The organism is Zestosphaera sp., assembly GCA_038727705.1.
Lineage (GTDB): Archaea > Thermoproteota > Thermoprotei_A > Sulfolobales > NBVN01 > Zestomicrobium.
Genome location: JAVYVJ010000002.1, coordinates 208,906 through 324,248 on the forward strand (window position 1 = coordinate 208,906; position 115,343 = coordinate 324,248).

The 115,343-nt window shown below is 52.7% G+C and carries 115 protein-coding genes and 3 tRNA genes (2 of these 118 only partly in view); 44 read left to right on the forward strand and 74 right to left on the reverse strand.

All coding sequences use genetic code 11. From position 1 onward, the window contains the following. Together QW772_05255 and QW772_05260 are read right to left on the reverse strand one after the other, a co-directional pair. Positions 1–158, reverse strand: partial view of an ECF transporter S component gene (locus QW772_05255; protein MEM0038315.1) — the start only. 580 nt of this gene lie to the left of the window's left edge; only the first 158 of its 738 coding nucleotides appear in the window; it begins with the start codon at positions 156–158; the stop codon falls past the left edge of the window. 107 nt (positions 159–265) lie between these two features. Further along, positions 266–1,591: a pyridoxal-phosphate dependent enzyme gene (locus QW772_05260; protein ID MEM0038316.1), complete on the reverse strand. Its 1,326-nt coding sequence runs from the start codon at positions 1,589–1,591 to the stop codon at positions 266–268. A gap of 72 nt (positions 1,592–1,663) precedes the next feature. Between QW772_05260 and QW772_05265 the strand changes: the two genes are divergently transcribed. After that, the gene (locus QW772_05265; protein MEM0038317.1) at positions 1,664–2,119 is read left to right on the forward strand and encodes an NUDIX hydrolase; all 456 of its coding nucleotides are present in this window, start codon (positions 1,664–1,666) and stop codon (positions 2,117–2,119) included. Positions 2,120–2,158: 39 nt separating this feature from the next. On the opposite strand, the gene QW772_05270 is transcribed toward QW772_05265, so the two are convergent. From QW772_05270 to QW772_05280, 3 genes are all read right to left on the reverse strand, one after another. Next, positions 2,159–2,302: a hypothetical protein gene (locus QW772_05270; protein MEM0038318.1), complete on the reverse strand. Its 144-nt coding sequence runs from the start codon at positions 2,300–2,302 to the stop codon at positions 2,159–2,161. Between the two features lie 56 nt (positions 2,303–2,358). Further along, complete coding sequence (gene asnS / locus QW772_05275; GenBank protein MEM0038319.1) at positions 2,359–3,660, reverse strand: asparagine--tRNA ligase; 1,302 nt, start codon at positions 3,658–3,660, stop codon at positions 2,359–2,361. A 116-nt stretch (positions 3,661–3,776) separates the two neighbouring features. Continuing rightward, entirely contained in the window at positions 3,777–5,354 is a 1,578-nt protein-coding gene (locus QW772_05280) for an acyl-CoA carboxylase subunit beta (protein MEM0038320.1), read from the reverse strand. Between the two features lie 60 nt (positions 5,355–5,414). Between QW772_05280 and QW772_05285 the strand changes: the two genes are divergently transcribed. After that, the gene (locus QW772_05285; GenBank protein MEM0038321.1) at positions 5,415–5,915 is read left to right on the forward strand and encodes a biotin/lipoyl-containing protein; all 501 of its coding nucleotides are present in this window, start codon (positions 5,415–5,417) and stop codon (positions 5,913–5,915) included. A 93-nt stretch (positions 5,916–6,008) separates the two neighbouring features. Here the strand turns inward: QW772_05285 and QW772_05290 are convergent, their stop codons facing one another. The 5 genes from QW772_05290 to QW772_05310 form a co-directional block, all read right to left on the reverse strand. Next, the gene (locus QW772_05290) at positions 6,009–7,157 is read right to left on the reverse strand and encodes a radical SAM protein (GenBank protein MEM0038322.1); all 1,149 of its coding nucleotides are present in this window, start codon (positions 7,155–7,157) and stop codon (positions 6,009–6,011) included. A 157-nt stretch (positions 7,158–7,314) separates the two neighbouring features. After that, positions 7,315–7,584 (reverse strand): hypothetical protein, encoded by a 270-nt coding sequence (locus QW772_05295; GenBank protein ID MEM0038323.1) that lies wholly within the window; start codon positions 7,582–7,584, stop codon positions 7,315–7,317. 67 nt (positions 7,585–7,651) lie between these two features. Further along, positions 7,652–8,386, reverse strand: coding sequence for a DUF2192 domain-containing protein (locus QW772_05300; GenBank protein ID MEM0038324.1), 735 nt, complete (start codon positions 8,384–8,386; stop codon positions 7,652–7,654). A gap of 93 nt (positions 8,387–8,479) precedes the next feature. After that, positions 8,480–9,412 (reverse strand): hypothetical protein, encoded by a 933-nt coding sequence (locus QW772_05305; protein ID MEM0038325.1) that lies wholly within the window; start codon positions 9,410–9,412, stop codon positions 8,480–8,482. Between the two features lie 12 nt (positions 9,413–9,424). Further along, positions 9,425–9,691, reverse strand: a complete 267-nt coding sequence (locus tag QW772_05310; protein MEM0038326.1) for a hypothetical protein — start codon at positions 9,689–9,691, stop codon at positions 9,425–9,427. Positions 9,692–9,881: 190 nt separating this feature from the next. Here QW772_05310 and QW772_05315 point away from each other — a divergent pair, with 190 nt between their 5' ends. The 3 genes from QW772_05315 to htpX all read left to right on the forward strand — a co-directional run bounded on the left by QW772_05315 (position 9,882) and on the right by htpX (position 13,475). Beyond that, the gene (locus QW772_05315; GenBank protein MEM0038327.1) at positions 9,882–11,330 is read left to right on the forward strand and encodes a glycosyltransferase family 2 protein; all 1,449 of its coding nucleotides are present in this window, start codon (positions 9,882–9,884) and stop codon (positions 11,328–11,330) included. A 296-nt stretch (positions 11,331–11,626) separates the two neighbouring features. Beyond that, on the forward strand, positions 11,627–12,418 hold the full coding sequence (locus QW772_05320; protein ID MEM0038328.1) for an HD domain-containing protein: 792 nt from the start codon (positions 11,627–11,629) through the stop codon (positions 12,416–12,418). A gap of 46 nt (positions 12,419–12,464) precedes the next feature. Then, complete coding sequence (htpX, locus tag QW772_05325) at positions 12,465–13,475, forward strand: zinc metalloprotease HtpX (GenBank protein MEM0038329.1); 1,011 nt, start codon at positions 12,465–12,467, stop codon at positions 13,473–13,475. On the opposite strand, the gene QW772_05330 is transcribed toward htpX, so the two are convergent. The 14 genes from QW772_05330 to QW772_05395 form a co-directional block, all read right to left on the reverse strand. Next, entirely contained in the window at positions 13,450–14,211 is a 762-nt protein-coding gene (locus tag QW772_05330; protein ID MEM0038330.1) for a DUF5603 domain-containing protein, read from the reverse strand. The genes htpX and QW772_05330 overlap by 26 nt on opposite strands. 32 nt (positions 14,212–14,243) lie before the next feature. Continuing rightward, on the reverse strand, positions 14,244–15,173 hold the full coding sequence (locus QW772_05335) for a D-2-hydroxyacid dehydrogenase (GenBank protein MEM0038331.1): 930 nt from the start codon (positions 15,171–15,173) through the stop codon (positions 14,244–14,246). Then, positions 15,170–16,336, reverse strand: a complete 1,167-nt coding sequence (locus QW772_05340) for an alanine--glyoxylate aminotransferase family protein (GenBank protein ID MEM0038332.1) — start codon at positions 16,334–16,336, stop codon at positions 15,170–15,172. The genes QW772_05335 and QW772_05340 overlap by 4 nt, the downstream gene beginning before the upstream one ends. 103 nt (positions 16,337–16,439) lie before the next feature. After that, positions 16,440–17,786, reverse strand: a complete 1,347-nt coding sequence (locus QW772_05345) for a 4Fe-4S binding protein (protein ID MEM0038333.1) — start codon at positions 17,784–17,786, stop codon at positions 16,440–16,442. Between the two features lie 7 nt (positions 17,787–17,793). Further along, positions 17,794–19,074 carry a nickel-dependent hydrogenase large subunit gene (locus tag QW772_05350; GenBank protein ID MEM0038334.1) on the reverse strand — a complete coding sequence of 427 codons (1,281 nt, stop codon included), beginning with the start codon at positions 19,072–19,074 and terminating at the stop codon, positions 17,794–17,796. Then, positions 19,071–19,718 (reverse strand): 2Fe-2S iron-sulfur cluster-binding protein, encoded by a 648-nt coding sequence (locus QW772_05355; GenBank protein ID MEM0038335.1) that lies wholly within the window; start codon positions 19,716–19,718, stop codon positions 19,071–19,073. Before QW772_05355 ends, QW772_05350 begins: the two co-directional genes overlap by 4 nt. A gap of 4 nt (positions 19,719–19,722) precedes the next feature. Next, positions 19,723–21,546 carry an NADH-ubiquinone oxidoreductase-F iron-sulfur binding region domain-containing protein gene (locus QW772_05360; protein MEM0038336.1) on the reverse strand — a complete coding sequence of 608 codons (1,824 nt, stop codon included), beginning with the start codon at positions 21,544–21,546 and terminating at the stop codon, positions 19,723–19,725. Beyond that, positions 21,539–22,051: an NAD(P)H-dependent oxidoreductase subunit E gene (locus tag QW772_05365; protein ID MEM0038337.1), complete on the reverse strand. Its 513-nt coding sequence runs from the start codon at positions 22,049–22,051 to the stop codon at positions 21,539–21,541. The genes QW772_05360 and QW772_05365 overlap by 8 nt, the downstream gene beginning before the upstream one ends. Before the next feature lie 223 nt (positions 22,052–22,274). Next, entirely contained in the window at positions 22,275–23,168 is an 894-nt protein-coding gene (locus QW772_05370; protein ID MEM0038338.1) for an AbrB/MazE/SpoVT family DNA-binding domain-containing protein, read from the reverse strand. Positions 23,169–23,528: 360 nt separating this feature from the next. After that, positions 23,529–24,074: a hypothetical protein gene (locus QW772_05375; protein MEM0038339.1), complete on the reverse strand. Its 546-nt coding sequence runs from the start codon at positions 24,072–24,074 to the stop codon at positions 23,529–23,531. Beyond that, positions 24,049–24,729 carry a UMP kinase gene (pyrH, locus tag QW772_05380; GenBank protein ID MEM0038340.1) on the reverse strand — a complete coding sequence of 227 codons (681 nt, stop codon included), beginning with the start codon at positions 24,727–24,729 and terminating at the stop codon, positions 24,049–24,051. The genes QW772_05375 and pyrH overlap by 26 nt, the downstream gene beginning before the upstream one ends. A gap of 134 nt (positions 24,730–24,863) precedes the next feature. Continuing rightward, positions 24,864–25,826 carry a D-aminoacyl-tRNA deacylase gene (locus QW772_05385; GenBank protein ID MEM0038341.1) on the reverse strand — a complete coding sequence of 321 codons (963 nt, stop codon included), beginning with the start codon at positions 25,824–25,826 and terminating at the stop codon, positions 24,864–24,866. 102 nt (positions 25,827–25,928) lie between these two features. Continuing rightward, positions 25,929–26,963, reverse strand: a complete 1,035-nt coding sequence (locus QW772_05390) for a DUF711 family protein (GenBank protein ID MEM0038342.1) — start codon at positions 26,961–26,963, stop codon at positions 25,929–25,931. Positions 26,964–26,986: 23 nt separating this feature from the next. Next, a tRNA-Leu gene (locus tag QW772_05395) sits at positions 26,987–27,096 on the reverse strand. 149 nt (positions 27,097–27,245) lie between these two features. Here QW772_05395 and QW772_05400 point away from each other — a divergent pair. The 3 genes from QW772_05400 to QW772_05410 all read left to right on the forward strand — a co-directional run bounded on the left by QW772_05400 (position 27,246) and on the right by QW772_05410 (position 29,368). Continuing rightward, complete coding sequence (locus QW772_05400) at positions 27,246–27,440, forward strand: ribbon-helix-helix domain-containing protein (protein MEM0038343.1); 195 nt, start codon at positions 27,246–27,248, stop codon at positions 27,438–27,440. 116 nt (positions 27,441–27,556) lie between these two features. Next, positions 27,557–27,970: a hypothetical protein gene (locus tag QW772_05405; GenBank protein MEM0038344.1), complete on the forward strand. Its 414-nt coding sequence runs from the start codon at positions 27,557–27,559 to the stop codon at positions 27,968–27,970. 45 nt (positions 27,971–28,015) lie between these two features. Next, a complete protein-coding gene (locus tag QW772_05410; protein ID MEM0038345.1) occupies positions 28,016–29,368 on the forward strand; it encodes a digeranylgeranylglycerophospholipid reductase in 1,353 nt (450 codons plus the stop codon). A gap of 53 nt (positions 29,369–29,421) precedes the next feature. On the opposite strand, the gene QW772_05415 is transcribed toward QW772_05410, so the two are convergent. Then, positions 29,422–31,236 carry a radical SAM protein gene (locus QW772_05415; protein MEM0038346.1) on the reverse strand — a complete coding sequence of 605 codons (1,815 nt, stop codon included), beginning with the start codon at positions 31,234–31,236 and terminating at the stop codon, positions 29,422–29,424. Positions 31,237–31,336: 100 nt separating this feature from the next. Here QW772_05415 and QW772_05420 point away from each other — a divergent pair, with 100 nt between their 5' ends. Next, positions 31,337–32,728 carry a transglutaminase-like domain-containing protein gene (locus QW772_05420; protein MEM0038347.1) on the forward strand — a complete coding sequence of 464 codons (1,392 nt, stop codon included), beginning with the start codon at positions 31,337–31,339 and terminating at the stop codon, positions 32,726–32,728. Between the two features lie 18 nt (positions 32,729–32,746). After that, a complete protein-coding gene (locus QW772_05425) occupies positions 32,747–33,073 on the forward strand; it encodes a hypothetical protein (GenBank protein MEM0038348.1) in 327 nt (108 codons plus the stop codon). Here QW772_05425 and QW772_05430 read toward each other — a convergent pair. Then, positions 33,059–33,577 (reverse strand): hypothetical protein, encoded by a 519-nt coding sequence (locus QW772_05430; protein ID MEM0038349.1) that lies wholly within the window; start codon positions 33,575–33,577, stop codon positions 33,059–33,061. The two genes, QW772_05425 and QW772_05430, sit on opposite strands and share 15 nt — an antisense overlap. Positions 33,578–33,932: 355 nt before the next feature. Here QW772_05430 and QW772_05435 point away from each other — a divergent pair, with 355 nt between their 5' ends. The 3 genes from QW772_05435 to QW772_05445 all read left to right on the forward strand — a co-directional run bounded on the left by QW772_05435 (position 33,933) and on the right by QW772_05445 (position 38,688). Continuing rightward, positions 33,933–34,199, forward strand: coding sequence for a ribbon-helix-helix domain-containing protein (locus tag QW772_05435; GenBank protein ID MEM0038350.1), 267 nt, complete (start codon positions 33,933–33,935; stop codon positions 34,197–34,199). A 190-nt stretch (positions 34,200–34,389) separates the two neighbouring features. After that, positions 34,390–37,998 carry a reverse gyrase gene (gene rgy, locus QW772_05440; protein MEM0038351.1) on the forward strand — a complete coding sequence of 1,203 codons (3,609 nt, stop codon included), beginning with the start codon at positions 34,390–34,392 and terminating at the stop codon, positions 37,996–37,998. A 255-nt stretch (positions 37,999–38,253) separates the two neighbouring features. Continuing rightward, a complete protein-coding gene (locus QW772_05445; GenBank protein ID MEM0038352.1) occupies positions 38,254–38,688 on the forward strand; it encodes an OsmC family protein in 435 nt (144 codons plus the stop codon). Positions 38,689–38,762: 74 nt separating this feature from the next. Here the strand turns inward: QW772_05445 and QW772_05450 are convergent. From QW772_05450 to lysS, 4 genes are all read right to left on the reverse strand, one after another. Next, positions 38,763–38,836 (reverse strand) — tRNA-Pro (locus QW772_05450). 302 nt (positions 38,837–39,138) lie between these two features. Then, positions 39,139–40,095 carry a methylmalonyl Co-A mutase-associated GTPase MeaB gene (gene meaB / locus QW772_05455; GenBank protein ID MEM0038353.1) on the reverse strand — a complete coding sequence of 319 codons (957 nt, stop codon included), beginning with the start codon at positions 40,093–40,095 and terminating at the stop codon, positions 39,139–39,141. Next, a complete protein-coding gene (locus QW772_05460) occupies positions 40,092–41,138 on the reverse strand; it encodes a pyridoxal-phosphate dependent enzyme (protein ID MEM0038354.1) in 1,047 nt (348 codons plus the stop codon). The genes meaB and QW772_05460 overlap by 4 nt, the downstream gene beginning before the upstream one ends. Before the next feature lie 90 nt (positions 41,139–41,228). Then, the gene (gene lysS / locus QW772_05465; protein ID MEM0038355.1) at positions 41,229–42,698 is read right to left on the reverse strand and encodes a lysine--tRNA ligase; all 1,470 of its coding nucleotides are present in this window, start codon (positions 42,696–42,698) and stop codon (positions 41,229–41,231) included. A 198-nt stretch (positions 42,699–42,896) separates the two neighbouring features. Here lysS and QW772_05470 point away from each other — a divergent pair, with 198 nt between their 5' ends. Beyond that, positions 42,897–43,940 (forward strand): winged helix-turn-helix domain-containing protein, encoded by a 1,044-nt coding sequence (locus QW772_05470; protein MEM0038356.1) that lies wholly within the window; start codon positions 42,897–42,899, stop codon positions 43,938–43,940. A gap of 12 nt (positions 43,941–43,952) precedes the next feature. Here the strand turns inward: QW772_05470 and QW772_05475 are convergent, their stop codons facing one another. The 4 genes from QW772_05475 to QW772_05490 all read right to left on the reverse strand — a co-directional run bounded on the left by QW772_05475 (position 43,953) and on the right by QW772_05490 (position 46,809). After that, positions 43,953–44,177 carry a FeoA family protein gene (locus QW772_05475; GenBank protein MEM0038357.1) on the reverse strand — a complete coding sequence of 75 codons (225 nt, stop codon included), beginning with the start codon at positions 44,175–44,177 and terminating at the stop codon, positions 43,953–43,955. Continuing rightward, positions 44,170–44,820 (reverse strand): metal-dependent transcriptional regulator, encoded by a 651-nt coding sequence (locus tag QW772_05480; protein ID MEM0038358.1) that lies wholly within the window; start codon positions 44,818–44,820, stop codon positions 44,170–44,172. The genes QW772_05475 and QW772_05480 overlap by 8 nt, the downstream gene beginning before the upstream one ends. A gap of 60 nt (positions 44,821–44,880) precedes the next feature. Beyond that, complete coding sequence (locus tag QW772_05485; protein ID MEM0038359.1) at positions 44,881–45,987, reverse strand: DegT/DnrJ/EryC1/StrS family aminotransferase; 1,107 nt, start codon at positions 45,985–45,987, stop codon at positions 44,881–44,883. 138 nt (positions 45,988–46,125) lie between these two features. Next, positions 46,126–46,809, reverse strand: a complete 684-nt coding sequence (locus QW772_05490) for a hypothetical protein (GenBank protein ID MEM0038360.1) — start codon at positions 46,807–46,809, stop codon at positions 46,126–46,128. 56 nt (positions 46,810–46,865) lie between these two features. On the opposite strand from QW772_05490, the gene QW772_05495 reads away from it, so the two are divergent. After that, the gene (locus QW772_05495) at positions 46,866–47,858 is read left to right on the forward strand and encodes an FAD-dependent oxidoreductase (GenBank protein ID MEM0038361.1); all 993 of its coding nucleotides are present in this window, start codon (positions 46,866–46,868) and stop codon (positions 47,856–47,858) included. Between the two features lie 125 nt (positions 47,859–47,983). Here QW772_05495 and rpiA read toward each other — a convergent pair whose 3' ends face one another. The 7 genes from rpiA to QW772_05530 form a co-directional block, all read right to left on the reverse strand. Then, the gene (gene rpiA, locus QW772_05500; GenBank protein ID MEM0038362.1) at positions 47,984–48,700 is read right to left on the reverse strand and encodes a ribose 5-phosphate isomerase A; all 717 of its coding nucleotides are present in this window, start codon (positions 48,698–48,700) and stop codon (positions 47,984–47,986) included. 195 nt (positions 48,701–48,895) lie between these two features. Next, on the reverse strand, positions 48,896–49,117 hold the full coding sequence (locus tag QW772_05505; protein MEM0038363.1) for a 5'-nucleotidase: 222 nt from the start codon (positions 49,115–49,117) through the stop codon (positions 48,896–48,898). A 44-nt stretch (positions 49,118–49,161) separates the two neighbouring features. After that, complete coding sequence (gene yjjX, locus QW772_05510; GenBank protein MEM0038364.1) at positions 49,162–49,710, reverse strand: inosine/xanthosine triphosphatase; 549 nt, start codon at positions 49,708–49,710, stop codon at positions 49,162–49,164. 29 nt (positions 49,711–49,739) lie between these two features. Further along, a complete protein-coding gene (locus tag QW772_05515) occupies positions 49,740–50,483 on the reverse strand; it encodes a PAC2 family protein (protein MEM0038365.1) in 744 nt (247 codons plus the stop codon). 68 nt (positions 50,484–50,551) lie between these two features. Then, a complete protein-coding gene (locus QW772_05520; protein ID MEM0038366.1) occupies positions 50,552–51,280 on the reverse strand; it encodes an orotidine 5'-phosphate decarboxylase / HUMPS family protein in 729 nt (242 codons plus the stop codon). A 107-nt stretch (positions 51,281–51,387) separates the two neighbouring features. Continuing rightward, positions 51,388–51,681, reverse strand: a complete 294-nt coding sequence (locus QW772_05525; protein ID MEM0038367.1) for a hypothetical protein — start codon at positions 51,679–51,681, stop codon at positions 51,388–51,390. Positions 51,682–51,796: 115 nt separating this feature from the next. Continuing rightward, entirely contained in the window at positions 51,797–52,522 is a 726-nt protein-coding gene (locus tag QW772_05530) for a DUF2208 family protein (protein ID MEM0038368.1), read from the reverse strand. 58 nt (positions 52,523–52,580) lie between these two features. Between QW772_05530 and QW772_05535 the strand changes: the two genes are divergently transcribed. Further along, positions 52,581–53,288: a hypothetical protein gene (locus tag QW772_05535; protein MEM0038369.1), complete on the forward strand. Its 708-nt coding sequence runs from the start codon at positions 52,581–52,583 to the stop codon at positions 53,286–53,288. A gap of 61 nt (positions 53,289–53,349) precedes the next feature. Here QW772_05535 and QW772_05540 read toward each other — a convergent pair whose 3' ends face one another. From QW772_05540 to QW772_05580, 9 genes are all read right to left on the reverse strand, one after another. Next, the gene (locus QW772_05540; GenBank protein MEM0038370.1) at positions 53,350–53,610 is read right to left on the reverse strand and encodes a hypothetical protein; all 261 of its coding nucleotides are present in this window, start codon (positions 53,608–53,610) and stop codon (positions 53,350–53,352) included. A 114-nt stretch (positions 53,611–53,724) separates the two neighbouring features. Further along, positions 53,725–54,258: a 2-oxoacid:acceptor oxidoreductase family protein gene (locus tag QW772_05545; GenBank protein MEM0038371.1), complete on the reverse strand. Its 534-nt coding sequence runs from the start codon at positions 54,256–54,258 to the stop codon at positions 53,725–53,727. Between the two features lie 2 nt (positions 54,259–54,260). Further along, complete coding sequence (locus QW772_05550) at positions 54,261–55,097, reverse strand: thiamine pyrophosphate-dependent enzyme (protein MEM0038372.1); 837 nt, start codon at positions 55,095–55,097, stop codon at positions 54,261–54,263. Next, positions 55,088–56,212: a 2-oxoacid:acceptor oxidoreductase subunit alpha gene (locus tag QW772_05555; GenBank protein MEM0038373.1), complete on the reverse strand. Its 1,125-nt coding sequence runs from the start codon at positions 56,210–56,212 to the stop codon at positions 55,088–55,090. The genes QW772_05550 and QW772_05555 overlap by 10 nt, the downstream gene beginning before the upstream one ends. Continuing rightward, positions 56,209–56,439, reverse strand: coding sequence for a 4Fe-4S binding protein (locus QW772_05560; GenBank protein ID MEM0038374.1), 231 nt, complete (start codon positions 56,437–56,439; stop codon positions 56,209–56,211). Before QW772_05560 ends, QW772_05555 begins: the two co-directional genes overlap by 4 nt. 283 nt (positions 56,440–56,722) lie before the next feature. Further along, positions 56,723–57,055, reverse strand: a complete 333-nt coding sequence (locus QW772_05565; GenBank protein ID MEM0038375.1) for a hypothetical protein — start codon at positions 57,053–57,055, stop codon at positions 56,723–56,725. A 142-nt stretch (positions 57,056–57,197) separates the two neighbouring features. Next, positions 57,198–58,109, reverse strand: coding sequence for a cation diffusion facilitator family transporter (locus tag QW772_05570; GenBank protein ID MEM0038376.1), 912 nt, complete (start codon positions 58,107–58,109; stop codon positions 57,198–57,200). A gap of 54 nt (positions 58,110–58,163) precedes the next feature. Next, positions 58,164–59,327, reverse strand: coding sequence for a radical SAM protein (locus tag QW772_05575; protein MEM0038377.1), 1,164 nt, complete (start codon positions 59,325–59,327; stop codon positions 58,164–58,166). Between the two features lie 60 nt (positions 59,328–59,387). Continuing rightward, positions 59,388–60,221 (reverse strand): NAD+ synthase, encoded by an 834-nt coding sequence (locus QW772_05580; protein MEM0038378.1) that lies wholly within the window; start codon positions 60,219–60,221, stop codon positions 59,388–59,390. A gap of 127 nt (positions 60,222–60,348) precedes the next feature. On the opposite strand from QW772_05580, the gene mvk reads away from it, so the two are divergent. Continuing rightward, entirely contained in the window at positions 60,349–61,356 is a 1,008-nt protein-coding gene (mvk, locus tag QW772_05585; protein MEM0038379.1) for a mevalonate kinase, read from the forward strand. 21 nt (positions 61,357–61,377) lie between these two features. Here the strand turns inward: mvk and QW772_05590 are convergent, their stop codons facing one another. Beyond that, entirely contained in the window at positions 61,378–62,745 is a 1,368-nt protein-coding gene (locus tag QW772_05590; GenBank protein MEM0038380.1) for an HD domain-containing protein, read from the reverse strand. 58 nt (positions 62,746–62,803) lie between these two features. Here QW772_05590 and QW772_05595 point away from each other — a divergent pair, with 58 nt between their 5' ends. The 4 genes from QW772_05595 to QW772_05610 are packed head-to-tail and all read left to right on the forward strand — an operon-like array spanning position 62,804 to position 66,164. Continuing rightward, positions 62,804–63,811: a hypothetical protein gene (locus tag QW772_05595; GenBank protein ID MEM0038381.1), complete on the forward strand. Its 1,008-nt coding sequence runs from the start codon at positions 62,804–62,806 to the stop codon at positions 63,809–63,811. Next, positions 63,771–64,499: an endonuclease NucS gene (locus tag QW772_05600; protein MEM0038382.1), complete on the forward strand. Its 729-nt coding sequence runs from the start codon at positions 63,771–63,773 to the stop codon at positions 64,497–64,499. The genes QW772_05595 and QW772_05600 overlap by 41 nt, the downstream gene beginning before the upstream one ends. Continuing rightward, positions 64,480–65,223, forward strand: a complete 744-nt coding sequence (locus tag QW772_05605; GenBank protein MEM0038383.1) for a TatD family hydrolase — start codon at positions 64,480–64,482, stop codon at positions 65,221–65,223. Before QW772_05600 ends, QW772_05605 begins: the two co-directional genes overlap by 20 nt. An 11-nt stretch (positions 65,224–65,234) precedes the next feature. After that, on the forward strand, positions 65,235–66,164 hold the full coding sequence (locus tag QW772_05610; GenBank protein MEM0038384.1) for a Gfo/Idh/MocA family oxidoreductase: 930 nt from the start codon (positions 65,235–65,237) through the stop codon (positions 66,162–66,164). On the opposite strand, the gene QW772_05615 is transcribed toward QW772_05610, so the two are convergent. Then, positions 66,161–67,489, reverse strand: a complete 1,329-nt coding sequence (locus tag QW772_05615) for a cyclic 2,3-diphosphoglycerate synthase (protein MEM0038385.1) — start codon at positions 67,487–67,489, stop codon at positions 66,161–66,163. The two genes, QW772_05610 and QW772_05615, sit on opposite strands and share 4 nt — an antisense overlap. A gap of 113 nt (positions 67,490–67,602) precedes the next feature. Between QW772_05615 and QW772_05620 the strand changes: the two genes are divergently transcribed. Beyond that, a complete protein-coding gene (locus tag QW772_05620; GenBank protein MEM0038386.1) occupies positions 67,603–68,742 on the forward strand; it encodes an aminopeptidase P family protein in 1,140 nt (379 codons plus the stop codon). On the opposite strand, the gene lpdA is transcribed toward QW772_05620, so the two are convergent. Beyond that, positions 68,729–70,129, reverse strand: coding sequence for a dihydrolipoyl dehydrogenase (gene lpdA, locus QW772_05625; protein ID MEM0038387.1), 1,401 nt, complete (start codon positions 70,127–70,129; stop codon positions 68,729–68,731). The two genes, QW772_05620 and lpdA, sit on opposite strands and share 14 nt — an antisense overlap. A 110-nt stretch (positions 70,130–70,239) precedes the next feature. On the opposite strand from lpdA, the gene QW772_05630 reads away from it, so the two are divergent. Together QW772_05630 and QW772_05635 are read left to right on the forward strand one after the other, a co-directional pair. Then, positions 70,240–71,004, forward strand: a complete 765-nt coding sequence (locus tag QW772_05630) for a flavodoxin family protein (protein ID MEM0038388.1) — start codon at positions 70,240–70,242, stop codon at positions 71,002–71,004. 125 nt (positions 71,005–71,129) lie between these two features. Then, positions 71,130–72,425, forward strand: a complete 1,296-nt coding sequence (locus QW772_05635; GenBank protein ID MEM0038389.1) for an alkaline phosphatase family protein — start codon at positions 71,130–71,132, stop codon at positions 72,423–72,425. On the opposite strand, the gene QW772_05640 is transcribed toward QW772_05635, so the two are convergent. From QW772_05640 to QW772_05650, 3 genes are all read right to left on the reverse strand, one after another. Then, positions 72,419–73,348, reverse strand: coding sequence for a tyrosine-type recombinase/integrase (locus tag QW772_05640; protein ID MEM0038390.1), 930 nt, complete (start codon positions 73,346–73,348; stop codon positions 72,419–72,421). The genes QW772_05635 and QW772_05640 overlap by 7 nt on opposite strands. Positions 73,349–73,484: 136 nt before the next feature. Then, a complete protein-coding gene (locus QW772_05645) occupies positions 73,485–74,582 on the reverse strand; it encodes a phosphate uptake regulator PhoU (protein MEM0038391.1) in 1,098 nt (365 codons plus the stop codon). Between the two features lie 174 nt (positions 74,583–74,756). Further along, the gene (locus tag QW772_05650; GenBank protein MEM0038392.1) at positions 74,757–75,482 is read right to left on the reverse strand and encodes an MBL fold metallo-hydrolase; all 726 of its coding nucleotides are present in this window, start codon (positions 75,480–75,482) and stop codon (positions 74,757–74,759) included. Between the two features lie 87 nt (positions 75,483–75,569). Here QW772_05650 and QW772_05655 point away from each other — a divergent pair, with 87 nt between their 5' ends. Then, positions 75,570–76,595 carry an AIR synthase family protein gene (locus QW772_05655; GenBank protein MEM0038393.1) on the forward strand — a complete coding sequence of 342 codons (1,026 nt, stop codon included), beginning with the start codon at positions 75,570–75,572 and terminating at the stop codon, positions 76,593–76,595. Continuing rightward, on the forward strand, positions 76,574–77,044 hold the full coding sequence (rimI, locus tag QW772_05660) for a ribosomal protein S18-alanine N-acetyltransferase (GenBank protein MEM0038394.1): 471 nt from the start codon (positions 76,574–76,576) through the stop codon (positions 77,042–77,044). The genes QW772_05655 and rimI overlap by 22 nt, the downstream gene beginning before the upstream one ends. Here the strand turns inward: rimI and QW772_05665 are convergent. From QW772_05665 to QW772_05705, 9 genes are all read right to left on the reverse strand, one after another. Continuing rightward, positions 77,039–78,301: an HD domain-containing protein gene (locus QW772_05665; protein MEM0038395.1), complete on the reverse strand. Its 1,263-nt coding sequence runs from the start codon at positions 78,299–78,301 to the stop codon at positions 77,039–77,041. The genes rimI and QW772_05665 overlap by 6 nt on opposite strands. Before the next feature lie 64 nt (positions 78,302–78,365). Continuing rightward, on the reverse strand, positions 78,366–78,791 hold the full coding sequence (locus QW772_05670; GenBank protein MEM0038396.1) for a universal stress protein: 426 nt from the start codon (positions 78,789–78,791) through the stop codon (positions 78,366–78,368). Next, the gene (locus tag QW772_05675; protein ID MEM0038397.1) at positions 78,791–79,810 is read right to left on the reverse strand and encodes a type II glyceraldehyde-3-phosphate dehydrogenase; all 1,020 of its coding nucleotides are present in this window, start codon (positions 79,808–79,810) and stop codon (positions 78,791–78,793) included. Before QW772_05675 ends, QW772_05670 begins: the two co-directional genes overlap by 1 nt. Continuing rightward, a complete protein-coding gene (gene pgk / locus QW772_05680; GenBank protein ID MEM0038398.1) occupies positions 79,807–81,075 on the reverse strand; it encodes a phosphoglycerate kinase in 1,269 nt (422 codons plus the stop codon). The genes QW772_05675 and pgk overlap by 4 nt, the downstream gene beginning before the upstream one ends. 75 nt (positions 81,076–81,150) lie before the next feature. After that, on the reverse strand, positions 81,151–82,284 hold the full coding sequence (locus QW772_05685; GenBank protein ID MEM0038399.1) for a hypothetical protein: 1,134 nt from the start codon (positions 82,282–82,284) through the stop codon (positions 81,151–81,153). 70 nt (positions 82,285–82,354) lie between these two features. Further along, entirely contained in the window at positions 82,355–83,287 is a 933-nt protein-coding gene (locus tag QW772_05690) for an ABC transporter permease (GenBank protein ID MEM0038400.1), read from the reverse strand. Further along, positions 83,284–84,552: a hypothetical protein gene (locus QW772_05695; protein ID MEM0038401.1), complete on the reverse strand. Its 1,269-nt coding sequence runs from the start codon at positions 84,550–84,552 to the stop codon at positions 83,284–83,286. The genes QW772_05690 and QW772_05695 overlap by 4 nt, the downstream gene beginning before the upstream one ends. A 1-nt stretch (position 84,553) precedes the next feature. Continuing rightward, positions 84,554–86,101: an ATP-binding cassette domain-containing protein gene (locus QW772_05700; protein ID MEM0038402.1), complete on the reverse strand. Its 1,548-nt coding sequence runs from the start codon at positions 86,099–86,101 to the stop codon at positions 84,554–84,556. A gap of 11 nt (positions 86,102–86,112) precedes the next feature. Further along, a complete protein-coding gene (locus QW772_05705; protein MEM0038403.1) occupies positions 86,113–87,561 on the reverse strand; it encodes a BMP family ABC transporter substrate-binding protein in 1,449 nt (482 codons plus the stop codon). Positions 87,562–87,845: 284 nt separating this feature from the next. Here QW772_05705 and QW772_05710 point away from each other — a divergent pair, with 284 nt between their 5' ends. Next, on the forward strand, positions 87,846–88,898 hold the full coding sequence (locus tag QW772_05710) for a glycosyltransferase family A protein (GenBank protein ID MEM0038404.1): 1,053 nt from the start codon (positions 87,846–87,848) through the stop codon (positions 88,896–88,898). A 171-nt stretch (positions 88,899–89,069) separates the two neighbouring features. Continuing rightward, positions 89,070–89,321 carry a hypothetical protein gene (locus tag QW772_05715; GenBank protein ID MEM0038405.1) on the forward strand — a complete coding sequence of 84 codons (252 nt, stop codon included), beginning with the start codon at positions 89,070–89,072 and terminating at the stop codon, positions 89,319–89,321. Here the strand turns inward: QW772_05715 and QW772_05720 are convergent. Beyond that, complete coding sequence (locus tag QW772_05720; protein ID MEM0038406.1) at positions 89,304–89,561, reverse strand: hypothetical protein; 258 nt, start codon at positions 89,559–89,561, stop codon at positions 89,304–89,306. The genes QW772_05715 and QW772_05720 overlap by 18 nt on opposite strands. Before the next feature lie 117 nt (positions 89,562–89,678). Between QW772_05720 and QW772_05725 the strand changes: the two genes are divergently transcribed. After that, positions 89,679–90,950, forward strand: coding sequence for a hydroxymethylglutaryl-CoA reductase, degradative (locus QW772_05725; protein MEM0038407.1), 1,272 nt, complete (start codon positions 89,679–89,681; stop codon positions 90,948–90,950). A gap of 131 nt (positions 90,951–91,081) precedes the next feature. Here the strand turns inward: QW772_05725 and QW772_05730 are convergent, their stop codons facing one another. Next, complete coding sequence (locus QW772_05730; GenBank protein MEM0038408.1) at positions 91,082–92,275, reverse strand: carboxypeptidase-like regulatory domain-containing protein; 1,194 nt, start codon at positions 92,273–92,275, stop codon at positions 91,082–91,084. A 14-nt stretch (positions 92,276–92,289) separates the two neighbouring features. Further along, entirely contained in the window at positions 92,290–95,598 is a 3,309-nt protein-coding gene (locus QW772_05735; GenBank protein ID MEM0038409.1) for a hypothetical protein, read from the reverse strand. Positions 95,599–95,819: 221 nt separating this feature from the next. On the opposite strand from QW772_05735, the gene QW772_05740 reads away from it, so the two are divergent. Beyond that, the gene (locus QW772_05740) at positions 95,820–96,392 is read left to right on the forward strand and encodes a hypothetical protein (protein ID MEM0038410.1); all 573 of its coding nucleotides are present in this window, start codon (positions 95,820–95,822) and stop codon (positions 96,390–96,392) included. Beyond that, entirely contained in the window at positions 96,382–96,870 is a 489-nt protein-coding gene (locus QW772_05745) for a hypothetical protein (protein MEM0038411.1), read from the forward strand. Before QW772_05740 ends, QW772_05745 begins: the two co-directional genes overlap by 11 nt. 50 nt (positions 96,871–96,920) lie before the next feature. On the opposite strand, the gene QW772_05750 is transcribed toward QW772_05745, so the two are convergent. Further along, positions 96,921–97,799 carry a DMT family transporter gene (locus tag QW772_05750; GenBank protein ID MEM0038412.1) on the reverse strand — a complete coding sequence of 293 codons (879 nt, stop codon included), beginning with the start codon at positions 97,797–97,799 and terminating at the stop codon, positions 96,921–96,923. A gap of 253 nt (positions 97,800–98,052) precedes the next feature. Further along, positions 98,053–98,130 (reverse strand) — tRNA-Val (locus QW772_05755). An 843-nt stretch (positions 98,131–98,973) separates the two neighbouring features. Here QW772_05755 and QW772_05760 point away from each other — a divergent pair. The 4 genes from QW772_05760 to QW772_05775 all read left to right on the forward strand — a co-directional run bounded on the left by QW772_05760 (position 98,974) and on the right by QW772_05775 (position 105,008). Beyond that, positions 98,974–99,873 (forward strand): DNA double-strand break repair nuclease NurA, encoded by a 900-nt coding sequence (locus QW772_05760; protein ID MEM0038413.1) that lies wholly within the window; start codon positions 98,974–98,976, stop codon positions 99,871–99,873. After that, complete coding sequence (locus QW772_05765) at positions 99,870–101,480, forward strand: ATP-binding protein (protein ID MEM0038414.1); 1,611 nt, start codon at positions 99,870–99,872, stop codon at positions 101,478–101,480. The genes QW772_05760 and QW772_05765 overlap by 4 nt, the downstream gene beginning before the upstream one ends. 62 nt (positions 101,481–101,542) lie before the next feature. Continuing rightward, positions 101,543–102,721: a DNA repair exonuclease gene (locus tag QW772_05770; GenBank protein MEM0038415.1), complete on the forward strand. Its 1,179-nt coding sequence runs from the start codon at positions 101,543–101,545 to the stop codon at positions 102,719–102,721. Continuing rightward, a complete protein-coding gene (locus QW772_05775) occupies positions 102,702–105,008 on the forward strand; it encodes an SMC family ATPase (protein ID MEM0038416.1) in 2,307 nt (768 codons plus the stop codon). The genes QW772_05770 and QW772_05775 overlap by 20 nt, the downstream gene beginning before the upstream one ends. A gap of 103 nt (positions 105,009–105,111) precedes the next feature. Here the strand turns inward: QW772_05775 and QW772_05780 are convergent, their stop codons facing one another. From QW772_05780 to QW772_05795, 4 genes are all read right to left on the reverse strand, one after another. Then, on the reverse strand, positions 105,112–105,315 hold the full coding sequence (locus tag QW772_05780) for a hypothetical protein (protein MEM0038417.1): 204 nt from the start codon (positions 105,313–105,315) through the stop codon (positions 105,112–105,114). Beyond that, positions 105,308–105,487 (reverse strand): hypothetical protein, encoded by a 180-nt coding sequence (locus QW772_05785; GenBank protein MEM0038418.1) that lies wholly within the window; start codon positions 105,485–105,487, stop codon positions 105,308–105,310. Before QW772_05785 ends, QW772_05780 begins: the two co-directional genes overlap by 8 nt. 28 nt (positions 105,488–105,515) lie before the next feature. Further along, positions 105,516–105,737, reverse strand: a complete 222-nt coding sequence (locus tag QW772_05790) for a hypothetical protein (protein MEM0038419.1) — start codon at positions 105,735–105,737, stop codon at positions 105,516–105,518. 127 nt (positions 105,738–105,864) lie between these two features. Further along, positions 105,865–106,581, reverse strand: a complete 717-nt coding sequence (locus tag QW772_05795) for a helix-turn-helix domain-containing protein (protein ID MEM0038420.1) — start codon at positions 106,579–106,581, stop codon at positions 105,865–105,867. A 169-nt stretch (positions 106,582–106,750) separates the two neighbouring features. Between QW772_05795 and QW772_05800 the strand changes: the two genes are divergently transcribed. The 9 genes from QW772_05800 to QW772_05840 form a co-directional block, all read left to right on the forward strand. After that, the gene (locus tag QW772_05800) at positions 106,751–107,545 is read left to right on the forward strand and encodes an SDR family NAD(P)-dependent oxidoreductase (GenBank protein ID MEM0038421.1); all 795 of its coding nucleotides are present in this window, start codon (positions 106,751–106,753) and stop codon (positions 107,543–107,545) included. A 213-nt stretch (positions 107,546–107,758) separates the two neighbouring features. After that, on the forward strand, positions 107,759–108,931 hold the full coding sequence (locus QW772_05805) for a TRAP transporter substrate-binding protein (protein ID MEM0038422.1): 1,173 nt from the start codon (positions 107,759–107,761) through the stop codon (positions 108,929–108,931). Positions 108,932–108,982: 51 nt separating this feature from the next. Further along, the gene (locus QW772_05810; GenBank protein MEM0038423.1) at positions 108,983–109,474 is read left to right on the forward strand and encodes a TRAP transporter small permease; all 492 of its coding nucleotides are present in this window, start codon (positions 108,983–108,985) and stop codon (positions 109,472–109,474) included. Positions 109,475–109,480: 6 nt separating this feature from the next. Next, a complete protein-coding gene (locus QW772_05815; protein ID MEM0038424.1) occupies positions 109,481–110,785 on the forward strand; it encodes a TRAP transporter large permease subunit in 1,305 nt (434 codons plus the stop codon). 64 nt (positions 110,786–110,849) lie between these two features. Then, positions 110,850–111,782 (forward strand): NAD(P)-dependent oxidoreductase, encoded by a 933-nt coding sequence (locus tag QW772_05820; GenBank protein ID MEM0038425.1) that lies wholly within the window; start codon positions 110,850–110,852, stop codon positions 111,780–111,782. 57 nt (positions 111,783–111,839) lie between these two features. Beyond that, positions 111,840–112,730 carry a dihydrodipicolinate synthase family protein gene (locus QW772_05825; protein MEM0038426.1) on the forward strand — a complete coding sequence of 297 codons (891 nt, stop codon included), beginning with the start codon at positions 111,840–111,842 and terminating at the stop codon, positions 112,728–112,730. A gap of 10 nt (positions 112,731–112,740) precedes the next feature. Then, on the forward strand, positions 112,741–113,772 hold the full coding sequence (locus QW772_05830; GenBank protein ID MEM0038427.1) for a D-isomer specific 2-hydroxyacid dehydrogenase family protein: 1,032 nt from the start codon (positions 112,741–112,743) through the stop codon (positions 113,770–113,772). Positions 113,773–113,902: 130 nt separating this feature from the next. After that, complete coding sequence (locus QW772_05835; GenBank protein MEM0038428.1) at positions 113,903–115,330, forward strand: FGGY family carbohydrate kinase; 1,428 nt, start codon at positions 113,903–113,905, stop codon at positions 115,328–115,330. A gap of 1 nt (position 115,331) precedes the next feature. After that, positions 115,332–115,343, forward strand: the beginning of a protein-coding gene (locus QW772_05840) for an FGGY family carbohydrate kinase (GenBank protein MEM0038429.1). The gene runs 1,464 nt beyond the window's last position; the window shows 12 of its 1,476 coding nt (coding positions 1–12); it begins with the start codon at positions 115,332–115,334; its stop codon lies beyond the right edge, outside the window.

A 115,343-nucleotide genomic window follows, 5' to 3' on the forward strand; every position in this document is an offset into this window, starting at 1 on the left:
GCAAGGCCGGCCAACGTGGGGGTGGTGAGCGCCGCCACCGTGTATATGGCGACCTCCCCCAGGTTGAAGTACCCCCTCGTCGCTGGAGTATAGATCTGAAGTATTATGGTAGCTATTAGGACCAACGCCGTGTAAAGGGAAGCCCTGACTAAGCTCATCCTCACCACCCACTCAGACTAGCGGGTTGGAGTTTTTAGGTAATGGATACACTATTGGGTTCACTATATAAGCTTACGAGCGGAATCGCTTAGGACAACAGGCAGGCCTATCTGAGGTACTTCAAGCCTTGCTCAGTCACAGTGACCAACTTCCTCAGCCTGCCGCCGACCCTTCTGAAGTCAATTATCTCAAGGAGGCCTGCCTCAACGAGCTCGTTGACGTGCTTATACACGCTCCTCCTACTGAGGGAGAGTCCGTACCTACTACGTAATTCCTTCCATATCATGTATGGGTGCATGGGCTTTCCGTAGGCAATCATCTCCAAAATCTTTGATTTGGTGAATCCTAGATTCAGGAACTCTTCTCTACTGCCGGTAGTCCTCTCCAGCAATGCCTTCATGACGTAAGGGTCATGTAGGGGGTCGCCAGTCAGTAAAGCCACAGTCGCCCCATTACCTCTGACTCTAGCCTCCGCCTTCTGAAGCGCCGCGACGCAGGACGCACTGATAGGCCCTATTAAAAAGCCTTCCCTCCTAATAACCAGTTCGCTTGCCTCAAGCGCCTCGTCATCACACACGTCAACCATCTCCAGGAACCCCGACGACGTGAGGTCCTCCAAGTATCTGTGAAGCATGGGTTTAGCCACGTATATCTCCCTCAGCAGTGGTGACTCCCTGCACGCCCTAACCCCTAAGAATCTGAACCTGAGGTTCAGGTCCTTGAGGGCTCGGTAGATGCTCATAGTCAAGACCCCGTCCCCGATGGGGATGACAATGCTTAGAGGTGTCTTCCTACCAAGCTCGTGAAGCACCTCGAATACTAGGGTCCTATATCCGTCCATAAGGTATGGATGCGAGGGAGGTACAGCGACGCCGTAGACTTCAGCACTCTTCAGCGCCCTGCTCAAAGCTTCCTCATAACTATCAACAAACCTCACCCTACTACCGATCAGTAGCGTCTTGTATGCCTTACTCGGCGTCACGCTTGAGGGCACGTAGACACTAGTGGTGATGCCCACCCTCCTCAGGTAGGTTGATAGGGAGATTCCTAAATCACCTGTGGAGGCGATGGAGACGGACTTTACTCTGAAATGCTTGAGGGCTGTGGTGAGGGTGGCGGCGCCCCTGTCTATGAAGGATCCCGTTGGGTTCTTCGACTCGTCCTTGAAGTATAGGTCAAGCCCTAGGCTTCTGCCGATCCTGACCGACTTGAGTAGGGGGGTATTACCCTCACCCAATGTGATCCTAGGTCTCATGAAGGATGTGTAAAGGGCTCTACTCCACACCCACACACCAGAACCCCTGACCCTAGTCAGGGGACCCCTGAACGCCGGGATTAGAAGGCCGCCGCAATAAGGACACTTATCAACGTACGCAGTCCCCCTTGACACAAAGCCGCAACTAGCGCATTCTAATCCGCTCCCAGCATGCATGGCCTCAGTCCTAAGATAACTTCTGCATTAAAGCATTAATTCGCGAGCATATCACTATCGTAGGTGGATCTGTTGGGCGAGTGGCCCAGAGTGGCTGTGGGTGCCGTAGTGCTCAGAGACGGTAATGAGATCCTCTTGATTAAGAGGAGGTATCCTCCATCACCTAACTTGTGGTCAATACCTGGAGGACACATAGAAGCTGGTGAGCCCATCATGACCGCATTATTCAGGGAGCTAGAGGAGGAGACATCCCTTAAAGCCAGCAAGGCAGAGCTCTTCGCCATCACTGAGTACATGCGTCTCAGAAGGGACTACAGCATCAAATATCATTACGTGATACTCGACTACTTGATCAAGGACGCTGAAGGGGTGCCTAAATACAATGAGGAATCACTGGGGATAGGATTCTTCAAGTTCGACACGGCTTTGAAGCTGGAGCTGACAGACACGACTAAGGAGTTGATACGTTTAATCATCACTGAAGGACTCAGCGGCGTGAAACACATAATTAATGTAGTCTACGAATAGAAGAGATCCCCGATTACGATTGTCAGGATTTTCCGTGGGTTAGCCACCAACTCCCCCCATCCTGAAGAGGTGAAAGACTTCCTCCAAGTGATTCGGCAGTTCGTGACCTACTGCCGGTTGATGCATGTAGACGATGAACTTACGGACTTTCCATTGGAAGCAGAAGACATATAGCAAGGGCATTAAAGGCCATGTGGCATACGTCGGCTAAAAAGAGAATGTATTCACATCACACTCTCTTACGGATATATCCTTTCCCTCCATCTTGGGAAGGGTATCGCATCCCTTATGTGCTCTATGCCTGCCAGCCACATGACCAGCCTCTCAACGCCCAGTCCAAAGCCTGAGTGCGGTACACTTCCATATTTCCTCAGGTCTAGGTACCATTCGTAGTCCTGATAGTTCAGACCCTCCGCGATTATCCTATTGTACAGCTTCTCATAATCGTCCTCCCTCTGAGACCCCCCTATGATCTCGCCGTAGCCCTCAGGGGCCAGCAGGTCGAAGCCAAGAACTACTTCAGGTCTCCTGGGGTCCTCCTTCATGTAGAATGCCTTTATGTGGCGCGGGAAGTGGGTTACGAAGAACGGTCTGTCGAACTCCTCGGTCAAGGCCTTCTCCTCATCAGCGCCGTAGTCATCACCCCATTCAACGCTGAAGCCTCTACTTCTCAACCTCTCTATCGCCTCGTCATACGTTATCTTAGGATAGGGAGGGTGTAGGGCTGCCTCAAGTTTTGACGTGTCCCTGTTAAGTAGCTTCAACTCCTCCCTACGCTCCTCTAAAATCCTTGACGTTGCGTAGCTCACTATCTCCTCGGCCACCCTCATCATGTCCTCCATATCATACCAGGCAGCCTCCACCTCCAAGTGCCAGTACTCACTCAGGTGTCTCCTGGTTCTGGACTTCTCCGCTCTGAAGGAGGGCGTTAACGCCCACACTTTATTCAGCGGGAATATCAATACCTCCAAGTAGAGTTGTGCCGACTGCGATAGGTAGGCCGCCTTATCGAAGTACTTGACCTCGAACAGTGTGGCCCCACCCTCCACGGCAGAGCCCGTGAGTATCGGGGGTGTGGTCTCCCACCACCCGTCCTTAACCAGCCAGTCCCTCAACGCTTGAATTACCGTGTGCTTAATCTTAAGCAGGGCGATCATCTGCCTGGACCTAAGCCATAGGTGTCTGATGTTGAGCAGGTACTCGACATCCTCACCCCCCTTTATGGGGAAGGGCGGGGAGTACCCATACACGACCAGCCCTATGGCCACTATCTCCTTGCCTCCCGGAGCCCGCTCATCAACCCTCACACACCCCCTAACCTCCACGCTGGACTCCCTCGTCAGCTTCTCCACAGACTCCCAGTCGTCGCTTAAGTTACTCTTGTCGAAGACTACCTGAATGAAGCCCGAATGATCTCTAACCCACGCGAAGACCTTGCCGCCGACCTTGAAGATCCTGTGAACCCAGCCGCGAATAACTACCTCGGACCCGTCGCCAGCCCTCTCAAGCACCTCGGACACGTCTGGAGTCCTCTCGAACATAGTGCCCAACCTAACAACAAAATAGAGCTCGTAAATTAAATAGTTAACGAGAGTCCCGGTAAAAACGTTACGCAGGCTGAGTGACGTTATTGGGGTTAAGTGTAAAAGAGGTTATGTCAAACTGGTATTAACCCGTGCTTCCTAGGCGGTGTCCTAACTCTAACTTCCCTCTTACCCAGCAGGTACTCGAGAGCCCTCACTAGTGTGGGGCGCGTCTCGGCGGGCTCTATAACGGAGTCTATATACCCTCTAGCGGCCGCTATGTATGGATGGAGGAATTTATTCTTGTACTCCAGACTCAGCTTATTTAGGAGTTGCTGCCTCTCCTCAGGCGTTTTAGCCTTAGCTAGTTCAGACCTCCATATAATCTCTGCAGCCCCCTCAGCACCCATGACCGCTATCTCGGCCGTCGGCCACGCGGTTACGAAGTCCGCCCCCAAATGTCTGGAACTCATGGCTATGTAGGCGCCACCGTACGCTTTCCTAACTATGACTGTTAGCTTGGGCACGGTCGCCTCACTGTATGCGTAGAGCACCTTAGCCCCATGCCTTATTATGCCGTTGTGTTCCTGATACGTGCCGGGTATGTAGCCGGGGACGTCGACGAACGTGATTATGGGTATGTTGAAGGCATTGAGTATCCTGACGAACCTGGCTATCTTGTCGGAGGCGTTTATGTCCAGCGCACCGGTCAGGAACATCGGTTGATTGGCTATCACACCCACCACCCAGCCGTTGAGTCGAGCGAAGCCCGTTATCGCGTTTCTCGCATAGTCCCTGGACACTTCGAAGAATGTCCCCCTATCAAAAACGGCGTCGATGACATCATACATGTTGTAAGCTTTAAGTGGGTCTTCAGGAACTATCGTGTTCAACCTACCCTCAGCCCTACTGGGCGGGTCGTTGGTGACGATTCTTGGAGGCATCTCCATGTTGTTCGAGGGCAGGTAGCTGAGTAATCTCTTAATCAATTCTATGGCCTCCTTATCGTCCCTTGCTATGAAGTGTGCAACCCCGCTCTTAGTTACGTGGATGCGAGGTCCTCCTAACTCCTCCTCAGTAACCTCCTCACCTATGGCGGCCTTCACAACCCTGGGTCCCGTTATGAACATGTATGAGGTCTTGTCAACCATTATGACGAAATCCATTAGGGCCGGCGAATATACTGCCCCCCCAGCGCAGGGCCCCATTATCACAGCTATCTGAGGGACCACGCCGGATGCCATGACGTTCATGTAAAATATATCGCCGTAGCCCCTCAGGGAGTCCACACCCTCCTGGATTCTAGCACCCCCGGAGTCGTTGAGGAACACTATCGGCATGCCTGCCGACATGGCGTACTGCATGGCCTTAACTATCTTGGACGCGTGCATCTCCCCTAAGGATCCGCCCATGAAGGTGAAGTCCTGAGCTATACCTACGGCAGGTCTTCCGCCGACTCTGCCTAAGGCCGTGACCACGCCATCACCGTACGCCTTCCTATCAGCCATGCCGAACTCGGTTGCTCTGTGTGTCACGAACATGTCGAACTCCAGCATAGTGTCCGGGTCGAATAGTAGCTCAAGCCTCTCCCTGGCAGTGAGTTTTCCCTTAGCGTGCTGGGCCTCAATAGCCTTCAGGCCTCCGCCTAAGCTCGCCTCCTCCCTCAGCTTCCTCAACTCAGCTATGTTAGGTGGTACAGACCCTCCTTCCAACTCAGACTCCCAAAGATAATATAGAAGGCATTAAAAAACTAGTTATCGCCTTTTTAAAGTTTGCCGATTCTTAACTATGGTGGTGTGGCGCGATTGAGTAAGGCAATGTATGTGGTTGAGATCGGCGGCAGGAGGTACAGTGTTGAAGTCAAGGAGGGAGGGAATGGCGTCTACCATGTGAGGGTTAATGACAAGGACATAGTGGTTCGGGTCAGTGGAGAAGTTGAGGTCGCTCAGGAGGCTCATGAGGTAGTGCAGCCAGCAGCGGTCACCCCCGCGCCAGCAGTGCAGGAAAGCACCATGCCCATCCAGGTAGCTGAGGCCAGAGCGCCTGAAGTCCCTTCAGGAGCGGCTGTAGTTACCTCGGAGATCCCCGGCAAGATACTTAAGGTTCTCGCAAACGAAGGCTCGAGAGTGAGTCTAGGCGAGACTATAGTGACTATAGAGTCGATGAAGATGGAGCTCGAGATTAAAGCCTCCAAGAGCGGCGTCGTCGAGAAGATTTTCGTGAAGCCCGGGGACACCGTTAATGTGGGAGATAAAATAGCGTTGATTAAGTAGGGGTCGCCACGCAAGTTCCACGCCTTAAGGAGTGAGCACCTCCAGCATGGAGGATCTGTGTCCTCAGCTTGTGTTTTAAGCTTTAGTTGAATGCTAAACCTCGTAGGAGTTGGAGAGCAACCACTCATTGCCGACGTAGACCTCCTTCAGGCCGGCTTCACGAGCAGCTTTAACGGCTTTGACGGCGTGGCTGTAGCTGGTTGTGGGCAGATCCCTCATCAGGTGGGTTGGGTGGAATGCCAACAGGACGTACGGTATCTCAGGATCCACCCCTGCCAGGTACTCTGCTATGCCACTTACTTCGGTAATGTCTACGTAACCGGGCACTAGCAACGTACTCACCGTCAGGAGCGGAGGATCCCTCCGCGAACTCAACCCGCTGACCAGCCTGACGTTGTTCTTGAGTCTCTCCACAGCCTTAACACCGTTGACCCCTGTCAACGCCTCATATACTTGAGGTGTCCACGCCTTCCAGTCTATCTTAACTATCCCGCCCGACTCCAGACTTAGGTTAGCGATCGTCTCCATTACCTTCGGATGCTGAAGCCCATTAGTCTCCCAGCAGATCCTCTTGACCTGACCCTCAGCCCTCCTCAGGATCTCCCTAGACGCCGCTATCGCGTAAGGTATGTGCGGCCCTGGGTCACCTCCAAAATAGCATATGCAGGATACGCGGTTGCTCAACGCCTCCTTCACTAGACCCTCCCTCGTGAACACCCTCCTAGACCTACCCCTTGAAGCTTCAGCCGCAAGTTCCTTATGCTCGTAGTTCTGGCAGAAGAGGCAGTCAAGCGAACAACCGCCGAAGAACACAGCCAGATTATAAAGACCTACCTCCACACCCCTAACTCTAGTATATCTCGGATAGCCCCTGCCAGTGTTCGCTGGGCATACCGGAGCTGCTACGCAGTTGGTTGGATGCGGGTCGAGATACCAGAAGCCTAACGCGTTGCTGAGCCCAACTCTGAACTTTATGGAGTTGCCCTCATTAACCCACAGACCGCAGAAACCCGCCTCACCATCCCTCAACACACATTCGTTCACGCAGAGCTGACACCTCACATAGGGGCCGTCACGGGTGCCGGGCACCGTGGGAGGCAAACCCAAACCAATCCTATACTTTTCATGCTTCGACCTAGCTACTTGAGGAACCTCCTCCTGAGTCCTGAGGCAATCAGCACAGACGGATATGGAGGAACTTATGAGCGAGGAGTGCCTACCGCATACACTGCACCTACCCATAGCAAAGAGCCACCGGATTGCCCGTTCTTAACTGATCTTCAGAGATAATAATTTTACGCCCGAAGGCTTCATCACCTACGGGAAAGGCGGGCCTCCATGTCCTCATGGACGTTCTAACAGCAGATGCAGGTCGGTTAAAACCTGGGTAATTTAACCTTCATCTATAGACTTCCGAGACAGCCTTCCTGATCTCAGGCGGGAGTGTGGCGTAGTCAACCTCGGCCTCCTTAACCCCCTCGAAGCCGCCTAACCCAAGCAAGTCCCACTCCTTCTCCTCCTCACCGACTCTATAGGAACCCTTTAAAGTCTTGTGAACTACTACGAAGCTCTTACCGTCAGGAGCTCTGAAGTGCTCCACAACTACTTTCTCCCCGCCCTTCCTAACCAGGTATATCGACTGCCTCTGAGCCCTCAGCACCCTCCACACCAAACATTAACAGTGGAGCAAGGTATTTAAGTTTAGTCGTTGCGGTCGACAGTATTTAGGTAGCGACTCACTGCTGTTTAGTCTCATCCAGCCTGCCGACTTGGACTTGCTCGAATATCTTCGACAAGACGGCGTCGTTTATTTCGTAAACCACTTTAGCGACTTTCACGACGTAGTCGTCCGGCGGTGTTGATTTAGGTATCCCTATCTCGAGGGAGAGGAGTTGCTTCCTGATTTCCTTTTCGACCTTATTCTTTATGATGCCGTGGGAGATCTCATCAGCCATCTTAACAGAGATGACGAATTTGGTGAACCTCCTTATGGCGTCACCGTGTTCTGGAAATGCTTGATATGTCTTATTCAGGACCTTCACAACGTTTTCGAACGGTTCGAAGTCTAGGTAATATAGGGTTAGCGCATACCTCAGAACTCTTGTCAGGTATGACTCGTCAACGTTGCCGGCGACGAGCTGAACCTCCTCACGCGTAGATTCGACCGGAGCATTACTGGAGAGTAGCAGGTACGTATCCTCATACGACAGCTCTTTATGGAAGACCTTACCCACCAACTCTCTGAACTCGCTGTTCATCCCTAAACCCCTAGTAGCTACGACATAGAGGCTTATCATCTCCTTCTCGTATATGTCCTCAGGTTTTGAAGCCCCTCTGAAGGGTTCCACCCCAACACTCTCTAAGTACTTCTTAACCAGCTGAATAGCTAGCTCCCTACTTGGGTTCTCACTGCCTATCAGGTCGCTCAAGGTGTTGACATACGCCTTAACCCTCCTCCTCTTCGCGATCAATTAAATCACCCACTCAACCAGCACCTGATAACTATATCAAGACGGTCAATTAAAGCTAAGAGTCACGGCTTGGAACCCGTTCATCTAGGCAGACTAAGCCCTATTCAAGGGCCTGCACGTCGTCAGAGATTCTATCACCGACTCAGGATCGTCTAGACTGACCAGCACGAACCGCCTCTCGAGATCCAGATGCAGCAGTCCATCAGCCTTAATCACCGTTCCTGAGGGGAGTTCCGTCAGCCTAGCACGGTACGTGAGCAGATACGCTTTCAAGCCCTCATGTAGGTGGGGTCTTAACAACTCCACATCATATACTGCGGGAGTTTTGTACGTGGTGTTGAGGAGTTTCACCAACACATGCTCCCTGCGGGTGTGGTGGTACGGGCCGAGCACTCCCTCCTCACTACTGCAGTCAACAACTCTTAACGTATACTTGACTTCTTTAAAGGTTCCTTGCGTTAATTTATTCATCAACAATTCCTCATGCATTACGCCGGGAAGTAACTCGCCGACCGCGGCGCTCTCCTCCACCGCTTCAGCCGCTGTAATGTTCTTAATCAGTCCCAACTCCCTCAGGGATTTGAGGCAGTCGTAGCTACTGAGACCGGTCTCAACACACACTAGATCTATGTCTGAAGTCGCTGTGTGGTAACCTCCTAACAGACTGCCGCTCAATCCGCATTTAAGACCGCACTCACTGAGGAGTTCGGCCAGCTCAAGAGCTACATCGTAGAGTCGACTGGACCCCTTAACGATTTTTTCAAAGGCGGTGAGGGCCGTCAGGTACTCGAGAATTGCATTATGCGGAACCACGGGCACTGCTCTCCCAAACTCCGGCAGGAACCTCTCATAATGCCTGTAGTATCTCGATATGATTTCACGGGCCTCGTGCAACCTCTTCAGCTTCCTGCCCTCGAAGATCCTTGGGACGGCCACCACACCATCAAGCGGATGGTGACAGCCCTTAACCACCCACAAACTGCCGTCAACAAGCCGGAGCTGATCCCCTTCCAGAGCAACACTCATTATTACGACCAACTACTCTGACTTGACGGCCCCAACGGTGATGCCGGGACTCAACGTTTCGTTGTTGAGTCTGTTCCTGTTGATCTTGTAGATGTTGAATCTGCCTCTCCTCCTCCTGTAGAGGTTTATGTAACCTCTGTCGTTAAGTTGTTTCAGTAAGTGGGCAGCGACCTTACTGTTCACGTTGAACTTCCTTGAGAGCTTTCTGGCGTTCACGAAGGAGCCGCTGTATCTCCTTAACCACTCAACAACCTCATCTACATGGATCAAGACCACCACACCCTATTTTTGTCTAAGTCCTATTAAAGCATTAGACTAATTTAAATTTAACGTAGAACCCGCTACATACCTATGGACCTCATTCCCCAGCCCTAAAGGTAAAGCTTGCCTCAATCATCAGGCCGGCCGCACTTTGCATTACTTTACATTAATAAGCGAGAGCCCTTAATTTAGTTTAGTGTGGAGTGCGATGGACAACGTCATACTGGTCGAGGCGCTTAGAGCCTTGATCTACGTGTTGCTCATAGCTCCCGGAGTTGTGATTATGTTCATCCATAGCATCATTTTCTTCACGGGCCGGAGCCCCCGCGCTGCGGACCCGGCGCCTGCAACACATGTCGGGGGCTCTGGACATGGCGTCAGCATAGTGATTCCCGTCAAGAACGAGCCTGAACACATAATCGTGGAACTAGTGGAGAACCTTGGCGAGGGCCTTAAGGAATCGAGTCTGGACTACGAGATCATTATAATAAGCGACGACCCGCCCGACAGCGTAGCAGGCGTTAAGAGGAGGTGTGAGGACCTCGCCTTGAGGCTGGGGCTCAAGGACTTCCGCTTCATAGTTAGGACTGAAGGACCTAAGGGCAGGGCTGGGGCATTAAATTATGGAGTCCTCAACTCCGCCTACGACTTACTGCTCTTCCTAGACGCTGACTCGAGGCTTGAGAGGACGACGATACCGGAGCTCATTTCATGTGTTGAGTCGGGTTACGATGCGTGTGTTGGCAGGTGGGCCGGCTACACTTACAGAAACACTAAGTTGGGTCTGGCTCTACTGCTCAGCATGAAGTACGTCGTGGACACACTGTATAGGGGGAGGTTCAACGCAGGGCTGATGATATTCCCTCTCGGGACAGGCACCATCTACAGGAAGGACGCGTTGTTGAAGGCTGGTTTGTGGGAGCCCGACGTCATTCAGGATGACATGTACATGGGGGCTAAACTCCACAGCATGGGCTACACTATAGGCTTCACGGAGAAAGCCGTAGTGAGGGTCTCGGTCCCCTCAAGTCTCAAGGCATTCATAGTGCAGCAGTGTAGGTGGTCCTACGGCGCCATAGAAACGCTGAGGAAGGGTTATGTCAGGCATACACTACGGAGGGTTGCAGTGAAGGACTTGCTGAAGGCCGTTGAGGGCCTGGTCTTCTTCCTTCAGTACCTGCCCTTGGCCGGGTTAGCCCTCTCCCTCTTGCTGATACCGGCGCTCTCACTGATTCTTCGAGACGACATAATGAACTTGAATCCATACCCGCTGGTAATCTTCGGACTGACGCTATTCGCCTACGGCTTAAGCATCTATAAATCGATCAGGGAGCTGAGCCTGCCTAGAATAAGGATACTGAGGAGCATGGGCTCCATAGCCGCCTTCTCAACGTCCATCTCACCGTACATACTGCATCACTCCCTTAAAGCCCTGCTCAACAACAAGATCGTGTATGTAGTCACCCCTAAAGGAAGCAGGGAGTACAACATAGGGGGGCCGTCTGGGATGGTGTTGTTTTCCGCATACCTAACTTTTATGGTCGTAGCTAACCTGCTCCTAAGCAACTACTACACATCCCTGTGGTTGCTCACATTCATAGTAGCAACGGCATACACGTTGCTGAACGCTGAGAAAGCCCCCACACTAACCCCCTAGGGCCTCTCACTTCCGAGGACTCCCCCCACGAGCGCAACACCTTTCATTCAGCCACGTCGGTTAACTGCTCAAGGACTCAAACCACCTGTTAGGATGGTTTAAACCGACCCGTAAAATGCTGTGGGATTAAAGACTTGCAAGCGTTGTTACCGTCACGCGCGCATTTTAATGCTGGCACTCTGCAACTATCGTTAATCCCATAGACCTTCAGGAGTTTCTGATTTTACATCGATGACGCTAGTGGGCGTGAAGCAGAAATATATCACCATGATGGCTAATTGTATTGGGTGTTGGAAGTGGTGACGGTAGGGCCTACGTTGGTGCTTGAGCATGTCGGGTCTTCCGAGTTGTTGCGGAGGGCGTACGAGTTCCTTGAGCAGGATGAGGAAGTTCAAACCATGATAAAGATGTCCAACATTATGGCTGTCAGCCGCCTGAAGTACAACGACCACGGGGTAGTGCATTCGAGGATAGTGTCGGGCTCTGCACTGGAACTCCTTAAGATATTGCTTGATGTTGGTTTGAAGCCTTCGACGCTTACATACGGCACCGTAAAGACTGTGGAGGAGGCTAAGCTAGTGGTTCTTACGGCTGCGTATCTTCACGATATAGGGAACTCAGTACACAGGTCGGGGCATGAGTACGTTGGGGCGTTGTTGGCTAAGGATATAATTGATAGGATGCTACGTGAGGTAGCGGGCGGATTAAGCCTGAGCTCTAGATGTATGTTGAGGCATGAGATTATGCACGCGATCTACACCACTGAAACTAGTACTAGAGCGCTTACGGTCGAGGCCGGCATAGTTAAAGTGGCCGACGGGACTGACATGGCTGAGGGGAGGGCTAGGATACCCTACAGGATGGGTAAGCTGGACATGCACTCAGTCTCGGCGACAAGCGTGAAGAAGGTCGAGTTGAGTAGGGGATCTCAAGCGACTGCCAGAATAGATGTGTACATGACTGACTCGGCAGGACTTTTCCAGATAGAGGCTGTGTTGAAACCCAAGATACTTACAAGCGGTTTCGAGAAGTATTTGGAGGTCTTCATCAACGTCAACGGCAAGGAGATCAGAGTGTACCCGGACTGAAGATTGCTTAAAAACTTGTTAGGGACTAATGTAGTGGGTGGGTGAAATGATATCCTTAACTAAGTTAAGGGTCTCTATGATCGGCTCCATAGCGCTGGTCATAGGTATCTCGACGCTGATCCTGACCGTCGTCTTATCGTTGCTCACGTACGACTACGACGTGAGCGCGTCGTCCGTGCTGATGCTATCCCTCGGGTTCGTAGTCGGTATTCACTTCATCCAGTGGTTGGTGAGTCCCTGGATCATCGAGTCACTCTATAAAGTCAAGCCAGTCAGCTCCGCGGGCGAGGCATGGGTCTCCGAAGTCGTTGAGAGGGTTGCTAAGGCGTCAGGCCTTAGGAGCGTGCCGAAGGCGATGATCTCCGAGATAGGGGTACCTAACGCCTTCGCGTACGGCAACGTCTTAAGCGGCCATAAAGTTGCCGTGACGCGCGGCTTGATAGAGAACCTACCTCGCGATGAAGTTGAGGCGGTCATAGCGCATGAAGTGGGTCACATTAAGCATAGGGACGTTGAGATAATGATGATCATAAGCATATTGCCGGCCCTGATCTACTGGCTTGGAAGACTGCTTCTTTACTCAGGCTTCTTCACGTCAGGGCGCAGTAGGGACAGAGGCTCAGCACCTATCCTGGCAGTGCTTGCAGGAATGGCCCTCGTGGCCGTATCGTTTCTGACGAATCTCGCTGTCTTATACATAAGTAGGCTTAGAGAGCACTATGCGGACACCAACGCAGTGCTCACGGTCCCTGAGGGCGGGAGGAGGTTGCAGAGGGCTCTGGCTAGGATCTTAGTGGCTTCAGGGAGTATAAAGAGATTCAGTCCGGCTGCAGTCAAGGACGCCACTAAGCTTAAGGCTCTGCTAATCTCGGATCCAGAGGTTGGGCTAGGCTCCTTAAGGACGTACAACATAGATGAGATTGTTGAGTGGATTAAATCGCAGCGGAGCTTATCTCCAGCAGAGGTGTTTTCAACGCACCCGGACCCCGCTAAGAGGCTGAGGTTCATAGAGAGTTTGGAGAGGGAAGTCGCTAGACGCACATTAATTCGAGTTTGACATAGTCTTTAGCGGGTATGAAAGGCAACACGTGTCTCGTCGTTTTAGGCGGATAGACGTTACCCTCTCTCACGTAGCTTATAACTTCCGCCTTAGTGTAGGGTTTTCTGAGTAAGATGTAATCTATCTCGCCTTTAGCGAGGTCTTCTGCGGCATCGGATACTAGACCATACCACACTAGCTTTATTAAGTTCTTCACAGCCAGGACGTCAAGCACCCTTAGAACCCTCCTTTGAGCCTCCACATCGCCCTCAACGTACATGCACTCCTCAAGTTTGCTGAGGATGACGAAGGCTTTCCCGATAAGGTCCTCATCACTTAATGAGTATATCTTCAAGTCGCAGTCACTTATGGTTAGGCCGGACCTTCGTAGCTCACTAATGAGCGGCTCGCTGCTTCCTGAGAATGCTGGGTACCACGTGTAAACCCTGACTCTCGGGTCGAAGTAGTCTATGACGACGGATGGGATCTTCCTGCAGCCTAGCTTCTTGAGTGCCGCCCACCTATGATGCCCGTCAACTATCAAGTACTTGGTGCTACCCGGTATCGGAGCCACCACTATGGGCATGTCCAGCGCTCTAAGCTCCTCTATCTTCCTCGCTATATCGTTTAACCTCTCAGTGACTATCTCCTCATGAGGTAGGAGTAGGTCGACATCCAGTAACAAGTACTTAACTCGAAGAACCGGGATATCGTACTTAGGTATCCTCACCCTCACTTTCTCTTCTGATGACAATAAGCAACCACCTTTACCGGTCAGCCGCTACATCACTGCTTCATCGTCTTAAGTAACTCTAGAACCTTCCTAACAGCCTCGATGCCCGCCCTCTCCTGAGCCTCATCGGTAGAGGCCCCTATGTGGGGGGTTAGAACTACGTTCTCAAGCTTTGTTAGTGGGTGGTTTGGTGGTAGTGGTTCTTCTTCGTATACGTCTAGTCCTGCTCCTGCTATCCATCCTTCGTTTAGTGCTTTGATTAGTGCTTGGGTGTCTATGACTCCTCCCCTGGATGTGTTGATGAGCACGGCACTCCTCTTCATAAGCCTAAGCCTCCCCTCACCAATCAAATACCTAGTCTGAGGAGTGAGGGGGACGTGAAGCGTAACAACATCCGACTCCCTCAACAACGTGTCCAGATCAGTGTATGTAACACCCAACTCCTGCTCTGCCTGAGGGTCCAGTCTATAGGGGTCATAGTAGATAACCCTCATTCCAAAACCCTTAGTTGCTATCAATGCCACCTCCCTACCTATCCTTCCCAGCCCCACTACACCGAGTGTCTTCCCCTTGAGCTCGAAGCCCTCTGCCTCCTTCTTAACCCATTTGCCTTCCCTCATCTTTCTGTCGGAGTATGATATCCTCCTGGCCAGCGCGAGCGTTAAACCGAAAACAAGCTCTGCCACGCTTCTCGTTGGGGCTTCAGGAGTGTTAATTACTTTAATCCCTCTTGCCTCGGCCGTCCTTACGTCTATGTTGTCTAACCCTACCCCTGCCCTAGCGATTATCTTGAGTTTCTTCGCACTGTTGATTACTTCTGCAGTAACTAGAGGCTTACTCCTCACGAACAGGACGTCGACGTCCTCCACCAGCTTAACCAACTCACTCTCGGAGGGGTACTCCCTGTATAGTATCTGGAACCCCGAGTCCTCGAGCATTCTGACTGCTTCCTTATGGATTGGAGCGGTGAGGAGTGCTTTCATAACTTACTCACCCAGCCAAGCTCGGCCAGTACCTCCTTAATGACCCTCAGCAACTCCTCAATATACTCCATCGGCATGTATCCCATATGCCCTATCCTGAATGAGGTCTTCTTGAACTTCCCGTAGCCCGCAGCTATCTCGTAGCCTTTCTCACGAACTCTGCTGTAGACCTCGTACCCATCCACCCCTTCAGGGGCTTTGACTGACGTTATTGTGGGCGACTCGAAGCCCCTCCGAGCGAAGAGCTCAAGCCCTAGCTTGCGGACGCCCTCCCTGATGGCGTTGGCTCTCTCGGAATACAGTGAGAGCCAAGCGTGTTTCCCTCCGATCTCGTCGACTATTCGAAGCATGACGTTGAGTCCTATTATTTGAGGTATCGGAGGTGTTGAGGGGGTTGACCACTCCTTCTCCTGGTACTGCAGGTACTTAAGGACGTCGAAGTACCAGCCCCTGTTGGAGATGGACTCCGCTCTCTTCAGGGCTTCCTTACTGAAAATACCGACCGCCAGGCCGGGCGGCACGCCGAAGGCCTTCTGGCTACTCGTAAAAGCAACGTCCAGGCCCCATTCATCGAATTTGATGTCCGCGGCACCCATGGCGGACACCGCGTCGACGAAGACCAGCTTCCCGTGATCCTTAACAACCTTAGCCAACTCCCTTAACGGGTTTAGGACGCCGGTGCTGGTCTCGTTGTAGGTTATCGTCACAGCCTCGACCTCGGGGTGTCTCCTTAAAGCCTCGTCCAACTCTTCGGGTAGGACGGGTTCGCCGGCATTCTTCTCCAGAACGACAGCCCTCCTGCCGTTACTTTCGACAGCCTCTCTATATCTAGAGCCGAACTCCCCTATGATGGTGGTTAACACGCTGCCCTCAGCGGTTACGAAGTTCCTCACGCTGGCTTCCATGATTCCCGTTCCACTGCTGGGGAAGAGCAACACAACACTTTCCCCAGCCTCCACAAACTTTGCGAGCCTCTCGACCGTGTCTTTGTGAAGCGCCCTATACTCCTTAGACCTGTGGCTAAACATCTGAAGCTTCATGACCTCAAGAACTTCTGGGAAACACGCTACAGGCCCTGCAGTAAATAGCTTAAGAGGTTTGGGCCAGACAAGCTTGAACACCTCCTCAATCACTCTCGTGTTGAGCGAACTCAAGGATTCCACCGAAAGTAATATGATTGTAACTTAATAACTTTAGCACCTTGAGGTGAAGAAGCTTAGACCGTTTCAGATGGTTTGCCGATGAGGGGCTTTCGCTGTGAGACAGCTAACCTCTATACTTCCGTATGATTTTATTGAATATTTCAAGCCTTCTCCTAAGGATCTCATCCATCTTAGTGCTCAAACTTATTGGTTGCCCACCACCAAGAAGACATCCCCCAGGGCAGACCTCAAAGACTACCTTGTCACTCACCTCCTGATCACTTAGGGTTAGCTTCTTCAGTTCCTCCAACCCTACGACCTTACGCATCACGCTATGGTGAAGTGAAACTCCGTCAGGTTCCTCCCGATCTAGAACTCCATGATCTAAGCCTCCCATGAGTGCCTGTAGCTCTCTGGCAGTAATGACGTTTAGAGAAGTCCTCTTCCAGGATAGGCACTGAGTCACGTACACGACATCCGGAGGGAGTTTAGGAGGTGTTAAATCCATGTCCGCATTTGGAAGTAGCTTACTAAGCAGGACCTTCTCAGCCGGAGATCTGGGCAGTATTTTGGCTTTGCCGGACATACCTGATTCATGCAGGCTCGAGTATATGACGACTCTCGAGAGTCCGAGGATCTTCATGGCCGAGATAACTTGCTCAGGCTCCAGGCACTCGGATTCCGCGAGCGCTGCAAGCGCTTCAGGCTCTATGTACGCGGTCGTTACAACGCCTTCCGTAATTCCGGTTAAGAAATTCTCTAAATCTAGTTTGAAGTTTATAGCACCTACGGGGCAGTAGGCAACGCACAGCCCGCAGTAGATGCAACCAACCTTCTCGAACGGCTCCTGATAAGGTGTGGATATGATTGAGTGTATACCTCTGTTCACGTAATTGAGGACCTTAGCGCCGGCTCTAGAGCATGCCTCCACACACCTACCGCAAACCACGCATTTAGAGCTGTCTACCTTAAGCAGAGGATCCTCAATCCTGAACGCAGTCCTCTCGACGTAGTTGAATCTCCCCCCTCCAACCCTAGTTAACCTCCCACCAAGCAACCCCTCTAGGAGGCTGACGACCTCGTTAGCGGAGACCGGACAGCCGCGTACATAGTAATCGATTTTAACGTAATGTCCTACAGGCTTGGACGTGCTGAGTCGGAGTCTTGGATGCCTGTCAACCTCACTCACGCCGGCTTGAACCCCGCCAAGTAGCGCGCACGCGCCCACAGCCACGAGTATCTTCGATTTCCTTCTGGCCTCCGCCAACAGCTCTAAATCCCTGTCCGATATTACTGAACCCTCGATTAGGGCCACATCGAATGATTGAACATCTCCTCTCACTCCGACTAGTGGCCAGTGGGCGATCTCGACCCTGTTCCTCTCCAGGAAGCTTAGGAAGGACTCGTCCACGAGGTTGTACTGACAACCGTCGCAACTTGAGAGGGGCACCACCGCTAACTTAACGCTCAACCAAGCTTCACCTCCTGATAACATGTACCGCGCAGGGTATGCATGGGTCGTAAGCCCTAACTAACGCCTCGACCACACCCCTGATTGACTTGTCAGCCATGCCACCCCTGCTGATGAGTTCCCCGACCAGAGCCTCGGCAGCTACCTCTATGTGTCTCGAGAACATGACGGTGGGAGTTATTATGTCGGCGCTGACTACCCTTAGGTTTTGATCTATCTCGTAATGATGTATTAAGAGTCCTCTCGGCGCCTCTACGATGCCGACACCGTGCCCTCCTTTAGGAGTCCCCCTAATGGACACTGGTTTGGGCTCCCTACCTAAGTGCTCATCGAGAACGTCCACCACGTTCTTCAGAATAATTATGGACTCCAACGCTTTAGCATATATGTTGGAGAATGGGTTAACGGTCAGGACATCCTCGTACCTACGTAGTTGACGCCTCAGGTCTTCCTCCACGGCGCTGCTATCGTGTCTGACAAGGTTAAGTAGCCTAGCCCTAGCTCCGACGTAGAAGGCCTTGTCACCCAGCAAGCACTTCTTACTGGTCGAGCCGCCGTGACTCTGTTCCCTGAATATGTCGCGGTAGTTCTCATACACTGTGAGTGAGTCCCTGCTGGTATCCAGGGAGTACGGTCCCCCCTCAGGCACTGTTTTAAAGGGTGAGCCACATAGGGCTACGTACTCTGGGGACGGATCCTTAAGATCCGGGATTTCGACACTCAAGATCGCTTCGACAAACCCCTCCAGCTCGACTGTCAAGTCCTTAAGTAACGCTAATGCCCTCCCTACGTGACCGCTCCTCACGCCAGTCGTGAAGCCCCCGGGTAGGTAGACGTTGGGGTTGGTCAGCCTCCCGCCGAGTAGTTGAAGAACATTGTTAAGTGCGTTGTTGAACCTCATCAGCCTGGCTAGGTAGCTCTTCGCCAGGTCCCCGGTATCGTAGTCGGGCAATGCGAGGAAGGCTAGATGTATCAGGTGGTTCTGAACCACTTGAACCTTGTTACAGGCATCCCTTAGCGCGGCGGTAACGTCGTCCACACTTATATTCAGGGCTGATTCAACCGCTAGGTTTGAAGCCCAGAAGTGTGCGTGACTGCATATGCCGCATATCCTGGAGACAACGTAGGGTACTTCCTCATACTTGCGTCCCTTAACCAGGGTTTCAAAGGATCTGGGGCTAGCCACGCTGCTGTATTCCACCCTCACGCTCCCGTCCCCTATAGACACCACTAACTCCGACTCACCGGCAACCCTATCCACTTCTGATGTAACTTTCGAGACGCTCATCTCGGCTCGACCTCAAGAAACCTGCGTAGGTTGCGGGGTAGGTAGTTCCAGAAGAATCTAGTCATCGACGACAGCTCTCCCGTGTTAAAGCCATGCTTCTTATAATGACCCTCAATGGCGTCCCTCCAGACACCCTCGCTCTCAACGTAACCCCTGCATCCGATGCATGGGGAGCCTTTCCTAACGCACTCAGCGTTGCATCCAGCCACAGTTAAAGCTCCAAGACATAGGATCCCCTTACTCAGGAGGCAGTTTGGCCCATGTAGTGGGCATTCAGCGCACACCGGTATGCCCTCTACACCCATATCCTTAGCTAGACCTAGCAACTCACACCTGCCCTTCCTGACACAACTCCAGCATTCGATCCTGTGCGTCGACAAGAGTAGCTCGAAGTTAACTCTCCTGATCCTCCTGAGTTCATCGTCCTCAACAATAACCTTAGAGCCTTCAGCGACCGGGAACCTGCACGCCGGCACCACCCTGCCGTTGACCTTCACCACGCAGATCCTGCACGTGGCTTCGTTGAATAACCCCTGAAGATAGCACAGCGTCGGGACTCTAAACCCCGCTTTCTCCACAGCGTCGATGATCGGGGAGTTCGGCAGCACTTCCACCTCAACACCGCTTACATAAACCTTAACCATCTCACTACACCTTCCTCACAGCCCCGAAGGGACACGCAACCAAGCATTGCCCGCACTTAATACAAAGCCCAGGATCTATCCTGTAGGCCTTCCCAGGCATTCCTGAGATGGCTTTCGTGGGGCAGTTTCTCGCGCATTGGCCACACCCTCTGCACGACGCAACGTCTATAGAGTAGGACACTAATTTACTGCAGACCTTGGCAGGGCATTTCTTGTTGGTAATGTGCTCCAAGTATTCGTCCTTAAAGTACCTGAGGGTTGATATGACTGGGTTCGGTGCCGTCCCGCCTAACGCGCATAAGCTACTTCTGGACGTTGCTTCCCCAAGTTCCTGTATGGTCTCTAAATCCTCTAGGACCCCCTCACCAGATGTGATTCTCTCGAGCATGTTGCTGAGTACCTTCATCCCGACTCTGCAAGGCAAGCACTTACCACACGACTCAGCCAGGGTGAAGTTCGTGAAGAACTTAGCGACATCAACCATGCAGTTGGAGTCGTCAATAACTACAAGCCCTCCGGAGCCCATTATAGCTCCGTAAGCCTGGAGGCTCTCATAATCTAACTCAAGATCAACCAAGTCTGCAGGTATGCATCCGCCGCTGGGACCCCCTATCTGCACGGCCTTGACCTTCCTTCCTTCAGGAGGCCCCCCCGCTAGGTCGTAGATAAGCGTCCTTATCTTCGTGCCTATAGGTATCTCGTACACACCCGTCCTCTTGACGGAACCCGTCACGCAGAACATCTTGGTTCCCTTGGACCTCTCAGTCCCGTAGGCAGTGAACTCCTCCACCCCAACCTGGAATATGGTGGCGACGTGAGCAAGTGTCTCAACGTTGTTTATCACGGTTGGTTTCCCCCACAGCCCGCTGGTCGCTGGGTAGGGTGGTCTCTGCCTAGGCCTAGACCTACCCTCTATCGCGGATATGAGCGCCGTCTCCTCGCCGCACACGAAGGCTCCAGCGCTTCTATATACCTCGACGTCGAATCTGAAGCCGCTTCCAAGGATGTTCTCGCCTAGGAAACTCCGTTCTCTGGCCTGCTGCACCGCGCTTTCGAGCCTGTCTGCCATCAGCGGCTTCTCAGCCCTAACGAATATATATCCTTTGGAGGCACCTACGGCGTAGCCGGCTATTATGAGGCCCTCTAGAACCCTATGCGGATCCGACTCAGCTAAGAGTCTATTCATGAATGCGCCAGGATCCCCCTCATCCCCGTTACATATGACGTACTTCACGTCGCTCTTCTGGTCGTAAGCGATCTTCCACTTCTGCCAGGTCGGGAATCCAGCGCCGCCGCGGCCCCTTAGTCCTGAGACCCTTATAGCGTCGATGACCCCTTCCCTGCTTAAGCTAAGCGCCTTCTTCAGTCCCGAATAGCCTCCTGTGGCGATGTAGTCGTCTATGGATTCCGGATCCACCAGACCGCAATTCCTGGAAACAAACCTGACCTGATGTCTCCATGCGGGCAGGGAGTCTAACGTAGGGACATTGACGAATCCATCAACCCTGAATCTAATGGCTAGAGCACCGCCGAGGTCGCCGTCAACGTATCTGCTTATTAAATCCTCAACGGCCTCTGCCTTGACGTTCGCATAGATAGCTGGTGGCAACCCCTCCTTTGCCAATTCTATCCATGGGTCAAGGTAACAGGCGCCCATACACCCGACTCTATGGATCTCAGCGTCGACTCCCAGGGTCTTCAGAGCCTCAACCACGGCGTTGTAGACATTCTCAGCACCTGCGGCTAGCGTGCAGCTGGATATAGGAACTCTGATTCTGAATCCTCTGGAGCCGTAGATGATCTCCCTCAACCGCTTGAAATCATGCATTCTCGTGCCCCTTCATCCTCTCCAGCGCCTTAGACCTATAACTAAGAACCACCTTCCTACCTTCCGAAGGGGTCAGCCTGCCGTGGACGTATCTCTCACTACCGTCGGAAGACATGACCATGACCACAGGCGCTAAGCTACAGCAACCGAAACACCTGGCCTTCTCTACAGACACGGCCACCGTTACGGCCCCGTCGCTGGTGGTAGTCCTGCCGCCGTCGAGCCCGACAGCCTTCCTCATGGCCTCGTAGACTTCTGAGGACCCCCTCAGATAGCAGGCGGTGCCGAAGCACACGTAAACAACGTACTTACCAACGGGTTCCAGCCTGAATTGATGATAGAATGTTGCGACGTTAAGAACCTCCGAGAGGGGGATGCCTAATCTAGCCGAGAGCCTCTCAAGAGCTTCTCTGGGCAGATAGAGAAACCTCTTCTGAATCTCTTGAAGCATGCCCACCAACCTACCCCTATCATATCCGTACCTACTGACGATCTCATCAACCATACTGTACTGATCCGCACGCGGCGCACCTAAGGTAGCAGCGCCCAAAGTGCGAGTTAACTCCCGTTTCTGCGGGCTCGTCAGGCACACCCTCATTCCTAGCGTCGTCTACCATATTAAGAAAAGTATAAGTTACCTTACTTAAGTATAAGTAAGTATAATTATCTTATGTGGAATACGCTGACATCGCATACTCGCAGCCGAAAGCCCTCTTCAGGGCTGGGGATCAGACCCTCGGATAGAAGTGTTTGCACCTGCAGGCCTTGTTCCTGATGCATCGCCCTAAAACAATCTCTGAGATCTTCGTCAGCAGATGCCTACACCTATCGCATAACCCTTGAGCCGCGTTTATCGTGGCGAGGGCTTTGAGCACGTTGCCGGCTGTATTCACAGCGGAGTCTATGTCCTGACTGAACAGAGCGCGTGTGGACGCTTCAGTCAGTTCTAAGAGATTACCTACGCATTTATCGCTACGAGCCTCTTGAGGGTTCATGCTCATCAGGACGTCAAGCAACTCCTTAACGTACTCCACAGCTAGAACCAAATCTATCGCTTCATAAGGTTCTATAGACTCCTCCGCCAGATGCAATTTCAGGTTTCTGAGGAAATAGAGGTACATCCGCATGACCTCTTTATATGCTAGTGATGCCCTCTCGAGGGCGCCCTCCTCTAGAGCCTCTAAGACCTCGTATATTGTTGACTCCATGAGTTTGGCGATGGAGTCCAACTCCGCCTTAACGTCGTTGAAGACGAATTCATGGACGTCCGAGCTCGGGTCGGCTTTTAATATGAACATAGTCACGTTGCTCTTGAGCTTCTCGGCTAACTCTATAACATCTACATAGCTTGACTTGACCTTGACCTTAGTGACGCCCTCCAAGTATGCTGACACAAGCTTTCTCAAGGCCAGGTCTTGACTCTCAACTTCGACAAGTATGTTCATGCCCTCATCGCTTTCTCTCTGGGTACGCGGTAACATCGTAATTCTACTCCCATCGAACACTAGGTTGACATCGTCGCCGGGCTTTATCCCAATTGACTCCGCCCACTTTTTAGGTATGATTACAGATAGCGAGCCCTTGCCAACCACGCTCACCTTCTTAACTACCTTCTCGGACATGTCCAGTCCAAGTCTTATATTTAAAGACACTTAAATACTGTTTTCAGGCCTCAAGACAGCTCAGGCCTGGAATGGGATTGCTTGCTCAATGCCGATTTATTTATGCGTGCTCAAACAGTACGCCAAAGTGTGTGAATGCCCGGGATGGACAGGCTTCTTCGATAATAAGCGGTTATAGTTAGGGACGCAATCTGAACGTGGTACTAACGCACTTCATAAGTTACGGGAGGGAAGGTAGTCAGCCATCCCTCCTACGTTGAAAACGAGGGAGTTTATCAGCCGGGGGTTCTCTCCGCATCGGATTTCAGTAGCACCTAGCTTTCCTCATCCAAGAACTCAGGGACTTCGGCCCATTTAAGTTTACAGGTCAGTCTCCTCAGCGACTTTAGAAGTGACCACCGTCCCATCGCAATCAACTACGTAAAGCCATAGACCGTTCGAGTCTACAGCCTTGGTCAACTTCCTCAGCAGTTCGTTAAGGTCTTCAGGCATGAGTTGCTCAAGCAACTCACGTTCCTCGCAGAGGCTGGTCAGATATTCCTTCTGCAGGAGATACCTACATCCCAGTGTGACGCCATCCTCGTCAATGACGCACTGAGCCGGAGTGAAGGACGGCAACGGGGGTAGGAAACCCCTATATGCCTCAACGTAAGTCCCTCGCTCCCCGGCAGGCGTCCTGCCGCGAAGCACGACCCCGCTAATAGGCTCGCATCCCAAGCTGATGTATATTTCCTTAAGAATCTTCAGCCCTCCAAGCAGGCTAGACACTTCTTCAGGCAATCTCTCAAGCACTTCGTCAACGCAGTTTGAGGGTAACACACATCCTATATGGTACTTCTCGAAGACGCTCATAACGACCTTATACCGATTTCCCGACCCCCTACTCAGGCCTGACCCAAGATCCATAGACTCTCTCTCCAGAAAGCACTGATTTGAGCATGTATGGTTTAAACGCGTTTATGAAGACTACCTGAAGCCGGGCTCTCTCGATTATGGAGAGGGCTACAGGATCTAGCAATTCATATCTTCCAGGCACGTAGGACTGCGTCAACACCTTCCTTAAATCACGTATCGTCAGCTCCCTCAGGACGCTGGCGTTAGGCTCTATCTTGGGGTCTTTGTCGTAGACGCCATCTACTGTGGTGGCGTTTATCAGCAGCTCTACGTTCAAGAGTTCAGCGAGGGATGCAGCTACAGCGTTCGTGGACTGACCTGGTTGCAATCCTCCCCCCACGGCGATTTTATCCAAGTTCCACGCGTGTATGAAGTCCTCTATCCTAGTCGGCACTGGGTAGTAGGCGTGGTCACCCAACATGGCTGAGAGCAGCATAGCGTTAAGTCTCGACGCACCTATCCCTAGGATGTCCTGCCATCCAAGCGAGACCCCCGCCTCAGAGGCCATGCTTATGTACTTCCTGGCAGTTTCGCCGCCACCCACAACCACCGCGATCTTAACCCCGCTCCCTCTATACTTCAGAATCACGTCCGCCAGCTCTGCGAGCGTCTTAACGTTCTCGACGCTGAAGACCTTACCCGTCAGCTTAATCACTACACGCTCCATCTAAGGCCCTCTAAGAATTAGTTTTACTTGTTAAAAGGATTGCATCTGAAGGCCTTACCCTGAAGTGTTGGGGGGATGGACGTGGTTAAAGTGGAGCGTCCGGAGAATGAGTGTCTAGGTGGTGGGCTGGCATGCTAGCCTGTGATCTCGTGCTGTATGCCAAGAGATTTCAACACATCAAGGATTGAGCTCCGTGGGATAGCTCCCATCTTAGCTATCACCGCCTTAACCGCTGGCGGGTTACTCCTCAACACAGCCAGCCTAGAGACCTCCCTCAACTCACCCTCGCTGGTTGAGAGCTCTTTAATCGCGTACCTAGATATTATGTGACCGTAGCACTCGCCGAGGCTAAGCGCCCTCTTGGTGAATCCCTCTGCGTAGTGCGGTCCTCCGAAGCCTACGGTCGGCGTGCAGTTAGGCGGCAGTTTAACGTTTATTAAAGCGTCAGCAACTGCATCACCCACCACCGCATGAGCTCTCTTCAGGCGCCACTCACTCTCTGAAGAACCTATCTCAACAAAAGTCAGCGGTTTTTCGAGGTTCGTGGGGCCGTGGTGAGTTACCTCATAGACAACCTCAAACCCTGGGAGACCCTCTGAAGCCAGTCTGCTGAGGTTACTTAGAATTGAGTATGTCAGGGATGGATTAGCTATCGAGAGCTCCCTAGGTCTACCGCCCGCTTCAGCGGCTGCCGTGGGGTTACCTGTGTGGTGAACTGTCAAGGACTTGATGCCCGAGCTTGCCCTATGGAGTGAGAGAACTACGTAGGAATTCGCCTCAGGCAAGACATCGTCCAGAAAGTCGAAATATATGACATCCTCCCTGAAACCCACTAAGACAGCGTCAACCTCCTCAATAACCCATGATGCGATGCTACCTGACCTGCGGGTCTCCCTACACCTGAACACCCTTCTCAAATGGTCTGCAACCCCCTTCCCCGCAGGGTCGTCGACGTTATACACGACTCCAATGACGCCCGCACTTGCTTGTAAGCCTAGTGTGTGGCGTCCTTCAATGTCGCGGCCGTAGCCACTAACGGGTAAGCCTACGCGGTCTGCAGTTTGAGGAAAGCCTGGCCGAAACACTCCCAGCCTCACCCGTAGAAATAAAGGGATGTCTTTATTAAGCAAGCGCCCCCGAGCGTAGTCGTTTAGCGAGTGCCAGGAAGTCTCCAGGGAGGAGACCGATTACTTCCCACACTACGTTGAAATCACCGGTATTGTACCGAATCTGGATATCGTCACCTCCCTCCCATTAAACACTGGGATGACTCTAACTCCTACCGTTTTCCTCTTGACTTCGTAAGCCGCCAAGACATCCTCGAACACGTGCTTAATCAAGTTCTTGTCTCCCGGCAACGCGACCATATCAACGCCTACCAGGCAGTAGGCAGTCAGGAATGTCAGATGCGAGAGCCTTAATGTACCATCCCTAACCAACCTCATTAGGTTGTTGTCTTCGCCGACCGGGAGCATGACTTCATTGAATCCAAGCGTCCTTATACCGTGCATCTCAGCGATGTTGCCAAGCAGACTGTTTAAAGCCTTAACGCCCCACGCGCTCCCGGCATTGGGAAATGCGGCCCCACTCACGTGTTCTATGAGAGGCACTACCGACTCCTCCATCCATGGGGAGAGTGAAAGGTCTATCCCTAGATAGGGAATCTCCAGATTCTTGAACGTCGAGTTTAAGATAGTTTCTAACTCTCTGAGGATCCCCCCTAACTTTCCGGACGCTTCCTCGAGATTGCTCGAACTCTTCAACACCTGAAGCGCTGTGTCGACGTATCTTAAAGCTATTGAAGCACCATACCTCCTTGAAGTTGAGAGTGGGTAGTAGGGTGTCTCGACGTAGTCACCTACTGAGAACCCCAGCCTGGTGGACGCATCGTATCCCAGATCCTTCACCAGATTGATGAGTAGTTCAGAGGCTTCAGATGCTTCCTCCCACTCAGACATTAGGATCGTTGCGAAGGCGTTCCTGCACGTCATAAGGTTCCGCAACTCCTCGTACCGCACTTCATTAATGCTTCTGTGATACGCCGAGAACAGGTACTTACTATTGCACAGTAATTGAGTCAGTTCCTTGGGGACCCCTTCAGGGAGGGTGACTCTGACGGTCCATGGCGGGTATCCAACACCCGTCAGAGCCTTTGAGGCCTTCTCCAAATCATTCAAGACTTCTCCCACGTTATCAACTTGAGCGTAGGTCAACGTTAACGCACGAACCATCATATCATATCACCCCACCACACCGATGGTGCGGGGGGTGGGATTCGAACCCACGCAGGCCTGCGCCAGCGGGTCTCCCTGACTGATGCCGGAGGACTTGAGCCCGCCCCCTTTGACCTGGCTCGGGCACCCCCGCACCAAGAGATATTAACAAGAGCATAAATAAACTTATAATGGGGTAAGCCACGCGGTGACCTCACACATATTGTGGCGATACTTTCGGCCACCTCTCAGTATGTACTGAAAGTACCTAAGAGCTTATCTATTAGCTGAGGGGCTATCTACGTGGATGGATCTTGCATGAAAACGATCTCGGTGAGACTGCCTGAAGAGCTAATTGAATGCCTAAACACCTGCTCGTTCAGAAGTGGTAGGAACCGTTCCGATGTAATAAGAGACGCCCTCAAAACCTACCTGACCAACACTCCGGGCAAACTCAAGTCCGGTGAAACACGCATTAGGAGAGTGCTCGTCTACTAGACTCTTCACTGACTGCGGGAACTCATACCGACTGCCTATTTCCGAGAAGGACTGTGTGAAGAGGTAAGATAAACAGGTTATTGACTTAAGGTCCTTTAATATAGGTGGTGAAGTCGATGTGCAGACGGGTGAGCAATACCCTGAGGAAATTGCCTTTGCTCTTAGCACTTTCCATATTTTACATTTACGGTTTTCTATGGTCTTTAAAGCCTAGGAGAGTGAGCTCTGCTGAGGACGTGCTGGAGTTGTTCTACTATGGATTTCTCCGTCTGAGGAGGGGGGACGTTGAGGTAGTTAAGCTTGATAAGAGGGAGCTCGTCACGGTGTCCAGGAATCCCTGTCCAGTATTGAAGCTCACCCTACTCTTAGGGATGGACACTAGGTACACATGCAGGCTAGTGTCGGAGACTGTGTGTAGGTACGTGCTCAAGCGGATGGATCCCAGGTTACTCTTTGAGAGGGATTATAGCCACATTAGGCCCTACGCGGACGGCTGTATAGAGAGGGTGTATTTCAGGGAGGACCGGTAGTAAACAATATATTGGCGTGGTCTCTACTATTCTAGGTATGTGACTATGGATTCGTATGATATCGTTGTGGTGGGTGCTGGTGTTGCCGGCGCCTCGCTTGCCTACTTCCTAGGAGGTAAGGGCTTCAAGACTTTAGTCATTGATGTTAGACCTTACGAGAGGATAGGTGATAAGCCCTGTGCCGACGCTATAGGGAAGCATCATTTCGATGAAGTTGGGATGGAACCCCCGGGTGGGGATCTGCTTGAGGGGCATGTTAGAGGTATCGATGTGTACTCACCCTCTGAGCTAGTCAAGTACAGGGTTCTGGGGGAAGGCTACGAGGTGGACAGAGTGAAGTTCACTAAAACGCTGTTAAGCGAGGCGATAGACCGTGGTGTGGAATTTCGGAGTGAGACTCAAGGGGTTGAGCCGATAGTCAAGGACAGTTATGTAGTGGGGCTCATCACGTGGAGCAGGGCTGAGGGCAGGCGTGAGATACGCTCTAAAGTAGTTGTTGATGCTTCGGGTATGGCTAGGGCTGTAGTCAGAAGGCTTGACCCTAACCACTGGCCTGTGCACGACGATATCGTGCCCGTGGACTATAACATAGCCTACAGGGAGGTCAGAGCGTTGAAGGACTATGTCGAGGAGCCGGATATTCTGAGGATATATGTGAGTAAGAAGGTAGCTCCTGGAGGATACTGGTGGGTTTTCCCATACTCCAGGGATGGCAACGTGGTTAACGTGGGTCTAGGCGTTCAGGGCGGCATGAACTACCCCAACCCTAAGGACCTCCTCTACAAGTATGTGTTGAGCAGACCCGAATACAGGGAGAGTAAGGTGATAGAAGCGGGGGGCGCTGCTGTGCCGACTAGGAGGCCTGCACAGACGTTGGTATGGAACGGTTTAGCGATGACAGGGGATGCGGCATATACTGTGAATCCCGTACACGGTGGGGGGAAGGGTTCAGCCATCCTTGCCTCCTGGTGTGTGTCGAATGCAGTAGCCCACGCCCTAGAGTTGGGGGATCCCTCCGCCGGGAATCTGTGGAATGCTAACATGTGCTTTAACAGGAGATACGGTGCTAAGCAAGCAGCTCTGGACGTGTTTAGACTGTTCCTTCAGAAGTTAAGTGACGAGGACCTCGAGTATGGCATGAGCAGGAAGATAATAAAGGAGGAAGACCTAAACACGGTCTCCCTTAAGGGGGACCTTGAGTTAAGCGTGGTTGAGAAGGCGATGAGGTTGTTGGCAGGTCTATCTAGACCATCATTACTCCTCAAACTTAGGAGGGTAGCTCACTACATGAGTGAGGTGAAGCGACTCTACATGAATTACCCGGAGACTCCTGACGGACTGAGCAAGTGGCGTGCAGAGGTTGAGGGGCTCTACAGCAGATTCGTGGGGGAGTTGTAAACACACAGCCTTAAACGTGTCAGGGTGTTATGCAAAACTTGGTGAGTTTGGGGTTACTTACTGTGGGCTGACTCCTTAAGCCACGGATACATGTCGATCCATCTATGAATGAACTCATTATAGGTCTGCATGTAGAGTGGGTGTGAGGTCATCCTCTTTATTAGGTCAAGATTCCTCCTATACTTGACGGCCTCCCCTATGCTGTTAGACCCTCTTAGCTTGACCCACTCGTCCAGAGTAAACATGTACCTCTTCTGAACGTAATCCCTGTAGACATCATTTAGGACGTTAAACGTACAGAAAGGAACCACGCGCCCGTCCGGCATCAGGTAGTGGACGTTGCACCGCATAACCCTTTCCACGTCGTAGTTGTAGAGATCCATGAAGTGCATCATGCCGATGAACGTGAACTTATAGTGCCACTCGCCCAGCGATTCGTAGGTGTGCTTTATGAGCACCTCGCCGAGCAGCTTGCGTAGGACGCCCTTTATCTCTGAAGGGACTTCATCCCATTTAATGTACTTAAAGAGGACGGAGAGAAGGAGTTTGGAGCCTATCAAATACTTGCTTCCGCCACCCGTCATCTCCCGCGACTTCTCCCGTAGGTAGTCGAGGAAGCCGTGGACGTCGATCATCCTAGTTATCGGTGTGTAGTTCACTTCACCATCCTCCCTTGACGCGTATATGTAGGTGCCGACGCCGCACTCCGGATGGTTGGCCATCTCGAACTTGAACTCGCCGCTGAATCCCTCCACGAATGTTGATATGGGTACGGAGGCTGGGACAGGGAACCAATCACCGACCCTTATTTGACCCCTCGTCTGCTCCTCAACCAACTTAGCTACATCGTATATAGTGATCCTCAGCTCGTCCCTCTCGGCTTTCTTAATCATTCCGGTGAGGGATACCGGTTGGAAGTTCACCGACCTTACGATGTCCTTGTTCAGAATGGCAAACTTTATTATGTCCCCTAACTCGTGAGTGTTCACCCCCCTAATCACCGTAGGCACCAGTACAACGCTGGTCATCCCTGACTTCCTGAAGGTGTCTAACGCGAACGGCACTTCCCAATGATTCTTCGGATTCGCTTGAGGCGATACGCCGTCGAAGCTCATGTATATGGTGTTCACCCCCGCATCCCTGAGAGCTCTCGAAAACTTAACCGCCGCCTCCTCACCGTCGAGGAGGTACAGCTTAGCGATCTTAGTTATGCTCGTGTTCAGCTGGACGTGCCTGACGCCCATCTCCCTAAGTAGCTTAACTATCTCAACTATGTCCTCCCTCAGGAGGGGCTCACCGCCAGTCAGCTGTATGGCTGGCGTGACCCCCTGCTTAAGTAGTTGCTGAACCATGAACTTAATTTGATCCATCGTTGGCTCGTAAACAAAGCCGGATTTCTCGGCAAAAAAGAAGCAGTACCAACAGTCTAGATCACACCTGTTTGTCAAGACTAGGTTTGCTAGTGCTGTGTGATTCTTGTGTATCGGGCATAGACCGCAACTGTAGGGACACGGTGCGGTGAGGTTCGTGTACACGTGCCTGGGACCCCTCCCCTCAACAAAGAACCTCTCTATCCGTTTAGCGAATTCGGATGAGCCTTGATACAACTCCTCTATCTCTCCGTGCTCAGGACATTCCTTCCTTATGTAGAGCTTGCCCTCCCTCTCAATTATCACTGCCGGGAGTAACGCATAGCAGTAGGGACATATTGACTGAGTGATTCTAAGAAGTTTCTCGCCCTCCCTAGGGCTGGGTATCGAAGCCCCTACGGTCACCTCTCTGTCAGCTATCCTTATCACGCGTCTGTCAGGGTCGTAATGCGAGGGGTTTATTAAGGACTCCTCACCTCCAGGAGGAATGCCCGCCAAACCTCATTACCTCACCATATTCAATACCGCGCATCCTCATTTTAAGTGTGACTCTCTAAGGAACCGCCTCAATTAGCCGGCTTCGTAGTCAGGTGCTTACATGATCTACGTCAGGCTCTCAAGGGATTTAAAAGTTTTAAGGGAAGTGTATGTGGTGGTCGTGGTATCAGTCCTTAGTAGAGTGGCGTCAGCGCTGGTGTTGATGCTAGCGGTCTCGACGCCGTATGTGTTGTTCGCTGACAACTCCTATGGGGAGGGTGTTCACGAAGAGTTCGTTTTCGTTGACGTGGCTAGGGTGCTTCAATCCTCGATTGTTTCCGAGGGCTATTTCGAGACTCCCATCAACTATAGTGAGCCGCACTACATTCAAGCTGTTAAGCTCGCTAAGGTGGGTGGCGACGTGGTTGTCGAACACTCGGGCAACAGGACTCCCCTCAAGATACTCACTGCCGAAGGCGCTACCGGTTACGTAGTTCTCAACGTATCCCTAACACGTAATACTTGCAGGGAACTCGGTATAGTGGCTCAGGCCCTCTACGCGCTGAACATCACCAAGGTGCCTGTGGAGGCGCTCATCTGTATGCTTCTTGAGGGGTATGAGGTAAGCGACCTGCCGCCGGACACATATCGTGGAAACGCAACCTCTAAGTACGTCATGCAACCCAATAGCAGGGTGGTGGAAGTCGTGGTACCTCGGTTTGAGGGGTGGTTACGTGAGAGGTTGCCGCCTAACTACAGCATTGCGGACGCACCTAGGACGTATGTAGCGGTCTGGGCCGCCTACTACGTGTATGGAGGTTACCTCATAAGGTACGAAGCCAGCTCCACCCCTAGAAGTCTAGATGAGGTTCTTGAGAAGTGGAAGGGGGACTGCGACGACATGTCTAGGGTCCTCCTTAACCTGCTCTGGTATTACGGCGTGCCGGCCAAGATTCAGTACGGGTATGTCTACATCGAGTCATTCGACTATCTATCTGACTTCTACGGATCGCTGACTAGGTTCGTTAACGCAGGGCCTCACGCGTACGTAGTTTCCTACGTACCCAACGTCGGATGGGTTTCCGTAGATCTGCTTGCATGGGCACGCCTCATATACCCGACCCTAATAACGGGGGAGACGACTTATGCGAACATGAGTGTTGAGGAGCTGAAGGCCATCGAGGACGAATACTCGGCGTTCAGATACGTGGAGCTTGTGGAAGTGCATGAGGCTAGTAGAGTACCGGACGCGCTCGCCAAGGCTATAGATAGTGGGAACCTACTCCCCAGACTTGAGGAGCTGGTTGTGGGGACGCCCCAGGCAGTGGAGAGCATAACGACGTCCACACTCACAGAGACTCCTGCCCTGGAAACATCTTCAGACGCTACTGCAGCAACGCCTCGCACGGGATCGGGCGATGGGCCTGCCATGGCCGCATTGCTGCTGGCTGTGCCTCTAATCCTGGCTATTGCGGTCCTCTTCAAGGTGACTGTCAGTCGTAAGACTGCATAACTGTACGGGGTGCCCCCTATGGAGACTTCCTGTGAGGTGTGTGAGAGGAGGCCGGCTACGAGGAGGTGCGTTATATGCGGTAGGAATGTATGTGAGGTGCACATCAACGAGGAGGGCGTGTGTGTTGTATGCGTTGATCTCATGTGTAGGGTATGTGGGAATAGGTTGGCAGTCACTTCTTGCGCGGTGTGTGGCAGGCCAGTCTGCAGGGAGTGCTCGCTTGAGCTGGAACCTGGGATCAGAGTTTGTCGCTCGTGCAGTGGGTCCTACGACGTGAAGAGCTTAGCAGACCTCAAGCGACTGTTCCGACGTCACGACCTCGGCTTTAACTTACCTCAGACCTAACTTCCTCCTGCAGGACTCAACGAGTGCGGAGGTGTATCTAACTAGGTTGAGCTCCTCTGACGCTAGAGCCCTCAACATGCTTGAGCTACCTATTATGTCGTCCTTTACGGCGAGCCTCAATACTGTCACGCGGTCCCTATATCTAACCTCAAGCTCATCCACGCCTAAAGACAGAGACGTGTATTTGCTGCTTAAAACCACCTTACGGCTCCTCTTCCTGTATGAGACCGCGGCTAATGGAGATCTGTGTATTAACGCCACCGCATGCTCGTCATTAACGTACGTTAAACCCTCACAGACCTTGCCCGTCTTAAGGCTGGGGGAAGTCACGACCTCCTCTACCGATGCTGCCGCAGACACCACTTCTCTGAATTTAGCCAGCAACTCGCTCGTCAGGGCCAACGTAGTGCTGGCTCCCCCCTTAAACGCCGACCCCTCCCTAGACTTCATCTCCTCATAGGTCTTCAAAGCGCTCTCAACCACTTCCAGAGCCTCTTTAAACATACCGATCTAGCACCACTAAAACATGCAAGCAAGTCTTTAAAGCTTTTTACCTTGATGGAAGGTTTGTTGGTGAGGCAAGGAAGATAACGACAAGCATTCAAAGAGTTCACGGGAGCTCAATCTCCTGAGGAGTCCCCCTCGCCGAGGAAAGTCTGAGAGGCCATGATTCCGTCGTTGGTCGCGGGGGGAAGCATAGAGTAATACTCAGTTACTCATAATAATACGGGCGGCATAGTTAATGAGGTAATCTTCGGTATTATTCACTCATCGATGACTAATATTCCACAGCCGGAGTCCCGAGCTAAACGGAGTGCTTTATATGAAGCCTCAATGTAATATATTGTGGTGATACTTAATGTTTGTGATGGAGCTTGACGCGAGGAGGACGCGGACGCTGACCCTTAGGGTGCCGGTAGGCGTTAATGAAATACTTGAGAAAGCCTACCGGGATCTTGGATACTCAACAAAGAGCGACTTCATCAGGGAGGCCATTATAGAGTATATAAACGAGGCCCTGAAGAGGGGCTTGACAGGTTCAAGCATCGGAAACGGGAAGAATAAAATTCATGGTAAGTCGAGACCTGCGGTTAGCAGGAACGCCCGACTGGTGGTTGTACGTTAAGGGGTTTGCCTGGACACCATGTGCTCTCAGGATTAAGGCCCTGAACCCAAGTGGTTCAGACATTCATTACGAACCAAATATAAAACCTGAAACAGTTTCACAAGGTCTAGAGATCCCTGTTTAAGCTCTTACTTTTAAGTCCTCCCTACCGTTAGTAGTATCTTAGGGTGGAGTGCCCTAGGTATTAAGCATGGCTGTGAGGGCTGTATTCAGGGGGCTGTGTCCTAACTGTGGCGGTGATGTGACGTCCGAAAGGTTAGTTAAGGGCCTCCCTTGCGTGAGATGCTTGCCCCCACACACAAAGCCAGTCTCACTTAGAGACGGATACTTACACAGGGTTCTAGGGGTCGAGGATAGGGTAAGGGAGGTGAACGAGATGTTTCGCCGGGCTGTGGGGTCTGGGCTGTGGGGCCTTCAGAGGCTGTGGGCCCGCAGGTTCTTCAGCAACGAGAGTTTCGCAATGGTCGCCCCAACTGGCAGCGGTAAGACGACGATGCAGATAATACTCGCTATCCACGCAGCACTTAACGGAAGGAAGTCATTGATACTTGTCCCCACGAGCCTTCTCGCCAGGCAGATACACGAGAAGGTATCGGACATTTGCGGAAAGCTCGGACTGAATGGGGTGAAGCTCGTGTCCTACCACAGTCTCATGAGCGAGAAAGCCAAGAGGGAGTCCGTGCGTGAGGTGTGCGACGCCTCCATAATAATTACAACCTCAGCGTCGTTGATGAAGAGGCCTGAGCTACAGCAACATGTGGACGTGGCGTTCGTGGACGATGTCGACAGCTTCCTTCGAAGGAGTAAGAGTGTCGATATAGTGTTGAGGATGCTGGGGGTTACTGAGAATGAGGAGAAGGTCGTAAGCAGAATACAGGAGCTGGAGGACATGGCTAGGAGGCTAGCTACTGAGAGACCTGATGAGGCCAGGAGGCTGATTAGCGAGGCCCTAAAGATGAGGACAGCGTTGCAGAGCAATACCAAAGGTTCAATAGTGGTTAGTGGGGCCACGCAGACCGCCAGGAGAACTAAGAGCGTGAGACTCCTGAACACCCTGTACGGCTTCACCGTCGGCGGTAAGATAGAGGTTGGGAGGAACATAGTTGACACATACGTAAGGCCTGAGGGATGCACAGTCGAGGAGGTGGTCGCAAGGGTTGTCAGGAAGCTCGGCGGTGGCGGGTTGATCTACGTTCCAATGGATAAGGGAGTCGATTACGCAAGGAGGCTGGCGGAATTCCTCAAGGGAGAGGGGCTCAGGGCTGAGGCTTACCTAGGGTCTAGGAAGAGGGTTTTCGACCAGTTCGTGTCAGGGGAGCTGGACGTCCTAGTGGGGGTTGCCTCATACAGGAGCCCGCTAACAAGGGGGATTGACCTGCCGGAGAGAGTTAGATATGCTGTCTTCGCCGGAGTTCCCAAGTTCAGGCTGAGGATTAGCGTCGAGGACTTCCAGCCTGGCAGGTGGTTGATACTGCTCAACGAGATTAAGGACGCTATATACAGCAAGTACCCTGAGGAGTTTGACAGGGTTTTAGGGGGGTTGGTTAAGATAAGGACTTCCAGCAGGGACGTTTTGGAGGTTGTGCGGGAGGCGTTGAAGAGCGGGAGGGAACTTGCAGGGTATCAGGACTTCGTTAGGAGGGTTGCTGAGGAGGCCCTCTCCTTCATGAATAGGGTTCTCAAAGACCCTGACGTCATCGACAGGTTATCAAAGAGCAGGACAATCGCTTTTGGCGGCAGGGAAGGTGAGTACTTCTTCATAATACCTGACGCGACGGCCTACATTCAGGCGAGCGGCAGGACCTCAAGACTTTACGTCGGCGGTCTGACCAAAGGCTTGAGCGTGTTGGTTATTGATGAGGAGAAGGCGTTCAACGCGTTGCTGAGGGATCTCAAGTGGTTGTTAGAGGCCATTGAGTTCAGGGAGTATAGGGATGACGAGGTCGAGGGGGTGATGAAGGAGGTGGACCGCGATAGGAGGAGAGTCAGGCTCGCACTGGAGGGTAGGCTGAGGGTGCGGAAGAAAGAACTCATGAAGACAGCTCTGTTCATCGTTGAATCCCCCAACAAAGCCAGGACTATAGCCAGGCTCTTCGGCAGGCCTGCCAGGAAGACTGTAGGCAGTCTTCAGACGTTCGAGGTCCTATCTGAGGACAGGTTGATAATCGTCGCCGCTACAGGAGGGCACATACTGGATTTAGTCACCGACGCTGGACGTTTCGGGGTGTTAGTTAGAGGGTCTTCCTTCATGCCCGTGTACAAACCTATAAGAAGGTGTGTTAAGTGCGGTAGGGATGTTCCTGAGGATGAGGATGCGTGCCCTTCATGCGGTGGCAAGACATTCGTAGAAAGTAGACCTATCATTGACTCTCTAAGGCACATAGCGACCCAGGTTGACGAAGTGCTCGTAGGTACTGACCCCGACGCTGAGGGGGAGAAGATAGCGTGGGACGTGACTCTGCTCCTTAAACCGTTTAATAATAGCATACACCGTGTGAGATTCCATGAAGTCACCCGCAGGGGCATCTACGGCGCTCTGGCAAGCCCCTCAGCGATAGACAATAACATGGTTGACGCGCAGATCGTTAGGAGGATTGAAGATAGGTGGATAGGCTTCAGTCTAAGTCCGATGCTATGGCGGAAGTTTAAGCTGAAATTCCTATCTGCAGGGAGAGTTCAGACACCTGTTCTTGGATGGGTTGTTGAGCGTACGGACAGATATAGGGTGAAGGCCGACCTGATAACGGTGGTGCTTAAGGGCGTTGATGTCCCGCTCATATTCAAGGCCCCTAGGAACTTAGCTAAGAGGATTAAGGATGTGGGTAGAGTGGTCCTGAAGGACTTCAGAAGGGAAGTAGTTGAGATCCACCCGCCTCCACCGTACACAACCGACACGATGCTTTCAGAAGCCTCCAGGGTCCTCAGGACGCCGGCTCTTAGGGTGATGGAGTCTGCGCAGAGGCTATTCGAAGCAGGTTTAATCACCTACCATCGGACAGATAGCACCACAGTCAGCCCGCTGGGAATCTCGATAGCGAGAGACTACGTATCCAGGGTTTTTGGGGATGAAGTGTTTCAGGGCAGGAGGTGGGAGAGGCCGGGCGCGCACGAGTGCATAAGGCCTACGAGACCGCTCGACTCTAAGCAGGTGAAGGCTTTGAGGGCTGCCGGCTTACTCTCTTTGGCAGTCCCCCTGAGGGCTGATGACTACAGATTATATGACCTAGTGTTCAGGAGATTCATTATGAGCCAGATGCGTCCCTCTAAGGTTGAGAGGACCTCATTCAAGCTAGTTTTCGAGGATTTTATGAAGGAATTCACGCTAATCACGAAGGTGATTGAAGACGGGTTCAGTAGAATGAACAGATTCTTTAACGTGGTGGACTTAAGCGGGGTTAGCGACGGTGAGTACGAGGTGAGTGATGTAGAGTCCAGAACGATCTCAGAATATCCGTTGTACACATACAGCGATTTAGTGGATTTGATGAAGAGTAAGGGGATTGGCAGACCGTCGACCTACGCTAAGATACTGGACACACTCAAAAGGAGGGGCTACGTCATCGAGGTCGGTAAAGGCAGGCTAGTGGCTACCACGAGAGGTAGGGAGGTGTTCAGATATCTCAACGAGAAGTTCAATCACTTAGTCAACGAGGAGAGGACTAAAAAGTTACAGGAGAAGATAGACCTAATAGAAGCCGGAAGCGAGAAAGCCTGCAGAGTGTTGAGGGAGTTCTACGACGAGATAAAAAGCGTTGAAAAACTGGAGCCATTAGAATCATCTACCTCCCCCCTACCTTAGCACGTCCTACTTATTGATCTAACCTTATGAAGCTACCTGACGGCAGAGATTCTTGGTGAGGGTGTTCCTGAATCCCTTGAGCCTCATGCGATGAAGGCGTCTTTGCGTGGGGAGCTGTAGATACAGAGTCGCGAGGGACCGGCCTGGAGTAGGGGGCTGTAGGGGGTCCTACTACCTATCGTAATCGAGGAGGTTTTGGGATGCAATGAAGGAGTTATAAAAACCCTCCCCCCAGTAAATATAAAGGGGTTAATAATGAAGGTAGAGTCTAAGGACATGATTATTAAAGCCAGTGGTACGAGAGTCTCCCCGACCAAGATGATCGTTAAGTGCGGGGACTATGAAGTAATAACAGACAAGCTCGGGGGTGAGGCGCCAAGTCCTATCGAGTACGTCTTAGCAGCTCTTGCAGGCTGTATAAACATAGTTGGAACCCTGGTGGCTAGGGAGCTGGGGATCAGCATCGAGGATATGAGGATAAATGTTGAAGGGGTTTTTGATCCAGCTAAATTCGCCAAAGGCACAGGCGAGAGAGCTGGCTATAAGGATATAAGAGTGGAGGTTCTAGTGAAGAGCGACGCAGACGCGGAGACCCTTAAGAAATGGTTGAAGCTAGTTGAGGATAGGTGTCCAGTGGGCGATAATCTAGTGAATATGACTCCAGTTAAATCAGAAGTGAGGAAAATATAAACTCTAAATCACTTCAGCACTTCAAGCAACCTCTCCGAGAGAGAACACCTTTGAGTTAAGAGCTGAATAGGTAGTGGGGCCGCGGGGATTTGAACCCCGGACCACGGGGACCCAAGCCCCGCATTCTACCAAGCTAAACTACGGCCCCCACAAAACAATAAGAGGACAAAGGAAATATAAATGATGAGCGATGCTTAAAAAATACGTAAGGTAATACGAGAAAATAAGGACTAAACTCGCTGCAAGCCATGTTTAACTTCTCTTTATGTTTAATGCTGCCTCATCTCTCAAGATAGGATTTCACACCCCCAAGGTCTTAGATTAAGACCCGCAACTTTCTATAGGGCTTCATTCCTTCCGAAGCTCTTTCTTAGCTTCTAAAAAGTGGCAACGCTTAGCGAGCTCGTTGTAGGCTTGCTCTCGGTATCTATCACTCCATGCTTCGGACTTTCAGTTGTCGGTGAGTGCGTTTATGAGTTCTTTTCTGATCTTCCCTCTCAAGTCCCGAATTGACCCTCCTCTTTTTAGGAAGTCTTCATATTCCCTGTAGAGTGTGTTTCCCGGCGCGCTAACAATTTTTAGAGCGTTGTTGATTTCCTCGCTGGCTATTAGCTGCAGTTCTAACGACCTCCTCATGACCCGTTTCGCCGTCTCAAGTCCATTAGCCTTAAGGAATTCCCAGTGTTCTTTAATGGAGCTGACTAACGGCTCTACGCTTATCAGGCTTAGGGCGTTGGTCATGTGGACTTTCGGCGCCCACCCAACCCTCTCGGTTGAGTTGATGGCGAAGAGCACCTGACTGTATGTCAGGTTCGCGCCAGGCAGGTCGGACTTGTTGACCACGTATATGTCGCCTATCTCCATCATACCTGCCTTAATCGCCTGTATTTCGTCGCCGGCTTCAGGCATCAGGACTACTACCACGGTATCAACGGCCTTCATGACTCTGATGTTGAACTGCCCAGCCCCGGGCGTCTCTATGATTATATTGTCGTAACCCAGGCGTTCGAAGAGCTCCATCGTCAACACGGTCTTGAGGGGAAGCGACTCCTCCTCGCCCGTAGTCATAGATCTGATGTAGACCTCTTTCGGAACATCCTTCATCCTGACTCTATCGCCCATCACCGCGCCCCCCGTTAACGGTGATTTAGGATCTACGGCCATCACCGCAACTGATCGACCTTCGCGGGCCAGCAGCGTTGCCACAGCATTTATTAGCGTGGACTTGCCGACGCCGGCGGAGCCTGTGAACCCTATGACGTGTGATTTCTTAGGATGATACGGTATCCTGCCCAACACTTCGAGCGATGTTATGGGATCTGTTTCTATCAAGGTTATGAGCTTGCCTACCGATGCTTTCTCCTTATGTAAGGCCCTGTTAATCAGTTCCTCCACTCCTATACTCATATACTCATCCCGCCTGACACGTGCTTCATCCCATTGCCCGTCACCATTACTACCACATTCCCCGATATGTGTTGCTCTCTAATCAGCTCCATCGCGGCCGCGTAGCCGTATGCGCTCGTAGGCTCAGCCACAATGCCCTCCCTCCACAGCTCTCTCAGGTAAGGTGCGACCAGCTCGTCATCTAATACTACGTACATGCCGTCGGTCTCTTTGAGGATCTCGGCCATGTGCCGTAGGCGGGGGGCGTCCGTCAGCCTTATGCCGTCGGGCAACGTTGCCTTAGATCTGCATGTCCTGATGAGTGGTTTGCAGTACGTGATGAGTGAGTCATACCCGCATGCCTGGACAGCCACTAGCTTGGGCATGTATTTGATCATGCCGGCCTCCAGCAACTCTCTATAGCCCTTCCAGACACCTATTAACATGGTTCCACTAGCCAGCGGAGCCACTAAGTAGTCCACATCCCTGACCTCCCTGCTTAGCTCAAGAGCCAGATCCTTCATACCTTCTAGAAAGAAGGGACTCACACGATGCCCTACATAACACCCTTCCCGATCGCTGACCGCTAGCCTGGCGGCCTCGTCCCTAGTCGGTGCCTCAACCACCTCAGCGCCTAAAGCCCTCAACATATTCCGCTTCCCTACCGGGGCGTCGTAGGGTACGTAAATCCTTGCCTTAAGCCCTGCACGGCCGGCGTAAGCGGAGTAGGATATGCCTGCATTGCCTGATGAATCCTCAACGATGAGGGAGCAACCCCTACCCAGAGCCTCCGAGACTGCTGTGGCAGCACCCCTGTCTTTAAAGGACCCTGTCGGATTCAGATACTCAAGCTTTAGGTAAACTCCTCCGCGGGACTTAATCAGCGGCGTCCGCCCCTCACCAAGAGACACCAACCTTAACTCCCTAGGGATTAAGGACCCGTCCCTCTGTAAAGACTCTCTGAAATCACTTTCCACGAGTAACGGTTCCCCGCACGAACTACATCTGATTACTCCCGCCACGTAATCTGTCTGGGAGCCGCATCTCCAGCACCTTAACTTCATCAAACCTCCCCTACAAATATAGGGTGTGGGTTCTTAAAGCATGAAGTGCCTAACGTGGGGTCGGCGCGGAGTCGGTGATCGATTTAGGGGTCAGGCAGTGTACCGCGTCAACATCGGGAACGGGATGACTTCCTTTATGGAGGTCTGGCCTGTGAGTATCATCGTCAACCTGTCTATCCCCAGCCCGAAGCCGCCGGCCGGCGGCATGCCGTATTCGAGGGCCTCAACGAAGTCCCAGTCATACGGGTGTGCCTCAGCATCACCTAACTTCCTCCTCTCCTCCTCCTGCCTGAAGTACCTCTCCTGAATAATCGGGTCGTTCAGCTCGGTGAACGCGTTAGCCAGCTCCATCCCGGCTATGTAGAGCTCAAACCTCTCGGCATACTCAGGATCCATTCTGTGGGGTTTCGCAAGAAGCGAGGACGACGCGGGGAAGTCTATGACAAAGGTGGGTTGCAGCAAGTGTTGCGTGCCGACCAACCTATCGAACAGCTTAACTATGGCCCTGCCCCTGTCGTAACCTCCCGGTAAAGCCAGCCTGTACTCCGTTAGGAGCTCTTTAATCTGATCATCACTTAGTCTTTCAACATCAACCCCTGCAAACTCTCTCAGACCATCAATCATCCTCACCCTCCTGAACGGCGGTCTCAGATCTATGTCCACGTGGGAATCGCCCACAGGATAAGACACTCTAGTCGATCCAGTGACTTTCTCTGCTACGCTACTTATCAATTCCTCGACCAGCTTCATCACGTCCTCGTAGTCGGCGTAGGCCTCATACGCCTCCATCATGGTGAATTCAGGATTGTGGTGGACGTCTATGTCCTCATTCCTGAAGTTCTTACCTATCTCGAACACCTTATTGAACCCACCGACTAGAAACCTCTTCAAGTACAGCTCGAGTGCTATCCTCAAATACCAGTCCTCATCAAGCGCCCGCACCCTGGTTATGAAGGGCTTAGCGGCCGCACCGCCGTACACCGGCTGAAGTATGGGGGTCTCAACCTCGATGAACCCCTTCCCCCACATAAACCTCCTTATCTCAGCTATGGCGTTAAAACGCGTCTCGAAGATCCTCCTGATTTGAGGGGACATCATTAAGTCTAGGTGACGTTTCCTGTACCTGACCTCAGGGTCGAGGATCTTGTGGCCCCACTTAACCGGGGGTGATCTCAACGCCTTAACAATGAGTTGATATTCCCTAACATTGATCGTCAGCTCCCCCTTCTGAGTGTAGAATAGCTCACCCCTAACATTTACGAAATCGCCAAGATTCACATACTTCATAAACCAGTCGAGCCTCTCGTCACCCACAATGCTTGAGTTCAGCGAGAGCTGTATCCTGGAACCGTCGTCAATAAGATCCAGGAAAGCTAACCGACCATGTCTCCTGATGCTGGCCACCCTGCCGGCCGTGGACACAGTCTCACCAACCTTAGGATTGGCGATTATGTCCCTCACTGGCATATAACCCAAACTCAGACCGTGTGGATAGGGGTTGATGCCGTTCCTGAGCAACTCCTCCCTCAAGCTAGCTCTAAAGTCCCTCTCCACACTCATTAACCATTACCTAACCTAACAACATACAAGCAACATTTAAAAGTGTTTAGATGGCCTGAACCGCACTCCGCTTCCTGCCAGCCCTCTATCAGATTTACTCGGCTCAGTCAAGACCTTACATATTCTAAACACTAATATTATTTATATTGCACACCTGACTTATTTAACTTGGAAACGCGTTCGAGTCAGGTGACTTGCATGGGTGTTTGCAAAAGCAGATCCGCTGGTATGCTAGCGTCGCTCGTCATCCTAGCGTTACTGGTTGCGACAGCCCTCACGCCGAGCAGCTCTTTTAACGTGCGGTATAGGTATGTGCTTAACCCAGACGGCACGTCCTCCATCCTCGTAGTAGTTAGTAACATAGTTGACGAAAAGAGTGTGAGGATTAAGTTAGAGAGGAACTACTTAGAGAACTCCTTAATGGCTTTCTCCTCTGAGGGAATGCCCCTGCCGACCACTATAACCCCGGAGGGGGAAGTAGTGCTTGACGTAATCGGGCTCAGCAACGTTACAATTGAATACGTCGCGCGCGTGGGGGAACTGGTTAATGACGTTCAGATCAACACGCTCATATCCCCCCTAGGGCCTGCGGAGGTAGTTCTACCTCCGAATTCAGCCCTACTCTACTTCAACGGGTCTCCCCGAGTAGGAACCAGAAGCGACGCCTCCGGCAAGTACACATACGTCATCCTCGAGTTTGATAGTGGGGGGCGCTACGAGGTGAACTACTTGGCACTCTTAACCACGGAAACAAGAACCACCACGCCTCCGGTCACTCCCACTACGAAACCCGCAACACCTGCGACAACGCCCACAGTAACCCCTACAACAATCCCACCCTCAACAACACCTGCGACAACGCCCACAGTAACCCCTACAACAATCCCACCCTCAGAGGGCGAGGGTATAGCTAGATACGTAGTGGTGGCGCTACTCGTCATAGCCCTTCTGTCGCTAATCGTGTATTTCCTCCTCAGGAGGAGGATCACTAGCTCGTCTGTAGAGCCCCTCATCGAAACAGGTTTCGATGAGCGGGATAAAGCCATTCTTAAAGTGTTAAGTGAGAACGAGGCGTCCTTAACCGACTTGAGCAAGGCTACGAAACTCAATAAGTCAGTTGTTTGGAGAAGGCTTGAAAGACTTAGGAGCTTGGGGTATGTTGAGAAGGGTTACTCACGAGGCATGTCAATCTACAGACTAACCCCTAAGGGGTTGAAGCTACTTAAGGAATTCTCCGAGTAGACTATCCAGTAATTATATTCTTTCAACCTCGATCTTCATCGCGATGCCTCTGCTTATGCCCATCTCAGTACCCCTCGCCTCCAATATAATCACTCCCCCATTGTTATGCTTGACTAGAACCTCCTCCCCCGGCAGTAGACCCATCTGCAGCAACCGCCTCACCAACCCTCTGCCCGTATTGACCCTAACTATGCGTACCTTACACCCGCCTGGCACGTTGGACAGGGCCTCACTCACTGCAGTCCACCTCCTGAACGTATATAGCCTCCCCCTCCTGATGTGTGAAGACTGAGCTGGTTTTACGCGTACTCACTGAAATCCCCTTCGAACCGAGGCCCTCAACCCTTACCACGCACGGATATCCACACCCGGATCTCACCAGCTTATCCAGAACAGTGCTCAACTCCACATAGAGGTGAGTTATCTCATAACACCTACCTGGCGTGGTCTTGTTGAGCGTTAGCACTTTATCTAAGTCCTTAACCTCACCCACTAAGGACATTAGATAACGTAGACTAGGCCTGCCTAACTTCACATATATCGCCTCAATCACCTCATCGGGAAGGTGCTCCATCCTGTGGGCCAGGTAGTGAGCCTTAATCAGATCGAAACCCAGATAGTTGGAGAGGAAGGTCTCGAGCACGGCGTGTTTTCTGAGAATCTTCTCAGCTATCCTCCTCCCGTTATCAGTTAGCCTGACGCCTCTGTAGCTACTTAAAACCACTAGACCGCCTGACTGAAGTTTCTTCATGACCTTGCTGACCGTACCCTCCCTTATCTTGAGCTCCCTAGCTATCTGAGCGGTTCTAGCAACACCACACAACTTCTCCAGCCGGTACACAGTAAGTACGTAATCTTCAATGGACTCGCTCAAATCCACAGTATTCGTTCAGCACCACCGAAATAGAACTTCGTCGGAATAAATAAATTTTAGATCAGTCTAAAATTTAAGTCCCTTAAGGAAGTCCCTAACGAGGCGAGCTACTGAGAGAACCTCCTCATCCTTAAGACCTGGATGCATAGGGAGTGATAGGACGTGCTTAGACGCTTCAACGGAGTTCGCTAGATCACCGCGTAAAGTCATGTGCCCTCTTAACGCAGGTTGCTCGTGTATGGGTAGAGGGTAGTGAACGCCTGTCTGCACCCCTCTACTACGTAGGTAATCGGCTAACCTGTCCCTGACCCCTGAACCGCCGTCAACCCAGACCGTGTATTGATGGTACACGTGCTTGGCGTACGGCCTCTCAACAGGAGTTCTAAGCAGACCGATTCCAGAGAGCTCATCGTCGTATATCCTAGCTATCGCTCGCCTCCTCTCATTCATCCTGTCAAGCCTGATTAGCTGCGAGTACCCTAGGGCCGCCTGTATGTCCGTTATCCTGAAATTCCAGCCTATCACGTGATGCAGGTATTTCTCCCTCTGGCCGTGATTCCTCTGAAGTTTAACGTACTCGGCTATGGACTCATCACCAGTAGCTACCGCACCACCCTCCCCCATAGTTAAGTTCTTAGTGGCGTAGAAACTGAACGCGGAGACCAAACCTATGCTACCTGTCTTAACCCCTTTATACTCCGCCCCATGTGACTGCGCGCAGTCCTCAATCACATGAATGCCCCTCTCCTTAGCAAGCCTAACCAGGGGATCCATATCCGCAGGGTGGCCATAGAGGTGCACGACGACGATAGCTTTGGTCTTGTCGCCTAGCCTCCTCTCCAGCCCCTCAACGTCGATGGTGTAGGTCTCCAGTTCTATGTCGGACGGCACGACCCTGCCCCCCGCCAGAGCAACCGCTGTGGCTGTGGCGGCAAACGTGAAGTCTGGAACCACGACTTCATCACCAGGTCCAACCCCTAATGCCTTTAGAGCTAGGTAGAGTGCTACAGTCCCGTTACTAACGGTCACCGCATGCTTGACCCCCAAATACCTTGCGAACCCCTCCTCAAACATGCGTACATAGTCGCCAGCCGCCAGATTACCGCTCCTCAAGACCTTGACTACCTCCTCCACATCGCTCTCGGTTATGTAGGGGGAGTTGACCTTAATCATCCTCAAACACCAACTTAAACTGATAAAGATTGCAAAATAAACCTGCTCTAGCATAAGTTACAGGGAGATCGTGAAGCGATGATGTTAAGACGTCCTCCGCAATGCCTTAATCCAATCCCATGCCAGTCGAGTCCCTATTTAGGGGATTGTTCTAAGGTCCTCTGGCTTCACGTCCACGCACACACTGTCAGGATAGTACATCTCCACAAGATCCCTGAACTCTCTGACTGCCTTACCTAGTGAGTACTTCGGCAGGTCAGGAATCCCGAATGAAATTACTGTAATGTTCCGCGTGTCTCTACTTACTGCATGCATTCTGCTGACCTTAGAGAATAGCACGTACATGACTCTGTTTGCCGCATCGGCTAGAACTACCTCACAACCGGAGAGCACTAAATCAGACTTAAACCTGGGGACGACCTCATGCCTGAGGGCTTTACGCAACATGAGGGGGTAACTAACTCTGTCCCTGTCGAGCACCACGGTCGGTATGTAGGTCCTCAGCTCCGCGATATACCGCAGTCCCTCCACGTCGTTCTTAAGTCTTGCAAAGGGGGACATCGTAAGCACCTTAGCTAAGACCTCAGGAGAGTAGCCGGTTTTGCTGTAAGGTGCTTTGAGCGTTTCTTTAATGAATCTCTTGTAGAGGTTTGTGTAATAGCTTAAGTCCCTCCTTAACCATTCCGAAGTCTGCAGGGACCTAACGGTATTGACTAAGTGCTGTCTAATGTCAGGTCTGCCAACGCTTGGTTCAATACCACGGCACTCCACAGCCCTCACATACCCTGAGGTCAGGGAAGTCAGGAGCCTCCTGTACTTCATCAGCTCATCGCATCCTTAATATTTTCACAAATAATAATTTATCGTAGGCGATAGCAGTGAGCCTAAGACTGGAAATGCCTAGAAGAGCGCGGCAGACTGAATCATATGATGTGGTCGTGGTAGGTGCCGGTCCTGCAGGACTCTCAGCAGCTCTGTACTCTGCTAGATTAGGTCTTAAGACTGCGTGTGTGAGCGAGGATGTTGGCGGCACCCTGAATGAGGCCGGCGAAATCGACGATTACCTGGGTTTTCAGAGCACTCTAGGACCCGACCTCGCTAAGAGGTTTGAGGAGCATGTAAGGAAGTATGGGGTGCCTATCTTCAGGGAGTTAGTGGTTGATGTGGTGAGGGAGAGAGGCTCCTTTAAAGTGGTAACGAGATCCGGTAGCGTCTTCACGGCCAAGGCCGTGATACTTGCCGTAGGGAGTAAGAGGAGGAGGTTAGGTGTTCCAGGCGAGGCTGAGTTCGCCAATAAGGGGGTTTCATACTGCGCGCCCTGCGACGCCCCCCTATTCAAGGGTAAAGTGGTTGCTGTGGTCGGAGGGGGTAACGCAGCCCTCCAGTCAGCGCTTCTCCTAACCTCGTATGCCGCTAAGATCTACCTGATACACAGAAGAGGAAGTTTCAGGGCGTATGACACATATATCAGGTCAGTTACCACTAACCCGAAGATAGAACTCGTGATGAACTCGGTCGTGGAGGAGATAGGGGGAGATAGGTCGGTCAAGTGGGTCAGGGTGAAGGATGTGATCACAGGCGAGAGCAGGAAGTTGGACGTCGAGGGAGTTTTAGTGGAGGTAGGTTCTGAGCCCCCTAAAGCTTTCCTGAGTAAAGCGGGCGTGGAGTTAGATGAACACGGGTATGTGATAGTGGAGCCTGGACAGAGGACCAGCGTGGAGGGGCTCTTCGCAGCCGGCGACTGCACTGGAGGCCCTCACAAGAAGAAGTTCGACCAGATAATAACGGCCGCTGCTGAGGGTGCGCTAGCCGCCCTCTCAGCATATGAGTACCTCATTAAGGCAAAGCTTGATGAAGAACGTGGCTACTGACTACCCTGAGGAACCCACACTGAAGGACGGGGGGAGATCAACTAAGTAAATCACCGTGAAATCTCTCTGGGCGGGCTAACGTGCAGGGCACCCGTAGTGGGGTCGAGTCCTTCAGTGGGGGTCATCTAATTCGGTGGGAGGCCCTTCAAATATCTGACACTGCCGTTGTTAAACCCGACTATTACCACGTCGGCCTCGCTGAGGAATAACCCTGTCTCTATGACTCCTGTTAAACCCTTCACAAGCCTCTCAAATCCCTCAAGACTCATATCGGGCGGTGGGAAAGAGTCGAGGATAATTCCCCCAACGTCACTCACCACTGGACCTCTTTTACCAGTGCCTTTCCTGACGCTCACCATCAAACCCAGTCTTGCAAGGTCTTTGAGAACCATTCTTAGTGAGCCGGGAACAACCTCTATGGGTATGGAGCGCCTTACACCTAACCTATCAACCACCTTGAATTCGTCGACTACGAAGACCCTCAACTCAGCATGCCTTGCGAGGAGCTTCTCCATGGTTAACGCGGCCCCACCCCCCTTCACCATCCTCCCCTGCCCGTCAACCTCGTCGGCTGAGTCGAGGTAAAGCTCCAGACTGTCAACAGAGAGGATGTCAAAGACCTTATATCCTAACCTAGTCAGAATCTCCACAGTCTCCATAGATGACGCCACCAACTCCTTACCGTCTAGCAAACCTGTGGCGTGCGCCTCCTTGATGAGGAGTTCGGCAGTGCTACCGGTTCCCAAACCTATAACCCTTCTACCGTTAAGGAATTTGAGAGCCTCCTTAACTGCCGCCAACCGAGCTCTGTGGAAGTCCTCCACGAAGTGAGCCACCCTCACAATATATATATATGAACACAGTTAAGAATAAATCAGAGTGCAGTACCAGTGGGCTATGATGATGTCCTCGATCACTGAGAGATGATGTGAGTAATCCGCACTGAGAATCTGGATAAGCAGCCTCAGAATAGGCACAGCCAAATCAGGCAATGATAGACCGTGTGAAAATATGCCACGCATGAGCTTTATATTACCTTAACTCCTGGAGGACTTGCCCACCTCCACTATCTCCTTACACTTCAGTTGCTTTAGAAATCCGTCCAGTTCGTTAATCGGTATTTTTATTGTGTAGAGATATCTCTTGGTCCTAGCTTTAACTTTAGCTATGTTTTCCTTCTCTTTCTTAACTATCCTACATACCTCAGCCCTTGACGATATCTCTATGAACTTGTTCTTATCGTATACTTCAACAGGCACGTTACCACCCATATAGGTTTAGGGGTTCTGGCTTAAATAGGCGATCACGTGACTGATCGCCTTCCGTACGCGCGCTCGTTAATCCACGGGAGTAGGGCCATTAAAACAGCTATCTCCGTTAGGTAGGTCCTGTCAAACAGTCCCCCCGACAGGAGGTGTATAACGCCTTCACGCTCCCCTATGCTGGGTATGCCGTAGACGAGCTCAACGGCCTCCTCCAACTCGCGTGCTTCACCTTCAAAGACTAGCCGAATTAAACTCTGAGGCACTTGAAAAGCTGGTGAGAGGCCTACGGAGAGGAATCCGTTACGATCCTCTACCGCTGCCGCCTGAACATCGAGGTACATCTTAGGTGTTAACTCAATGATCCCGGCTTCAACCCCCACTCGGAAATCACATTCGCTGGAGTTTGGGGGGTTTCTAGCCCTCCGTAGGGCCCCGTTAAGCACCTCGCTGAGGCCCACCGGTTGCGGACTCCCGCCCACATAATCTACGCTGACCACTTCTAAACATGTATCCCCGAAGGCCTTGCTGAACGCTCTACGTATCCCCTCCAGTTTTGAGGGGTTCCTAGTTCCAGCGCAGACCCTCACACAATCACCGTTCTAAGCTGGACTACAGGTTACATTATTTCCCTAGACTCCCTCCTCTCGGCCCCCCGGCCCATGAGCTTACTCACCTGCGTTATAGCTGCCTGTATTCTGGACTCCACAAGCTCGGCCTGAGCTATTAAGTCCTCTGTATTTAGTCTTAACCCGAGGTAGTTTCTAAGCAGGTCCACAACAGACTTGACAGCCCTATAATCAACCTCGTTGAACTCCACTATAGCAGACCAGGTCTCGCCGAGCGCGACCACGCTTTTAACATCGTAGTACGAAGCCCAGCCCACCACAACTCCATTGACCCCTGTAATGACGCCGTCCTCGAGGACGCTGCCGCCCAACCTGCTTAGCCTCTGGATGAGCTCCTCATCATTGCCCGCTATGAAGACCTTCCGTGAGTCACTGAATTCAGGAACTACGTAGGCAGCCGCAGCTACTATCGACTCCGGTCGCCCCTTACTGACTAAGTGATCCAGCAACTCCATGCAGAGTTCATGCTGACCCTCCGAGCTCTGGGGCTGTGTGTCACTGGTGAACATCAGGAAATCGCCTGCGTCGTAGAGCCGCCCGACGAAAAGCGTTGAGAGCCCTCGCTTACTGACCATCAGTTGCGACGGGAATGTCGTCGAGTAGAGCTCAGCCACTAAGTCCCCGTCAACCTTCTCCAGTATGTAATTGACGGACGCGTAACCCACCCTGCCCATCCCAGGCAATCCTATGAGGACGTGCTTTCCCTTACTTTCGAACTCTTTAAGAATCCTCATCTTAGTTACCATTTTATAGCCTCTACTTAAGTTATCCCTCAGGGAAGTTATAAAGCTCGGGCCGTACCTCACGTAGACACGCATGCATTACGTCTGCTCTCAAGGTATCTCTTCTGCGAGCTCGCAATTTCCTTGACTGCTTCCTCAGGGTTTACCGCCAGCGTTATGGCTCTGCCAACGACCTCAGCGTCAGCGCCTGAGCAGAGTCCCTCGCCGGGCTGCGCACCCATTCTCAGGATGCCTGATGCGAGGATCACGTACTTCTTGGTGAAGAAGTTTTTGAGGTCTTTAATGACTATGCTCTTGCTGGCTGGGACTATCAGCCCTGAGGCGTCCGCTAAGTTCAGGACACCCCTAACCAGAGGGTATGAGGGATCGAGCACCTCCCCAGCCCCTTCATGTGGTAGGGAGACCTGTAGGAAGAGGTCCATGTCCAAGCCCTTCACCTGAGCCGACAGGGACTCTAAAGCCCCCTTGTAGCCGACGAATGCGTGGGCCACCACCCCGTGGAAACCGACGCTGGAGACCTCGCTGACTGCAGGCCCCATGACCTCGGCTAGGTCGGCGAGCTTCAGATCCGCGATGAAGTAGTAGTCGTTCCTGTGTTTGCCGATTAAATTGCCTAAACCCTTGAGGCCGTATCTAAGCATGTAGGGCAACCCTATCTTAACGCCGGAGATGAAATCACGGACTTTGTTTAGAAACACATCAAGCACCACGATGTCTGGAGGCGGATAATTCACCGCCAGCACTATAGGTCTTCCACTGCCTCTCAGCATCCTGTGTGCGAGCCCCATCAGAACACCTAAAATAATACCGAGTGTGTTTAAAAATAGAGTTCATCACCTTAAGCCTCGCCACGTGCGCTAAAGCCACCCTGCTAGATTTACCCCGCCATTCAAGTTCAGTGATTCTCAAGCGAGTGAAGAAGTGTCGCACCCTTACTGCTTAGCTTGACTCTAACGTCCTTCCCATTGCCTTCCATGGCGATCAACCCCGTCTGCGCAAGCAGGTTCAGATCGTTCTCGAGGTCTTTCGAATACGGGCCGAAGGAGTAATTCACGAAGCTGTAGCCCAGCTTGACCCCCTTCTCGCTCTGCATCACGTAGATCGCCTTATGCAGCTCCAACACGCTGTTAAACTCTTTATACCTACCCACAATCTTCAGGAGCTTCATAAGCGGTAGTTCGTTCCGCATACGTATCTCCGGTATTACTCCTTAAAGCTTGAGAACCGTATAAAAGACCTAACCTCTAATCTCTATCTGAAGCAATTTAAGGACGCAAGCTGATCTAAGAAGTTCCAAGCGCTTACTAAGGCTGAAGCCCGTACCTCCTGAATATTTCGTGAAGTCTTTCAGGGTTTTTGGAGTAGAATCTGAGCTTAACCACCGACTTGCCGCTGCTCGTCTGGACTAGATCTACGAACATCCTCTTAGTGTTGACCTCTACCTTGTACTTACTCTCGCCGAAGGGGAACTTGAGAGCGATCCCAGTGCCCAGCACGCCCTTATCATATACCTCGTACTCGGACACTACCTGAACCATCACTCTGACGGATCTTCTGCTCATCAAGTTCACGGCCTGGACTAAGGCGAAGGGGACTTCATAACCAATCAGGTAAGCTAGGAATCTGTACTCGCTTACCTCAACTATGGTTAGAGCGTTGATGAACTGGAAGTACGCCCAATACCATATGAAGAAGACCGGGAGGATTGCCAGATTCAGCATTGAGAGCTTCAGCATGGGCTTCAGCTCAGCCACCAGTTCAGAGTCCTTACTCTGCAGCTCCATGACATCCGATCTAGAGGACTTCAAAAGTAGCCTGCCGCCCCTCACTTCCTCGGGCGATACCTTGCCCCCAACCCTCGATTTCCTAACGCTCCACGTGGTGAAGACCATGGCCGCTAGGAAGAACAGTATGAACGTGTACTGATAGTATTCAGGGTAGAACACGTTGACCGTGGCTAACGTAAGTATGAGGACTTGCGAGTACACCGTCGAAACCAGTAGCTGCTTCCTGCTCTGGACGTAAGCCATCACACACACCCCAAGGAAACTTAATTGCGCAGTAATAAATTACTTTGGTGGCAGCTGCTTGAGCGGACTTAACTTAATAGCCATGCTGGACAGACTGATCTCACAGTCTAAGGTGGTTGAGTCGGGTGAGAGCAAGTACGTTGTGAAGAGCTTTACCGGAGAGAAGTCCTCCCTCAAATGGCTTCCCGTAAGTGCCCTGCTAAGCCCCATCTACCCCTTCGCATATAGCCCGAAGGAGAGGCTCGAGAGGGAGTTGAGGTTCTTCAGCACGAGATGGGAGAGCTTCAGAACCCCGAGGATTATAGAGGTTGACGAGGAGAACTACACGGTTAAGAGGGAATACATATACGGAAGACCACTGAACATGAATCTAGACGCTCGGAAGCTGGGTCTAGCGGTAGGTGAGGTGCATAAGAAGGGATGGGCTTTAGGAGACACTAAACCAACTAACTTTCTAGTTGGTGATGATGACGTGCCCTGCATAATCGACGCCGAGCAAGCCATACCGGACGCAGAGAAACACCATATCGCATGGGATCTCTACCTGATCTTCCTAACCTCGAGTTATGTGTTCGTGAGTTCTACCAGAATGTTCGACGAGTTTATTAGGGAATTCATATCGAGTCACGGCAGGGAGTGCCGGTGTGCCGAGGTTTACAGTGAATTAATCAGTGCTAGATTCGGCGGGCTTCTCATACTCCTACCGCCCTCCCACCTATATAGACTTGTTAGCGCCGTCGAGAATATCACGCAAGACCTGCTATGATATGGACTAGAATTAGGTCCTGCCTGAGGAGTTCCAGGGAAAATAAAGTTGCTGTATTTCTTCAGGTGCCCTGCCGTCGACCCGCTGGCTGCACGACTCTACCGCTATCCCTTACTTTAGGAGGTTTATACACGGTGATGGTCACACCCTCGCTCGCCTTAGTTATCTTCACCTCTTGAATCACGTCCCTGTAACCGCAGGACTTACACTTAATTATGTACCTAGCCAGTTTATGTCCGTTAGCGAGCTCCGCCTCACCGTAGTACGTTATCCGGCTACCACATCTAGGGCACTTCACTCCGTCGGCACTGCTTAATAGCATCGCTGTTCACCCTTCTGTCACTACGCTGCTGTCCTCACTAACTATTCTAGTTTGAGTAAATAAGTTCATTTCATAAAAAGATTTAATATCTATGCTGGGGGTTGGTGTGAATTGTTATTGAATCTCCAGGCCGGCTCTTAAAGCTTTCATATTTGTCTCAAGCCATTTCTCAGAAACTATTTCTTTTAAAGTGCTCTCAACGTGCCTTACGTCCATAATGCCTGTCCTCGCGATCATGTGCCCTAATGCCACAATATTACTCACTCTGGAGGTGCCCACGGCCCTCTCAGCGATCTCATCATACGGTGCTGAGAATACTTTCTGCACTGCAGAGGGGAACTCCTTAACATATGTGGAGTTGAGGAAGACGTAAGCATCACTACTCAGCATCCTGGCGTACCTGTCTAGGCTGTAGGGGAACATGAATAGTGCTATACTCGCCCTAACAACTTTAACGAAGTCCACGCCTTCAGGGTTGTCCGTTATTATGAGATCAACACGCGACTCCCCACCCCTGGTCTCTGAGGCATAGGTCTCGGAGCCTGTGGCAAACAGGCCCGCGTACTTGGCCGCGGCCACCCCTAATATGCGTCCGAGAAGGAGGACCCCCTGACCGCCCCTCCCAACTATGAGTATCTCATGCTTCAAGTCTACCGCCTCCCAAGTATCTCTAAGTAGCTAGGGTTGTCACGCATTATATACTCGCCGAGAACGAACCCCTTCTCCCAGTCAAGCTCTGACTCCTCAACGTTGGGGTTCTGCTTGACTACGACCTTGCTCCTCAGCGTGTTGTAGAGAGTGACCGGATCTCTGAGTCCTATATGCCTCCCAAAGATTTCAGGACATGTTGACAGAACCTCGATGAATCTGAAGCCCTTCATTCCTAGGGCCCTGTACATGAACTGCTCTATAAGCGGCGGATGCGTCACTGACGCCCGAGCCACGTAGTTGGGGTTAAGCGATGAGATCAGCTTCACCGCGTTAAGCGGTGGCTCCGGGTTGCCGTAGGGGGTCGTGGTCGTGTAGAGTCCGCGCGGCGTTGTCGGCGCCATCTGACCTCCGGTCATGGCATAGACGAAGTTGGTGATCATCACTACTATCAGGTCCATGTTCCTCTTCGCCGCGTGGATTAAGTGGTTGCCGCCGATGCCGGCGATGTCTCCATCACCGCCTATGATTATCATCTCCAGCCCTGGCTTCGCGAGCTTAGCGCCAGTGGCGAAGGCTACAGCCCTCCCGTGCAGGGTGTGTGCAGCGTCGAAGTTGACGTAGAAGGAGGTTCTCGCAGAGCAGCCGATGCCTGTGACGAAGACTATATTCTCCCTCTTCAGTGAGCCCTCCCTAACCCTCCTGTCTATAGCTCTCATGATGCTTCCTAAGTTTATGCCGAGCCCGCAGCCAGGGCACCATATGTGGGGTAGTCTGTCAGTCCTCAAGTACTTGTCGAGTGGGTGATATCCCTTCACGGAGGAGCCCTCTACATCCATTCTCTAATCCCCTCCACTATATCATCAGGCGTCGGTACATCCAGGTTCAGGAGCGGGAGAGACAAGACCTCACCATTCTTCACTATTCTCTCGATATCGTAGACTACCTTCCCTACATTGTTCTCAGCTACGAACACCTTATCAGCATGCCTGCAGTACTCCCTAATCACCCCAACCTTCAGAGGCCACAGCGTCTTGAGTCTAAGCAGGCCTGCCTTGACGCCGGAGTTTCTGAGGGCCCTGACAGCAGCCAGGGCCGCCCTGGCGGTCGAGCCGTATGACACTACGATGTATTTTGAGTCGTTTATGTAGTAGCCCTCAACGTCGAAGACCTGGTCAATGCGGTTTAAGATCTTGTTGCAGAGCCTGTTGACGAGTCTGCGGTACGTGTTAACGTCTTGCTTGTAGTACCCGCGCTCATCATGCGTTAGGGACTCAACAATCACGTTATATCCCTCCCCGAAGCAGGCCATAGGCGGTATCAAGTCATCATCCGGTCTGTAAGGCAGATACTCGTCCGGCGGGACCGTAGGTTTCTTCCTGTTAACTACCTCAATCTCCCCCGGCTCCCTCAAAATCGCCGCCTCCCATAAATGAGCAATCACAGAATCGGAGAGCAGGACTACCGGCGTTCTTAAAGATTCGGAGATATTGAAAGCCTTCACGGTCATGTCGAAAGCCTCCTGAACAGACCACGGCGCAAGAACCGGGATCACGTAATCCCCGTGAGGTCCGTTCCTAACCTGAAGGACGTCGCTTTGAGATGATTTAGTGGGCACTCCCGTGGAGGGACCTGCCCTCATGACATTAACCACTACTAGCGGCGTCTCGGTGATGATGGCTAGGCCTAGCGCTTCAACCATGAGGGAGAAGCCCGGCCCCGAGGTGGCCGTCATGGATTTGACGCCTGCCCATGAGGCCCCGACCACAGCGTTAATCGAGGCTATCTCGTCCTCGAACTGCATCATGACGCCCCCTACCTCAGGGAGTTTCTCAGCTAGGTACTCCATGATGTCCGAGGCAGGGGTTATCGGGTATCCTGCGTAGAACCTCATCCCAGCGGCTATGGCTCCCTCGGCGATCGCCGTATTACCCGAGATAAAAACCCTCCTCATCTACCACTAACCTCCACAAAAATGGCGAAGTCGGGGCAGTTAAACTCGCAGAGCCTACATCCGATGCACTTGCCTATGTTGGCTGGCACTGGATACCTGAACCCATATTTGTTATACCTATCGCCTCTGACCAAGACCTTAGTCGGGCACACGCTGATGCATATGCCGCATTCCTTACACCTATTCGCAACAACGTTAATGCCGAACCTGCCGCCAGAAGACTTGATTAACTCCTCGGCCTGGCCAGGTAAACCGCATCACCCAAAATATACTGGGGACGCGTTTAAAAAGATCGCAAGGTTTAGGTGTTTTAAGATGTTTATTAGTTAGAATTTTAGAATATTATTCTCAGAACGAATTTAGGACTTCATTTCAGCGTACTGAATAATGCATGCTTATACGTAAAACTTAAGCAGCTCTCAAGTCCGCTGCGCGGGCACTGCACTAGTATGCACGCTGTATCAGGTCTTGAGACGTGCAATCGTTCTTCGAGTCCTTCGCTTAGTTAAACTAAGGTGCTGTAGTGAGAGCTACTCTAACGTTGCTTCCCTCAGGCACTATAAGCAACATACCATTCTCAAAGCTTATGTCGATCTCCTCAACACTGCCTACATTCAAGTATTTGAGGAGATTCCTTGCAAGGACTGTCATCATCAGCGAGATTTTAGCCACGCATTCAGGGTCTGAGACTCTAGTCGGCGCATTTACGACTGCGTCGATGAAGTTTCCCTTGTTGTCGACATCGATGACTAGACTGAGTCTCTCGATAACTCCCTCACTAAGGACTTCACCCCCCTCCGCCGACTCATCAACCTCGAACTCATGGATAGCGTTATACGTCAAATACCCCCTTAATGAACTAGGGATGTGGGGTCCTTATAAAGAGTTAGGCTCTTAGCAGGCTTGATGTCGGTGGTCCGGGGTTAGGCTTCATGACAGGGTTGGGTTTTGCGGGCCATTTCGACATGGTTTCGAACCCCGCGCTTCAAACCTCGCCTAACGTGAGGATTTCCTTGAGCACTCTCTTGAAGCTCATGGGCGGTGATGAGGGCTTCTGAAACTCTATAACTACGTATTTGACCCCGTTTACGCTCTCCTGCATTCTCTTACTTAATTCGTTTCTCACATTCTCTATCTCATCGACGCTGGTGCCTTCAGGCACCTCAACCTGAAGCATCACGAGGAACTCGCCGGGCCCCACGACCAGCGACTTCACATCGTTGACGTCAACGATCCTGGGATCTGAGAGGGCGATCTTAACGACCCTGCCCACGATGTTCTTCGGCGCCGCCCTACCCACCAACACCTCGAAATACCTGTAGCTCAGCAACGCTGAGGAAGACAGGAGAATCACCGACACCACTAAAGTGCCTAAGCCGTCGACGAACGGGCTTCCAAGTAAGAGGGACGTCAGAGCTGCTGAGCCGCCGACGCTATCAGCCAGGTTCTCAACCAGAGTTCCTTTCGCTGAGGGGTCGGCCGGGTTTCTCCTAAGCTCGATCAAGCTCCACAGTAGGATAGCTAGATCCAGCGTGAGGGCGGTAGCTAAAGACGCTATGGACGTAGTGGTTGAGATCACCTCCCCCCCAGCCACCAGCTGTTGAACGCCTGAGAAGGAGGTTACGGCGAAGAGGAAGCCCCCGATAAGTGCTGACACTATCAGTCCGAAGACGTACACAGCCCTGCCTAAGCCGAAGGGGTACCTGGTTGAAGGCCTCCTCCTCGACATCAGTAGCCCGAGAACTAGGAGTCCTGACCCTATCGTGTCGCCTAATGCATGAAGGAACTCAGCGTTGACGGCTGTGGACGCAGCGTTTAACATGCTAACAGTCTTCAGTAGGAGTGATATCAAGTTCAACGTGAATGACGCGTGTGCAGCCCTCATCTCAGTCAGCACGTCACTAAGATTAATAAGTGGGTGAGCCCCTATAAGCGTTGCGCTCTTTTGAAATCACGCAATAAACCATAGATCCTCGACAGGTCCAGTGAAGCCGTACTCACGGGCTAGTCTAAACGCCCTCTCCATCTCCTCGCCACTGACGTGTCTACCTAACTCACCCCACTTTTTAACGTCTCTGAGAACCACATACTCTGGTCGGTATTGATCCATTATGTTCACTAAAGCCCTCCTCACGTTCTCGGCCGCCCACTTAAGTACGTTACCAGTACAGCACTTAACGTGGTTGGGCAACACGAGGTGCCTTATTATGAGATCCCCGGAGTCGTGAGCCACTTTAATATTTCTAGTCACCACCTCAAAGTAGTTCTTGGCTAAGGAGAGCTTCAACGCACACTCGCTGTTCCCGTATTTGAGATCCGGTAGCCAGATGTCTATAACGTCCGCTATGAGCCCCATGGATTCCTCGCTTAAGTACATGTTGCTGTTCCACAGTTGAGGGACTTTAGCCGTCAGGAATTTAAGGGAGGACAATATTACTGGGATGTTTGGCGTCGGCTCGCCGCCAACGTGATTTATGTTCTTCGCCCCGCTGGTGGCTAGCCAGGTCTGTATGTCAGCGAGCTCCTCGGGGCCGCGTTCCTCGGCCGGGAGGCCTTCACGCTGGCTTATGCCCCAGTTCTGGCAGTACACACATCTGAAGTTACAGCCTACGTAGAACACAGTGCCTGACGGGACTAGCGGTGCTTCCTCCCCCATGTGATGGAAGAATGTATCCACGAAGCCGTTGAGTCCCGTGACTCTACAATAACCCATCCGACCCTCCGCTCTAAGAGCGCCGCAACGCCATTCGCAGAGCTTGCAGGGGCTTGCAAGCCTCCGCGCCAACTCAACCTTCAGGTCCAGGAATGTAACCCCACTAACGCCCTTGAGACTCACGTAGCTCCAAGGCCTGCCCGACTCCCTGACCTCACTCCAGAGTTTAACGAACTCCTGACGCAGTTTAGCATGCACACTTAACAATTCCTCAGTAACTACGTTAGCGAGCTCCTCCCCCCTGAATGGTGCGGGCATATTCTTAACTATGATGTACTTGGGGGGTGCTTCACCACGCATTACGGAGTAGTACCATGATAGCCTCTCCCTAACCCTACTGTCCCCCCACACCCTGACGGAGTCTGGCCTAACCAGCCCTGCGTATCTAGTGTAATCTAACATACGGGCCTCAATATGTTAAGCTCTTCCGTAACTAATAAGAATCTCGCTGCGCAGGGACTACTAAGGTTGCAAACCCGGGCCCCTCCCCTCCAACTCTTTGAAGGAGTGGAAGGGAGCTGCTATAGGTGCCCTCTTATGCGCTGTCCTCCGGTGGAGTTGTAACACCCTCTCAACCACGCTTTGGGGTATCCCGGACGCCTTAGGTATGTCCTCAGGCCTGAGTCCCTCGTCAAACAGCCTGTAGAGCACCTCATCAATTTCGTCGTAAGTCAGGCCCAGCTCGCCCTCAGCCGTATGTCCGGGCCACAGGTCAGGCGATGGGGGTCTGGCAACCACCTCCGACGGCAGGTTAAGGTGCTTAGCGAACTCCCTCACTTGAGTCTTGTAGAGTCCTATGAGAGGATGTACGTCGCCTGCCCCATCACCCCACTTAGTGAAGAAACCTATCAACCACTCCGACCTATCGCTAGTCCCGACGACCAGCATGTTCTCCCTGTTAGCTATGGCGTACAGAATCACCATCCTGGCCCTAGCCTTCACGTTACCTCTAACCAACCTCTCGGGGGATCCGTAGCTTATCCCTAATGGCTTGAGGAAGGACGTGACGACCTCAGTGAGGTCTATTATTCTCATATCTAGACTCAAGCCGTTAGCCACCTTATTAGCTATCAGCGTTGATGCGGGGTCGCTCTCACTGTCAGGCATGTGCACCACGGTGACGGACGAAGGGCCTAAAGCCCTTGCAGAGATGGCTGCACACACCGACGAGTCACCACCCCCCGAGAGTCCTATAACCACCCCCGAAGCGCCGGCCTCCCTGACTCTACCTCTGATGAAGTCCTTAATGACTTCCTCAGCTTTCCGGAAGTCTAGCCTCAGGTGTGGCGGTAACATCTAACCACCAAGATTATAGGGGGCTCTCAAATTTAAGGAGGGGTATATCAACGTCAAGGTCTATCTATGAAAACCTGATCCCCAAACAATTAATTCCCTTCAGCGAACTACTTTAGTGGGTGTTCAGTTGGGTAGGGTCGTGGCCTCGTCTCCAGGTAAGATAACGCTCTTCGGGGAGCACGCGGTGGTGTATGGATACCCGGCGATAGTGGTGGCTATTGACCGGAAGGTCTACGTCACTGCGGAGGCCAGGGGTGACGACAGCGTAAGGATAAACGCTCAAGACCTCAGAACCCCGGGCGTCATCGTCTCCATGAGTAACGGGGAGATTCAAGTCACCACGGACTACGGCAAGACCCTGTCGGCTATAGGGTATTTGAGCAAGGCGATAGAGCTGACTGCTGAGTTCCTCGGGGTTAGGAGGGGGGTTAACCTGGAAGTCAGGTCCGAGATGCCTGTAGGCGCGGGCCTCGGAACGTCGGCCGCCGTCTCTGTGGCTACGATAGCAGCTTACAGTAGTTGCTTAGGTTATGAGTTGAGTAAGGAGGACATAGCACGACTAGGTTGGGAGGTCGAGAAGAACGTTCAGGGTCTTGCCTCCCCGATGGACACATCCATAGCCACCTTCGGAGGGGTTCTGAAGATATGGTTTGAAGGAAATGCGATACACAGGGTACCCATCAACGTGGGCGGTGATCCTACTTTCGTGATAGCGTACGTCGAGAGGGAGAGAAGCACTAGGGACATGGTGCTGTGGGTTAAGAACCTCAGGGACAGGCATCCAGACCTGGTGAACGGGATACTTGAGCACATAGGTAAGGTCACGCTCGAGGCTGAGAAAGCCTTGCCGGCTGGAGATCTCGCCGAGGTGGGCATACTCATGAACATAAACCACGGCCTTCTAGATGCTTTAGGGGTTTCTACGAGGAGGTTAAACGAGGTCATCTACATTGCTAGGGTGGCCGGCGCTTTAGGATCCAAACTGACTGGAGGAGGTGGTGGTGGGGCTTCAGTAGCGTTGACGCGGCCGGACAGCGCTGAGACGCTGACCAACGTGCTTAAGCTCATCACGCCGCAGGTGTTTAAAGCGGAGATAAATGCTGAGGGCGTTACTGTAGAGCGTCTTCAGAGCTGACCGCCCGCTTAGGGGTGGCTCTCAGTAGAAGCTGCGGACCTCCCTGCCTGACAGCATGCTCGTAGCTACCTCTCTGACCTCATTCGCGTACTTCACGTGCTTGTCCCTAATGTAGATCCTGAGGAACGCTAGCTCGGCAGGCATGGAGCCTGCGAGCGTTTCCCTGACGGGCTTCGCCTCTATACTGCCCTCCTCATTCTCTATCAGAACCTCGGCCTCCTCAAACATGGGGTTGGTGGGGAGCTTGGGCGTGTCCACGAATATGATGTTTTCCCCGTCAACTATCTCCGGATGCATGCTCCTTAACCTACTCTCTATGCTCCTCTTGATGACGTCCTTACTCATTGTGAGGAATCCTTTGAATGTCTGGTCTATCGGGAGGACTGCCTGGTAAACGTTCTTGTAGGGGACCACCCTATTCAGCAGGTACCTACTCTCATCGAGAGCCCTGACGCTCGGGTTTGAGAGGACGTACTCATCGTCAAGCTCAACGTACTTGTTTACGTCGTCCATTATCCCGCTATAGTTGAGTATGTTATCAGCCTTAATCAGCATCTCCCCGGCGATTTTGTCGAAGGCTCGGACGGTCTTATGGTAGTACACGGTCTTAAACATGAAGATCCTTGCTATGAGCAGATGGTCTAGAACGTCCTTAGCCTTGTACTCCAGAACTATCCTGTCCTTGACAGGCTTCGAGTGGTATGCCAGCCTTTCCCAATCAAGTCCGAAGCCGTAGTTAGCGCCGGTGAAGTACGAGTCCCGAAGGAGGTAATCAACTATGTCGGCGCTGTAGGCCCCCTTAATTATGTAGTAGAGCGTCCTCTCTGAAACCCCTTCCCCTATGCTGGATGTGAGGGGCCATGAATCCAGGGAAGGCGCTTCAATAAGCCTCGCCATGACCTCGGCGGAGAGCCCCAGCTCCTTCTCTATATAGTCGTCGAAGCACTTGGACACCTCTGGATGCTCCCTCACTATCTTGCCGCCTAGAACCTCGTGGTTCACGCCATAGTTGACTAGCACGTGGTCTTCGAAGGTATGCGAGAATGGACCGTGCCCTACATCATGCAGTAAGCCGAGGAGACGTGCGATGTACTTCAGTCTGCTCAGCTCCGAGAAATTCAGCCCAAGCTTGGAGTAGGTGTACTCAGCAAGCACTCCAGCCACATACATGGAGCCTAGGGAGTGGGAGAACCTCGTGTGGACGGCCCCCGGATACACGAGATGCGATGTGCTCAACTGCTTGAGCCTCCGCAACCTCTGCATGGGCGAGGACGAGACCAGGCATATTTCGTGTCTAGCCAGCCTTAAATATCCGTGCACCGGATCCTTAATCTGAATCAATTCCTTATCCAGGTCCTCACACCCGCTATCTCTATCTCGTTCCGCCATTAATATGTTAGCATGCAGTCAGCCTTCTATTTTAAGGTCCATACGTAAATTTCTTTTAGTGATGGGATTGAGCTCAAGTGTGGTGGTGACTCACGGGGATTGTGACGGGGTTATCTCTGCATACCTCTACATAAAGCACTTCATGAAGGACATGTGGCCTTCGCGGATTACTGTAGTCTTCACCCAACCTTGGAGGGCCAACCTAGACCTGATGAGGGGCTTGCACGAGGGGGTTGGCGAGCTGATTCTCCTTGACCTAGCGCTCAACAACGAGCTCGTCAATGAGATAGTTAAGGCAAGCAGTAGTTTGAGGAGGGTGACGGTAGTGGATCATCACGTGAGTTCCCTCGAGTTCGTCAAGCGGGTTTCAGAACTTGCATCAAGCAATGTTAAGGTGGTGTGTGAACGGACTCAGTCATGTCCGAAACTCATAATGAACTCCCTGAGGATCTCGCCTAACCCGTACGAAAGGATGCTCGTTGATGTGGCGGACGTGTGTGAGGGCGGTGAAGCGTCGTCGCTGGACGTAGCTAGGCTGGCCGACATAATAAAGCTCTCCATAGCCAGGGATCCGGGCGACTACGACTTCATGAACTACCTCCTCAATTTATTCATGAGGAATAAAGACGTTGAGTCCGACGACGTTGTGGGCAGGAGGTATAGGACTGCTAAGTTCCTCCTGGGCAGGTTGCTTAAGCTGATGAGCGAGAATGCACTCTCGTACAGGAATGTGGTGAAGATATCGACACTTACGCTCCCTGAGTCAAGGATCTTCGCCGGTCTGCTCGGGATAGGCACCACAGAGCTGGCGAGGATGTATAAGTCTGACATCGTCCTCGTTAGGAGGGAGGAGGACAAGGTTGTTGTGACTGTGAGGACGCTGAACGAAAAAGCGCTCAAACTGTGCGAGGGGATAGCCCGCCTCGGTAAGGGCAGGTTCGGCGGTCACGCTGAAGCGGCCTCAACAACCCTACCTGGACTGAACCTCCAGGAGGTAACAGACCTTATAGTTGGTGCTGTAGGCAATGTCAGGGAGGATACTCAGCAGGGGAAGCGTAACTCCTGAAGAGCTCGGCAACTTAATTAAGAAGTGGTTCAAACGCTCAACGATAGTGGTGGTAGCAGAGTGTGAGATAACCTACGTGGGCAGGGCCTCATCCAGAGCTAGTAATTCATGGAGGCTCATCCTGATTAAGGAGGACAGCACGGTCCTCATTCACGAACCTACCGGCAGGGAACCCATTAACTGGCAACCCAACTCATACGTAACCGCTGAGCTCAGGGGCGACACCCTAGTAGTTAGGGCGATCAGAACGAGACCGCGTGAGGAACTCACCATATCTTTAAAGGGACCCTGCGAAGTCATCGTAGCTAAGTTAGGTGTTGGGAGGTACGTCATTTCCGGGACCGAACGTGACGTGATAGAGTATCTGGCGCGTAGCCCAGGGCTGATCGAGGAAGGTGCTGAGTTAGTGTCGAGGGAGGTTATGACGCCACACGGGCGGGTGGATCTAGTCCTCCGCGATAGGGGCGGCGGGTTGTTGGTGGTGGAGGTCAAGAGGGGTGCGGCGGACATCGAAGCAGTCTACCAGTTAAAGAGGTACGTGGAGTATTATGCGTCTCTGGGAGTGGTTAACGTGAGGGGGGTTTTAGTGGCTCAATCCCTAACGCCGAACGCTCAGAAGCTGGCGCGTGATTTAGGCTTCACATATAGATGTGTTAGGGTGAATGGTAGTGAAGCCGTCGCTGAGTAGGTACGTTGACTCACACATACATCTCAACGAATACGGTGAGGTGGAGCGGCTGAACTACTGCGGTAGGGAGGACCTGGAGTTGATCGCCGTCTCCGAAGACCTGAAATCCTCGCTGACCAACCTTACATTGATGAGGGAGTGTCGTAACGTAAGGGCGGCTGTGGGGGTGCATCCGTGGCTAGTTGATAAGGTCAGCGGGGAGGACTTCTCTGAAGTCCTTCGACTGATTAACGAGGCTGAGTTCATAGGTGAGGTGGGTCTGGACAAGAGGTTCGTGCCAGACACGTTGGAATCTCAGATGAGGGTGTTTACAGAGTTCGTGAGGAAGGCTGAAGAGAGTGGGAAGGGATTACTACTTCACGCCGCAGGAGCCTGGAGGGAGGTGCTCGACGTAGTCACCAAGGCCTCCGTTAGCGTGGCTGTAATGCACTGGTACACAGGACCCACTGAACTCATAACTAAAATCAGGGAACATGGGTACTACATAGGCGTTAACGCCGCCTTGATAAGGCAGCCTAAAGCGAGGGAGGTGGTCAGGCAGACACCCCTCGACACGATACTGACAGAGTCCGACGGACCTTACGAGTACAGGGGTCTCAGACTAGGCCCTGACCTCATTCAAATCCTGGTGAAGGAGATAGCGGTGATTAAGGGTTTAAGGCCTGAGGAGGTCGTTGATGAAGTATATAATAACTACCTGGAGTTGATACGTAGAGTCAAGTAGGGTGTATTCGGTTGGGCTGCGTTAAGGTAGGCGTAGTCGGCGTAGGGTCCTGGGGTAAGAATATTGTTAGGGCATTGAAGGAGCTGGAGAGCGAGGGTTTGGTCAAGCTGGTCGGCGTTGCTGACGCTAACCCTGATCTAGCGGCTGACGTGGCTAGAGCGCACGGCGTGACGGAGTACGTTAGGACTGTTGGGGATCTGGTTCGGCTGGGTGTGGAGGCAGTAGCCATCTCAGTGCCTATAGACAGGCTTTTCCACGTGGCTAAAGATGCGCTGAGCCTGGGTCTACACACCTTCATAGAAAAACCCGTGTCAACAAGCAGCGATGAGGTGAGGGAGCTGATGAGGATTGCTGAGAACGCGTCATTAATCGCCCAGCCAGGGTTCATAGTTAGGTATGATCCCGTCAGCAATGTTTTGAAGGACTTCCTTACACAGCGCAGGGTCAAGTACGCGATTCTCAAGAGGCTGTCGGCGAGACCCACCCACCGGAGGGGGCATTCAATAACGCTGGACTTAATGATACACGACATCGACCTAGCGCTTAACCTGGTGGGGGTTCAGGAGGTTAGGGTGTTGAGTGCGGTGGGGTTCAAGATGGAGTTTGGGATCCCTCAGGAGGTCCATGCCTTACTCACCCTAGGCAAAACTCTTGTGTATCTAGTGACGGACGGAACACTGCCGGTTAAGGTCAGGGTCGCCGAGATAGTTACTGAGGATTCTTACTGCGAGGTCTCATACACCGACTCAACCGTGCTTGTCAGAAGCGGTGAGGGGAGTTATGTGAGGAGGGCGTCCGGTGAGGAACCGCTTAAGGCCGAGCTAAGGGATTTCGTGAGGTCGGTGGAGGGGGTTAGATCCCCGCGCGCTCCGACACTGCAGGATGCCCTGAGAGCACTCACGGTGGTTGAGCTTATTAACGAAAAACTCAACAGGGTTTAGCCCTTCCTCTCAAGGAACTCCGCCACCAACTCACTTATGGTCGGTCCCTCAAGTACTTTGAGTTCCCACGTAACCTTAACAACGGGCTTGTCTATCCTTACCAGCCTAGTTATGTCTGCTGGGGTTCCCAGAACCACTACATCAGCTGGCGTCCTCCTTATGGTCTCCTCCAGATCCCTCAGCTGCTCAGCAGTGTATCCGGTGGAGGGAAGCACCTCCTTCATGTGCGGGTACTCCTCATACAGGCTCTTAAGAACACCTACAGCGTATGGCCTGGGATCTACGACCTCAGAGGCGCCGTACTTCCTAGCGGCCACGTACCCAGCGCCGTAGGGGACCCCTCCATGCGTTACTGTGGGCGAGTCCTCAACGACTAAAACCTTCTTTCCCTCGACTAGGCTCGGGTCGGTTACTGAGACCTCCATGTCGGCCAGGCATATCCTAGCCCCCGGGTTGACTCTCCTGACGTTGCTGACCACCTTCTTGACGGACTCCTCGCTTGCCTGGCCAACCTTATTAACGACTACAGCGTCAGCCATCCTGACGTTCACTTCACCGGGATATGAACCGATCTCGTGGCCCGGTCTCATGGCGTCCGCAACTGTTATCATGTAGTCAAATCTGTAGAACGGGAAGTCGTTGTTACCCCCGTCCCACAGGATGACATCTCCCATGCCCTCAGCTACTGTGAGCACCTTGCCGTAGTCAACTCCAGCCAGTATTGGAAGCCCTAGTCTAAGGTATTGCTCATACTCCTCCCTCTCCTCCACCGTGACCTTCCATCTCTCAAGGTCCTCGAACGTTTTGAAGACCTGCACCGCCATCTCCCTCAAATCCCCGTACGCCATCGGATGACGTATTGGGACAGGCTTAACCCCCTTCTTGAGGAGCTCCTTCACGACCGCTCTCGAGACGGTTGACTTACCGGCTCCAGTCCTCACCGCCGTCACCGCCATCACCGGCCTGTGTGAGGTCAGCATGGTCTCCCTGGGGGAGAGGAGTCTGAAGCTGGCCCCACTGGACAGAGCTGTGGAGGCGATCCTCCCCACATCCTCGTATCTGAGGTCGCTGTATGACAGCACCACCTCATCCACGTGGAGCTCCCTAATAACGTCCCCCAGCTCAGCCTCAGGCACTATAGGTATTCCGTCTGGATAGAGGGAACCCGCCAACTCTGCCGGGTACCTCCTCCTTTCAACACCGGGTATCTGAGCCGCCGTAAATGCGACGACCTCGTAGTCGGGGTTGTCCCTATAGAACACGTTGAAGTTGTGGAAGTCCCTGCCCCCCGCACCGACTATGACTACTCTAGTCCTCCTGACCAAAGGGAACACCTCATGTATATAGTTTGTATCAATGCTTAAAAAATTTTAGACGAGTTTCATGAAATTATTCAGCCACCACATAAAGGGGGATCACGACGTTAACGCTTATTAGAATGTCCGCAGTCCTTAACATGTTGCTAGTGTGGTGGGCCGTCGTGAGGTTAGGTAAGCTCATGAGGGTGGTTGAGGAGTTCAGTCTGGACGCTGTTCTGGTGACTTACGAATGGAACGTATTCTACTATCTAGGCGTGCCGAGGTCTGGAGGTGTTTTCCTCCTTTACGAGAGGGATGGGTCTGCGAGGGTGCTAACGCCGGCGCTGGATTACTATAGAGTCTCCGACGCCGTTAAAGGTTCCCTGGAGGTGATGCCTTACGCGACTTACGAGTTGCCTGGATTTCCTAAACTGCTTAAGGGCAGGCTCTCTGACTGGCTCGTCAGGTACTTCTCGGATTCAGGGTTTGCAAGAATAGGTCTTGACTTAAGCTACCCAACACAACTCGCGTTTGAGTTGAGTGAGAGGCTGAGGGATCGTATTAAGGTGGAGAACGTGGGGTCAGCTATAGCCCTTCAGAGATCGATTAAGGAAGGAGATGAGGTCGAGTTCATGAGGCAGGCACTGAACATAGCTGAGAGGAGCTTCGTCAAACTCCTGGCAGAGGGGATTGAAGGGCTGAGTGAGAGTCAGGTTGCCGCGAAGCTGGACAGCTTCATGAGGTTGGAGGGGGCTGAATCCATACCGTTCGAGACTATAGTTGCGTCAGGACCTAACTCCGCGTACCCACATGCGTTCCCGACCGGCAGAACCATCGGTAAGGAAGTCGTAACCATTGACTTCGGCGCTAGGTATGGCGGCTACTGCTCCGACACCACCAGAACGCTGGCCGTGGGTGGTTCAAGTCCCGAGGTGATGAAGGTTGTAGAGGGGGTGAGTGAGGCTTTAACGGCTGCATCTGACCTAATCAGCGATGGCGTGAAAGCCAGCGAGCCTGACTCCGTCGCTAGGGAGGTGCTAAGGAAGCATGGCTTGGAGCAGTACTTCATACACTCGCTAGGTCATGGGGTGGGCTTGGAGGTTCATGAGAGGCCCAGGCTAGCTCAAGGAGTCGATGACGTGTTGATGGAGGGGATGATCATCACTGTGGAGCCCGGCACCTACATGCCGGACAGTTTCGGCGTTAGGCTAGAGAACATGGTCTTAGTGAAGAAGAGAGGATGTGAATTCCTAAACAGGCTACCGATCATAATTGCTTAGGGACGTGGAGCGGCCTCCCTAGAGCATTTGATACGGCCTCGCTGAAAAGCTCTGAATATGTTGGGTGTGTTATGATTGCCTTCCTCAACGATTGGAGTGTAAGGTGCTGACTGATAGCCAGTGAGAAGAGATGTATTACGTCAGCGGCTCCGTTACCAACTATAGCGACTCCCAGAATCTTGGCAGCGTTCTTATCCAGTACGAGTTTGACGAAGCCGTCGGGGGTTGATTTAACTGAAGTGGAGTCCCTTCCGAGCACCGTATAGGGCAGTTTCACGACCCTGTAATTCACGCCGGCGTTGGCGGCCTGAACCTCGCTCAACCCCACAAACCCTACCTCCGGGTGCGTGTATATGACCATTGGTATGGGCCCCCTGGGGAGAGGTTCCTCAACCCCTGCAATAGCTTCGGCCGCTATCATGCCTTCCCTGAAGGCCTTATGAGCTAGGAGTGGGGGGCCTGTAATGTCGCCGGCAGCATATATATTGGGCACGGTCGTCCTCATCAGGTCGTTTACGAGCACGACACCCCTGTCATCTAGCTCAACCCCCGCCTCGGCCAGCCCCAGGTTTTTTGTATTGTAACTTCTGCCAGCCGCTATGAGCACCTTCTCCGCACGCACTTCAGTAGTCCCCCTATCGTTCGAGATCCTGACCACGACTTCATTATCTAGGTGTCCGCTGAACTGCGCTTTGGACGAAGTATATATTTTGACACCGGACTTCACAAGGTACTTAGACACGACGTCGCTGACGTCGCTATCGACCTCTGGAAGTATCTTACCCATGATCTCGACCAGGTGTACCTCCACACCTAGTTGCGCCAGGGCCTCAGAGATCTCGCAACCTATCGCCCCAGCCCCCACTATCACTATCGAGTTAGGGAGCGAGTCCAGCTCGAAGAAGTGTCTGTTATGTATTACCCTCACGCCGTCGAAACTGAAGGTCGACACGGTCTTAGGCTCGGTCCCCGTTGCCAGGATGATGTTGCTTGCCTCAACCTCCATAGTCCCCGCGTCCCCTACTTTGACTGTGTGGACATCCTTAAGCCTCCCAACCCCTTCAATGACCTCCACCTCGCTGAGGAGGTATTTGACGCCCTCCCTGGCCTTAACCACAGCCCTTGAGACATGCCTCAACACCCTACCCCTATCGATGCCTTCCACCCTCACTGTGATGCCGTGCCTGTTTAAGGTCTTAACGCTACCTAAGGCGTTGCCCAACTCTATCAGTGCTTTAGAGGGTATGCAACCCCAGTTGCTACACTCACCGCCTAAGTACCTCCGCTCGACGAGCGCAACCCTTAGCCCTTGCTGGACGGCCGTCACAGCTGCCACGTAGCCAGCAGGCCCCCCGCCGATGACCGCCACGTCGTACCTCAAGCCCATCGACCGAAGAATTAGTGGACGTAATCCTAAAAATACTTTCAACTAGGACTAACGCATTATCCACTTATATTCCCTGTACCCAATACATATCTCTCATTGGGGATCCTGCTGTGGAGCCGGTCAGCGTCTTAGGCCTGAACGCCTCCCCGAGGAAGTATGGAAACACGTATAAACTGCTTGAGGTAGCGCTTGAGACGGCGTCCATCTACGGGGCCGAGACGAAACTCATACACATATATGACTACGACATAAGGCCTTGCGAGGGTTGCCTGAGCGACGAGCAACTTGCCTGCAGACCACCCTGCATTAATGACGGTAGCTGGGCTCTCCTTAAGGAAATACTGAACAGCGATGCCCTCATCGTGGCGACGCCCGTGTTCTGGTACGGTCCTTCAGGACACCTGAAGAACTTGATAGATAAGTTAACAGTGTTCGAGAACATGATATTCATAGATGGTAAGTCATGGGTTGAGGGTAAGGTGGCTGGTTTCATAGCCGTAGGGGCTGAGGCCGGTGCGGCAATGACGATCGCGTACCTCATGTCAGTCTTTAACTCCTTCGGGTACCTAATACCGCCTTGGGCGTTAGCCTACTACCAAGGAACTGATGACGTGCTTAAGAGCAGGGAGGCGGTGATGGACGCAGCCAACATAGGTAAGATAGTCGTTGAGGCTGCAGAGCTGGTTAGGGGGAGGCCTTCGATCAAGTGGTACGACCCTCAAATACAGGAGGTCTTGGCAGGAATGAACGTGCTGACGAAGGTCGCTGACAAGGCTAGGAGGCTTAAGGATGTAACCACCTCCAAGAGGGCTGAGTTCATAGGAAGGTTGCTGGAGACCGACGCAAACAGGTATAGAGACAGCGACCCAGGCTAGATACAGTCGTTTGGAGGAGGTGTGAGGCCCGCCACGCCGACTATTGAACGCGCCTCAGGCCGGGCCTCGGATTCACGGGTTGCGATTATTAAAAGCTTCCTGGCTAATCTTCTTGGGTGTAAATGATGAAGTTAATATATCTAGTTCTCGACGGAGTCGCTGACAGGCTAGCCGACCCCAAGAGCTCGTTAACCCTGGCCAGGAAGCCATACCTAGACCTACTCGCGAGAGCCGGTGTTTGCGGTTTAGTGTACAGTGTAGGTGCGGGGATAGCTCCGGAGTCCGATGCTGCGGTCATGAGCATACTCGGCTATGACCCGCACACCCACTATACAGGCAGAGGCCCTGTCGAGGCGGTTGGCGCTGGGATCCCGTTCCTTGAGGGTCGTGAGGTGGCTTTTAGAGCTAACTTCGCCACCGTGGACCCTCTCAGCAGGAAGTTGGTCGATAGGAGGGTTGGGAGGTCGCTGAGTACTGAGGAGGCACGCGAGCTCGCCGAATCACTTGACGGGATGAGGTTGAGTAAGTATGGCGGTTACGTTAAGGTTAAGGCGACTGTAGGACATAGGGCGGTCGTTGTTTTAGGCAGTGAGGAACTCTCCCTCAGCGATGAAGTGGAGAACACGGACCCCGCCTACAGGAAGGTGGGTAGCATATCGGTGGCGGAGAAAGTTTTCACGCCGTACGTCAGGGAATCCTCACCGCTAAGCACCAGCCTGAACGCCCGCGTCGCCGCAGAACTGATCAACGAATTCACAGTCAAGGCCGTTGAAGTGTTGGATAAGCATCCGGTCAACAGTAGGAGAGAGAGGAAGGGGCTCCTTAAGGCTAACGTGATACTGTTGAGGGATGCGGGCTCAAGACTCCCCCGACTAACCCCTATAAATCAGCTGTATGGACTCACGTTCGGCTCTATAACGGAGATGCCCGTGGAGAACGGGATAGCGAGACTTGCCGGGATGCGTTCTATAGAGATGCCGCCGCCAACCCAGGATAAGGCCTCCGACTATTCGCTGAGGCTGGAAGCCACTTTCAAATTACTCGGTGAGGTAGACGTAGTCTACGTTCATCTGAAAGGGCCTGACGAGCCCGGACACGACGGCGACTACCTTGGTAAGGTGAGGTCTATAGAGGATATAGATAAGCATTACGTTAAGGAGTTGATCGAGGGAGTGAACCTGGGTGAGACAGCCTTACTGGTGACGGCGGACCACGCCACACCGCCCTCCGTTAAAGCCCACACCGACGATCCAGTCCCCCTGCTACTCGTGGGCGGTGATGTGGCTCCCGATAGAGTTCTGAAGTTGTGCGAGAGCGAATGCCACGGGAAGGGAGGGCTAGGCCTGATAGACCATGGGTGGGAGGTACTGCCTAAAATCCTTAAGATTCTGGGTATAGGCACCCTGGGCCAGCCTCAGTAAGTGACCTCACCGGCAACGTCCTCGACGCGTTGCCAGCCCTGAGCGAAGACTCTCTCATACGATTTCTTAATATCCTCCTTAAGTAGGTGGACGTATATCTGAGTGGTTTTAACGTCTTTATGTCCTAAGAGGCTCTGCAACGCTAGAACATCCATACCTCTCCTCAGCGCTTCTGTGGCGAAGGTGTGTCTCAGGACGTGGGGTCTGACCTTGTCAACCCCTACGCCGGCCCTTGCTGCAAGCGTTTTCAGTCTCTTGTACAACCCGCTGTACGTTAGGTTAATCAGCCTCCCTCCCCCCCTCCTATATGATGTGAGGTAGACCTGCAGGGCCTCAGCACTCAGAGGGCCGAAGAAGACAACTCTCTCCTCACCGAACTTAGCGTGCCTAACCACTATCTCACGGTCTTTGAGGTTTAAGTCCTCCACGTTTATGGTGAGGAGCTCCTGCGCTCTGAGTCCGGTCTCATACAGCAACGCAACGACAACCCTGTCCAAAACATCTCTTGAGGCTTCAAGCATTCTGCGGACCTCCTCATCCTTAAGTGCGGTCACGTTCCTCCTCCCCCTAGGTCTAGCAACTGCGGGAATCCTGTCAGCCAGGCCCAGCCACTTAATGAATGCCCTCACGTAGAGTGAGTAATAGTGTAGCGTGACTTGAGCCTTCCTTCTATCGCTCGACCCCCTTGGTAGGCCCCTCCTCAACCTATCCAGTCTCCACCTGTTGTAGTCCTCAACGCTTAACTCCCTAGCGAGGTTCTTGCCCAAGAACTTGAGGAAATTCGTTATGCCATATCTGTAGGCGCGGACAGTCTTCGCCGAGGCTCCAGCGGCTTCAAGCTCTGTCAAGAACACTTCCAGCGCGTGCCAGACATCGCTCTCAAGGACGTCTCTAGAGGCGCCGGCTAAATCGAATCTGACCACACTCCCCCACAGTAGACCTCACACAGTCTTTCCTTAAAAAGAAGGACCCTTCAACTCCAGTCTTGATGCGTGCTACGTAACATATAATATGTACTACGATGGCGTTACGCCTGCGTCCGACGTCCGGTTGAAGCTCTTAAATGTAGACCTTACATATATCTAGGGTCGTGCCAGCCCTCTCCACCGATATGTCGAAGACCGCCTCTGAAACCGCCTCCATGGCCCTGCCGACCTCTATGAGCCTATCTATGAATTCCCTCAGCATCACGTAGCTCTTATCGAACTCCTTCTTCGGTTCCTCCTTCTCCTTAAGCGCTCTGAAGAGTAGTTCGTCATACTTCCTGATTAGCGTGTAGTACTCTGTGACCATGTTCAGGATTTCATTAGCTATGTAGAGATCTAGGGTCTTGAAGGTCCTGTCAATCCTGTCGACGGTCATGAGTAGGTAATCCAGGCTCTCCTTCAGTATGTTGGATTCGTGGGTTAGCAGCGGGAGCTGGTTCCTGCTCTCCAACTCCTTGAGTATCTGGGCCGTGATGCTCAGAGCGTCCGCAGCCTCCTCAAGCCCTTTCACGATACCTCTGTACTCAGGTATTAGTGAGGCCTTGATCCCCAGATGCTTAACCAGCGTTCTGTCGTTCTGGGCCTGGAGGATCTGCCTCACGGCCAGCGCGTGCAGTCTGTCGACCTCCTTCTCTATCTCGCTTATCTCGTCAAGCAGGTATGGCTTATTATCTATGACCGCTATCTGCAGATGCTGGATCATGAACTTAACGCGGTTGACAAGCCTGTTGAGCATGTTGATGGCGGAGTACTTGCTTGGATCGACCAGTATCTGCACGGAGACTTTATTCGGGGTGTGTTCAAGGATCTCAGCCCCCAAGAGCTCCTTAACCACGTCCCTGACGGTCCTCAAATGCGTTTCGGAGAGCACGCCATCCATAGCCTCCACAATCACTACATCAACCCCAAGTAGGTAGCCCGCGATTATGCTTCTCGCGAGCAGGGTCTCAGAGGAGCTCTTACTCACCTTTATCTGCAGAACCCTCTCCTCCTTCTTCTGCGCCATGTAGAGAGGCACGACCCTCAGTGTGCCGTCCTCCATCAAGTCGATGGCGACGCTGTCGCCAGGCGATAGCTTCATTGACTTAACCCAGCTTGCCGGCAGAGATACCATTAACGTTGACTTACCGAACTTCTGAATTCTCCTTATTTCAGGCACGCATCCACCCATAATAATATACGTTAAACATATTTATAATGTTTAGTGCTGTTTTAACATGTTACTTACTGTGGAGTGACTGCTTAAAATTCTGTCGTTTTAGATAATCACGGGGGCTCGCTGTCTGAGTATGATATGTGGGTTAGGAATCTCTTTAGTCTATATTGTGTATTTAGCGACGTCGCTTCAGAGACTTAGCGTGGAGCAGGGAGCGGGGAGAACCAGCTCAACACCCTCTAAACCCTCTAAGCTGAACCTAGGTGATTCCAAGTAGTAATGTATGGGGGCTATCCGCTTCGGGCTGGAGGCCTTGACGATCCTGCCTATCTCGGAGGTGGTGGTGTGCCCTAACGCGTTGGCCGCCTCCCCCATGTCCTCCGGGACTGAGAACTCGTGGATCAGCAACTCAGCCCCCCTAACCACCTCCGAGAAGTCGGGGTTCGGGGTGGTGTCCCCGCTGTATCCTATTTTAACGCTGCCCACCTCGAGCACGACGGATATCGCGGGGATAGAGTGTCTGGCTCTAACCCACTTAAGCAGCGTGTTGGGGTTAAGCCGCATGGAGCCCTCGTGAGGTATCTCAAGCATGAGCAGCTGTTGGAGTTTGTTCTCTATGTGCAGGGCTTTAAACAGCGCTCTGATGTCGTCCGCCGTTTCACTCAGCACCACCGTCTTCACGGGATGCTTCAGGTGTTGGGCTATCGTCGGCAATCCCAGCACGTGGTCGCCGTGGGAGTGCGTGACGATTATGTAGTCAAGCTCGCCGGCCTGGATGCCCGTGCACGTCCTCAACCTCTCCAGAGTGCCCTCACCAGCGTCCAGCAATACCTTAAGCTCTGGAGTAAGCACCAGGATTCCAGACTGACCGAAGTGAGGGTTCGAGAGCCAGCCACCGACCCCGAGAAACACCACATCAATCAAAACCCAGCACCCGACTAGGTTGCTCTAAAACATTATACGAGCCAAGAGATTTAAGCACTGCCTGAACTACGTTATCAGGTGGGGGACGTGAAGCTGAAGCCCGAGGCTTTAAGGAGGTACGTCATAGATAAATTCAGTGCGGCGGACCCTGACGTGGTTATGCAGGCGGGTGTGGGGGTTGACGCGGCCGCTGTCAAAGCTTGCGGTGAGACCCTCATCGCCGTGCACCCAGACCCCATATCAGGAGCTGTAAAACATCTGGGCACGCTCTCTATAGTGATACCGGCTAACGACGTCGCCATGGTCGGGGCCTACCCTAGATTCTTCACCTCAGTACTGCTACTCCCCGAGGGTTCCGGCGAGGACTTAGTTGACGAGATAACGAGTTCGATGGTGAGGGCGTTGAGCAGATATGGGGCGTCCATGGTCGGCGGCCACACAGAGTTCACGGACAGCGTCACCAGACCCGTAGTGGTTACGACGGCCTTCGGCATCCTCAAGGCAGGCAGTCTAGTCAGGATTGACGGGGTTAGGGAGGGTGATGTGATAGTGATGAGCAAGTACGCCGGGATTGAAGGAACTGCAGTCCTGGCCTCGGACTTCAGGCAGGTTTTGAAGCATAGGGGGGTGGGTGAGGAAGTGCTCGTCAAGGGTGAGGAGATGATCAACGATGTGAGCGTGGTTGAGGAGGCGAACCTCCTGAGCACGGAGGCCCTGGTTAACGCCATGCACGACCCGACGGAGGGAGGCATTCTGGGAGGGCTTGCTGAGATGGCTTACGCCTCCGGTAAACTCATTAGAGCCTACGCGGATAGGATCCCAGTGAGTCCTGTGACGGTTAGGGTGGCTGAAGTCCTCGGGATTGATCCGCTTAGGATGCTCTCCTCAGGGGCTCTACTCGCGTCGATTCCTAGAGAACGTGCGGAGGACGCCGTCGACCTGCTCGAGGGGATTGGCGTGAAAGCGTCTGTGATAGGTGAGGTCCTCCCTGGAGGCCGCGGCGCCCCACTCCTTGAGCTAGTTAGAGGGAGCTCCAGGGAGTTTATTTACGACCCATACATTGAGGACGAGGTAATGAAGCTATGGACTCTGATGAGGGGCTGAAGTGCCTTGTCAGAGGCGCTACGTTCAATGATTTAAGCGCTGTGATGAGGATAGAGAGGAGGTCCTTCCGGTACCCGTATCCGGAGACCGTCTTCCTCTCGACGCTGATCCTCCACCCTCAGCTGTTCCTAGTGATTGAGTGTGGTGAGGCTGTAGCCGGATACATAACCGGCTACATAACGAGCGAGGGATGTTGCCACATAGCCTCAGTGGCTGTGGATCCCTCACTACGGAGGAAGGGCCTCGGCCGCATGTTGCTCAAGACCTTCGAAGGCAGGTGCGTGGAGGCCGGCGCTGAGTATGTGTGGCTTGAGGTCTCCGTGTTTAACGATGATGCAATAAGGCTCTACAGGAAGCTGGGCTATGAGGTGGTGGACAGATTACCCAACTACTACCCTGACTCCGACGCGTATCTGATGCGTAAACTCCTTAAAACGCAGACCTCATAGCAGGTTGAGGACGTTCTTAACAGCGTCCTCGACCTCCGGCAGTGCGTAGATACGCACTATCTCCATGTATCTGGGCAGGGACCCCACTATCGAATCCTCGATCTCAGAGATCCTGAGCGATTTCGCCTCCCTTATGACCCTGGCCTCACCCTCCCTGGAGATTATCGGCACGGACTCGGTGTACGTTCTGAAGATGTAGGTGCCGAGACCCTTCAGGAGTAATGACCTGCTCACCCTATCCAACTTATCCATTTCAGATGATGTGATGCCGGCCCCCTGCTTGAAGCTTATGTGGTTGTACACGGCCCTGTAGCCCCTCCTATTAACGTAGGACTTGATGAGCCCGCGTAAAACGTCGCTCCCGAGCTTCCTGGCGAGAACCATGTCCATCACACCGCCTATTAGGAAGTCGTCCCATGCGGCGATGCTGCCGTCCCTAACGGCCCTCCTTATCCCCTCGAGGGATGTGAACGGCTCCAGCAGGCTCTTAACCTCCCTCTCACTCATCATCAACTCATATATTGAGGCAAGCAATAGTTGATAACCTGTTATAGTTTTATGGTAGTAGACCGACCTATACATGTGTAGTCTGGACACGTAGAATGACTCCACGGCGTGTATTGCTTTAGGCAACACCGCCACGTTACCGTCCCCATCCAGCGTCAGCGTCTGAATTATCCTCTCCAGATCTATCAGACCATACTTAACCCCTGTGTGGAGGGCGTCTCGAGGCAGGTAGTCGAGCCTGTCCACGTTCAGGTCACCGCCCAATATGTTGCTGAAGATCACGTTCTCATGCCCTCCCGTCACCACCTCAGCCACCTCACTCGGGGTTAGCCCGTAGCTCGACAGCGCCTCAGTGATGTGCGGCTCCTCAGTTATCATCATGTAGCTCAACTCCTCATGATTGACCCCGAAGCTGGTGTAGAACACGTACTCAAGCGCGTGGGAATAGGGTGTGTGGCCGATGTCGTGGAGCAACGCCGCAACCCTGAGTAGGTCCCTCTCATCCTTCCTGAGCAGTCCATCAGATATCAGCTTGTCCGCAACCTTCTCAGCCAGCCTCATAACACCTAGGGAGTGTGAGAACCTCGTGTGAACCGCCCCCGGGAACACGTACCAGGCTTGGGACAGTTGCTTTATCCTCCTCAACCTCTGCAGGGGAGGGGTGTCAACCAACTCCCTGGTGAGGTTGTCCAGAACTATGTATCCATGTATCTCGTCAAACACGTACTTCCTAGGTTGCGCGCTACTCAACATAATCCCCTAAGACCATTCCTCCCGACCTTATAATATTAAAAGGGTTTGGAGAGTATGGTGACTACCTGATCAGGAATACGGAGGTGTTAGAATTCACCACTATCGATAGCGCTACGGACCCCAGGTTCAGATCTGGGTTAAGGGTTCTGCCACGCGCCGTTATCAGGACTAGGTCGTAGTGCTCCTCAAACAGTTCCTCAATTATCGCCGTGGCGACGGAGGAGTCCGGGTAATTCGGCTTCCTAACCTTGATTCCAACGCTAACACCCCTCTTACCCGCTACCTCCGTTACCCTCCTCTTTATCTCGTCGACGTTAGGTGTTGACTGGCTCTCGACGATTAGAACCGTCAGTTTAGAGCCGTACCTCAACGCGAAGTCCAGCCCTACCTCAAGCGCTTTATAACTCGCCGACGACCCGTCGACCGGGATGAGGATCCTTCTGAAGAGGTAGCTGACAACGTATGTGGGTTCGGGGTAGTAGCTCATCATAACCACCTCTTAATGCCCAAGCTCTCGTCAGTAAGGCTTATCGACTCCTCTGGACTCTCCTTAAGCCTCATCACAGCCCGTATGGCATCCACGTTTTCAGGAACCACTATGGCCTCCTGATGAACTGCGTAAGTCAGCATCACCTCATCACCCCTCACGTAAACGCTGTCACTCCAGACTATGTTCTCGAAGACGTCCCCATACGGCCTCCCTAAATCACGTGCTAACTCCCTCAACTCAGCCGTCGATTTGAGCAGTCCACCGCTAACCAGGAGTATGCGGGGTGTGCTGGCCAGCGAGTCAAGGACCTCATCCGCAGTCACATTCCTGCCCATAGAGAAGTGTAGGACATGCACGTGGGCAAGGGTTGTCGGCGCCACGATGGCGTAGGTCACTATGTCGAGATCTTTAATTACGGTATTAACGTCCAGCGCGTGATGTGATGGCGGCTTAGGCGGGTCTAACACTAACCCCTCAACAGGTCCCTTCTTAACCTCCTTCAAGTCCGCCGCCCTCCTGACTATGACCCCCCTGACGCTCCTTACCTTACCAACCCTGGACATGGCGTGTACGATTCTAAGCAGTCCCGTAGTGTTGCATGAGACCACTCTGACGTACCTCTTACCCAACGCCTCCCTGTAGTTCACGAGGGAGTTGAAGCTGACTTCAGCTACCTCCGGCTCCTCACCACCTTGGAACACGGCCCTGCGGGCGTAGCCCTCGTAAAGAGCCCTGTAGGACGCCCCCACATCACCCGGGGTTGCGTCGATGACCACGTCGACGGCGTTCAGCAGGTCCTCAAGAGTCCCCTGTACTTCAATACTTCGTGCGTGGAAGTCCCTGACGTTCTCCTTAGGTGTGTAGATCTTGTAGCCTCTCTTAAGGGCTGAGAGCGCTTCCCAGTTCGGCTTAGTCTTAACTACCCCCACCAACTCCATGTCGGGTTGCTGGGTCACTGCCCAAGCAACCCTCTTACCTATAGTCCCGTAGCCGTTGACACCCACCCTAACCTTCATACAGAACCACCCGTGAAAAACTTCCTGTAGGAGATCTCCAGTGCTTTCAGGGCTGGGAGGGTCTCCCCCGACAGCGCTATCAGGAGAGCTCCACCGCCTGTCGAGACGTGGACGCCCCTCTCCCTAACCACGCCGACCTCGTTCAGCATCGAGCCAAGGTGCCCTCCCCCTATCACCACGTGGGCGTTGCTCTCTAGAGCGGCTTTAAGGAGTTCGAAAGTCCCGGCCCTGAATCTAGGGTCTTCGACGTACCCGGCCGGCCCCCTCATAACCACCACTGCGGCCTCCTTAATCATCTCAGAGAACATCAGGGTCGTGTAGGACCCCACGTCCACTGGCACACCGTCCGCAGTGTTTATGGGCTCCTCGACCACTCTGCCGTCATCTTTAACCACCTTCACGTCGTAGGGAGTGTCTACAGGCGCTCCTGAGAGCACTACCCTGCGTGCCATGGAGATCAGGGTTGTGAGTCCCTTCTCCTCAAGGAACTTCAGCAACGACTTCCCGGCTCTGCCGCCTTTAGCAACGTGGAACGTCAGGCCCACAAGCCCCGTCGTCAGTATCCTGTCCGCGGCCCTCTTCCTGGTTAGGAACTCCACTATCTTAATGGTGTCCCTGACCTTAGCACCCCCTAGAACGAAGAGCCTAGGGGTCTCACTGCCGGAGAGCGACTTCCCAAGGGCCTCAAGCTCCTGCTTCATCACGTCCCCGACGAGGGATGGGAGAGCCACCGGGAACCCCACTATCGACGGCTGGGATCTGTGAGCGGTCGCGAAGGCGTCGAAGACGTAGTGAGTGAATAGCGGGGAGAGCCTCCGGACTAGGTAGGCTCTGGCCTGCTTCTCAGGCTCCGCCTCAATGAGCTCCTCCGAGACCAGCCTCACGTTATCTAGGAGGAGGGCCTCACCCCCCTCCAGCTCCTTGATGGCCTTTAGGGCTGCAGGACCTATGACGTCGTTGATGAACTTGATGTCAGCGCCCACAACCTCCCTGAGCCTATCCGCATGAGCCTCAAGAGTCACGAAGTCGTCGTCCCCCGGTCTTCCCTGATGCGTTATGATGACTGTGGCGGCGCCCGCGTCCATCAACTTCTTGATGGTCGTTCGGTGCGCCCTTATCCTGGAGTCATCCATGATGGTACCGTCCTTACCTATGGGTGAGTTGAAGTCCACCCTCACAAGGACCTTCTTCTTAGCTAACTCAACTCCATCTATGTGGGGGAATTGTGTGAACTCCAAAATTCCGCATCCCTTTACATCACTCACAGCATGATTTATAAGCTTAATCAGGCGATGCATGAGAGCGGTGGGGCAGACCTCACCGCTTAGATAAAGTCTACACTAGATCTCCCTGACAAGCAACTCCTCATCACTTGAGTCAAGGAGCCTGTCGAGGGTTAGTGAGTACAGCCTCACTGGGAAGGCATATCTCTTCGCCCTCGTGTTGTCTAGGTAGAGACACCTCCACGACTTCGCGAGCCCTTCACGCTTAAGCCTCTCGAGGAAGAGGCTCAGGCTGAAGAGGCTTCTCTGAGGTACTAAGGCCTGGGTTAGCAGTATGTTGTCGGAGATGTTTAGGTATGCGTCCAAGAAGTATGGGTGGGTGGTCAGCACCCTAGCGACCCTCAGCAGATCCACAGGGTTGCCGGCTAGGACGCTGAGAGTCTTGACAGGTGAGTCCAGGAGGATCTGCTCCAGCTTAAGCCTAACGCCCTTCATCACGTCCCTCTCCCTGACGTGGTTGTTGTAGTGCCTTAAGACCAGGACGTAGTTGATGTTCTTGCCGGGGTAGAGCTCCTCGTTGAGCTTCCTGGCTATGCTTTTGATGGAGCTGAAGGGGTTGAGCTCAAGCTCCCTGATCAGGTAAAGGTCGATCTCATCGTACTTGAGCCTCTCAGCCTGCACTTCCCTGGGGAGGGACTCCCTTGAGGAGGTCTTAACGCGCGTTACTAAGTCCCCCCACTCCACATGTAGCCTCCTGGAGTTAACGTCGTAGTACTCCTTAAGGCTCGGCTTGCTGTGTATGGTTACCGGCATTATGTAGACCTCCCTAGCCTCCACGTTTAAACGCATATAGAGTGAGTTGAGGAAGGGCTCGACAAGCTCTCTGGGCACCACATACCTGAGGTAGGTCCCCCAAGGCAGGAGGGGGGCATACTCACGTAGCAGGCACTTAGGGACTTCATGGGGCTCGAGCAGGGCGTCGAATATCAGGACGACCTCAACCATGCCTAGACGGGCGACGTCCACAAGCCCTTGAAGCAGTAATCCCTTCTGCCTCAGCACCTTCATCAGCTTCCACACAGTGGACACGTGGAAGTCCATCAGGTCAGCAACCCCTGAGATCTCCGGGATGTACTCAAAACTCTGGAGCTGATCCAGGAAATCTATGAGCGAGGGGTTGAGGTACTTGCTGGACTGAAGCGCCTGCAAGTCCTCCGACTGCATGCCCGAGAAGTCGCTGGACGCGCTCAACCGACAATCCCTAATAAGAACTTCACAGCCGAGTTAAAAACAACCCGCTGAATCTGAAGGCCCCCTGCCTCTAGACCGACCTCTCCTCACTGAAAAAGATTATACCAAGACTCTTCGGCGGTGAGAACCTCCTACGTAACTGCGGAATGGCGGAGACTATGAGGGGAACAGCCACGGCTGCAGTGAACGGTAAGGCCACGACGACGTAGTTCGAGACGTTGATTCCGTACGTGATTAGGACGTCCTGAAGCACGTACGCGTACCTGATCAGCGACGCGAATACCAGTGACATCAGCATCCCTACGAGCGGGTGCCGCCCCGACGAGAGCGAGATTGCGAAGGATATCCAGCCCTGGCCCATGCCCGCCCCTTCCTGCCAGCCCTTCGTGTAAAGCAGTATGTATGTGGAGGAGGCAGCCCCTATCATTAAATACCCGATGAAGGAAGCCAAGACCCTCACCCTAAGGACGTCAGTCCCCAGCGAGGAGGCGGCGGCGGGGTTCTCCCCCACAGCTCTTATGGCGACCCCTAACTTCGTCCTGAATATGAGGAGGTGCAGGGCGAGGCCGGCGGCCAGTGAGGCCGTGAGGAACGGTAGGATGACCTCGGGGGTTGGAAGGTATGTGTTCAGAGACAGCCGCTCCCGAGCCATCCTCATGGAGGTTGGGTAGGCTAGGAAGGAAGCCGCGCCGTAGCCGACGAACTGCATCGACAGTCCCACGGCGCCGTGGGAGACAGGCAGTTTAGTGGTTAGGAAGGCTATCAGGACTCCAAGCAGCCCTACCGCGAAGGATGTCGTGAGCAGGGCTACGGTGGGGTTGCCGAGCAGGACGGCTGTCACGAAAGCGACCGCTACCCCCAGCGTGTAGGCGCCGTCGATAGCTAGGTTAAGTATGCCGGACCTCTCCACGAGTGAGTTGCCTAAGCTGGCCAGGTAGAGGTAGATGAAGACGGGGATTATGGGTATCACGAAGCCGAGCGTCTGCTCTATCAACGAGCTCACCTCCTCAGCCTCACTGAGTAGTCGACGAACACCCTCATCACCACGTAAACCAGGAGTATCACCCCTATAGGTATGTAGGTCAGGGCTGCCCCGGTCAGCGAGAGGTCCTGAAATCTAGCGTTTATCTCCGACTGAAGCAGGCTTCCGCCCTGGAAGAGTGAGGCTACTATGTAGGCGTAGACGGGGACGAGCCGCGGATCAAGCATGGAGAGCCATGATACAAGTATGGCTGTGTAGCCTAGGTTCAGCGTGGGCGGCGTGACGACGTTAGCTATCTTCTCAAGCTTGCCGACCGCCGGGTTAGCGAATATGGAGACCCCTGCGGCGCCGGCGAGCATGCCGCTCAGGAGCATGGCCAGCAGAATGTACTTCCTCTCATCTATGCCTACGGACCTGAGTAGCTGGGGGTTTGAGCCAAGCACCTTAAGCCTGAGCCCTACCGACGTGTACTTGAACATGACAAGCGTCAGCGCGAGGAACAGCAGACACATAATGACCTCCTGCAACGTCAACGTGGTTCCCGGCAGGCTTTCGAACAGGAGTGCTGAGTTAAGCCTGTCCGTCCTGAAGAACCGCTTGGCCTGAACGCTCAGCCCGCTGATGGAGTAGGTCACCAGGTGGTTGAAGACCTGGTATGCTACGTAGTTGAGGATGAGGGACACAGCGACCTCGTCTATCCCGACGTACGCTTTAAGCAAAGCCGGGATCAAGGCCCACAGACCCCCTGCAACCATGGCGGCGAGGACCATGAGCAACTGACCTACTGCGGGACTCATCTGGAGTATTGACACCACCGGCCTCAAGGGGGACTGGTCTATGATCTCAACGCCCGGCATCGCGAGGTAGCTGGGCAGTTCACTTGGGCTCACGTACATGGTGCGGGAGGCTATGAAGAGTCCGACGAAGCCCCCTGCAAGCATGCCCCAGATCATCTGCCCTTCAGCCCCCACATTCCAGACGGAGGCCCTGAAGCTGGTGGTTAGGGCCACACCCAGGATGATCAGGAGTACGGAGTAGCGGAGGGTGTGAGGGCTCATGAAGCCCAGCCCAACCTCTTTTATAAAGAGGTCTGGAGGAACACCGACCGCTTGGAAGATCACCGCGGACGCGAGCAACCCTAGCCCTATTGAGAGTATCGGCACGCCGGCGTAGTACAGGTCGATGCAGGCCCTACCGGATTTGACATGAAGCCTCCCCCTACTCAGCGAATTAAGTAGGTCGCACAGCGTGTACGCCTTCACGCGCTTAACTATCGCTAAACGCACGTTAAGACACCATGATTCTTTCAATCTCGTCCCGGCTAAAAGCGGATCTGAATACCTTCAAGACCCTCCCTGAACTGATGACGGCCACTGCATCACACATCTCGACTATTTCATCCAGGTCCTCCGACGCTATGATGGCGCTCATGCCTCCGGACGAGGTCTTACCCCTCACCAACCTCCTGACGTAGTGGGCCGACACCTCGTCAAGACCTCTGGTCGGGTTGTAGGCAAGCAGCAGGTTCTCAGCAACCGTCAACTCCCTCGCCACTAGAACCTTCATTAAGTTGCCCCCGGAGAGCACCTTGACCTTGACGGCGGTTGAGGATGCCGCTATGTTGTAATCCTTAATTAGGTTGGTCGCGAGGCCTCTGACGGACCTCCAGTTTATTATGAATCCCGAGAGCCTCGGGTGTAGGGCGAGGTTCTCCTCTATGGTGTTGTCGGCTGACACCCCCCTCAGGACCGGCTCATCGGGTATGTAGCCGACTCCGAGAGCCCTTATCAGGGCGGGTCCCTTGTTGGTGACGTCCACCTCCTTACCCCCTACGCGAATGCTTATGCGGCCCCTCTCAACCCTCCTCAGGCCAGCCAGCGACTGGATCAACTCTAACTGCCCGTTCCCAGCGACCCCAGCGATGCCCAGGATCTCCCCTCTACGCACGGTCAGCGAGACCTCCCTCACCGCGTAAGCGCCGTAATCACCTCTTACCCACAGATCCGTGATCTTCACAACCTCCTCAGCGCCGGGGCTACGTCCGTTACCCCCTAATGAATTGGAGTGCACAAGTCTATCCCCGAACATCATCGCCCTGACCTGCTCCACGTCAACCTCCTCAGGCCTGACGGTGCCGACGACCTCACCCCTCCTGAGCACTGTGATCCTGTCCGAGACCTCCATAGCCTCAGGGATTCTGTGCGTGATTAACAGTATGGAGCCGCCTCTAGACTTGAAGAGTCTTGCGAAGTCGTAGAGCTTCCTCTTCTCGGCCTGCGGGAGGAGCGTGGTCGCCTCGTCGAAGGCTATGACCTTAGCGTTTAAGAGTAGAGCCCTCACGATCTCGACCATCTGCTTCTGAGTGTAGCTCAGCCTCCAGACCTCGGTGTTCGGGTCGATCTTAACCCCGTACTCACTCGCCTTCTCGGCAAGGAACCTCTCCACCCTCACAACACTACTCATCATGCCGAACTGCCTGAGGGAGAGCGCCAGATTCTCCACCACCGTCAGGGACTCCACCAGCTGAGGGACCTGCGAGACCAGCACTATGCCCCTCCTCATCGCATCCAGTGGCGAGGTTATTAGGACCCTCTCACCATTCACCATGATGTCACCCCTGTCGGGTACGTAGATCCCGTAAAGGATCTTGACTAGCGTTGACTTGCCGGCGCCGTTCTCACCGAGCAATGCGTGGATCTCCCCAGCCAGTATGTCCAGGTTCACGTTCTTAAGACTAACTACACCGGGGAAGTTCTTCCACAGACCGCGGACGGAAATAATGGGGGTACTGCCTAGAGGTGTTTTTTCCGGGGAAAAAAGGGTTTGAGAACTCATTCCACTGACACCTAACCAGCCCTGCCGATGATCCTCACGTAGTCCGGAACCCAGTCCATGTTCCAGAGGTCGTCATGCCCCAGCCTAGCTCCTGAAGGCACGGAGACCTTCTGGCTCGGGTTCTCTATCTTATAGCCGGTTAGAGGCCCCATGAACGGGTCGAATACGGGGGCTATAGGGTACTTCACGGGCTCGCCGCCGACCGTTATCATTGCGGACGTCAGGTTCTCGTAGATGTGGCTCGTCGCCATCTGCTGGAATGAGATGAGCATGGGGGCGTTCCTCATCTGCTCGTACCTGAGCCATATGAGGTCGTACGCGCTCATCCGCTGCCCAGTAAGTTTATCGGTTACCGTGACGGACTTGAGGGCGTTGTAGAACTTCGGGTTTATGTGCATGACACTCCCGTTGGGGAATATGTGTGCCGCCATCTCGACGGCCCCGGTGTTGAGGAGGTACCAGTAGTCAGCGTTCTTCAGGTTGGTTGTCGTGTAGAGCCCTGCCTTAACCTTGTTCAGTATGTCGGCGTATATGACCTCCCACCTAACCAGCTGCCCGCTCACCACCACGTCAGGTCCGTACGTGTACATGGGACTGTAGTGCCCGAAGACGTATACCTCCTTACCGAGCTTGGACTGCTCCTCAGCGTACTCGACCACCGCCGTCGAGTCTTCAGTGAAGGCCAGCACGTCCACCCCGTAGTTGCTGACGAGGGTTTCAGCCGCTGCCCTGGCCTTAGCCGGGTCGTACCAGGCGCCGATCTCAATCACGTAGAGCGTGAGGTCAAGGCCCCTCTGCTCCGCCACCTCCTTAGCCCCTATGGCGAAGGCACTTAAGTGCCTGACCACCTCAGGTATGAGGAATGCGGCGACATACCCGACCTTACCGGTCTTCGTCAGGGCGCCTGCGGCCAGCCCGTTGAGGTAATAGACTTGATATAAGTCCGCGAAGTACGTGCCCATGTTGTCATTCCTTAAGTAGCCGCTGCAGTGCCAGAAAATAACCTCAGGGTGCTTCTTAGCGACGGCCAGGGTTCCCTCCATGAAGCCGAAGGAGGTTGTGAAGAGCACGTTGTAGCCCTTCCTTATCAGCTCCTCCAGCTTGTCGGCCTCAGCCCCTTCAGGGACGCTCTCTATGTAGGTCGTCTCAAGCCAGTCCTTATACAGGTCCGCGACAACCCTCCTGCCTAGGTCATGCATGTAGGACCAGCCGAAGTCGCCGACAGGCCCTACGTATATGAAGGCCGCCTTAATCTTCTCAGGGGGTCTGTAGGTGGGGACGACCGTCTCGGTCTTAACCCTCGTCTCGGTAACTGTCCTCGTCTGAGCGGCTTGAGTCACCGTCTGCACGGGGGCCGCCATACCTCCTAAGTAATACCCGAGTACGCCGACCACCACAACCGCTATGACTAGAACGACCATCACAGGGCTTGACTTAGGGTTTGAAGTCAAGACGCACACCTCATGTTAGGTGCGGTGAGGACGCTTTAAAAAAGCGTTTAGCAGGAACGAGTGAATTTCGTAAAGTATTGAATGCAGGTTAATTAATTTACATGTTGGGATGACCCCTAAATCAGGGGTTAGGATTTATTAACTCGTCCCCGGCTAATCCCCGCATCTATCGGGCATGTTTTTATTTACATAACTGAAGTTAAAAAGGAGTCATGCACGCCGAATTCACACACCTGCGGACGGCCTTAAACCAATATAAGCGGGCGGTCGTTCTGTCTTTGGTGTGAGGGCGATTGCGTGCGCTGGTGGTGGTGCTCAACAAGAACAACGCTGAGGGTCTGAGGGCTGCGCTGGAGTCCCTTGTTAGGCAGTCCGGCGTGGATGTGTGCGTGGACTACGATGTGCTGGTTGTTGACGGGTGGTCTGCAGACGCTTCTGAGGAGGTCGTTAAGGGCTTCTCGAGCAGGTTCGGCTGCGTTGAGTTCGTCAGGCAGAGGTTTCCGGGGGGTGTGGGTCAGGCCAGGGTTGAGGCCGTTAGGCGTGCTCTAGACCTCGGCTACGACGTGGTGGTCTGGGGTGATTCGGAGAACGTCTATGATGAGGACTATCTGAGGGAGATCCTCGGATGCATTAACCCCGCCTCAGGATGCGACGTGTGTTCTGGGTCGACGTACGTCAGGCAGGGCTTCTGGGGGGGTTTCTTCTACTGGTACCACACATACCACCACCTATTTAAGATGGTGTCCAGGAGGCATGCGCCAGGTAATAATAAGGCTGTGAAGGCAGCCCTATACAGGACTAACATCTACCCGGCGATATCTAGGAGCGATGACTTCTTCTTCAGTCTGGCCGTGCGTGGAAACGCTGAGTTCTGCCACTGTAGTGGGGCCAGACTCACAACCTCACTCCCCGACTCCCTTAAGGGGGTGATTGCGTGGCAGAGGAGCAGGGTTAGGGGGCTGGTTGAGGGGGCACTGCTTAAGGGTTGGGGGCTCCCACCCGACTTCCTGCCCTGGTTCCTCTTCATGGCCTCACCGCCCCTACTTACCTTAACCCACATCCTCAGACTCTTAGGGATTGACACGTTCCTGCAACCGGTGGTGTGGTTCCTCACCGCGGCCTTCACGGCCGGGGCTGTGTATATGATGGTGAGGTTAGAATTACTGGCCAGGGAGAGGTATCTGGGCTATAGACCGATGCAGGGTTTTTTAGGTTTCGTGGGCATGTACCTACACTCAATATTCACCACATACTACACGCTTAAGTACACCATCACCCTCAGGAGGCGTGTCAGCGAGTTGAGGGAGTTCAACAGAGCTGTGAGGTCGTACTTCAGGTTCCCCTAGCTCGGCCAGCGGTGAGCGTGTTTAAGTCCTGCCTGACCCCTAATACTTAGGGGTGAGGTTGGAGCGCTGTGAGTTCGGCGGGGAATTGAGTGAGGACTTACTTAAGTACGTTAAGGTTGTGGCGGGCGTGGTTAGGCACAGCAGTGAGGCATTGTCCAGGATGAGGGTCCGATGAATTCGAAGACCGCCACCGCTAAGGCACTCTCAAATTTCAGAACCCTGGCCCTCACAACAGTCGTCACGAAATTGGCTACGTTGTTGGATCCGGCACTCCATGCCAGAACTGTTGCCACCGCCGGCGACGCAATCAGCAAATATCTGAGTCACGCTCTATTAAGCTTTCGTCCTCTAACCCCCTCAGGAAGTTCGCCGACTACAGTTCTACATACGGAGATATTGCTGGCCTTAAACCTTCTCGTCTGAGGCGGCGTTCTCCAGGCCGTTCTTTATCCCGTCAAGTATTCTGCTGAAGTCTTCGAGAACGTCTGTCACCTCCTCCCTAGATAGGCCGCTGACCTCTACCATCCCTAGGGCCTGCTTTACGGACCTTCTGAACGCCTCGTCCTTACTAAGCCCTCTCTTCCTCCAGTGCCTGTAGAGTCTTAAGGCGGATATTATTGCACCCTCAACGTACCTCCTGCGGGACTCATCCTCTGAGATCACTAACCCACCTACCTTTAAACTGATTCCAATGAAGTAAATGGTGATGGGTTTAAAAAATCATGTGGCCGGCGCAGGGACCCATAAAAGCCCCGGCTCGCTTTACTATGCGGTGATTGCTTGGTCGACACTTCACGCCTGCCCGGCTTCCACAAGCTGACCCTCCGCGAGAGAGTTGAAAAGCTACGTGAAGTCGCCGGGTTGAGTGAGGACGACGTGAAGCTTCTGCTCAGGGAGGGAACGCTGCCGCTCGAAATCGCTGACAAGATGATCGAGAACGTGGTTGGAAGCCTCTCACTACCGCTGGGGGTGGCGACGAACTTCATGATCAACAAGAGGGACTACCTAGTCCCGATGGCGATCGAGGAGCCTTCCGTCGTTGCCGCGGCCTCCAAAGCCGCCAGGATGCTGAGGGAGGGCGGCGGGATCAAGGCCAAGGCAACTGACTCCCTGATGATCGCTCAGATACAACTCGTTAAGGTGGCGTCACCACACACCGCCGTATACGCTATCCACGAACATAGGGAAGAGATTAAGGAGATCGCGAACTCGACTAACCCCCTTCTAGTCAGCTTAGGTGGTGGTGTGAGGGACGTGGAGGTCTACACTGTGAACTCGCCTGCGGGGCCTATGGTGATAACGAACCTGATAGTGGACGTCAAGGACGCGATGGGCGCGAACACCGTGAACACGATGGCCGAGAAAGTCGCTCCATACATAGAGGGCTGGACGGGCGGCAAGGTTTACCTGAGAATCGTGTCCAACCTGGCTGACAGGAGACTGGTGAGAGTTTGGGGGAGGGTTCCAAAGGACGTGATCGGTGGTGAGGAAGTTGTTGAAGGTATAATCTACGCGTGGGCCTTCGCCACCGCTGACTCGTATAGGGCGGCGACTCATAACAAAGGGATAATGAATGGCGTCATAGCGGTCGCGCTCGCGACCGGACAGGATACAAGGGCTCTTGAGGCTGGCGCCCACGCCTACGCCGCCAGGTCTGGGAGGTACACCTCGCTGAGCACATGGGAAAGGGACGAGAGGGGTGACTTGATAGGCTTCCTCGAGATCCCTATGCCCGTGGGACTTATAGGGGGGGCTGTTAAGGTCAACCCTATAGCTCAGCTCAGCTTGAAGATACTGGGCATAAAGAGTGCAGGGGAACTGGCCGAGGTGATGGGTGCTGTCGGCCTGGCTCAGAACCTAGCGGCCCTGAGGGCCCTAGCCGTCGAGGGTATTCAGAAGGGCCACATGAAGCTACACGCCAGGAACCTCGCTATAACGGCTGGAGCTAGGGGGACTGAGATCGATTTGGTTGTTGAGGAGATGATTAAGAGGGACGCCATAAGGCTTGACGTGGCTAGGGAGATACTTGAGGCTATAAGGAAGGAGGGCTGACCTTCTCCAATCATTGCTGAGTTAAATACGCACAAATAACTAGATCCAGTGAAGGGAAGTCCAGTTCTTGAACAAGAACTAAGGTTTAAGTGTTGTGAGAGGAAAAACAGGTTTTAGCTTTTTGGCTTAGCTTACCTTGCTGGCGGTGCTGCGGCCTTCCTTATCGTTATGATCGAGTAGGCTGAGAGTATGCATGCGAGCAGTGCAAAGGCGACCGCTACATATGCCGCTGTCGTGGCGGCGTCGGCCTTGCCGCCTACCTCTTTCCTGACTGACTCAACTGATGTCTTGAGGGTTGCGACGTCGCTCTTGACGCTGTTTAAGTCGGTTCTGAGGGAGTTTATATCCGTCCTCAGACCGTCCACCGTCGGGGTCAGCTTGTTGACGGCGTCCTGCAGGCTTGAGGTGGTCTCCGATAGTGTGTCAATTTGGGTCGACAGCTGTGTTACCTTCGTGTTGAGGTCGCTCAGGTTCTTTGATAATGTGTCAACCTTACCGCTTAGCGTATTGACGGTGCCCGCCAGCTGGTTCAGCGTGTTCTTCACTGTGTCGAGATCCTTCGAGAGCGCATCGACCTTACCGCTGAGTGTGATTAGGTCGCTCCTCAGCTTGCTCAGGGTGCCGGTTACGTTGGTTATCAGGTCGTTCAGCTTCTTCTCCAGATCTGCTACCTTATCGGACAGTTGCTTCAGTTCGGTTCTCAGCGCGTTGATCTCGTCCTCAAGACTCATCAGGGATATGGTCTCCACGTTGTTGTCTCCGGTGGTCAGGGTGACACTCTTCGTGGTGGTTACGTAACCTGCCTTAGACACCTTCAGCGTGTAGGTCCCTGGTGAGGTGTAGAGCTCGAACGTGCCGTCGGACTTGCTTGTGGTGCTGTCGCCCTTCTCAACCACCATTACCTCAGCACCGGCTACTGGGAGGCCCTTACCATCAACCACCTTGCCGAGCACCCTCGCCCCAGGACTTAGGACGAAGGTGGTAGTGTCTGTTGAGGCCCCCAGGTACGCCCTCACGGTGTATGTGCCCGCAACCCAGTTGCCGTAGGGGAGCATTCTAGGTAGTGTGAAGGACGCTGTGTAGGTGTTGTCCGAGCCCGCCACAACCTGCCTATAGTCGACCTCCTTACCCTCAGGACTCACTATCGATATGCCGACGTACGAGCCAGCCGGCGCCGACCCGCTTACGAGCACGGTCTCGCCAGGTATGTATGTAGCCTTATTAGTGCTTACAGTCAGCGCCTGAGCAGACACTAGAGTAGCCATGGGAATGATGATGAGAAGGAGGATTGCCAGCGAAAAAGTCGGCATCGACTTAACCTTCATCTCTAATCACCACTTCACGCAACTACAGTGGCGGTGAATGACGCCGCCTCACCCATCGGCGTCCTGTCAGCAAGCGACTTCACAATGTAGACTTCAACACTGTGGCTGCCGGACACTATGGGCGTCCAGCCGAAGGAGAGGTTTGTGGACGCGCCGGCGCCAAGGGTTGCACTACCGGCGAACCTCGCCACAGCAACGCCGTTGGGATCTCTCACCACTATTATCAGGGTCATGGACCTCTCAACTATGTCCGTGTTCTTCAGAGCTACGGTGAGGAAGACTTCCCTGCCAACCCTGGGAGTCACGGTCTGTCCTGTAGTAACGTCAACGAAGGTAACGCTCTCAGCCTTGCCCGGCTTCTCAACGAACCTACCCACCATCACGGTCTTGCTGAAGATCTCCTTCTTTCCGCTGGTTGCTATCGGGTCTTCGTAGACTATTTCTATAGTGTCGCCGAGCTTAGCCGGTATTTGAGGCGCACCAAGAATCCAGTCATTCAGGGACACAGGTGTCACAGACACCTCGTACACGCCGGACTCGACTTCAGAGGCGTACAGGGTTACGCCGGTCGGGTATGTCGTTGACCTGATGACTACCTTCCTGAAGTCTGCTGCCGGGTTCTGCGCTATGTCGGCGTTCTTTATAGTTATCTTTAGGACCTCGTCCAAGTTAACAGCGGTCTTATCGACGATTATTTCGGCGTTGACAGCCTTTATTGTGAGGGTCGATATTACGGTAGCCTTATTTCCGGTTGCATCAACTTCATCGACGTAGACTATGGTCAGCTTCTTGCCTATGTAGGGTGCTAGATCCTCAGGACTCGGTGTATTGGTTCCGGTCAGGAGATATGGCAGGTTCAGGTTAATCTTAAACTTTCCAGTGTTCAGGTCGGTCTCAGTACCGTTCAGCGTCCAGGTTATAGCAAGTCCCTCAACAGCAATCCTCACCAGCTCGGTCTTTGTCTCAGCTAGCTCCGGATCCATGTTCAGGTCTGGGTCAGTGATATAGAATGTCAGCGTCTCGTAAGGGCCTATCCAATCCTTGGGAAGCTCTAACCTACCGCTGAAGCTCACGACCTTCACAGAGGCCGTTACGTCATACTCTGAGCCAACGAACGTGGTTGCTGTAGGTGCTAGAGGCGGCGTTTTCTCTTGATACTTAATCGTTATTGAGCTACCTGGCTTTGCGCCCACGTCTCTAGCGCACAGGGTAAGCGTGAACACCCCCGTGTTGACGCCTGTCTCCTTAGCCGTCTTAGACGTTGCAGCAACCGTTACCGTCACGCTGTCCTCGCTTTCAGAGTCCACGTTGGCGTCCGGGTCGTTTACGGTTATGGTAAAGCATCCGGTGATGTTGATCTGAGTGGGCTCGGCCTTGAGGTCCGAGGGTGTTAGCTGATAGGCCTTAAACGTGGCTGTCGCCTTAACCGTGGATTCGCCCTGTACGTATACTGTAACTACAGCATCTATATATTCGGGCTTGGAGGCTGATACTTTTATGATGCCGGTGAAGACACCACTGTCGGGCGCTGTCTCTGTCAAAGCATCGACATCGGTATCACCGATCACGACGTTGCCGGTGACCGGGTTCACCACCTTATACTTAAGTGTTCCCGCTGGCACCGTATCTATGGTTTTTGCATCTGTGTTCCGCCTATCGTCTATGTAGGTGACGTGAATCACGACGTCCTCATCTCTGTTCACTGGGTAAGTGCTCCTGTCCAGCCTGACCTCAATCGGAGTTATCGTCACGGGAACCGAGACTGTATAACCGCCCGTGTGATCAGTAATTACTATGGTGTAGGACTCGCCTGCCTTAAGAAGGCCCTGAGACTGTATTACGACTTTGAAGAGTCCGGAGTCAAAGTCCGTCTCGAAGAACTGCGGGTCACTACTGTAGGTGTTCGGTATGTCAAGCTGGGTGCCGTCAGGATTCTTGAAGTAGATCTCATACAGAATTAGAGTCCCAGACTTTAATTTAATGATGTCGTTTGTTGGATCTATCTCTGCCGTTAGCCTGTCTATACTATTTGCGTCAACGTTTAGATCTGAATCGTTCACAAGTAGAACTACCTGGACCGGACTCTGCTTGATCACTTCAACGGTGGGCGCCTTGGTTGTGAAGGTTCCTGAGCCAGTTATGTCGAGGTATTTGGCCGATATGCTGAAGGACTTGCTATCCACACCCATGACGAACTTCATCGGACTACACGTCAATGACGTAGATGATCCCCACTCAACAGGTATTTCGTACTCGAAGACGCCTGTGTTCTTCGCTGTTTCTTCAAAGTAACTCCCATCCACATCGCAGGTCGTCGTGCCGTACTTAATGGTAATTTTCTTACCTGGATCCAGAGTATCGATACTCGTCGTTCCCACGTTGTCATCCGGCGACTTTACAGACACCGTTATGCCTTGTTGCGTGAAGTACACAGCGACCTCGGGATACCTGTACACCACATTCAGCTTTACAGTCAAGTATTTCCCATCATCACTCATCAAGCCTACATTACTATATACGTTAAGCAGGAAGGTGTCGCCAGGGCCTAGAGAGGCATCTGGGGGCGTTATCTCAGATACGGTGAATGTGAACGAGAACACTCCGCTGTTGACCTTGCTCTCTTTTATGTTTGAATCTGATTTGACTACAGTTTTGTATTTCGTCTCACCTGTAGTGCTGCTTATCCAGGTGACATCAATAGTGACTGGATAACTGCTTAGGTCATCCACCTTCGTTGGGTCCAGGTTGAGGTCTTGGTCCGTTATGGTCAGCCTTACAGTGAAGTCAGTCGATCTTCTGGCCGGCACCTCCGTCCTGTCCAGCGTCACGTCTGCAGGCTTAACGGTATCGAAGGTGAAGCCCTTGCTTATGTCGTACCCCAGAACCACAACGTAGAGTGCTGCCCCAGGACTCGGGGCTGACGATAGTTTTACTATTGCATCATTTTCAACCACCTTAGGGTATGCGGGGTTAATACTTAAGTCTACATCAGGCCCTCCTATGTAGGCGTAGAACACGCCGACACCAATTCTATATGCCTTGAATCTGCCGTTTGGAATGTAGTTGTCGCCTTTATCTATTAATTCTAATGGTTGGCCCGCCGCGTCAGTTAATACTAGTTCCACGCTTTCTGCGTCTAGGCCTGGTATGTTCACTCTGACCTCTATTACCTTATAATGGTGTAGGTTTTCTGAGGAGAGTGTTATCTCCCCCGCTTGCGCCTTCACTATTGGCAGTGCTACTAGCAGTCCTGCGAGTGTTGACATGAGTATTAGGGTTAGTACTGCGTACGTGGTTAGGGTTTTCACGTGTCTAGTATTCATTACTTAGAGTCACCTCATGTTTATTCTTACGCGGGAATCTATTTAAGGATTGTGTGTACTTGTGTGCACACAAGGTTTAAAACCCACTCCAGGACTCCGAATCCTGGAGATCCCCCTCGACAGTTACTCTAGGCTTTGCGTAGCTCTCTGCTCCCTCACAACGTCTTCTATGCCTGTGTTTTTTATAATGATGTGTGGTGTTAATTTATTTGGTGTGGTGTGTGTCTGCGAGGAAGTTCGTCGCCCTTCCTGAGAGGGTTTTGATCGAGGCTTTGAGGGTTGCTGAGGAGGTCGGTGTTCCCTACACTGTGTTGATTGAGAGGATTCTGACGGAGGTCCTCAAGGTAATGAGGTATAGGAGGGGTGTTCTCGAGTCGCTCGCCACCGCGGATTCCTTCGAGGATGTTAGGAGGTTGGGGGGCATGGTGCTACCTGAGGGGGTTGTTAGGGAGGTCCTGAGTAAGTTGGGTCCTGAGGAACTGAAGAGAATGTGCTCGGAGTTGAGGAGAATGTGCGCGTGGTTCGGGGAGTTAGGTAGGGTTAAGAGGCCCCTCACGCCGAACGAGTTCAGGAACAGTCTGAGTGTGTGGCTACCTAGCGCCTCCATAGACGTCGTTAGGGAGGACCCCTACTTCAAGTTCGTCGTCAGCCTCACCAGCCCGTCGAGGGAGTTCCTGGAGTTGAGCAGGTGCGTGGTGGAGGGACTCATCAAGGGCTACGACCTGAGAGATCATGAGATGAGCGTCGGGTCATCCGTGATAGCTGTGAGAGTGGGTGGTCTGGTTGAGGGTTAGGAGGAGCTTAGGCGTTGAGGTCGAGCTGGCCGAGGGCCTTAAGGCGGTAGCGAGGTCTAGAGGGATGAGCCTCGCCAGTTATTTGAAGAGATTGTTTGAGGAGGTTATTGAGGTGGAGAGGCTGGATCACTACGCTCCCGGAGTTCTGGAGGAGAAGAGGGTTGAGTTAGTGCTTTCTAGACTTGGCTTCACCTACGTCCCAATGGAGCTACTGGACAAGGACTCAAGCCCTGAGGAAGCCATGAGGCTCGGTGAGAGAGCTGGGAGGACACTTAAGGAGTTGGGCATTGGGTTGGGGGGATTCATAGCTAGGGCAGCGGCGAACGCCGGGATAGCTGTTGTGAGGGAGGACAGCGTGGTCCTCCTGCCGGTGAGCAACTCGAGGGAGGTGCTGAGGAACCTCATGGTCGGGATGGCTAATGGCTACGGACTGAAGGTGGTGGCAACGGGCAACCTAACCATAATAAAGACTAAGTAGCGGCTGAGCCCTTAGGGGGTTGGACGTCATGCGTTGCTCCCGGATTATCTTCAATATGCGAGTAGCGCTGCCGTCCCTATGCCGAGGGACGTCAGGCCGGCGCCCAGAATAAGTCTTAGACCGTGCGACTCCCCCGCAATGCTTCTTGTGGTTACCATAGAGAGTATGGGGGTCAGGGCGGTGGCGAGCACCGTTGACGCTGTCCCTATGGTGGCCAGCGATAGGAGGAAGAAGTACATCCCGCCGAACCACCCTATAACGCCAGTCAGGCCCGAGCATATTATCAAGCCCCTGAAGTTGGTCCTCAGGTCGTAGTCCCTCCTCAGCGAGACTGTGGCGAGCCCGGCCGGGATGAAGGTTGCTGAGAGCACGAGCAGCCTGATCACAAGGAGCGAGGTCGGGTCTGTGTAGTGGAGTGAGGCAGTGCTCAACACAGTCCCGACCCCCCAGCACAGCGAGGCCGCCGCGGCGTAGCCTAGTCCCTTCAGAGGCGCTTCAGCGCTGCCGGAGTTCCTAGGCCTCGACACAAGCAGGCCGAGGAACGCAAGAACAGCCCCCGCCACGACGCCCGGCCTCACAACCTCCCCAGCCAGGGCTGAGAGTGCTTGAGCCACGAATATGTAGGTGTACGCAACGATGACGGCCCTCCCGCCCCCCACCATCTGGATGGCCTTAGTGTAGGCAGCGTCCCCCACCCCAGGACCTATGAGGGCGGCTGTGAGGAAGAGGGAGATGCTGAGGGGAGTTACCTCAGCGCTGAATCCTGTGAAAACGCTGAGGAGGGCCGCGGGCACCAGGCCCAGTAGAGCCCTGAACCCCGTGAGGAGGACTGGATGTAGGGAGCTCCTATACCTGCTTATGAAGGCCGGGTTGAGGGACCACAGGACCGCGGTGATCAACGCGTACCCGAAGCCAAGCAACGGCGACACCGATATGAGGATTAGGCAAGGCTTTTAAGCTACCACACCCGCCTTCATTCAAACCATAGCGGAGCGCCTAAGCTGGACTAGGGGTGTGGCTGGTGGGGCTCTGAGGCCGGGTATAGGCGGTTGTGAGAGAGTTCGGAGAGTTGCCCAATTACGTGGTGAGGGCTAAGAGTTGTTACTGCCTCTAAAGGTGATACACGCTAAGGGTTGGAGGAGGCTCACCTACGTGGGGCCGTGCAAGGGGCTTGATGTGTTGTGGTGGGCCCGCGGGGACTCGAACCCCGGACCTCCGCCTCGTAAGGGCGGCGTCCTAACCAGGCTAGACGACGGGCCCCCCTCAATAGAATCACCGCCAACCTTTAAAGCTTTCACCACGTCCAGCAGGTCCTTAGCAGCTAGCCTCATCAGTAACCTCTCGAGGACTTCATCGCTCACCCTGCGCTTCCTATTCTTGACCATGTTGCCCATAGCTGGCGTTACGCCTAGCTCCCTGTACTTTATACCCTTGACCTTAGTAGCGTGCATGAAGAGAACCCGCCTAACACCATCAGAAACAGCCCGAAACCCAAACCCTACAATCAAACGTGATATGTTATACTTAAACGCATAAAAACACTGCGTGGTTGTTATATGGGCTGAGTCACCGATGTAGTGTAGTGTGGTGAATGTCTTTAGTTCCTCCCTGCTTTGAGGATCCCTGCACCGGTTGGTGCGTTCACGAGGAAGTCCGCCTCAGCATCGCTCAGCTTGTAGATCTCCCTCACCGCGTCCCTCCCCTCCAGCTCCTGCCTGAGTATGAGTGATGCAGCTGATTGGTTAGGTACGGTCCTGCCTGCGTGGTTCTAACTGCAGTAACAACCACACCACCTCTTTCCTAAAACGTTCTCATTATGAAGAATTTATTTGGTCACCATTGCATTGGTGGTTCCGACTAACACTCTAGATATTTCACGATGTTGCGGGAATTTAGGTTTTCTTCATGATGCCGTCAAGCTTTAAATTCTCTGTGCGGAAGTTAAATTGGGTGTATGTGATCCCCATACATGATCTATTAATTGAAGAATTGTCATCCGCTGTAAACGATTTGCTTGGTAAAATTAACCCCGTGGATAGTTTAACCAGGTATCTGAGAAATATTGGGGTTTATCCTATAAGGACTTCTGAGTTAGGCGAACCTGTGGATGTTGTAGCAGGCGACTCCAGCAGGGTTGCGAAGAAGCTGTCTTTAGCCGTCATTTATGCAGTGCAAGCCACTTCATTGAAGGCTTCCCTTAAGTCACACTCACCAAGCAGGTTAGTTGTTAAATCTTTAGCAGGTTATCATGCACCAACATCTAAAGAGGTGGTGCCTCACGAATTGATCGACCGAATATTACAGCTTATATCCAGGGCCCTGGAGGTTAAGTCGGTGACTGAGTTATTGGACAATGATGATGTAGCCCTCTTCGACGGCTCACTTATCTCGTTTCTCTGGGGGTATACGAAGAGGGGAATGCCTAGAGGATTTTATCCAAGCTATTATAATAGAATCAAGGACATATGGCATGAAGTTTTCTCAGGAATTACTAACGCCCTACGCAGGGCTAAACCCTTGTTCATAGCAAAGACCCCCATGAGGAATTATTACGTGGATATATTGCTGTCCAGTGATGCACCTAGGGAAGTCAGGGAAGGCGTTAATGACTTGGTGCTCATCAAAGCCCTCAGAAAGTCAGGCAGACTCCCTAAAACTCCTCACATACTTGAACCGGTTTATGTCGGGCGTGAAGACCTGCCAAGGCCTTTAAACGTATTGGATGTGAATTTAGATGTAATAACCCCAATTACAGTCACGTACGTTACATTTAACACAGCCACACAGCCTTACCAACTGTCAATACCTGGTAAATTAGATGTCAAAGAATTGGTAGAGTTGGTTAGTAAGGTGTACCCCTACTCGCTTAGTGATTATCCGGACCCACTTAAAGTAGCGCACAATAAGTGCAAGATAACCAATGCTGAGTTCAGGACACTGTTGTATAAGTTAGGCCTTTCTTCAGTCCCCACAGGACGTGAGTTATTGGGTGAATTTCTATGACGAATCAGCCCATAGGTATTGTTGGCGAGACCTCAAGCCCGACCGACGTCAATGTTAAGGCCTTAACACCCATACCTCCAGGAACCTACATACACTTGAGGTTTAGGGTTAGAAACTTACCTACATATGAAGAAATAGAGAGAGAAGTCGTAGGCATTATAGGGTCATGCACATATAGATCTGTAGTCCCCATACTGACGCCTCCCGACATGTCGATGCGCAAGGAAGTTACGTCCCTAACCAATCTAAAAAGTGAGAGTTCCATGAGGGCTATGATTATAGCGGACATAAGTAATGGCCGTGTAGAATCTCCAAGATACCCACCTCCTCCAGAAACACCTGTATACCTGGCGCAGATTGAACACCTCAAGACCCTGTACAGCTGTGGCTTAGAGTCCGGCATAGAAATCGGTTCCTTAGTAGGTTTTGATAAGTTAAGAATAAGGGTCAACGTCAACTCCCTAGCTAAGCATTTACTAATAACCGGCACCACAGGTTCAGGTAAGAGCAACCTAGTAGCGGTACTTGCAGACAGAATAGCTCAGATCGGAGGTTCTGTAGTTATATTCGACATTCATGGGGAATACGTCAACTTAGGAAGTAGCGACACTAAAGCCGTCAACGTAGTTGTCTACGATGCGGCAATAAACCCTATTGAAATCCCGGTAAGCCTACTCACAGGCCTTATAATTCCAGAGGCGGCAGCCTTAAAGCAGAGGCGACTACTCAAAAATGCATTAAGAGGGCTAAACAATGAAGTTCGTGAAGCCGCTTTGAAGGCAAGGAAACCGTATACGTTGACCGTTGAAGAGATCTATAGGGAGAGGAAGAATGCGGAAGTTAATGACCCTGTTGAAGCTTACAGGGAACTCCTTAAGGAGTACCTGCGAAGTGAAGGCGTCAAGGGTAAGGAGAAGGCTTTATCCGATGTGGAGGACAAGGTTGACGACTTCTTTGAATGGCATAGGATTAACTTAGAAGTACGTAAGGTCAGTGAGTTGTTAAGCAACGGTAAAATAGTCGTTGTTGACGTGTCTACTTTTACTGATGAAGAGAAAGATTGTATGCTTAAATTAATTGCTGAGGACCTTCTTTGGTATCTCAAAGAGGGTAGCAAACATGGAGGTGGCTTCACCGCAATACCCACTCTACTAGTTGTTGAGGAAGCTCACCTATTCTTAGGTAGTGAGTCAGCTACTAAGTCTAAGGAAGCTCTTCAGAGATTTATCAGGGAAGGAAGGAAATTCGGAGGGATGCTAGCTATCATTAGTCAAAGACCTAGAGCTTTAGACGTTAACGTAGTATCTCAGGTACAGAACTATTCATTCTTAAAGTTAGTTCAAAGCAGTGACAAATCAACTGTTATGGAGTTAACCGATGTGCTGAGCGATGAATACGTAAACCTCCTCCCTACACTCCCTCCAGGGCATGCCATATTAATGGGTGAGTGGGTAGGTAAGTACCCAGCATACGTTAAGATCGATATACATGCAGGTAAAAAGGTTGGGGCAACTCCGGATATTGCTGGGACATGGAGAGAAGGCAGAGAAAAAGCCATTAAATCTTTAGAGGAGCGGGCACTTATCAGTGAGTGGGAGGGTGGTTAGGGTTGCACGCAGTCGGACTAATTCGTTCTTTTTTTGAGGTGTGAGTGGGAGGGTGGTTAGGGTTGCACTTGTTGCATGTAGCTGACACCCACTTAGGTTCTAGCAGGCCAAGCGGGTTGCGGGAGAGAGAGCTAGATTTCTATGACGTGTTTGACGAGGTTATTGAAATAGCTATTAAGGAGGGTGTGGATGCAGTACTGCACTGCGGGGACCTGTTCGACGAGCCTAGGCCGAGTCCTCAAGCATATTCGTACGCAGTTAAGTCTTTAAAGAAGTTAAGAGATTCAGGCATAGATTTTCTGGTTATTGCCGGCCAACACGATCAGCCGAAGATATCAGCACTATCACCTATTAAGGTGTTGGAGGAGGTAGGATTAGCGAAGGTTTTAGCGACTTTCAAGCCAGAAACAAGGGTTGTTAGGTTGAGAAGCGGTGATTTAGGCATTACAGCTGTGCCGTATGCTGAACCTCAATTAATGCAGGAACTTGTTAAGGGTGTAGAGAAACCTGACACGGGTAGGAAGATACTAATGGCCCACCTCCTACTTAAAGAGTTGAACATACCTGGAGCGCACCTCTCATTGACTGAGTTAAGGAGTAGCTATTACGATTACGTGGCCTTGGGTGACTACCATGCTAGATATGAAACTAGGCATGAGGGGGTTCCAGTAATTTACCCAGGATCTACTGAGGCATTAGATTATTTGGAGAGCAGGGATGAGAGATTCGTGGCCTTAGTCGACTTAAGCAGAGAAGAAGCCAGTGTTGATTGGATTAAATTAAGTAGGTTTAGAAAGTGGTTGGTGATAAAATCAGGTACGTATAGCGAGTTGATAAGACGTTTAAGGGATATTAGCTTCAGCGAATTCCCCAAACCTCCCATACTACACGCTGAGGTAAGCAGTGCAGAATTAGTCAATGCGGATCCTAAGCTCGTGATGGACTATATGCGCAAATTAAAGGAGAATGGCAAGATACTTACTTACGTATTAAAATCTCCAAGCATTTCAGGAGAATTCGACGAGACCCAATATGAGGAAGCAACGCCGTTACCTACGCTTGAGTCTGTTGTTCACAACCTGTTGAAAGATCCAAAAATTTCTGAGTATGTTTTAAGAATCATTAAAGACTACGACGATGAAAGTTTAATCAAAACCCACATAATGCGTCTGATAAAAGACCAGGAATTATTAAGCAAGCTAGAAAAATTGGTGAATCGAAGTGATCATCCGAAGCGTTAAACTTACCAACATACTTTCGCATGAGAACTCCGAGATAACGTTTCCTGACGGTATAGTAGCTATAGTAGGACCTAATGGAGCTGGGAAATCATCGATAATAGAATCAATATACGCTGCACTATTTACAGAAGCAAACGTAGATATCAGAGGACATAGGAAGGAATTCCTCGTAATGAGAGGGGAGAGGAAGGGCGAGATAGAAGTATCTTTAGAAGTTGGCGGCATCAAATACCTAGTCACTAGGGAAGTAAGTATTGACACTCCTGCTCAAGCCTCTCTCTATATCTTAGAGAAGAACGGTAAGAAAATTAGAAGCTCGGGACCCTCAAACGTCGCGAGCGAGTTAGGCAAGATTTTAGGGCTCCCTGCAATGAGCACCAAAGACCTAAGAAACATGGTTAGGAGCACTATAATATCACTTCAGGATGAACTTACTAAGATAATAGACATAACAGACTCCGAGAGAAGGGAGTGGATACTCTCACTCTTGGGACTCAGCTATTTAGAAAAATCCCTGGAAGTTGCCAAGAAATTCCTAAACAGGAAAGACGAATTAGAGGGCATGTTAAGGAGTGAAGAGAATGAACTAAAAAGGAAGAAAGATGAATTACGCCAACGTGAATCACGGAAGTCTTCGTTGAACAAAGAATTATTTGACCTTGAATTAAAGAAGAGCAAGTTAAATGAGAAATACAGTGATATAAATAAAAAAGTTAAATTAATTGAAGAGGCTATAGAGTTAGTCGATAAATTGGGACCCCTCATTATTATTAATAGAATAAAGGAGTTAGAGGAATTAAAGTCTGCGCTTGAGGTTGTAGAAGGTTTAAACGTTGATGAGTATTTACGTGTGAATGAAGAGTATCATGAAAAGATGGAGAAGCTAAAGTCCTACAGGGATCAAATCACCGCAATTTTACAGGATGTGTCAAGTAAACTGGAAATGCGTGTTGACAGCTATGAAGCCCTTGACAATTTACTAAAGGAATTTAGGGCGGAGAAGGATAAATTAAGCAGTTCGATCAGTCGTAACGAGGCGCTTAAGGAACTATACACTTTATATGTCAGCAAGTTTGAGTCTACGAGCAGATGCCCTATATGTGGCTCATCGATAACGGATCCGACTATTATTAGAGATAGCTTAACCCAAGAGCTGAACAGATTATGTGATGAGATTAAGAAGTCACGCGCTGAGCTCAACAGCATTGAGAAGAAGATTGGAATCGCTCAAGAATCGTTAAGAGATCTGGAGAAAGTGATTAATTCTGCTAAACATTTAGAGGAAGAGGTCAGCGAGATTCGGGATAAACTCAGTAACTTAGGGGAAAAGGTACTAGAACTATGTAAGAACCTCTCAGAAAGCTTCAGAGGCATTTCTAATAATTCTATCAATGAGTGCACTACGTATCTAACCTCACAGAAAGATGAGTTATATAAGACCGAGAGTGAGTTAAAAATACTCAACGATTTAAAGACCAGCTTGGTGGAAGGCTTCTCTGGCCAGGATATTCAGGTTTTACAGAGTAGGTTAGGGGAGATCTTGGCTGAGATATCGATCGCCAAGCCATCGATAGACCTAGATGTTCCTAAGAGATGGAAGGACATAGACGCTTTAAGAAGCGAGTTAAATAAAGTAAGCAAAGAATGGAATTCGGAATTAAATAAAATAAAAGAGGAAATCGATAAGAACAAGGACTCGATTACTACAACAAGGACTAGACTTAATGCCGAAGATGAAGAGATTAAGAAAGTAGAAAAAGAAATCAAGGACGCTGAGGAGAGAAAAACTGAATTAGAGAATCAGATTAAGGCCTATTCTATACTACAAGTTTTCTTCAGCAAGTATTTAGGTAAGAGTGGCTTAATAGCTAAGGAGTTAACTAAAATCGCCAGAGATGAACTGGAAAGAAGGACGAATAAGATATTAGGTAAGCTAGGATTAATGCCTATAGAAATCGACGACGAATTCCAAATACGTGTTAAAGTACTAGGCAGTACTTTACCCATAAGTAATGCAAGTGGCGGTGAGAGGGTTGGCATAGCAATTGCCTTGAAGTTAGCACTTGCCGAGCTGATTATAGGTAGATCCCCTACAACCTTAATCCTTGATGAACCGACCATCTACCTAGACGATGAGAGGCGTAGGCAGATCTTCGAAATCATTAAGGAGCTCGGTAAATCCTTGAAGCAAGTCATAGTTGTGACACACGACGAAAGTGTAATGAATATAGCAAATAAGGTCATCAAGGTAGAAAATGTAGGCGGGGTTAGTAGAGTAAGTTCATGATGCCTTTGCTTAGCCCCTTTTACTTAATCGAATAATGTTATTTCAGCAATCATTCATTAGAATTAAAGCAATGAACGTAGTAATAAACCCCAATACTGCATAGCTAGCGTGAAGCGTGCCTGCGAGGATTTGTTGATAGGTCATCTATCACAGCACCCACTATCTGAGTCAATAGATATAACTTCGACCCATCAACTGTGTCCCTACCGCACACATCAATCTCACGCAACAATATCCTGCAACCGAGAGTTTTTGCCTCTTCAGGACGGGGGGTCAGGGTGAGGATCTGCTTCAGTTTTTCATCCACCTCTTTTAGCGCTTGGTTGTGCTTCTGCAGTGTGTCCCCCCAGCATTTCCTTCCGAGTCAGTTGCTTGTCCAGGTAGTGCAACCTCATTATGTTTCCCGAGGCCCGCCCCCTCAACATACTCAGCAAGTCCTCCCCGTCCTCGAACCTCAGGTAGAGCCTGATGGCCTTCACAATGTGGTCCCACACGTTGGGGAATTGATCAGAGAGGTACTTGGAGGTCGTCGATGCTGAAGGACCAGCCTAAAGCAGCGGTCAAGCGTGTTAAGTAGGTAAGGCGCTCCTCGACGGTCCTCCCAGACCTGCCCAAAGATTTAAGGCAGTCCGCAAAACTCTCAAGCCTCTGAGGACTCAGAACTATAACATCATCAACCCTCTTAGGCAGCACCTCACTCCTAACGAACTCACATAACAAATCAGCCAAGCGGTAGGCCTCTGAGGGCGGCGTCCTAACCAGGCTAGACGACGGGCCCCGGGACTTTATCCTCGACCGGTTTTAAGTGCTGCTTGGATCCTGACACACCATCGCACGACGCTTCAAAGACTTTTTCTCAACTTATGAATCTGAGGACCTCCTCGAAGACTTTCTTAGTCACTTTCCTGACGTGTATGTCTACGGTGACTTTAGACAGCCCTAAATACCTCCCCAGCTCGTTTAGGTTGGTCCTCCTGGGGTGGTCGAAGTAGCCGGTGTTGTAGGCGTGCCTCAGTACGTTCAGCTCGCTGGAGGTCAGTTTGTCCGTGATTATTGAGAGGAGGGACCTCCTCACCAGTATCATGCTCAGGTAGTCCGCAGTGTCTATGGGGCTGTAGGACACGTTACCACGCCCGTAGAAGTTCTTAAGGCTCTCGAAGTACCTGCTCAGCTGCTCCCGCGTCCCGAGGACCACGTACTTCCTGAATCCCCTCTCGAAGACGTAGGGCGTCAGGACGTTGACCCCGCTCGCCTCAGCCAGCCGCAGGAAGTCGCACCTGGTCTTGTAAGCCACTATGTATGTCAGCCTGCCCTCACTCCACCACCTGATCCTCTTAATATGGCTTTCAGGGGTCCTCAGGGAGGGTCTGAGCTTCTCTATATAGCTACCCACGTTGTTATTGAATGAGTACGCGAACACCACGTAGTTGTCGGAGCCAGCGAGCTTTATGACCTCCAGGCTGATGCTGGCTGAGCTCACCTTACTCAACCTGCCGAAGAAGCTCCTGCTAGGCTTCTTAATCTCCACGTAAAAGATGCTCATGCCATCCGGCAGTAGAGAAGACCTTAACATTAAGTCTGACCTCGCCCGTCTACTATTATATGGATCGAACAATATAAACTTCGTGACGCGGGTGTTAGTGCGGGTTCAAACCCCTAGAGAGTTATTAGAAGCTAAATAAAAACGGTTTTAACATCGAGTTAAATAGGCGACCCACTAATCACTACAAGGTGTTACGTCAATGAACCTCAGAGGTAGGGTGGCGTTAGTGACTGGAGGCGGCAGGGGCATAGGGCGTGAGATCTCCCTGACTCTGGCGAGGCACGGCGCACACCTAATCGCCGTGGACGTGGATCGCGACAGCCTCGACGAGACCGTGAGGGAGGCTGAGAGCCTCAACATCAGGGCGCTAGGCCTGATTGGTGACGCGACGCGCAAGGATGACGTGGAGAGGGTGGTCAGGCAGTCGCTGGAGGAGTTCAAGCGTGTGGACGTGCTGGTGAACAACGTGGGGGCTTACCCCAGAAACCCCTTCACCGAGATGAGGGACGAGGACTGGTTCCGAGTGATAGACCTCAACCTGACCAGCGTGTTCTACGTTACGAGGGCCGTAGTCCCTCACATGATTAGGAACGCGTACGGGAGAATCATCAACATATCCTCGATAACGGGGCTCTACCACGGGGTTCCGGGGCTGGTGCACTACGGGACGGCTAAGGCAGGAGTCGTGGGCTTCACAAGGTGCTTGGCGGCTGAGCTAGCCCCCCACAACATTACGGTGAACGCCGTAGCGCCCGGACCCATACTCACGCCCGGGGTCAGGTCTATATGGTCGCCTGAGGACATCAGGCTGCAGGAGTTCGTGAATCCGCTGAAGAGGTTCGGAACACCCTCCGACGTAGCGAACCTGATCCTCTTCCTGGCGAGCGACTACGCCAACTTCATAACGGGTCAGCTGTTCGTGGTCGACGGGGGCCTCACGTTCGTCAACCCGAGGTCGGTGGTCAAGGAAGCGCTGGAGAAAATGCGTCCCTAGACCGTGTGAACGCCTGGGAGCCTGACCCCCCGTAGAGCGCGGGAATAACGCTGATTCAATTTCCTTGAGGTTTAATCCTCACGCCTCCAGCAAGCCCTAGGGATGTCGGACCCTGCAAGCACCCGTGAGCCTCGTGGTTGGCAACAATAAAACTTGTTTTATTATGCTCATATATACATCGTACACCACTTCCACCCATGAAGGGTGTATGAAGTGTTGCGGCAGGGTGTGAGTTTAACCACCGCAGTGATTATAATCGTTCTTGTAATGGTAGCGGCTGTAGGCGGGTACCTCGTCGGCTCGATGGGGGCTCCCGCCGGCACAGTCACTGTGACAACGACCAGCTACGCCGGCGCGGCGGGAACTATAACCAGGACGGTGACGCAGCCCACCACCGTGGTGCAGACGCAGACCCTCACGAGGACCGTCACCCAGCCCACCACCGTAACACCGCAGTTCGAGCTACACGCCGCCTACGTGACCGCGCCCTCAGAGTATGACACACACCACTACTTCTTCACTAGGTTTAAGGAGAAGGTTGAGACCAGGACTAACGGGAGGGTTAAGGTCGTCCTGCATCCGGGGGGTGAGCTGGGCAATCAGGTGGACTACCTTGAGATGATGAAGGCCGGAACCCTGTTCATGGCCACTATAGAGGTGTCGCAGTTCGTGCAGTTCACGGATAAGTTCCTGTTCTTCAGCTTCCCAGGACTCTTCAGAACCACTGAGGAAGCGCAGGCTTTCGGGGAGGCCCCCGAAACGCTCAAGTACGCTAACGAGGTGGCGGGACCTCTCGGCTGGATGGTGCCGGCCATAACGGTCGCGGGTGCCAGGTACTTCCTGACGGTGCCGGAGAAGCCCATTAAGTCCATAGACGACTTCAAGGGGCTTAAGATAAGGGTCATGCCCAACCCCATATTCGTCGACTCCCTGCAGACACTCGGGGCACTGCCAACCCCGTTACCATATACGGAGGTCTTCACAGCCCTCCAGACTAAAACCATAGACGGCATGGAGAACGAGGTCGCCGCCATCATAGCTATGAGGTTCTATGAGGTCGCGCCAAACATAGCGCTCTTCGGATGGTGTTACGCATGGCACTGGGTGGTCTTGAGCAAGCAGCTCTTCGACAAGTTGCCCTCAGACATACAACAGGTAATACTTGACACGATCACTGAGACCGCGAAGGAGAAGAACGCGTGGGCGCTGTACGTGGAGAGGGTGGTGGGCCTGCAGGTGCTGATGTCGCGCGGCGCCAAGATATACAGCTTCGACACAACGCCGGGATTCAGCAAGCTGGCAACGTGGCTGGAGACGAGGAAGGACCAGATCCCGGCGTTCGCCCTGGAGTGGTTGAACAAGTACAGGAGTGGCTTGGTAGGATAACCCGGTTTTTACTTCAAAAACACTCTAAACAATGTTTGAAGGTGGTAGGTCTTGGTTAACATAAGGAACGTCTTTAATGGGATCGACGCAGTCTTGAACATCATCGAGCAGTCAGTCGTCCTTGTAAGCGGTGTGGCGTTGCTCACCATACTGATTTACTCCGCGGTGGGGAGGTACCTGGCCGGGTACGGAGCCCCTGAGGAGGCCGAGCTGACGTGGCTCTTCTTCCTCTGGCTCTGCTTCTTCGGCGGGAGCAACCTAGTCAGGGAGGGGGACCACCCGCTATTGAACATACTGTCGGACAGGATCTCCAGGAGTCGGAGGGTGGGCAAGGCCTACAAAGCACTCACACACACAGCCCCAATAATCTTCGCCGCACTCCTGACCTACGGGATATACAAGATGTACCCTATAATCGCCATCAGCATAACCACCATGCTCAGACTCCCCCTAACGATATACTACGCCGCCGCCTTAGGCGGGCTGGCCGCCTTAACGATTAGGTATTTAATCAAGGTGGTCAGGACGCTGAGCCCTGGGTGAGTGGACATGGTTCTCGACCCACTGACCTCGTTCGCACTGTTCTTCATAGCCTTCATACTCATGGCCCTGGCGGGGATACCTATCTTCGCCTCACTGGGTCTGAGCGGGATAGCAGTCATACTGCTCGCCGGGAAGGACATAACCATAGCGATCAAGAGCTTCATGATGCCCTTCCAGTCCTTCCCCATGCTGGGGGTGTTCCTCTTCACCCTGATGGGGACCGTGTTCGAGAGGACTCAGCTCACGAAATACATTATAGATGCAGTCGAGCCGGCTGTGGGTCGCGTCAAGGGAGGTCTCGCGATCAGCGTTGCAGTATCCAGCGCGTTCTTCGGCCTGCTGACGGGGTCTGTGGCGGCGACCGCGGCCGCCTTCTCCAGACTCACGGGGCCTGAGATGGAGCGCCGCGGCTACCCTAAGAGCTTCGCCGGCTCCGTCATATGCGCCTCAGCCCCGTTAGGGGCCTTCATACCTCCAAGCATTCCCGGGATAATCATAGCCGTGGCCACAGGGACTTCAGTGATAACGATGTTCATGATAGGGGCAGGCCTAGGCATCATACTGCTGGCGGGCTTGTCCATCCTGATATTCGCGATCTCCTACAGGAACAACTACGGGGGTGTGGTGAGGAGGTATACGTGGAGTGAGTTCGGCGTGAACGTCCTGAAGACTATGCCAATACTAGTGGTGCCGCTGGGTGTTCTATGGAGCATATACTTCGGCGTTTTCTCAGTCACGGAGGCCGGGGCTTTAGGGGCGGCAGCGTCGTTCGCCGTGGCGGCGCTCTACAGGAAGCTTACGTTGAGGAAAGTGCTCGAGATATTTGTCGAGGCCTCCAAGACCACTGGGATGATACTCCTGCTGATAGGGTCGTCCTACATAATCAGCTTCGCCTTCAGCCTGACCGGGATCAACGCCGCCCTCATATCCCTGCTCAGGGACTTAGGTTCGCAGTACGTGCACATGGCACTCCTCTTCCTAGCGGCTATACTCGCAGCCCTCGGATGCTTCCTGGACGTGATAGTCCTGGCAATAGCCCTGGGGGCGGTCACAGTGAGCGCCCTCACGCCGCTGGGTGTTAACCCATACCACATAAACTCGTTGTACCTCTACGGCGTTCTGTTAGGCACCTGCACACCACCGGTCGGGGCGGCGGTCTTCGTGGTCTCACAGACCCTGAACCTACCTATAGAGAAACTCAGCAGGAGCGTCTGGGTCTTCGTGCTGCTCTACCTAACGCTGTACGTGGCTCTAATATTCATCCCCGAGCTGGCCCTGTGGCTCCCCAGACTCCTCCGCCTACCGCTATAGCATAAAACCCTTTTTATTTAACGCTTAATACCTACCCCTTGACTACCGCATGGGGTAATCCACGATGACGTACTTAATCACGGGCGCCGGAGGGTTTATAGGCAGGTTCCTTGTCGAGAAGATAGTTCTTGAGCTCGGGGAGCCGGTCGTAGCTCTGGACAGGATCCCAGTATCCCCGTTCAAGAATCACCCGAAGATCAAGTACTTGACGGGCGACGTCTCAGACGTCATCACAGTAAGCAAAGTCATGTGCAAGTACAGGCCTAGGGTGATCTACCACCTCGCGGCCCTCCTGGCAGACGCGTGTGAGGCCGACCCCATCACAGCGCTCAGAGTGAATATAGATGCGACGCAGTACCTCATAGATTTGGGCGCGGCCCACGGGGTTGAGAAATTCATATTCATGAGTTCGGAGGGGGTCTACCACCCCGACACCCCTGAGCCGGTTAAGGAGGAGCAGGCGGGCAACCCGCCGATCTACTACGGCGTCGCCAAGTACGTGGGCGAGCTCATAGGTCTTTGGTACTCTAGAAAGGGCTACATAGACTTCAGGGCTTTAAGGCCTACGGTGGTGTTCGGCCCTGGGAGGTTCAGAGGGCCCTCAGCCGAGTACTCCAGCATAATAATTGAGAGCGCTTTAAGAGGCGAGACAGCAATCATCAAGAACCCGGACGACAGGGTCAACTACATCTACGTCAGGGACACCGTTAACGCCCTTATTAAACTGGGTGAGGCGGAGAAAGCCCCTTCGAGGGTCTACAACGCCGGGGGCTTCGTAAGTAAAGTCATAGACTTCGCGGAGATGGTGAGGAAGTACATACCCAGCCTCAAGTACGAGGTGAGGCCGCAGCCGACGGTTAGGTACCCCGCCGTAGTTGACATAACGAGGGCGATGAACGAGCTGGGCTGGAGGCCGGAGTACCTCCACGAGAAGGCTATAGAGGACTACATAGAGACCGCCAGGAAGGGGTCGGAATTATTCAACATATACGCATAAAACCTGTTTTATTGATGTTCTATTTACCCACGTAAAGAATTCATGGTGGTGTGCAACGTGTTCGAGGTCACGGGCATTATGACCGCGCTCATAACGCCGTTCAGAGCCGGCACTGAGCTGTGTGTGGAGTGTATTGAGCCCCTGATTAGGTTTCAGGTGGAGAGGGGTGTGGCAGGCCTCTACATATCGGGAACGTACGGTGAGGGCGTCATAACGCCGCTAAGCGTTAGGGAGGCCCTCTTCAGGAGGGTGATCGAGGCCGCGCCGTCGAAGACGACCCTCCTCCCGCACGTAGGCGGGGCGGACGTCGGGACCGTCACGCATCTGGCTAGGTTAGCCAAGGACTTAGGCTATCCAGCAGTGAGTGTTGTAGGCCCTCTATACCACGCCCCCACCAGAGCGGGCCTGGTGAAGTTCTTCAGCCACGTAGCCAGGGCGGACGTACCCATAATAATATACAACAACAAGGGCAGGCAAGGGTACAACATATCCCCGGAGGACTTCGACGCCATCGTTAAGGAAGTCCCGCACGTCGCCGGGATAAAGGACGCCAGCTACGACGTCGAGCAGCTTCTGGAGTACGTTGCGAGGTTCGGGTCAAGGCACTTCATCGCCGGCGCCGGGGACAACCTCCTCCTCTACACGTTCGCCGTAGGCGCGCCGGCCCACATATGCGGGGTCTCGAACGCCCTCCCGGAGATCGCCACAGACCTCTACAAGGCAGTCACCGCGGGAGACTTGAGGAGGGCGGCCGAGCTTCAGTACAGGATCGTCACGCTGAGGAAGGCGATCAGGAGGTTTGGTGTGGAGACGCAGGAGGTCCTGAGGGCGATGCTCAAGTTGAGGGGGGTTGACAGCGGTGAACCGCCTATACAGCTGAGCTACACGCTCACCGACGAGCAGATGGGTGAACTTAAAAACATCTTGGGAAAGTACCTAACGCAGTAGTGTGAGGGCCTTGGGCAGAGTCAAGATAGCTGTAGTGAATTCCAAGTCATTCGGGCTCTACACGGACGCCGTTCAGAGGCTCGAGAGGATGGGAGAGGTAGCGAGGATAGAGGTCCCGAAAGACATAGGGGGTGGCGAGCTGGCGGCGAGGTTGGACGGCTACCACTTCATAATCGCTAGCGTAACGCCCAGGTACGGCAGGGAGTTCTTCGAACGCAACGGCAGCGTTGTCATGATCGTCAGGCACGGGATAGGGTACGACAACATAGACGTTAAAGCGGCTGAGGAGCACGGCGTCATAGTGTCTAGGGTGCCTGGGTGGAGGGAGCGTGAGGCAGTCGCCGAATACACTGTAGCCCTGATGTTGAGTGCATTGAGGTTCGTCGTTCAAGCGTCCAACAAAGTCCGTGAGGGAAGGTGGGGTGAGAGGGCGAGGTTCATCGGAGGCGAGCTGAAGAACCTCACCGTAGGTCTCGTGGGCTTCGGGAACATAGGCTTCAGAGTGGCCACGATACTGAGGAGCGGCTTCGGGGCGGACGTCGCCGTGTACGACCCATACATACCTAAGCAGAAGATAGAGGAGGCAGGGTTCAGACACTACTCAGACCTGTGTGAGTTGCTCAAGGTATCGGACATCGTAACCCTGCACGCCACCCTAACCCAGGAGAATTACCACATGATAGGCGCCAGGGAGTTCGAATGCATGAAGGACGGGGTTGTAATAGTCAACACAGCGCGAGGGGAGTTAATAGACACGCAACAATTAATAAAGTACGTGGAGGCGGGGAAGGTCAGCACGGCAGCGCTTGACGTGGTTGAGGGGGAGCCTATAGGTAGGGACCACCAACTCCTAAAGCATGAGAACATCATAGTGACCCCACACATCGCCGCATACACGTGGGAGGCGGTTAAAGGCATGGACGACGCGATGGTTGAGGCAGTGGTTAATTACTTAAGCGGCAAGCCGCTGGACGGCGTCGTCGTGATGCCAAGTAACCCTAGGAAGCTCCCGCCTGACACGACATTCACGCTACCGTCCTGAACACTCGATAGGTGATGGGGGTGGGCGAGCAGCGTTGAGGGACCCCCACATTCCGAGGATGTGGTCGGGCCCTCCGCCTTAACCACTCCATTTATGTTTACTCACACATAATAGGTATTAGGTTAGGGCTTTGATAGTCGCTGTCGATGTGGGCACTTCAAGCGTGAAGGCAGGGCTTGTGAGTCCGGGCGGCAGACTCGTCAGGTCCTACGTCAAGCCCATCCCGTTAAGCACGCCGGCTCAGCTCGCCGCCGAACACGATTTAGAGCTTATGTGGCGGCTGGTTCTGGAGGGGGTGGTGAGGGTCTCACGCGGCTATGAAGGCAAGGTTGAGGCCATATCGCTTGGCACGTACCTCCACGCCCTAGGAGTCTTAGATGAGAGATTCCGGGTGGTCGTGAATGTTATGACCTATCTTGACAGGCGTTGCCATGCAGAGCAGAAGGAGATTGAGGAGCGCGGGTTCGAGCTGTACAGAAGGACTGGATGCCCCCCTATATTCGTCTTCCCACTGTGTAAAGCCTTATGGCTGAGGAGGCAAGGCCTGCTGAGGTCGTCGCATAAGCTGACCTTCCTTAAGGATTACCTGGTATACAAGCTGACCGGACGTCATGCCGTGGACTACGGGGTTGCGTCCGGGACTGGGTTCCTGAACGTGCGTGACTTAAGGTGGGAGCCGCTGGCTCTGGAGGCGGGTGCGGTGGACGAGGACATGCTACCGCAGTTAGTTGAGGGGGCTAAGGTCTATGAGCGTGTGGATGTGAGGGACGCGAGGCTAACGGACGTGGCGGTAGTTCCGGGGTCTTTCGACGGGGCCCTCCAGAACATAGGCTACGGCGTGTTCAGCCCGGATGCAGTGCTAAACCTAGGCTCAACCACTGTGGTCAGGGCGCTCACGCAGGACCTCGTGATAGATAGGGAGCCTGAGGCTAGGTTCTTCACGTACTACGCTGCCGACGGCTACAGAGTCGTAGGTGGGGCCTCCAACAACGGCATGGCGGTCGTCAAATGGTTTAAATCGATCTTTAGAGGAGGCCGCTCATTACGTGGCGGCATCATGTGTAGGGACGGCGTGTACGTCCTGCCGTTCGCAGCAGGGGAGAGGTACCCCTTCAGAGACCCTGACCTCACGTTCACGTTCACGGGCCTGCGTTTAGAGCACAAGCATGAGGACTTAGTTAAGGCCTTGTTCGAGGGCATGGCGTTAGTGGCGAAGGCTATAGTTGATGCTGTTGAGGAGAACACCGTTGAAGTGAGGCAACTACACTGCGCAGGCGGCGGGTGCGGTAACGCGGATTTAGTGAGGGTTTTCGCTAACGTGCTATGTAAGCCAATACTCATTCACAAAAACCCCAGGAATGCAGTGGTTCTAGGTGCAGCAGCCACTGCCATGAAAGCCCTAGGCTACATAAAGTCTTTCAGTGAGGCTGAGTTTAGATCCGGAGCCCCGGTAACGCGCGTTAACCCTGATAATGATTCATGCACCGTTTACGAGGAGTGCCTCAAGAAGTTCCTCAAGCTTGTTAACGTGTTTAGAGGGTCGCCCCAGGGGGTGTGATTTGAGGGTTCTC

What these genes read in the sequence shown, in the direction of transcription:
- QW772_05260 (MEM0038316.1), bottom strand. Translation starts at nt 1,591, where the DNA reads ATGCATGCTGGGAGCGGATTAGAATGCGCTAGTTGCGGCTTTGTGTCA.
- QW772_05270 (MEM0038318.1), bottom strand. Translation starts at nt 2,302, where the DNA reads ATGCCCTTGCTATATGTCTTCTGCTTCCAATGGAAAGTCCGTAAGTTC.
- asnS (MEM0038319.1), bottom strand. Translation starts at nt 3,660, where the DNA reads ATGTTCGAGAGGACTCCAGACGTGTCCGAGGTGCTTGAGAGGGCTGGC.
- QW772_05290 (MEM0038322.1), bottom strand. Translation starts at nt 7,157, where the DNA reads ATGGGTAGGTGCAGTGTATGCGGTAGGCACTCCTCGCTCATAAGTTCC.
- QW772_05305 (MEM0038325.1), bottom strand. Translation starts at nt 9,412, where the DNA reads ATGAGTGTTGCTCTGGAAGGGGATCAGCTCCGGCTTGTTGACGGCAGT.
- QW772_05315 (MEM0038327.1), top strand. Translation starts at nt 9,882, where the DNA reads ATGGACAACGTCATACTGGTCGAGGCGCTTAGAGCCTTGATCTACGTG.
- htpX (MEM0038329.1), top strand. Translation starts at nt 12,465, where the DNA reads ATGATATCCTTAACTAAGTTAAGGGTCTCTATGATCGGCTCCATAGCG.
- QW772_05335 (MEM0038331.1), bottom strand. Translation starts at nt 15,173, where the DNA reads ATGAAAGCACTCCTCACCGCTCCAATCCATAAGGAAGCAGTCAGAATG.
- QW772_05350 (MEM0038334.1), bottom strand. Translation starts at nt 19,074, where the DNA reads ATGAGCGTCTCGAAAGTTACATCAGAAGTGGATAGGGTTGCCGGTGAG.
- QW772_05355 (MEM0038335.1), bottom strand. Translation starts at nt 19,718, where the DNA reads ATGGTTAAGGTTTATGTAAGCGGTGTTGAGGTGGAAGTGCTGCCGAAC.
- QW772_05360 (MEM0038336.1), bottom strand. Translation starts at nt 21,546, where the DNA reads ATGCATGATTTCAAGCGGTTGAGGGAGATCATCTACGGCTCCAGAGGA.
- QW772_05365 (MEM0038337.1), bottom strand. Translation starts at nt 22,051, where the DNA reads ATGGTTGATGAGATCGTCAGTAGGTACGGATATGATAGGGGTAGGTTG.
- QW772_05370 (MEM0038338.1), bottom strand. Translation starts at nt 23,168, where the DNA reads ATGTCCGAGAAGGTAGTTAAGAAGGTGAGCGTGGTTGGCAAGGGCTCG.
- QW772_05375 (MEM0038339.1), bottom strand. Translation starts at nt 24,074, where the DNA reads ATGGATCTTGGGTCAGGCCTGAGTAGGGGGTCGGGAAATCGGTATAAG.
- pyrH (MEM0038340.1), bottom strand. Translation starts at nt 24,729, where the DNA reads ATGGAGCGTGTAGTGATTAAGCTGACGGGTAAGGTCTTCAGCGTCGAG.
- QW772_05390 (MEM0038342.1), bottom strand. Translation starts at nt 26,963, where the DNA reads ATGATGGTTCGTGCGTTAACGTTGACCTACGCTCAAGTTGATAACGTG.
- QW772_05405 (MEM0038344.1), top strand. Translation starts at nt 27,557, where the DNA reads ATGTGCAGACGGGTGAGCAATACCCTGAGGAAATTGCCTTTGCTCTTA.
- QW772_05410 (MEM0038345.1), top strand. Translation starts at nt 28,016, where the DNA reads ATGGATTCGTATGATATCGTTGTGGTGGGTGCTGGTGTTGCCGGCGCC.
- QW772_05420 (MEM0038347.1), top strand. Translation starts at nt 31,337, where the DNA reads ATGATCTACGTCAGGCTCTCAAGGGATTTAAAAGTTTTAAGGGAAGTG.
- QW772_05425 (MEM0038348.1), top strand. Translation starts at nt 32,747, where the DNA reads ATGGAGACTTCCTGTGAGGTGTGTGAGAGGAGGCCGGCTACGAGGAGG.
- QW772_05430 (MEM0038349.1), bottom strand. Translation starts at nt 33,577, where the DNA reads ATGTTTAAAGAGGCTCTGGAAGTGGTTGAGAGCGCTTTGAAGACCTAT.
- QW772_05435 (MEM0038350.1), top strand. Translation starts at nt 33,933, where the DNA reads ATGTTTGTGATGGAGCTTGACGCGAGGAGGACGCGGACGCTGACCCTT.
- rgy (MEM0038351.1), top strand. Translation starts at nt 34,390, where the DNA reads ATGGCTGTGAGGGCTGTATTCAGGGGGCTGTGTCCTAACTGTGGCGGT.
- QW772_05445 (MEM0038352.1), top strand. Translation starts at nt 38,254, where the DNA reads ATGAAGGTAGAGTCTAAGGACATGATTATTAAAGCCAGTGGTACGAGA.
- meaB (MEM0038353.1), bottom strand. Translation starts at nt 40,095, where the DNA reads ATGAGTATAGGAGTGGAGGAACTGATTAACAGGGCCTTACATAAGGAG.
- QW772_05460 (MEM0038354.1), bottom strand. Translation starts at nt 41,138, where the DNA reads ATGAAGTTAAGGTGCTGGAGATGCGGCTCCCAGACAGATTACGTGGCG.
- lysS (MEM0038355.1), bottom strand. Translation starts at nt 42,698, where the DNA reads ATGAGTGTGGAGAGGGACTTTAGAGCTAGCTTGAGGGAGGAGTTGCTC.
- QW772_05470 (MEM0038356.1), top strand. Translation starts at nt 42,897, where the DNA reads ATGGGTGTTTGCAAAAGCAGATCCGCTGGTATGCTAGCGTCGCTCGTC.
- QW772_05485 (MEM0038359.1), bottom strand. Translation starts at nt 45,987, where the DNA reads ATGATTAAGGTCAACTCCCCCTACATAACCGAGAGCGATGTGGAGGAG.
- QW772_05490 (MEM0038360.1), bottom strand. Translation starts at nt 46,809, where the DNA reads ATGAAGTACAGGAGGCTCCTGACTTCCCTGACCTCAGGGTATGTGAGG.
- QW772_05515 (MEM0038365.1), bottom strand. Translation starts at nt 50,483, where the DNA reads ATGAGGATTCTTAAAGAGTTCGAAAGTAAGGGAAAGCACGTCCTCATA.
- QW772_05520 (MEM0038366.1), bottom strand. Translation starts at nt 51,280, where the DNA reads ATGGGGCTCGCACACAGGATGCTGAGAGGCAGTGGAAGACCTATAGTG.
- QW772_05525 (MEM0038367.1), bottom strand. Translation starts at nt 51,681, where the DNA reads ATGCGGAACGAACTACCGCTTATGAAGCTCCTGAAGATTGTGGGTAGG.
- QW772_05530 (MEM0038368.1), bottom strand. Translation starts at nt 52,522, where the DNA reads ATGGCTTACGTCCAGAGCAGGAAGCAGCTACTGGTTTCGACGGTGTAC.
- QW772_05540 (MEM0038370.1), bottom strand. Translation starts at nt 53,610, where the DNA reads ATGCTATTAAGCAGTGCCGACGGAGTGAAGTGCCCTAGATGTGGTAGC.
- QW772_05550 (MEM0038372.1), bottom strand. Translation starts at nt 55,097, where the DNA reads ATGGATGTAGAGGGCTCCTCCGTGAAGGGATATCACCCACTCGACAAG.
- QW772_05555 (MEM0038373.1), bottom strand. Translation starts at nt 56,212, where the DNA reads ATGAGGAGGGTTTTTATCTCGGGTAATACGGCGATCGCCGAGGGAGCC.
- QW772_05575 (MEM0038377.1), bottom strand. Translation starts at nt 59,327, where the DNA reads ATGTTAGATTACACTAGATACGCAGGGCTGGTTAGGCCAGACTCCGTC.
- QW772_05580 (MEM0038378.1), bottom strand. Translation starts at nt 60,221, where the DNA reads ATGTTACCGCCACACCTGAGGCTAGACTTCCGGAAAGCTGAGGAAGTC.
- QW772_05590 (MEM0038380.1), bottom strand. Translation starts at nt 62,745, where the DNA reads ATGGCGGAACGAGATAGAGATAGCGGGTGTGAGGACCTGGATAAGGAA.
- QW772_05600 (MEM0038382.1), top strand. Translation starts at nt 63,771, where the DNA reads ATGTCAGGGAGGATACTCAGCAGGGGAAGCGTAACTCCTGAAGAGCTC.
- QW772_05620 (MEM0038386.1), top strand. Translation starts at nt 67,603, where the DNA reads ATGTCCGCAGTCCTTAACATGTTGCTAGTGTGGTGGGCCGTCGTGAGG.
- lpdA (MEM0038387.1), bottom strand. Translation starts at nt 70,129, where the DNA reads ATGGGCTTGAGGTACGACGTGGCGGTCATCGGCGGGGGGCCTGCTGGC.
- QW772_05635 (MEM0038389.1), top strand. Translation starts at nt 71,130, where the DNA reads ATGAAGTTAATATATCTAGTTCTCGACGGAGTCGCTGACAGGCTAGCC.
- QW772_05645 (MEM0038391.1), bottom strand. Translation starts at nt 74,582, where the DNA reads ATGGGTGGATGCGTGCCTGAAATAAGGAGAATTCAGAAGTTCGGTAAG.
- rimI (MEM0038394.1), top strand. Translation starts at nt 76,574, where the DNA reads ATGGACTCTGATGAGGGGCTGAAGTGCCTTGTCAGAGGCGCTACGTTC.
- QW772_05670 (MEM0038396.1), bottom strand. Translation starts at nt 78,791, where the DNA reads ATGAGCTACTACCCCGAACCCACATACGTTGTCAGCTACCTCTTCAGA.
- QW772_05675 (MEM0038397.1), bottom strand. Translation starts at nt 79,810, where the DNA reads ATGAAGGTTAGGGTGGGTGTCAACGGCTACGGGACTATAGGTAAGAGG.
- QW772_05700 (MEM0038402.1), bottom strand. Translation starts at nt 86,101, where the DNA reads ATGAGTTCTCAAACCCTTTTTTCCCCGGAAAAAACACCTCTAGGCAGT.
- QW772_05715 (MEM0038405.1), top strand. Translation starts at nt 89,070, where the DNA reads ATGAATTCGAAGACCGCCACCGCTAAGGCACTCTCAAATTTCAGAACC.
- QW772_05730 (MEM0038408.1), bottom strand. Translation starts at nt 92,275, where the DNA reads ATGAAGGTTAAGTCGATGCCGACTTTTTCGCTGGCAATCCTCCTTCTC.
- QW772_05735 (MEM0038409.1), bottom strand. Translation starts at nt 95,598, where the DNA reads ATGAATACTAGACACGTGAAAACCCTAACCACGTACGCAGTACTAACC.
- QW772_05765 (MEM0038414.1), top strand. Translation starts at nt 99,870, where the DNA reads ATGACGAATCAGCCCATAGGTATTGTTGGCGAGACCTCAAGCCCGACC.
- QW772_05795 (MEM0038420.1), bottom strand. Translation starts at nt 106,581, where the DNA reads ATGTTAAGGTCTTCTCTACTGCCGGATGGCATGAGCATCTTTTACGTG.
- QW772_05800 (MEM0038421.1), top strand. Translation starts at nt 106,751, where the DNA reads ATGAACCTCAGAGGTAGGGTGGCGTTAGTGACTGGAGGCGGCAGGGGC.
- QW772_05815 (MEM0038424.1), top strand. Translation starts at nt 109,481, where the DNA reads ATGGTTCTCGACCCACTGACCTCGTTCGCACTGTTCTTCATAGCCTTC.
- QW772_05820 (MEM0038425.1), top strand. Translation starts at nt 110,850, where the DNA reads ATGACGTACTTAATCACGGGCGCCGGAGGGTTTATAGGCAGGTTCCTT.